Here is a 110,168-nt window from a genome sequence, read left to right as displayed (position 1 = left end):
TAGGCCGGCAGCGGGGCGACGGCGGCGCGGCGGTCGCGGCGCTCGTGGCGTTCGTGCTCGTCGTCGCCGTGGCGGTGAGCCCAGGCGGCGGCGGCGCCGGCCAGACCGGCGACGAGCAGTGCGGCACTGGCCAGCGCGAGGCTGCGGGTCGCAAACAGCTTCTTCATCGTGGCCTCACTTCAGCGTCAGCAGCCAGGCCAGCACGTCGGCCTTCTCGGCCGGGGTGCAGGCGCGTTCGAGCACGTCCTTGCAGTTGCGGCGGAACCACTTCTCGACCTTGGCCTCGTCGCTGAAGCGCTTCGGGTTCGCGGCGGGCGCCAGCGGCGCGATCGTGCGGTTCGTGCTGGCGTGTCGGCCTTCGGCGGTGGGGCGCTCGGCGTGGCAGGACGCGCAGCTCCAGTCGTTGGCGTGGCGCGCGGCGTACCACTGCTGGCCACGCGCGGCGTCGGGCGCGCGGCCGGCTTCGGCGGCGTAGCGCGCGAGCAGGTCGTTGGGGGCGGCCAGCGTCGGGCAGGCGGCGAGCACGGCGACAACGGCGACCGCGGTGGTGGCGACGACGGCGCGCGAGGGCAGGCGGAATCGGCGGGATCGGGACGGGTGGTTCATGGCAGCTCTCCTTGGGACGGGATGCTGCCGGGGGCGTCTTAGGGTCCTCTTAAGCTCGCGGCCGCGCCGCGGCTTGCGCCTAGAATCGCGCCCGCACTCGTCATCGGGGAGTAGCCGCCCTGCCGCCCGGCAGGGGTCCGCGCCAACACGCTTGGCCCTCAGGGGCCATGGTCCGGACAGCCCCCAGCCTGGCAAGACCGCTGACTGCGCCGCCTCCGAATGGGCCGGGGTCGCGGCGTGGTCACGCTCCGGTCATGCCGGCCCGTATCGGATTCGTCTCTTGGAAGCCTTCCTGATCTCCACCGGCCTCGTCGCGCTCGGCGAAATGGGCGACAAGACGCAGTTGCTGGCGATGCTGCTGGCCGCGCGTTTCAAGCGCCCGGTGCCCATCATCCTCGGCGTGCTCGTCGCCACCCTCGTCAACCACGCGCTGGCCGGCATCGTCGGCGACACCGTCGCACGCTGGATGGGCCCGGACCTGCTGCGCTGGGTGATCGGCGGCAGCTTCCTCGCGATGGCGGTGTGGATGCTGATCCCCGACGAGGCCGACGAGGTCGAGGGCGGCACCGGGCGCTTCGGCGTCTTCGGCACGACGGTGATCGCGTTCTTCCTCGCCGAGATGGGCGACAAGACGCAGATCGCCACCGTCGCGCTGGCGGCCCGGTTCAGCGACCTGTGGGCGGTGGTCGCCGGCACCACCTTCGGCATGATGCTGGCCAACGTGCCGGCGGTCTTCTTCGGCGACCGCGTCAGCCGCCTGGTGCCGATGCGTGTCGTGCACGCCGTCAGCGCCGCGATCTTCGCGGTGCTGGGCGTGCTGACGCTGCTGAACGTCGGCAGCTTGTTCTGAGACGCCCGGGCGCGGCCCGCACCGGCGGGCCGTCAGCCGCCGCTGGGGTCACGCGCCACTGGGGTCAGGTCTCACGAGACCTGACCCCGTCTTCTGAGGCGTCGGCGGACGGCCTTTCAGGCCGCGCCGGGCGCCGCTGGGGTCAGGTCTCACGAGACCTGACCCCGTCTTCTGGGGCGTCGGCGGACGGCCTTGCAGGCCGCGTCGGGCGCCGCTGGGGTCAGGTCTCACGGGGCGCCGCTGGGGTCAGGTCTCGTGAGACCTGACCCCGTCTTCTGGGGCGTCGGCGGACGGCCTTGCAGGCCGCGCGGACATGGCCCGGCCCCTCGGGCGTAGCGACCGAATGCGAGCTTGGGGGCTCAATCAATGAAGAAGTCGGGGATGAAGTTCTTCGTCCCCGGGACGACGGCGTAAGGGTCGAGGTCGGTCACGCCGTTCGCGGCCAGCAGCTCGTCGTCGATGAAGAAGTTGCCGGTCGTCGCCCGGGCATCGCTGGTCAGGATGAACCAGGCGGCGTCGGCCAGGATCTCGGGCTTGCGGCAGAGCTTGACGTCCACGCCCGGGATCATCTGCAGCGCCGCGGTGGCGATCGCGGTGCGCGGCCACAGGCTGTTGACGGCGATGCCCAGCGGGCGGAACTCGCCGGCATGGCCCAGCGTGCATTCGCTCATGCCGTACTTGGCCATCGTGTAGGCGACGTGGCCCTTGAACCAGTGCTCGCGCATCGACAGCGGCGGGCTCATGTTCAGCACGTGCGGGTTGCGGCCGGCGCGGGCGCTGGCGGTCAGCGCCGGCAGACAGGCCTGGGTGCAGGCATAGGTGCCGCGCACGTTGACGCCGAACATCAGGTCGAAACGCTTCATCGGCGTCGCCGCGGTCGGCGTCAGGCTGATCGCGCTGGCGTTGTTGACCAGGATGTCGATGCCACCGAAACGCTCGACCGCCGCGGCCACCGCGGCGGCGACGGCGGCGTCGTCGCGGATGTCGGTCGGCACGGCCAGCGCCTGGCCGCCGGCGGCACGCACCTGCTCGGCGGCCTCGTGCACGGTGCCGGGCAGCTTGGGGTTCGGATCGCTGGTCTTGGCGACGAGCACGACGTTGGCGCCGTCGCGCGCCGCGCGCAGCGCGATCGCCAGGCCGATGCCCCGGCTCGCGCCGGTGATGAACAGCGTGCGGCCCTGCAGGCTGCGGGTATCGCTCATGCGGTCGTCTCCTCTTTCTTTCTGATGGCCGGCCAGACCTGGCCGGCGACGTGTTCGGCGATGACGGCGGCGCAGTAGCGGTACGCCGGCTCGCCGGGATGGAAACCGTCGACGGCCATGACCTCGGGCTCGAGCTGCAGCCCCATGTCGACCCGGGACACGCCGGGGTAGGCCGCAGCCCAGCGGTCCAGCGCACGGTCGTGACGCACGGCCTCGCTGCCGGCGCACCAGCGCAGCGGTTGCGGCAGGCCGGGGAACTGGTGCACCGGCGGCAGCGCGGCGAAGGCGACGTGGCGCACGTGCAGCGCGCCGCGCAGCCAGTCGGCCAGACGCTCGCGCGCGGCGATCGCGTGGTGCAGCGGCACGCGGTCGACGATGTCGTTGACGCCGGTGACGATGACGGCGATGTCGAAGCTCGGCAGGTCCTCGCGCTGCAGCAGGTGCAGCGTCTGCGCCGTCGTCATGCCGGAGCGCGCGACGAGGCGCCATTCGACCCGCGCCTGGGCGCGTTCGGCGATCAGTTCGGCCATCGGGTGCGCCAGCGCCGCCCGCTGGTGCAGCACGCCGACACCGGCCGCCGACGAGTCGCCGGCGATCAGCAGCCGCAGCCGCGGGCCTTCGCCGCAGCTTCCGTGTCGTTCCCCGTCGGCCTCGGGCAGCTTGGGCATTCGCTGGCGGGTGTGCACGGCCTGGGCCAGCAGCAGCGGGGTCAGCATCAGCATCACGGCACGGGACATGGTCGGCTCCTTCCGAAGGACGGTGGGGTCAACGCGGGGATTCGCGGCGGGCAAACACTCCTGGCAGGGCGCCACGCGGGCGCCGGTTCGGTCGGGTCACACGATGCGAAGCGCGTGCCAGACCGGGAATCGGTTCGAGGGGGGCGCCGCGGCGCCGCCCCGTGGGTCAGAACTTGCTGAAGTCGGGCTTGCGCTTCTGGAAGAAGGCCTGGAAGGCCTCCATCGCCTCGGGGCTGCGCAGCCGGCGCGTGAAACGTTCGCCTTCGGTGCGCATCGCCTCCAGCACCGCGGCGCGCGTCGGGCCGCGCAGCAGCTGCTTGCTCTCGCGCACCGCGCCCGGCGGCAACGCGTTGAAACGCTCCGCGACGCGGCGCGCGTGAGCGACCACTTCGCCGGCCGGCAGCACGGCGTTGGCGATGCCGCACTCCACCGCCTGCTCGGGCGTGAAGGCGTCTCCGAGCAGCAGCTTCTCGGCGGCACGGGCGTGGCCCATCAGCTGCGGCACCAGCAGGCTGGACGCGAACTCCGGCACCAGCCCCAGGCTGGTGAACGGCATCGCCAGCCGCGCCTCGTCGCTGACGTAGACGAAGTCGCAGTGCAGCAGCATCGTCGTGCCGATGCCGATGGCCGCGCCGGTGACGGCGGCAACGACCGGCTTGTCGCAGTTCAGCAGCGCGCGCATGAAGCGGAAGACCGGCGAGTCCATCGCCTCGGGGCCCTCGGCCGGCGGCCGCGCCATGAAGTCCTCGATGTCGTTGCCCGAGGTGAAGATCCCGGGCTGGCCGGTGATCAGCACCGCGCGCACGGCCGGGTCGGCGACCGCGGCTTCCAGCGCCGCGGCCATCGTCTCGTACATCGCGATCGTCAGCGCGTTCTTCTTCTCGGGGCGCGCGATCTCGATCGTCGCGACGCCCGCGAGCGTGGCGGTCTTGATGCTCATGCGTGTCTCCTCCGGGGTTGGGGTGCCCGCGCCGGGCCGCCGCGGCGCGGGCTTGGGCTTCAGCAGCGCTCCAGGATACCGGCGGCGCCCTGCCCCATGCCGATGCACATCGTCACCATGCCGTACTTGAGCTGCTTGCGGCGCAGCGCGTGCACGACGGTGGCGGCGCGGATCGCGCCGGTGGCGCCCAGCGGGTGGCCCAGCGCGATCGCGCCGCCCATCGGGTTGACCTTGGCGCGGTCGAGCTTCAGCGAATCGATCACCGCCAGCGACTGCGCGGCGAAGGCTTCGTTCAGCTCGATCCAGTCCAGGTCGTCCTGGCTGATGCCGGCCGCCCGCAGTGCCGCCGGGATGGCCTCGATCGGGCCGATGCCCATGATCTCCGGCGGCACGCCGCGCACCGCGAAGCTGACGAAACGCGCCAGCGGCTTCAGGTCGAAGGTCCTCAGCGCCTTCTCGCTGCAGACGATCAGCGCGCCGGCGCCGTCGCTGGTCTGCGAGCTGTTGCCGGCGGTGACGCTGCCCTTGGCGGCGAACACCGGCTTCAGCTTGGCCAGGCCTTCGAGCGAGGTGTCGCGGCGCGCGCCTTCGTCGAGCGTGACGGTGCGCGTCTTCGTGATCACCTGGCCGGTGGCGAGATCGGGCTGGCGGTCGACGACGGTGAACGGGGTCATCTCGTCGGCGAACTCGCCGGCGTCCATCGCGCGGATCGCACGCTGGTGCGACTCGAGCGCGAACGCGTCCTGGGCCTCGCGGCCGACCTTCCACTGCTGGGCGACCTTCTCCGCCGTCAGGCCCATGCCGTAGGCGATGCCGATGTTCTCGTCGCGGGCGAAGACCTCGGGGTTGAAGCTCGGCTTGTTGCCGCCCATCGGCACCAGGCTCATGCTCTCGGCGCCGCCGGCGATCATCACGTCGGCCTCGCCGACGCGGATGCGGTCGGCGGCCATCTGCAGCGCGGTGATGCCGCTGGCGCAGAAGCGGTTGACGGTGACGCCGCCCACCGAATGCGGCAGGCCGGCGAGCACCATCGCGGCACGCGCCATGTTCATGCCCTGCTCGCCTTCGGGGAAGCTGCAGCCGATGACCGCGTCCTCGATGGCCTTCGGGTCCAGCGACGGCACCTGCGACAGCGCGTGGCGCACCGCGGCGACGAGCAGGTCGTCGGGCCGCGTGTTCTTGAAATAGCCGCGGCCGGACTTGCCGATCGGGGTGCGCGTGGCGGCGACGATGTAGGCGTCTTGCACTTGCTTGCTCATTTGAAGCTCCGTATTGCTTTACCAAGTGGCCGCCGCGGTTCCGGCTCTGCCGGGCCGCTGGCGGCGCCCCCTTGAGGGGGAGCGGCGAAGCCGCTACGGGGGTGGGTCAGTTCCTCACCGGCTTGCCGGTCTGCAGCATGCCCATGATGCGTTCCTGGGTCTTGGGGTTGTCCAGCAGCGAGCAGAAGCGCTCGCGCTCCATCGTCATCAGGTACTCCTCGGTCACCAGCGAGCCGGCGTCGATGTCGCCGCCGCAGCAGACCTCGGCGATCAGCGTCGCGATGTGGAAGTCGTGCGCGCTGATGAAGCCGCCGTCGCGCATGTTGGCGAGCTGGCCCTTGATCGTCGCCAGCGCGTTGCGGCCGGCCGCCGGGAAGGCCACCTTCGCCGGCGGGCGCCAGCCGCTGTCGGCCATCGCCTTGGCCTGGGCCGTGGCGACGAACAGCAGCTCGTCCTTGTTCGGCACGATGACGTCACCGTCGATCAGGTAGCCGAGCTTGCGCGACTCGATGGCGCTGGTGCCGACCTTGGCCATCGCGGCGTTGGTGAAGCCGTCGGTCAGGAACTTCAGGATGTCGGCGTTGGCGTTGCCGGCCGCCGCCATCTGCGCGGCGCGGCGCGCGATGTAGGTCAGCCCGCCGCCCGCCGGCAGCAGGCCGACGCCGACCTCGACGAGGCCGACGTAGGTTTCCATCGCCGCGACACGGCGCGAGGCGTAGACCGACAGCTCGCAGCCGCCGCCCAGCGCCAGGCCGCGCATCGCCGCGACCACCGGCACCTGCGCGTAGCGCATCTTCAACACCGCGTCCTGCAGCTTCTTGACCTCGGGCGCGATGCCCTTGGAGCCGGACTTCATGAACACCGGCAGCATCGACTCGAGGTTGGCGCCGGCCGAGAACACGTCGTCCGGCGACCAGATCACCAGCGCCTTGTAGCCGGCTTCGGCGAGTTCGATGGCCTTCACCAGGCCCTCGGTGACCTGCTGGCTGATCAGGTGCAGCTTGCAGGTGATGCTGAGGATCAGCACCTCGCCGTCCAGCGTCCAGACGCGCACGTCTTCATTGCGGAAGACCTCGGTGCCGGATTCGAGCGCGCCCTTGGCGCCCGAGCCGAGCACGTTCTCCGGGAAGTGCTGACGGCCGTAGACCGCCAGCGCGCTGCGCGGCACGAAGGCCTGGCGCGACGGGCTCCACGACCCGGCGGCGGTGTGCACGCCGCCGGCCTCGGCGACCGGGCCCTCGAAGACCCAGGCCGGCAGCGGCGCCGACGACAGCGCCTTGCCGGCGTCGATGTCGGCCTTGACCCATTCCGCGACCTGCTTCCAGCCGGCGGCCTGCCAGAGCTCGAACGGGCCCTGCTGCATGCCGAAGCCCCAGCGCATCGCGAAGTCGACGTCGCGCGCGTTGTCGGCGATCGCCTCCAGGTGCACCGCGGCGTAGTGGAAGGCGTCGCGCAGGATGGCCCACAGGAACTGCGCCTGCGCGTTGCTGCTCTCGCGCAGCAGCTTCAGGCGGTCGGCCGGCGCCTTCTTCAGCATGCGCGCGACGATCTCGTCGGCCTTGCCGGTCGAGGGCACGTACTCGCCGCTGGCGAAGTCCAGCCGCAGGATGGTCTTGCCGTCCTTGCGGTAGAAGCCGGCGCCCGACTTCTGCCCCAGCGCGCCCTTGTCGATCAGCGCCTTCAGGACCGGCGGCGTGGCGTAGCTGGGGTAGAAAGGGTCGTCGGCGAGGTTGTCCTGCAGCGTCTTGATGACGTGCGCCATCGTGTCCAGGCCGACCACGTCCGCGGTGCGGAAGGTGCCCGAGCTGGCGCGGCCGAGCTTCTTGCCGGTCAGGTCGTCGACGACCTCGACCGTCAGGCCGAACTGCTGCGCCTCGTGGATCGTCGCCAGCATGCCGGCGATGCCGACGCGGTTGGCGATGAAGTTCGGCGTGTCCTTGGCGCGCACGACGCCCTTGCCGACCGCGGTGGTGACGAAGGCCTCGAGCTGGTCCAGCACCTCGGGCTGCGTCGCCGGGGTGGCGATCAGCTCGACGAGGTACATGTAGCGCGGCGGGTTGAAGAAGTGGATGCCGCAGAAGCGCGGGCGGATCGCTTCCGGCAACGCCTCGGCGAGCTTGGTGATCGACAGGCCCGAGGTGTTGCTGGCGACGATGGCGTGCGGCGCCAGCGAGCCGGCGATTCGCTCGTACAGCGCCAGCTTCCAGTCCATGCGCTCGGCGATGGCCTCGATGACGAGGTCGCACTCGGCGAGCAGGTGCAGGTGCTCCTCGTAGTTGGCCTGGACGATGCGCGCGGCGTCCTCGGGCACGCCCAGCGGCGCGGGCTTCAGCTTCTTCAGGCCGTCGACGGCCTTGGTCACGACGCCGTTCTTCGGGCCATCTTTCGCCGGCAGGTCGAACAGCACGACCGGCACGTTGACGTTGACCAGATGGGCGGCGATCTGCGCGCCCATCACGCCGGCGCCGAGCACGGCGACCTTGCGGACGTGGAATCGATTCACGGATTGCTCCTGGTTGGTGTTCATTCGACCCGCTGCCAGGTCTGGTTGCGATAGAAGGGCCCGATGAAGCCGCGCACCTCGAGCGTCTTGCCGCCGTCCTTGGGCGTCAGGCGCACGCGGTAGCTCTTGCCGTTGTTCGGGTCGAGGATCGTGCCGCCGTCCCAGTAGGCCTCGTCGGCGTTCTTGCGCACGTTCTCGAGGATGGTCATGCCCAGCACCGGCTGGCCCTTGCGGGCGTCGCTGCACTTGTCGCACTTGCTGTCCTGCTTGGCCGGGTCGAGCAGCTTCTCGATGCGGCCACCGAAGACACCGCCGTTGTCGACGATGCGCACCAGCGACTTCTCCTTGCCGGTCTCGTCGTCGATCGTGCGCCACAGGCCTTGCGGCGTGGCCTGGGCCATCGCCACCGACGACGCGGCGGCGAGTGCGAGAGCGATCCAGTTGCGCTTGTGCATGCTTTGTCTCCTTCGTTGTCGCGGGACTCGGGCGGACCCGTCGGGGTTCAGAACAGCGACTCGTCCATCGCCATCAGCGCGTCGGAACCCGAACGCGCCGTGCGGATCAGGCCGGCGGTCTCGGGCAGCAGCTTGGCGAAGTAGAAGCGCGCGGTGTGCAGCTTGGCGGTGTAGAACGGGTCGCCCGAGCCCTGCTTCTCCAGCGCCACCTTGGCCATGCGCGCCCAGAAGTAGGCGAACACGAGGTGGCCGCAGACACGCAGGTAGTCGACCGCGGCGGCGCCGACCTCGTCGGTGTTGCGCATCGCCTTCATGCCGAGCTCGGTCGTCAGCTTGGTCACCTTGTCGCCCAGGTCGGCCAGCGGATTGACGAACTCCTGCATCGATTCGTTGACGCCTTCCTCCTCGATGAACTCGGCGACGATCTTGCCGAACTTCTTCAGCTTCTTGCCGTTGTCGCCCAGCACCTTGCGGCCCAGCAGGTCCAGCGACTGCACGGTGTTCGTGCCTTCGTAGATCATGTTGATGCGCGCGTCGCGCACGAACTGCTCGATGCCGGTGCCGCGGATGTAGCCGCTGCCGCCGAAGACCTGCATGCAGTGCGAGGTGGCGATCCAGGCGTTGTCGGTCATGAAGGCCTTGACGATCGGCGTCAGCAGCGCGACGAGGTCGGCGCACTCGGCGCGTTCGTCCTCGTCGTCGGAGGCGATCTCGCGGTCCAGCAGCAGCGCGGTGTACAGCGCCAGCGCGCGGCCGCCTTCGGCGTAGGCACGCGCGGTCAGCAGCATCTTGCGCACGTCGGGGTGCACGATGATCGGATCGGCCGGCTTGTCCGGCGCCTTCGGGCCGGTCAGGCTGCGCATCTGGATGCGGTCCTTGGCGTAGGCCACGGCCATCTGGTAGGCGGTCTCGGTCAGGCCCAGGTCCTGGCAGCCGACGCCCAGGCGGGCGGCGTTCATCATCACGAACATCGCCTGCAGGCCGCGGTTGGGCTCACCGACCAGCGTGCCGACGGCGCCTTCCAGCGACAGCTGGCAGGTGGCGTTGCCGTGGATGCCCATCTTGTGCTCGACGGCGGTGCAGTAGATGCCGTTGCGCTCGCCGATCGAGCCGTCGGCCGCGACCTGGAACTTGGGCACGACGAACAGCGAGATGCCCTTGCTGCCGGCCGGCGCGTCCGGCAGGCGCGCCAGCACCAGGTGCACGATGTTCGGCGTGATGTCGTGCTCGCCGGCGGAGATGAAGATCTTCTGGCCGGTGATCTTGTAGGTGCCGTCGGGCTGCGGCTCGGCCTTGGTGCGCAGCATGCCGAGGTCGGTGCCGCAGTGCGGCTCGGTCAGGCACATCGTGCCGGTCCACTCGCCGCTGGTCAGCTTGGGCAGGAAGGTGTTCTTCTGCCACTCGGTGCCGTGCGCGCTGAGGCACTCGTAGGCGCCGTGCGACAGGCCGGGGTACATCGTCCAGGCCTGGTTGGCCGAGTTCAGCATCTCGTAGAGGCACTGGTTCAGCAACACCGGCAGGCCCTGGCCGCCGAAGGCCGGGTCGCAGCTCAGCGCGGGCCAGCCGCCTTCGACGTACTGCTCGTAGGCCTGCTTGAAACCCTTGGGCGTGCGCACCGCGTGCGTCGCGGGGTCCAGCGTGCAGCCTTCAGCGTCGCCGCTGGCGTTGATCGGCGCGGCCACGCCGGCGGCGAACTTGCCGGCTTCCTCGATGACGGCGTTGATCGTGTCGGCGTCGATCTCGGCGTGACGCGGCAGCTGCTTGAGCGTCGAGGCGACGTCGAGCACCTCGTGCATGACGAACTGCAGGTCGCGAAGCGGCGGGGTGTAAGACATGGAAGCGCTCCTGGAGAGGATGTGAGACGGAATTCAGGTCCGCGTTTCGGGGGCCGCCGGCGGCTGCCAGTCGGCGACGAGGCGCTCGAAACCGCGCCGCGCGCGGTCGAGCACCCCGGTGTTGCGCAGCAGCCGGGCATCGTGGTGCAGCGCGAGGATCAGCCCGTGCATCTCGAACAGCAGCTGCGACGGGTCGGTTTCGGGACGAAGATGGCCTTCCTCGACGGCCATCGCGATCGCGCGCTGCAGCGCCAGGTGCCAGGCGCGCACCATCGAGACGAGCGCATCGCGCACCGGGCCGGGCCGGTCGTCGAACTCGACCGCGCCGCTGATGTAGATGCAGCCCGAGTCCAGCTCGACCGAGACGCGACGGATCCAGCGCTCGAACAGCGCCCGCAGCCGCGGCAGGCCGCGCGCCTCGGCCATCGCCGGGAAGAAGACCTCTTCCTCGAAACGCGTGTGGTACTCGCGGATGACCGAGATCTGCAGCTCCTCGCGCGAGCCGAAGTGGGCGAAGACGCCCGACTTGCTCATCTGCATCATCTCGGCGAGCGTGCCGATCGACAGCCCCTCCAGCCCCATGTGCGAGGCCAGGCCCAGCGCCGCGTCGAGGATCGCGGCGCGGGTCTGCTGACCCTTCTGCAGCGATTTCGCCGACGGCTGGCGGGAGGTGGTGGAAGAGGCCAAGTTTCGATGGGCAAAAAATCGAACGATCGTTCTATTTTGCCGATTCGGGCTTGCGCCGACCAGCCATTGGGGGCATTGCCCCGGGAAAGTCCCTAGAGGGTCGCGAGCCCCCCCTGCCTGTCATCAAAGCGTGGTTGCGACGGGCACGGATCTTGTTTACGCTGCCCGTTCATGGATGTGCTGCAACTCGATGTGTCGGGTCGGCCACAGGCGTGGATCACGCCTCGCGAGGCCGCGGTCCTTTATGCCAGCGACGGCATCGCCTGGACGCTGGGCAAGGCTTTCCAGGTGCTGCGCGGCGGCATCCAGCGCGCCACCGGGCTGCAGTCGCGCATCGAGGTGCACCCGATCATCGCGGTGCGCGGCGCGATCCCCAGCCGCGCCTGGCGGCACACGCCGGCGATCACCAACCACAAGCTGTTCGTGCGCGACCGCGGCATCTGCGCCTACTGCGGCGGCCACTTCGCGTTCGACGACCTGACGCGCGAGCACATCGTGCCGGTCTCGCGCGGCGGTGCCGACAGCTGGATGAACTGCATCACCGCCTGCCGCGGCTGCAACGGCCACAAGGCCGACCGCCTGCCCGAAGAGGCGCACATGACGCTGCTGTACCTGCCCTACGTGCCCAGCCTGCACGAGGACATGATCCTGCGCGGCCGGCGCATCGTCGCCGACCAGATGGACTTCCTGCTGGCCTCGGTGCCTCGCAGCAGCCGGCTGCACGGCTGAACGGCCGCCGCGACGCCGCGGCGCGCAACGTATCTTTACCGCCTCCGGTCTTCAGCCGCGCCTTCCACGGCGCGGCTTTGCGGCACCATCGGCGTGTCAACGCGCCCCGGCCGGGGACGTTGCACTGTCATGAGGAGGTTCCCCGCGATGAAGCGCCTGATCGCCGCCGCCGCCGTGCTGGCACTGGCGGCCTGTTCCACCACCAGCCCCGACGTCATCAGCCCCGGTGACGCGCAGCGCATGAGCACCGTCATCGACGCCACCGTGCTGTCGACCCGGCCGGTCGTCGTCGAAGGCTCGCAGAGCGGCATCGGCGGCGTCAGCGGCGGCGTGATCGGCGGCATCGCCGGCTCCAGCGTCGGTGGCCGGCGCGAGAGCGTCGCCGTCGGCGTGCTCGGCGCGGTGGCCGGCGCCGTCGTCGGCAACGCCGTCGAGCGCATGGGCACGCGCGAGGACGCGGTCGAGATCCTCGTGCAGCTGCGCAGCGGCGAACGCCGCGCCATCGTGCAGGCCAAGGGCAACGAGAACCTCCAGCCCGGCGACGCGGTCATCATCGTGACCACCGGCGGCAAGGTGCGCGTGAGCAAGGCGCCGCAGGTTACGCGCGCCCAGTAACACGCGGGCGCGGCCGGCTCAGGCCAGCATCTGCGGCAGGTCGGCGAAGCTGGTCGCCACCGGCACCACGTCGACCGGCCGGCCCAGCTGGCGCTCGATCTGCGAGCGCGAGACGATCCCCCGCAGCCGCGGCGGCACGCCCGGGCCGCCGCCGTCGACCACCAGCAGGTGGTTGCGCCCCAGGCGCTTGAGCGTGGCCACCAGATGGCCCACCCGCGCGCCCTGCAGCCGGGAATGCTCGATGGCGTCGAGCCGCGAACGCGGCGTCATCGCGTCACCGACGGTGATCTCGGCCCAGCGCAGGCCGCGTTCCTGCACCAGACGCAGCGCACGTTCGCCGCGCAGGTCGGTGCTCGTGATCAGGCCCTCGATCGCCGGCCACTCGGCGACGACGAACAGCAGCCGGACCCCCTGGTAGATCATCGTCTGCTCGGCCTGGCGCAGCGTCGCGCCGGGCGCGACGGTGGCCGCCTTGACCTGCGTGAGGTCGGTCATCACCGACACCGCCGCCGAATCGAGCGTCACCGGGAAGCTCTGCCACGGCTGGGCCTGCGCCAGCACGGCGCCGGCCTCCAGGCTGCGGGTGGACAAGGGGGTCTCCAGGCTCATGGGCACCTCCGCAGGTTCCAACGCGGACACGGTACGCGCTCGGCTGCGCCGAGGACATCATGGATTCCCGCTTGCATCGCATGACATTGCTCAAGCATCGCGAGCCACAACGCCACCGCAAGCAATTGCGTTTTCATTGACTGCATGCTTTTCGTGGATTTCGGGCGTGCAGGAATTCACGCTCGACCCCCACTTCGGTCCGCGCGCATGAAGTGCGTCAAGGCTGCGCCGATACCGAAGGCAGTGGTTGCGGCGTCCGCCAGTCGACGCTCACGCCGTTCACCGAGCATTTCTGGAGCAGCATGAACCAATTGCGCATCGGCGCCCGCCTCGGACTGGCCTTCGGGCTCGTGTTGACGATCACCGTCGCCGTCGCGGCGGCGGCCATCTGGCAACTCGGCGAGCTGCGCGCCGCCAGCGAGGCCATCGTGCAGAAGGACGAGCAGCGCAGCAAGCTCGCCAGCCAGTGGGCGACCAACCTCCGCATCAGCTGGACCAAGGTCTCGGCCTCGCTGAAGAGCTCCGACCCGGCGCTGCAGGCCCAGATGAAGCAGGACGTCGAGCAGATCTCGACCGAGACCGCGGTGGTGCACAAGGCGCTAGTGGCGATGGTCGACGACGCCGAAGGCAAGGCGCTGATCGCCAAGGTCGCCGACGTGCGCGTGCGCTACACCGACGTGCGCCGCGAGCTCAACGAGCGGGTCGAACGCGGCGAGTCGGTGTATGCCGACGTCGACACCCTGCTGCTGCCGGTGGCCCAGGACTACCAGAAGGCGCTGGACGCGGTGGCCGCGCATTCGCAGGAGCTGCTGGAGGCCAGCCAGGCCGGGCTCGCCGCGGCGACCGAACGCAGCCAGTGGACGATCGCCATCGGCGCGCTGCTGGCCACGCTGCTGGGCGCCGGCTTCGCCATCGTCGCGACGCGGTCGATCACGCGGCCGATCGAACGCGCCGTGCGCACCGCCGAAGCGATCGGCGCCGGCGACCTGTCGGCGACCATCGTCGCCGAGGGCCGCGACGAGACCGCGCGCCTGCTGCAGGCCCTGGCCGGCATGCAGGCCAGCCTGGCACGCATCGTCGCCGAGGTGCGCGAGTCGGCCGACGGCGTGGCCACCGCCAGCCACCAGATCGCGCACGGCAACGCGGACCTGTCGGCGCGCACCGAGCAGCAGGCCAGCGCGCTGCAGCAGACCGCCGCGTCGATGGAGGAGCTCAACGCCACGGTGCGCCAGAACGCCGACAACGCGATGCAGGCCAACCAGCTGGCCGCCGCGGCCAGCGCCGTCGCCACCGAAGGCGGGCAGATGGTCGGCCAGGTCGTGCAGACGATGGACGGCATCAGCGAGAGTTCGCGCCGCATCACCGAGATCATCAACGTCATCGACGGCATCGCGTTCCAGACCAACATCCTGGCGCTCAACGCCGCCGTCGAGGCGGCGCGTGCCGGCGAGCAGGGCCGCGGCTTCGCCGTCGTCGCCGGCGAGGTGCGCATCCTGGCGCAGCGCTCGGCCGAGGCGGCACGCGAGATCAAGTCGCTGATCGGCACCAGCGTCGAACGCGTGGACAGCGGCAATGCGCTGGTCCATCAGGCCGGCGCGAAGATGCAGGACGTGCTGGCGTCGATCCGCCGCGTGGCCGACATCGTCGGCGAGATCAGCAGCGCCAGCGCCGAGCAGAGCGACGGTGTCGCCCAGGTCGGCGAAGCCGTGGCGCAGATGGACCAGGCGACGCAGCAGAACGCCGCGCTGGTCGAGGAGAGCGCCGCCGCCGCCGAGAGCCTTCGCACCCAGGCACGCCAGCTGGTCGACGCCGTGGCGGTGTTCCGCGTCGCCGGCCGAACGGCCGCGGCGCCCGCGGTGGCGGCGGCGCCGACCGCGGCCCCGGCGGTGACGACGCCGACGGCGCCCCCCGCACAACGCCCGGCGGCGCCCCGTCCGGCCGCGGCGCGCCCGGCGCCGGTCGCCGCGGCAGCGCCGGTCACGACCGCCAAGGCCGAGACCGCCGACGACGACTGGCAGACCTTCTGAGGCCGGGCGGCCGTGTGACGCTGCGGCACGCTCGGCCTGCAGCCGCCGGCGGCGGCCACTGCGGTGCGGCACCGCGCCGCAGGGCCGGCGTGCGCGCCTGACCGCACGCCGCATGGCCCCTGGCGGAAATATTTCTTTCTCCGCTGCATCCAAGCGTGCATCCGGCGGCTAGTCCCTGACGAGAGCCGAAACGATCGGCCTCGGCCGGCGCCCCAAGGCACCGGCCCCACCTGGACCAAGCACCGGAGACTCCTGCATGCACACCGCCTTGACCGCCATCACCGCCCTGGGCCTGACCCTCACGCTTGCCGCCTGCGGCGGCATGGCCAGGACCGCCGCACCTGCTTTTGACCAGGGCATGCTGCCCGCGGCCGTGCAGGTGCCGGCCGGCCACCGCGTCGTCTGGGAGACGGTGGGTGTCGGCCGCATCACCTACGAGTGCCGCGCCAAGACCGGCGGAGCCGGCCACGAATGGGCGTTCGTCGGCCCCGACGCCGAGCTGCGCGCGCGCGACGGCAAGGCCGTGGGCCGCTACTACGGCCCGCCGGCCACCTGGGAGACGGCGGACGGCCAGCGCCTGACCGGCAGCCAGCTCGCCGTGGCACCGGCGGCCGCCGGCTCGATCCCGCTGCAGCTCGTCAAGGCCACGGCGCCGATGCAAGGCCCGCTGGCCGGCGTCAGCCACGTGCAGCGTGTCGCCACGCGCGGCGGCGTCGCCCCGGCCAGGACCTGCGACGCCATGACGGCCGGCCAGCGTGAAGTCGTCGGCTACCAGGCCGACTACATCTTCTGGAAGCCGGTCTGAGCGCTGCACGCGCTCGGAGCCGCTGCCTAGAATCGCCTCGACCCGGGTTCCCGGCCCGGGCACGAGGTCGCCGATGCCCGTCCGTTCAGACGCCTTCGACCACGACGCCGCGCTGCAGGCCTGCGCGCGCGGTGAACGTTTTGCGCTGCGGGCGCTGTACGAGCGCGAGGGGCGATGGCTGCTGGGTGTGGCGCGGCGCATCGTGCGCGACGCGGCTGTGGCCGAAGACGTGCTGCAGGACGCGTTCCTGCAGATCTGGCAGCGCGCGGCGACCTTCGACCCGGCGCTCGGCTCCGGCCGCGGCTGGGTCTACACCGTCGTGCGCCACCAGGCGATCAAGGTCGTGCGCAGCGGCGAGCCGGTGGAAGCCCTGGAGCCGGACGAGCTCGCCGGGCTGGCCGAACGCCTGCCTGCCACCGACGAGCCGGCGCTGGACGCAGCGAGCCTGGAGCGCTGCCTGGACCGCCTGGACGCCGACCGCCGCGCCTGCGTGCTGCACGCCTTCGTCGACGGCTACACGCACGAGCAGATCGCGCGCCAGCTGAGCGCGCCGCTGGGCACGATCAAGTCCTGGATCCGGCGCAGCCTGCTGTCGCTGCGGGAGTGTCTGGCATGAAGCTCGACACACCCGACGAACGCAGTGCCGCCGCCGGCGAGTACGTGCTCGGCACGCTCGCGCCGGACGAGCGGCGCGCCTTCGAGACTGCGCTGGCAGGCGATCAGGCCTTGCGCGCCGAGGTCGCCGGGTGGCAGGACCGGCTGCTGCCGCTGGCCCGGCACGCCCCGCCGGTGGAGCCGCCGCCCGGTCTGTGGCCAGCCATCGAGGCCCGGCTGGGCCCGGCGGCGCCCGCCGCCCGGCCAAGGCCCGCGGGCGCGCCCGGCTGGTGGCAGCGGCTGGTGTTCTGGCAGTCGCTCAGCGGCGCAGCACTGGCCGCCAGCGTGCTGCTCGGCAGCGCGGTGCTGACCCGGCCCGAGGCTCCGGCCGAACGCTACGTCGCGGTGCTGCAGGCGCCGCAAGGCGGCGGCAACGGCTGGCTCGTCGACGTGCGTGTCGACGCGCAAGGCCGCGGCCAGCTGCGGCTGCAGCCGGTCGCACCGGGCGACACGCCGCCGCAAGGCCGCAGCCTGCAGTTCTGGACCAAGGCGCCGGGCGCGCCAGGCCCGCGCTCGCTGGGCCTGCTGCGGGCCGGCGGTGAAGTGGCGCTGCCGCTGGAACGCCTGCCAGGCATGCGCGCCGAGCAGTTGTTCGAGATCACGCTCGAACCCGAAGGCGGCTCGCCGCTGGACCGCCCGACCGGCCCGGTGCTGTTCATCGGGCGCGCCGTGCAGCTGACGACCTGAGACCGCGGCCCGCCGGCGCCTGTGATCAGCGCGCCTTCCCCTCATTTCGCGAGGCGCCGTGAGCCAGCTCAGAACGATCCAGTCCGTCGGCGGCGTGCTGGTGCAAACCCGCCATCGGCTGTCCTGCCATTGCGGCGCCGTGGTGCTCGAGCTGCATCTGCCCGACGGCATCGTCGACCCGCGGCGCTGCAACTGCTCGATCTGCCGGCGCAAGAGCGCCGTCGTCGGCTCGGTGCCGCTGGACGCGATCCGCATCGTGCAGGGCGAAGACGCGCTGACGCTCTACCAGTTCAACACCCGTGTCGCGAAGCACCACTTCTGCTCGCGCTGCGGCATCTACACCCACCACCAGCGGCGCTCGCGCCCCGACCAGTACGGCTACAACGTCGGCTGCCTGGAAGGCATCGACCCGTTCCTGATCGAGAACGTGCCGGTCAGCGACGGCGTGCACCACCCGGCGGACCGCAAACCCTGAGCTGCCGATGACGCAGCCATGACGCGCTTTCCGGCGCTGCCGCTGCAGACCGAGCGCCTGACGCTGCGCGCCTACCGCGCCGACGACGCCGAGGTGGTCTTCGCGATCTTCGCGGACCCGCGCGTGATGCGCTTCTGGAGCACGCCGCCGTGGACCTTGACGGCGCAGGCGCCGGAAGCGATCGACAGCGACCTGCAGGCGCTGCACAGCGGCCGGCATCTGCGGCTGGGTTTCCGCCTCGAAGGCCGGCTGCGGGAGCGCTGGATCGTCGCCGGCGAGGTGTCGGACAGCGCGATCTACGGGCTGCTGCGGCGCGAGTGGGCGTTGCGGCACACCCCGCGCTGAGGCCGCACGCCGCGTCGCGAGGCGCAGCCGTGGTGGTGCCCCGGCCCGTGTCCCCGCACCGACCTCGGGGATGGCAGACCGGCACCCGCTGCCCACCCTGCGCGGCGTCTGCGGGGCAATCGATCAGAGGCCAGGATGAAACGCGTCGCCGACCTGGCCGCGCTGCTGCAGGCCCTGCGTGCCGAAGGTTGCCAGGTGCCGGAGAAGACCGACGACTCCGAGTACGGCAAGTTCGGCTGGGTGGGGGACCCCGAAGGCAACAAGATCGAGCTCTGGGAGCCGCCGCCCGGGCCGTGAGGCGCCTCAGGCGGCGGCGGATCGGCTAACCTGCCGGCCGCCCGCGCATCCGGGAGCCCCCGCCGCCATGAAGAGCGCCCTGTTCGTCGACTTCGACAACGTGTTTTCGCAGCTGCGCCAGCTGCAGCCCGACGCCGCCGAACGTTTCGCGCGTCACCCCTCCGAGTGGATCGGCTGGCTGACCAGCGCGCTGGCGCTGCCCGAGCCGCACGAGGACGGCGAGCGCCGCCGGCTGCTGGTGCGCCGCTGCTACCTGAACCCGAACTGGTACCAGACCTACCGCCACGCCTTCCTGCGCGCCGGCTTCGAGATCGTCGACTGCCCGCCGGTGACCAGCCAGGGCAAGACCAGCACCGACATCCACATGGTGCTGGACATCGTCGACCTGCTGCAGCACGAGACCCGCTGCGACGAGTTCATCGTCTTCTCGGCCGACGCCGACTTCACGCCGGTGCTGCGCAAGCTGCGCCGCTACGACCGCCGCACCACGGTGCTGGCGATCGGTTTCCCGTCGGCGGCCTACCAGGCCTCGGCCGACCTGCTGATCGACGAACGGGTGTTCCTGCGCGACGCGCTGGCGCTGGCGCAGCCGGCGCCCGAAGCCGTGGCCGACACCGGCGAAGCGCGTGCCGCCGCCGCGCCGCGGCCCGAGCCGGCGCGCGAGACGCCACGCCCGGCCACCGGCGACGAACTGGGCCTGATCGCCACCCGCATCTGGGCCACGGTCGACGAGTCGGCGCTGCCGGTGAGCGCCGGCATGCTGGCGTCGCGGCTGCGCCAGGAGCACCCGGACATCATGGAGAACTGGAACGGCGGCGGCACGTTCAAGGCCTTCTTCCGTTCGCTCGGGCTGGCGCGGCTGCTGTGGGTGAGCGGCTCGGGCGGGCGCATCGTCGACCCGGCGCGCCACGAGATCGAGGCCGCGGCCGTCGAGCAGGACCCGGAGTCGCCCTGGCACGGCCGCGGCGCCACCTTCGCCGTGGTGCGCGAGGTGTGCGCGCTGACCGGCGCACCGATGCTGGCGCCGCAGGACCTGCAGCTCGTGTTGCGCACGCTGTCGGAGCTGCTGGCCGAACGCGGCTTCGAGGCTGCGGCCACCGCGCATCAGGTCTGCCGCCGCTGCCACGAGACGGCCGGCATCCGCGTGCGCCAGCGCGACGTCAGCTTCCTGGTGCGCGGCATGCAGCTCAACGGCCACGTCTTCGGCCAGGGCCAGGACAGCGTGCCGACGCTGGGCTCGCGGCTGGTGAACCAGGTGCAGTTCCTGTGCGAGCGCGAGCAGAAGGTGCTGGACGCCGACGAGCTGGCGCAGATCCGGGCGTGGGTGGGGGTGGAAGCGGTCGAAGAAGCGGCCTGACCGGCGCCCCTTGGCTGGCCGCTGCTTCGGCAAGAAGCTCGAACACTCGCAACACCACACCCTGATGAACTCCACGCCCTCTTCGCTGCTTGCTCTCTTCGGCCTGTTGCTGCTGTCGGCGACGGCCCGGGCCCAAGACGCCGGCCCGCGCGCCGACGCGCAACCCGGCTTCGACTGCCAGCGCGCGCGCACGCCCGTCGAGCGCCTGGTCTGCGCCGACCCCGACCTGGCCCGGGCGGATGCGCGCATGGCGGCGGCCTACAGCGCGCTGACCCAACGCTGGGAGGAAGACCGCAGCCTGCGCCGCACGCAGCGCCGCTGGCTGCGCGAGCGCAACGCCTGCGGCGCCGACACCGCGTGCGTAGCCGCGGCCTATGCGGCCCGCAACGCGGTGCTGGCACGAGCGCTGGCGCAGGTGCCGGACCTGGGCCCCTTCCCGTGGACGACGCCACCGGCGGGCAGCACCTGGCGCATCGAGCGCATCGACGACACGCGGGTGCTGCGCATGACGATCCCGGCAGCGACGCAGCGCCAAACCCTGCAGTGGGAGTTCTATCCCGACCCGGACGACCACCGGCACCTGTTCACCGGCGGGCCGCTCACCGAGGTCGTGTGCCGCCCGCCCGACGCACGCGAAGGCTACGCGCCGCGCTTCAGCTTCCAGCAGCGCAAGGCCGGGCCGGCGATCGCGCCGATCCGGCGGGGTGAACGGCAGGGCTTCCGCCTGATGCGCATGACGCTGGGCCAAGACCTGCCGCTGGGCGAGGAGATTCGCTGCAGCTTCGTGTTCAGCAGCTGGCTGCTGGACAAGGCGAGCGAGTTGGTTCTGGTGCCGGTCGAAGGCCCGGCGACGGTGCCGAGGTGACGGCGCGACTGACGCTACGGATCTGCGGGCAGGTCAGCGCCCCAGAACGCGCTCCGGCTGCTCATCCCGCCGCCCGAGCGCGCAGCGACTCATACAACTGTGCCGGCCCCAAGAGGATGTCGCGCAGCCCTTGCCGCACCCGCTCCGAGCCGAGCGCCTGAGAACTCATCGTCTGGTGCGCGTCGAACGCGTCCATGATGGCGTCCATCAGCGCCTTGCTCAGGTCAGGCGAGCTTGAGAACTGCTCCTTGCTGTTGCTGGCAGCCTGCTGCATGAGCAGCTCGTTCTCGAGCAACTTGCCCTTGAGCACGCCGTTCACGTAGACCAACTGGTCGTCGTCGGTCAGCTCGCCCTCGAACAGGCCGTTCACCTTCTGAATGATCTCGACCAGATAGGCCTGCTGCTTCTCCTGCACCGAGCCGCTGCCCACCGCATCCATCGGCGGCAGCTTGTAGCGGCCCTCCTGGTCCAGTGCCATCGGTTGCTTGCCCTGGCTTTTCAGCGTGTGATGCGTCAGGACCACCTTGCTCAGGTCCACCGTATCGCGCTCGCGGCCGAAGTCCAGCAAGGGGATGAGGCGCTTGAAGAACAGGAAGCGCTTTTCGATGTCGGTGTTGCCGTAGTCGAAGATCTGGCTCAGGAACGAGTAGAGCCGGACATAAGCGCCGAGGTCGTTCTTGAACAGCACGAGGGCTTCGAGCGCGTCCTTGGCTGCGGCGGCCGCCTTGTCGTCGGCGCCCGCCTCGGCCGCCGCCTTCTGCAACTGCGCAGACTTGTACCGCTTCAGCAGCCGGTCGGCCACGGGGGCGATCGCCGCGTCCAACTGTTTCTGGGTGCCCTGCGGGTCGAGATCGACCTGGGCGACGCGGTCGACCTCGAAGTCATCGTAGAAGCCCGTGGCATCGAGTTTGGCCCGGAGGTCGTAGACCCGATGAGGGTCGGTCGCAGCCTCCAGCTCCGCGGTCTCGTAGTAGGTCTTGAATGCCTTCAGGATGGCGCCGGGATCGTTGACGAAGTCGAGGATGTAGGTCGTGTCCTTGCCAGGGTGGGCGCGGTTGAGTCGCGAAAGCGTCTGCACCGCCTGGATGCCGCCCAGCATCTTGTCGACGTACATGCCGCACAGCCGCGGCTGGTCGAAGCCGGTCTGGAACTTGTTGGCGACCAGCAGCAGGTGGTAGTCGGGCTCGTTGAAGGCGTCGCGGATGTCGCGGCCCTTCAGGCCCGGGTTCAACTCCTTGCTGGTCTCGGAGACCGGCTGGAGGTAGCTCTCGGGGTCATCCACGTCACCCGAAAAAGCCACCAGGACGCCCAGCGAGTACTGGCGCCGGGCGATGTAGGCCCGGATCGCCTTCTGCCACCGCACAGCCTCCTTGCGGCTGCCGACCACGACCATGGCCTTGGCCTGCCCGGCCAGCAGCGGCTGCACGTTCTCGCGGTAGTGCTCGACGACGACCTGCACCTTCTGCGCGATGTTGTACGGGTGCAGCCGGACCCACTGCATGATGCCCTTCATCGCCGCACTGCGTTCGACCTGCTTCTCGTCGTACTCCTGGCCATCGTGCGCCAGCTTGAAGGCCAGCTTGTAGCTGGTGTAGTTCTTCAGGACGTCGAGGATGAAGCCCTCTTCGATGGCCTGCCGCATCGAATAGACGTGGAACGGCTCCGGCCGCCCGTCCGGCCCCGGGCGACCGAAGAGCTCCAGCGTCTTCGCCTTGGGCGTCGCCGTGAAGGCGACGTAGGTCAGCCCCTTCGTGTTGGCACGAGCCTCCATCTGGGCAGCCAGCAGGGCTTCGGTGTCCACCTCACCGCCGTCCTGCAGCTCGGCCCACTCCTGGGCCGACAGCAGCTGCTTGAGTTTGGCGGCCGACTCGCCGGTCTGCGAGCTGTGCGCCTCGTCGGCGATGACCGCGAAGCGCTTGCCCTCGGTGGCCGCCAGCTCCTGCACCGCCGCCAGCGCGAACGGGAAGGTCTGGATGGTGCAGACGATGATCTTCTTGCCGTCCTTCAGCGCCTGGCCGAGCTGGGCGCTCTTGCTGCCGTGTTCATGGGTGATGCTGGCCACCACGCCGGTGGTGCGCTCGAAGTCGAAGATGGCTTCCTGCAGCTGTGCGTCCAGCACGTTGCGGTCCGAGACGACCAGCACGCTGTCGAACAGCTTCTGGTGTCGGGCGTCGTGCAGGTCGGCCAGGAAGTGCGCGGTCCAGGCGATCGAGTTGGTCTTGCCCGAGCCGGCCGAGTGCTGGATCAGATATCGCTGCCCGGCCCCGTGGGCCATGACATCGGCCACCAGCCGCCGGGTGGCGTCGAGCTGGTGGTAGCGCGGGAAGACGACCGCCTTGAGCTGCTTCTTGTCGTCGCGCTTGCCGATGCAGTAGCGGTGCAGGATGTCCAGCCAGCTCTCGCGCGCCCAGACCTCCTCCCAGAGATAGGCGGTCGCATAACCGTCCGGGTTGGGCGCGTTGCCGGCACCGCCGGCGTGGCCGCGGTTGAACGGCAGGAAGGTGGTGGCCGGCCCGGCGAGGCGGGTCGTCATCATGACTTCCGACTGGCTGACCGCGAAGTGCACCAGCGCGCCGCCGGGGAAGCCGAGCAGCGGCTCGGCCACGCCGCCCTTGGGCTGAGGATGCCGGTCGAAGCGGTACTGGTCGACCGCATCGTGCACGCTCTGCGTGAAGTCGCTCTTCAGCTCGGCAGTCGCCACCGCGATGCCGTTGACGAACAGCACCAGGTCCAGCTCGGCCTTCGGGTTGTTCGGCGAATGCGTGACCTGCCGCACCACCCGCAGGCGGTTGGCGGCGTAGCGGGCCTGGATGGCCGGGTTGAGGGCCAGCGCCGGCTTGAACTGCGCCAACGACAAGGCCTCCTTCAGGCCCAGCATCTCGACGCCCCGGCGCAGCACGTCCAGCGTGCCGCGCTCGTTCAGGCTCTTGCGCACGCGCTCCGCCAGCACCTTGGGCAGGGCCGCGCCATGGGTCTTGTTCAGGCGCTGCCAGCTCTCGGGCTGGGTGGCTTGCACCCAGGCCAGCAGGTCGGGCATGAACAGGCCGTGGGCACGATCGAAATGGGCCGCATCGCCTTCGGCGTACAGCCAGCCGTGGGCGCCCAGGTGCTGGCAGATCTCGGCTTCGAAGTGATGCTCCTGGTGCAGATTCATAGACTCAAGGTCTTCAGGCGTTCCATGACGAGGCCAGCGCGCTCTGGCTCGGCCAGCAGGCCCGGCAGCACGTTCGCGAAGTCCGGGTGCTTCAACAGCGTTCCAAGGGCCGCGGCAACAGCCTGCCGAAGTTCGGCTGGCGCGGCGGCCATCTCTTCGCCCAGTTCCTCGCGCCCGTCGACGATGTTCAGCACGTCCTCGAGGTCATGGCTGGTCATGAAATCGCCGCCGCCTCGGCTGCCGAAGGCTTCGAGCTTGGTCGCGACGAAGGCCACGGCGCTGACCCGCCGGATCGTGATGCCATTGCCGAGATCTACGGGCTCGGCGGTTTCGACCGCGTAGGGGTACCAGCGGTTCGAAAAGCCCAGCACGTCCGGCTGCACCGGCATCAAGTCGAAGATCAGGCCCGACGCCTTGTGCACCCACCGGCAGATCACGTCGCTGCTGACGTCCCGCGCAAACCCGCGCTCGGCGACCGTCGCCTCGATGCGGTGGAACACGACCCGGCTGGCATTCACCACCGCATCGACATCGCGGGTGGCGCGCACGCTGTCGGCCAGCGGGTCGGTCACCAGCAGCCCGGCCACGGCCCCACCGACGAACACGACTTGCTCCTTCAAGTCGCCCAGGGCCTCGGCAACCTGGCGAAGCTGGGGCAGGTTCGGGTCATCGGCGCGCATCGGCGCGCTCCTGGCCGGGCTGGCTCAGCTCGGATTCCATGAGACTGGCGGCCAAGGCGCGCTCGCGCGACCGCCCCACCCGCAAGGCATCCAGCAGGGCCAGCAAACGATGCAGCGCCGGGTCGGCGAGGGCGGCCTGAGGCGCGGTCCGGTAAAGCGGTGACAGCGTCGGGCCCTTGGCATTGCCGGTGGGATGTGCCCAGACGGGTGCATCGCCCGGCGCCACCGCCATCTGGCTGGCCAGCGGCTCCATGCCGATCGACGTCGGAACACCGCGCTTGACCGGCCCCAGCGTCGCCGGCCAGACGTAGCGCACCCCGTGCAGGACGAACTCCAGCAGGTTCGGCCGGACTGGCGACCACTCGCCGCGCGCCGGTGCCACGGCCAGGCCGGACGCGACGGCACGCTTGACGCTCGCGTGCGTCTCGGAGGCGCTCATGACCAGGGCTTCGCCCAGCGCGGCGTAGGTCCAGCGCTGAGCGGGGTTCGCGGCCACCTTCAGCAGCACCAGAAGGTCTTGCGGTTTCAGGTCCATCGGGCAGGGAAGCGGAACTTCGCTATTCGCGAATCACGAATATCGCCAATGAGGAGGCCGTTGGCAAGCGACGACCGGGCACGCTGTGCAGCGGAGCCGCGTGCCAGCTTGCCGTGGCCTTCAGGCACAGCCCGCCGGCGCGCCGAGCAGATCGTCCAGCAGTTCCTGGGCCGGCTCCCGTCCCCACGCAGAGGGGCGCTGGTAGACGGGAATCGTGACGACGTACTCGTCGCTGAAGATCTTGGCCAGCGACTGCTCTTTGGCCGTGAGTGTGTGGCTCATTGTTCTCTCCCTGATCTTGTGATTCTTATGCGTTGCGGACGTCGATTTGGCCGGTGACGGCGGCGGCGATGAGGGCCGAGCGGCGCTCCCGCAGCAAGGCTATTGCCTTGTCTGACGCAGCCCTCAGCGCATCAAGCCTGCCGGTCTCTTCTGCGATGAACGCCAGAATTTCATATTGCTCATCAACGGGAGGCAGAAGAACAGGCAGATCCATGATGTTTGTCGAGGAAATCGACGCAAGGTTGGTACTCTGCTTGGACCGGCACATGAAATAGAACTGCGCGTGGTGCGAACTGGTGATTTGGTTCAGCCACTCGGCACTGACTCCATGCGGCCGAACCGCAAAGACATGATTCTGGTGGACACAATCTGGAATCTCGCCATGCCAGACAGCACCCCGGCCGAGCTTGTCAAAGTCCCCACCCTCATTCATCAGCACATCACCCGGCAGGAGTCGGTAGCGCATCAACTGTTCCGGCTCTATAGCCAAGGTGGCGACATCATCCAGCGCAAGGAACCCGTCTTGTACGTTCGCAACCCGCAAGTAAGGCACGTCAATCGTCTCCTTGCCAGCAGTATCTTTTCCTTTTGCAATACCCGTTTGAACCTTCGCTATGAACTTGAGCCTGGTGATTACCCAATGAGCAGGAACCTTCCCCAGCCATGCCACCCCGGAATCTTTCATCGGGGCGCTGGGGTCAAGGCCCTTGGTGACGGCGTGCGAGATGGTTGCCTGGCGCTTCTCGGCCAGCAGCGCGATGAGCTTTTCCTGTTCCGCAATCAGCGCATCGATCTTGGCAGTCTCGCTCTCAAGGAAGCTCGCAATCGCACACTGCTCGTTCATCGGAGGCAGGGCGATCTTTCGCGAGGCCATGGCGCCGAGAGGGATCCTAGAGCGAGTCGTACCGCCGGCAAGCGAGCCAGCGTCGAAGGCGGCCCCAGCGGTGAGCTGGAGAGCGGCGAATGCTGGCAGAGCCAAGCTCTGGTCTAGCCGAAAGCGGAAGCAGTCTGCCTTGACCAACGCCTCGCCAAGTCCTGCCGGCGCAACGCACGCACGACCGACCAGATTCCGATCATCACCGAGCCCCGCAATTAACAGATCGTCGGGGATAACGGCATGACGGGTCAGCTCATTTCGGAAGTAGCTGACGTCGATGTAGGCCGGCTCGCCAGCATAGAAGCCCTCGGCCTTGATGTTCTGAAGTCGGACAACAAGTGCACCTTCGTCGGTGTAGTGATCCGAAGTCAGTCCTGAGCCAAACGGGCCATCGCAGCGCTCGGTTGATGCTTGACCGAGCTGCATCACCGTCCAGTGGGACGGGATGCAACCTACCCATCCGATTCCGCTTTCCTTGTACGACGGGTACTTGGGCAGCCTCACTCCGCCAACTCCGATAGCATCGCCACGATCCGCGCCGACACCGCCTTCAGCTCCTCGTCGATGGCCTGCAGGCTGCGCGGCGGCTCGAAGACGTAGAAGTGGCGGTTGAACGGGATCTCGTAGCCGACCTTGCTCTTTTCGTCGTCGATCCAGGCATCGGGCGCATGGGGCAGCACCTCGCGCTTGAAGTAGGCGCCGATGTCTTCGCCGAGCGGCACGTTCTCGGTGTCGCGCAGCGCGCTGTCGGGCTGCGGCTTGCCCTTCTGCTTGCCCTTCAGACCGACGACCACCTCGCCAGCCTCGTCACGCAGCGGGCGCTCCACGGTGATGGTGGTGTAGCCGAAGTCCTGGTTGCGGAAGATGCGCGAGATCGGCACACGCTTGAGCCGGCCGCCTTCGGGCGCGGCGGGCGGGGTGTCGGTGCCGGTGACGAGCAACGGCTCGCCCAGGGCCTGGCCGGCGGCGTCGAGCACGGTGACCAGTTCCGCCTCGGTGAAGTCGCCGAACAGGCGGGTCACGGTGGCGATGTGGGCCTCGCTCATCTCCTTGCGCTTGCTGCCCAGGCTCTTGCGCATCTTCTGCCAGAAGCCGCTGGCGTCGATCAGCTGCACGTAGCCCCTGCGGTCTTCCGGCTTGCGGTTGGACAGGACCCACACGTAGGTGGCGATGCCGGTGTTGTAGAACATGTCGGTGGGCAGGCCGACGATGGCCTCCACCAGGTCGTTCTCCAGCACGTAGCGGCGGATCTCGCTCTCGCCGCTGCCGGCACCGCCGGTGAACAACGGCGAGCCGTTGAGCACGATGCCGAATCGGCTGCCGCCGTCGTGCGCCGGGCGCATCTTGGACAGCAGGTGCATCAGGAACAGCATCGAGCCGTCGCTGACGCGCGGCAGGCCCGGGCCGAAGCGGCCGTCGTAGCCCTTCTGCTCGTGCTCCTGCCGCACCTGCTTCTCGACCTTCTTCCATTCCACGCCGAAGGGCGGGTTGGACAGCATGTAGTCGAACTTGCGGCCGCCGTGGCCGTCGTCGCTGAGCGTGTTGCCGGCGACGATGTTGGCCACGTCCTGGCCCTTGATGAGCATGTCGGCTTTGCAGATCGCGTAGCTCTCGTCGTTGAGCTCCTGGCCGAACATCGTCAGGCGGGCCTGCGGGTTGTGCTCCAGCAGGTACTCGCCGGCGACGCTGAGCATGCCGCCGGTGCCGGCCGTCGGGTCGTAGATGGTGCGCACCACCGCATTGCCGGGGGTCAGCACGTCGTCGTCTTCGATGAACAGCAGGCTCACCATCAGCCGGATGACTTCACGTGGCGTGAAGTGCTCCCCGGCGGTCTCGTTGCTGATCTCGGCGAACTTGCGGATCAGTTCCTCGAACACCGCGCCCATGCTGGCGTTGTCGACCACCGAAGGATGCAGGTCGATGCGGGCGAACCTCTCGGTGACGAGGTAGAGCAGGTTGGCCTTGGCCAGCCGCTCGACCTGCGTGAAGAAGTCGAAGCGCTCGAAGATGTCGCGCGCTGCCGGCGAGAAGCCCTGCACGTAGGCGTAGAGGTTCTGCCGGATGTGGTCCTGGTCGCCGAGCAGCTTGCCCAGGTCCAGCGGCGAGGTGTTGAAGAAGCTCTGCCCGGCCTTGCGAAGCAGGAACGGCTCCGGGTTCACGCCCAGCCGGGTCTTGGCCTCGAACTCGGCCAGCACGGCCGGCTTGGTGGCCGCGAGCACGCAATCGAGGCGGCGCAGCACGGTGAAGGGGAGGATGACGCGTCCGTACTCGGACTGCTTGTAGTCGCCGCGCAGCAGGTCGGCGACGGACCAGATGAAGGATGAAAGCGCTTGATGGTTCATGTTGTTTTTCTGATGTCGCCCGGTCGACGCCGGCCTTGCGTTCGACACCCGATCGGTCGCCCCGGAAGACAACCGGCGCATCGCGCAGGCATCCGGGTGGGCTGGACCGATTCTCCGCCACGCATGGGCTGCAGCCGTCGCCAGGCGACTCGATTCCCGGCCTCATGCGCGGTGCACGGCAGCGGCGCATTGCACGCGACAGCCTGAACGCCCGCAGACCGAACCGTCGCACGATGTCTGGGATGGTCGGCACCGCTCGGATGCGTCGCGCGACGCCAGCCAGCGTGTTCAAACCTGCGTTGTTCGCCGGGCTGGGCGAGCGCCGCGCCGTGCAGGCCGACCATGCGCTGTGCGCTAGCGTCGTCGACTGGAAGAGCCGGCTGTTCGCGCGGTAGTGGGCTCGCCGAGACCGGCCCGGCGAGGCGGCTTCCGGCTGTCGCCCGCCGAACCGCGGCCGGCGACCATGGCGCGGGACTGCGCGCGGATGCGGGCCATGTTCGTCACACCGCCCCGGAGTTCAGCGTCCTGCTCGACCGGCTGGCCGATGCGCAGCAGACCGTGAACGCTGCCGGGGCGCATTGATCCCGTTCCGGGCATGGCGCGTCCGCACGAGCGGGCAACTGCGCCGACACCGGAAGCAACTCGACAGGCGACTTGTCTCGCCGAGTGGCCGCTACGGTGACATGCCTCGTGACATTGGTAGGCCGTCGGGGGCTCGAACCCCGGACCAAAGGATTATGAGTCCTCTGCTCTAACCGACTGAGCTAACGGCCCCGCGCGAAAAGACGGCGATTCTAGGAGCCCTCGTCGGGCGCCGGCAGCGCGGCGCGCACGGCGTCGTCGAGCGCCGCCAGCGCGCGCTCCAGCTCGGCCTGCTGGGCCTGCAGCTGCTCCAGCGGCACGCCGGCCCGGATCGACTGCTCCAGCACCGCGGCCAGCGCGCTGACGGCCGCCGCGCCGATCTGCGCTGCGCCGCCCTTGAGCGTGTGCGCGGCCAGGCGCGCCGCCGCCAGGTCGCCGCCGGCGAGCGCCTCGCCGACGCGGCCGGCAATCGTGCCGCGGCTGTCAGCAAACCGGCGCAGCAGACGCTCGTACAGCCCGCGCCGACCGCCGGCCAGCCGCAGGCCGGTCTCGATGTCGAGCACGCCCGGATCGGGCGGAGCGGGGGCCGGCGACGGCGGCGCGACCACGGCCGGCACCGGCTCGGCGCCACGCTCCAGGCAGCCCTGCAGCTGGCTGGCCAGCCGGCGCGGGTCGATGGGCTTGGCGATGTGGCCGTCCATGCCGGCGCTGAGGCAGCGCTGGACGTCGTCGACCATCGCGTTGGCGGTCATCGCGACGATCGGCAGCCGGGCGGCGCTGGGCAACGCCCGGATCGCGCGCGTGGCGCTCAGGCCGTCCATCTCGGGCATCTGCATGTCCATCAGCACGAGGTCGTAGCGGCGCTCGCGCACCCGCTCGACCGCCGTGCGCCCGTTGTCGACGACGTCGACGACCAGGCCCAGCTCGGACAGCAGCTCGACGGCCACCTGCTGGTTGAGCTCGTTGTCCTCGGCCAGCAGCACGCGGCGCCCGGCCAGCGACGCGGGGGCGGCGGCCGGACCGGGCAGCGCGGCGGCCGGCGGCAGCTCGGGCCGCGGCGCCACCAGCAGGCGCATCAGCGCGTCGAGCAGCCGGGACGGCGTCATCGGCTGGCGCAGCAGCGCCAGCGTCGGCGTCTCGGCGACGTCGAGGTCGCCCTCGGGGCCGGCCACCAGCACCAGCCGAGGCGGCCGCGCCAGCGCCAGGGGCTGCAGCAACGCCTCGGGCGCCGCACCGCCGGCGAGCCGCGGATCGACGACGGCGACGTCGAAACCCTGGCCCTCGGCATCGCTCTCCTGCAGCATCGCGGCCGCTGGCGGCCAGTCGTCGGCGACGGCGACGTGCAGCCCGAAGCCGCGCAGCATCGCCACCAGCACCTCGCGCGACCGCGGATGGGCGTCGGCCACCAGCGCATGCCGGCCGCGCAGCGCGGTGTCGCCCCAGTTGCGAGCGCCGCGCCCGGCGCCGACACCCAGGTGGACGGTGAACCAGAACGTCGAGCCCACGCCGGGCTGGCTGTCGACGCCGATCTCGCCGCCCTGCAGTTCCACCAGGCGCTTGGCGATCACCAGGCCCAGGCCGGTGCCGCCGTAGCGCCGCGTGATCGAGCTGTCGGCCTGCTGGAAGCTCTGGAACAGGCGCGAGCGCTGCTCCTCGCCAAGCCCGATGCCGCTGTCCTGCACGGCGCAGCGCAGCAGCACCTGGCCCTCGGTCTGGCGCTGCACGCGCAGGCGCACGCAGACGCCGCCCTACTCGGTGAACTTCACCGCGTTGCCGCACAGGTTGAGCAGCACCTGGCCCAGACGCAGCGGGTCGCCGACGAGACGGCGGGGCACCTCGGGGCCGAGGTCGACGACGAATTCCAGCCCCTTGGCTGCGGCACGCGCGGCGAGCTGGTCGCAGACCTCGCCGACGACCTCCTCGAGGTCGAACTCGCGCCGCTCGATCTCGAGCTTGCCGGCCTCGATCTTGGAGAAGTCGAGGATGTCGTTGATCGTCGCCAGCAGGCTGCGGCCGGCGGACTGGATCTTCTGCAGGTAGTCGCGCTGGCGCGGGCTGAGCTCGGTGTTCAGCGCCAGCGCGGTCATGCCGATGATCGCGTTCATCGGCGTGCGGATCTCGTGGCTCATCGTCGCCAGGAAGGCGCTCTTGGCAGCGCTGGCGGCCTCGGCAAGCTCCTGGGCACGCTTGAGCGGCGTGATGTCGGCGAGCGTGACGACCATGCCGTCGCCCAGTTGCTGGCCACCGGCCAGCAGCACCAGGTCGAGGCCGCCGCGCACGCGCACGCGGCACTCGATCTCGTGCACGCGCCCGCCTTCGCGGGCCGCGCGTTCGACCGCCTCGCGCCAGGCGCGCTGCATCGCCTCGCGCGCGGCGTCGTCCGGGCAGACCAGGCGCCACCAGGCGTCGAAGCTGCCGAGTTCGTGCTCGTCGACGCCGAACAGCTCGCGGAAGGCGACGTTGCTCGACTCGACGACCTCGCCGCGCAGGTACAGCATCGGCAGCGGCGCAGCGTCGCTCAGCGCCCGCAGGCGGCGGTCGCGTTCGGCGATGACCTCGCGTTCGCGGGCCTGCAGCAGCGCCTCCTCGGCGGCGCGGCGCCGGGTGATGTCGCGCGACAGGGTCAGCACGTGGCCGGTGGCCTTGCGCGTGGTCGACAGCTCGAACCAGTGCGGCTGGCCGCCGATGTCGAGCTCCATCGTCCGGCCGTAATCCGCACCGTCGCGCAGCGCCACGGCGATCGACTCCAGCACGATCGCCGCGGCGTCGGCGGGCAGGACCTCGCCGACGCGGCGGCCGATGATCTCGTCGGAGTCCCGGTACAGCAGCCGGGTGCTGCTGCCGCCGGAATAGACGTCCAGGTATCGGCCCTGGGCGTCGAACTCGAACAGCAGGTCGGGGATGGCCGACAGCGTCGCGGCCAGGTTGGCGCGCACCGACTCGGCGACCGCGTGCGCGTTGCGCAGCTCGCCCAGCGCGTCCTGCAGCTCGGCGGTGCGCCCGGCCACGCGCCGGCGCAGCGAGACGTTCCACAGCAGAAGCGCCCCGCCCAGCGCCAGCACGCCGGGGGCGATCCACCACAGCTGGTCGACGTAGGACGCACCGCGCAGCGGCTCGCCGAACCAGGCGATGCGCAGCGCCTCGTCCTCCTCGGGCGAGATCGCCGCGACGCCCCGGTCGACCAGCGCCAGCGTCGCGCTGTCGCCCTTGCGCACGGCGCGGTGGAACTGCCCGGTGTAGAGCTGGAACGCACGCTTGAACTCGCGTTCGGCGCCGAACTTGTAGAGGTAGAAGTTGGCCGGGGCCTGGTCGAGACAGAACAGGCGCACCTCGGCGCGCTTGGCGCCGGCGATCAGCGCGTCGTAGTTGGCGTACTCGACGAGCGAGTCGATGCCGTGCTCGTGCAGCTTGTCGATGCAGGCGTCACCCGCCTGCACACCCACCGGCAGACCCTTCAGCGTGGCGACGCTGTTCACCCCGCTCAGCCCGACGTGGCTGTAGATGTTGACCGGCAGCTGCGCGTGCGGCGAGGAGAAGTCGTAGATCGCCTCGCGCGCCGGGGTGCGGTAGATCAGGTCGATGACGTCGGCCTCGCCGGCCTGCACACGCCGCTGGGCCTCGACCCAGCCGGTGGCGATCAGCTCGACGCGCACGCCGGTGCGGCGCTGCCAGAGTTTCCAGTAGTCGACCAGATAGCCCTGGACCTGGCCGTCGGCGTCACGGAACAGGAACGGCGGGTAGTTCTCGTCGCTGATGACGCGCAGCCCGCGGTCCTGCGCCAGCGCGTTGCCGGCGGCGACAAAGGCGAACACGAGCATCGCCAGGACATGCGCGAACCGGGGCGGATGGAAGACCGCAGGGCACCGAGGCTCCGTGAGACGACGAACGCGAACGAACAACCGAACTCCCGTGGCGGAGACCGGGTGATCGCCCCCGCCAGACTGGCCTGCGGACGGCGTCTGTCGCGCCGGGTCCGCGCCGGAGAAGATGGCGACCGCGCCTTCGCTGCACGCGGCTCAACGCGGTTTATACCGGCCACACCGTTGCAGCGTGTATCGGCTCGCCCCCCACGGGGCTGACATTTCTCAACGCCGGGCCGGCAATCCCTCACACGCAGGCGGTCTGCGTGGCGCGCGCTCAGCGCGAGGACAGCGCGTTGCCCACCAGCCGGGCGGTGATGTCGACGATGCGGATCATGCGGTCGTAGGCCATGCGCGTCGGGCCGATGACGCCCAGCGTGCCGACGATGCGCCCGTCCACCTCGTAGGGGGCGGTGACGACCGACAGCTCCTCGAACGGCACGACCTGGCTCTCGCCGCCGATGTAGATGCGCACCCCCTCGGCCCGGCTGCTGACGTCGAGCAGCCGCATCAGCTCGGTCTTCTGCTCGAAGACGTCGAACAGCCGGCGCAGCCCGGCCATGTCGTGGCCCAGGTCCTGCACGCCCAGCAGGTTGTGCTCGCCGGAGACGACGACGTTCTCGCTGCGCCCGGCCAGCTCCTCGCCGGCCTGCACCGCGGCCTGCATCAGCTGGGCGATCTCGCCGCGCAGCGCGTCGACCTCGTGTTTCAGGCGCTCGCGCACCTCCTCGATCGCCAGCCCGGTGTAGTGGGCGTTGAGGAAGTTGGTGGCCTCGATCAGCTCGGCCTGGGTGTAGTCGCGGGCGGTGAAGATGACGCGGTTCTGCACGTCGCCGTCGGGCGCGACGAGGATCACCAGCACGCGGCGTTCGCCCAGGCGCAGGAACTCGATGTGGTGGATCAGCCCGGCCTTGCGCGGCGCGCTGACGACGCCGACGAAGCTCGACAGGTTGGACAGCAGCGAAGCCGCCTGGGCGATGACACGCTGCGGCTGGTCGGGATGCAGCTGCTCGCGCGCGGCGGCCAGCTCCGGGGCGACGGTCTGCAGGTCGATCGGGCGTGCGGTGAGCATCGTGTCGACGAACAGCCGGTAGCCGCGCGCCGTCGGGATGCGGCCGGCGCTGGTGTGCGGGCTGGCGATCAGGCCGAGCTCTTCCAGGTCGGCCATCACGTTGCGGATCGTCGCCGGCGACAGGTCCAGCCCGGAGGCGCGCGACAGCGTGCGCGACCCCACCGGCTGACCGTCGGCGATGTAGCGCTCCACGAGGGCTTTCAGCAGCGTCTTGGCGCGGTCGTCGAGCATGGTTTCGGATTGTAGGGAGCAGTTTTCCCTATGGTGTAATGCGCCGCATGCCGGCCCCGTTCCGCCATGCCGCGATCGTCGGAAAGTACCAGGCACAGGGCATCGCCCCGGTGCTGCTGGAGCTTGCGCGTTTCCTGCAGCAGCAGGACGTCGCGGTGTCCTTCGAGCGCGAGACCGCCGAGGCCACCGGCATCGCCGAGTTCGGCGCCCACGACGCGCAGTCGCTGGGCGAACGCTGCGACTTCGCCGTCGTCGTCGGCGGCGACGGCACGATGCTCGGCATCGCGCGCGAGTTCTCGCGCCACAACCTGCCGCTGGTCGGCATCAACCAGGGCCGGCTGGGTTTCATCACCGACGTGCCGGTGGGCCAGTACAAGGAGGCGCTCGCGACGCTGATCGCCGGCGACTACGAGGAAGAGCATCGCTCGATGCTCGAAGGCCAGGTCTTCCGCGACGGCCAGCCGATCCACGAGGCGCTGTCGCTGAACGACGTGGTGGTGGCGCGCGGCGTCACGGCCAGCATGGTCGAGCTGCGGGTCGACGTCGACGACGACTTCGTCGCCAACCTGCGCTGCGACGGCCTGATCATCGCCACGCCGACCGGCTCGACCGCCTACGCGCTGTCCGCCGGCGGGCCGATCCTGCACCCCGGCATCGCCGGGCTGGTGTTCGCGCCGATCGCCTCGCACACGCTGTCCAACCGGCCGATCGTGCTGCCCGACAGCGCGACGGTGCGCATCACGCTGGTCGCCGGCCGCGACGCCTCGGCGCACTTCGACATGCACAGCCTGGCCAGCCTGCAGCACGGCGACTGCGTGCTGGTGCAGCGCTCGGCCTACAAGGTTCGTTTTCTTCATCCGCGCGGCTGGAGCTACTACGCCACCCTCCGCCGCAAGCTGCGCTGGTACGAAGGCGTAGTGTGATGGCCCCCCCCGAAGCGCCTTCGGCGCGCCTTGCAGGCCGCGCCGGGCCGGTGACCCGGCCCTGCAGCTGGCGCGCACGGTCCACCGGACCGTGCACGTCCCGCCGCAGCCCCCCAGGGGGCGCCGCCAGTGGCCCGGCGAAGCCGGTCCACGGCGGCAGCTTGAGACGCCGAATTCCTGACGCTGCCTTGTTGCTTGGCAACCTGACCGACTGACATGCTCCGCCGACTTTCTCTTCGCGACGTCGTCATCGTCGAACGCCTGGAGATCGAGCTGGACGCCGGCTTCAGCGTGCTCACCGGCGAGACCGGTGCCGGCAAGTCCATCCTGATCGACGCGCTGCAGCTGGCGCTGGGCGCTCGCGGCGACGCGGCGCTGGTGCGCGAAGGCGCGGCACGCGCCGAAGTGGCCGCCGAGTTCGACGCCCCGCCTTCGCTGGCCGCCTGGCTGGACGAGGCCGGCTTCGCCGCCGAGCCGACGCTGCTGCTGCGCCGCACGATCGACGCCCAGGGCAAGAGCCGGGCGTGGATCAACGGCAGCCCGGCCACCGTGACGCAGCTGCGCGAAGCCGCCGACCATCTCGTCGACATCCACGGCCAGCACGCCTGGCAGAGCCTGACGCGCCCGGCCGCGGTGCGCGCGCTGCTCGACGCCCAGGCCGGTGCCGACACGCGCCCGCTGGCCGCCCGCTGGGCCGCCTGGCGCCAGGCGCTGGCCGCACTGGACGCCGCCCGCGCGCAGCGCGACACGCTGGAGCGTGAACGCGAGCGCCTGGCCTGGCAGATCGGCGAGCTCGACAAGCTCGCGCCGGGCGAACACGAGTGGGAGGAGCTGAACGCCGAGCACCAGCGGCTGGCGCACGGCCAGGCGCTGCTCGACGGCGCCCGCGCGGCGCTGGACGCCACCGCCGAAGGTGAACCCTCTGCCGATGCGCTGATCGCGCGTGCCATCGACGCACTGGAGGAGGTGCAGCGCTACGACGCCGAGCTGGCCTCGGTCGTCGAGGTGCTGCGCGGCGCCCAAGCGCAGCTGGAAGACGCCGCGCACACGCTGGGCAGCTACCTCGGCCGCCGCGAACCGGACCCCGAACGCCTGGCCGACCTGGACGCGCGCCTGGGGGCCTGGGTCTCGCTGGCGCGGCGCTACCGCCGCCAGCCGATCGAGCTGCCAGCGCTGCTGGCCGGCTGGAAGGCCGAACTCGCGGCGCTCGACGCCGCCGCCGACCTCGACGGCCTCGAACGGGCCGCCGCCGAAGCCGAACGCGCCTGGCGCGACGAGGCGAAGAAGATCAGCCGCGCCCGCGCCAAGGCCGCGCCCAAACTCGCCGACGCGGTGACGCAGGCGATGCAGCAGCTGGGCATGGCCGGCGGGCGTTTCGAGGTCGCGATCGTGGCGCAGGACGAACCGCAGGCCTACGGGCTGGAGAACGTCGAGCTGCGTGTCGCCGGCCACGCCGGCAGCACGCCGCGTGCGATCGCCAAGGTCGCCTCGGGCGGCGAGCTGTCGCGTCTGGCGCTGGCGATCGCCGTGACCACGGCCGCCAACGCGCCCGGCGACGGCGCGCAGACGCTGATCTTCGACGAGATCGACGCCGGTGTCGGCGGCGCCGTGGCCGACAGCGTCGGGCGGCTGATGAAGCAGCTCGGCGGCACGACGCAGGTGCTGGCCGTGACCCACCTGGCGCAGGTCGCGGCCTGCGCCGACCATCATTTCGTCGTCGCCAAGGCGCTGCAGGGCCAGGCCACGGTCAGCGAGGTGCGGCCGGTGGCCGGCGAGGCCCGCGTGGCCGAAGTCGCGCGCATGCTCGGCGGCGAACGCCTGACCAGCACCAGCCGCGCCCACGCCGAGGCGATGCTGGCAGGGAACGCACGATGAGCCCTCGGGACCTGCCGCGGGCTCGTTCCTGCCGGGCCGCAGCGGCCGCAGGCCGAAGGGAGTTCCAGTGAGCGGATTCGTCGACCCGCCGCCCAGCGAATGGGCGCCGCTGCCCGACGGCAGCGGCAACGAGATCTTCCTCGTCACCGGGATCTCCGGCTCGGGCAAGTCGATCGCCCTGCACGCGCTCGAGGATGCCGGCTACTTCTGCGTCGACAACCTGCCGCCGGAGCTGCTGCGCGAGTTCATCCGCCTGGAGCACGGCCGCTGGACGCGGCGCGTGGCCGTCGCGGTGGACGTGCGCACCGTCGGCTCGCTGCCGCTGCTGCTGCCGCTGATCGACGAGTTGCGCGCCGAAGGGCTGAAGGTTCGTTCGCTGTTCCTGGACGCCAGCACCGACGCGCTGGTGCGGCGCTTCTCCGAGACCCGCCGGCCGCACCCGCTGTCCTCGGTGCCGGCCGGCAACGACGCCGCGCGCGCGCTGGTCGAGGCGATCGAGCTCGAACGCGAGCTGCTGGCGGGGCTGCGCGAGAAGTCCACCGTCATCGACACCAGCCAGCTGCGCCCCGGGGTGCTGCGTGCCTGGGTGCGCGGGCTGGCCGGCGCACGCGAGTCGGCGCTGACGCTGGTCTTCGAGAGCTTCGCCTTCAAGCAGGGCGTGCCGCTGGACGCCGACTTCGTCTTCGACCTGCGTGCGCTGCCCAACCCGTACTACGTGCGCGAGCTGCGCGCGCTGACCGGCCGCGACGAGCCGGTGGCCGCCTACCTGCGGGCGCAAACCGATGCCGGCGAGATGCTCGAGCAGATCGCCACCTTCATCGAACGCTGGCTGCCGGCCTTCGAGGACAACCAGCGCAGCTACCTGACGGTCGCGCTGGGCTGCACCGGCGGCCAGCACCGCTCGGTCTACGGCGTCGAGCATCTGGCCCGGCGCTTCGAAGGCCGCCAGGCCACCTTGATCCGCCATCGCGAGCTCGACGCCCGTGGGTGAAATGACGGCCCCCGGCCGCCTGGCGGCCGCCCTTGCAGGGCGCGCCGGCCGGGGACGGCCGGCTCTTCGCCAGGCGCAGACAGTCCTCCGGACTGTCTTCGTCCGGGCTCAGCCCCAAAGGGGCTCCGAATCCGACCGGGAGACCCGGATCGGATCCGGCCCGTATGCCACGGGCGCTCCCCCTGCCCGCCAGTGGCGGGCTGTCCCCGGGGGGAAGACCTCCGCAGGCCAACAGGCGAGGGGTTGTCGATGAGCCCAACGGGACTGATGCCGCTGTTCCCGCTGCAGGCCGTGCTCTTTCCCGGCGGGCTGGTCGGGCTGAAGGTCTTCGAGGCGCGTTACCTGGACCTCGTCGCACGCTGTCTGCGCGAAGGCACCGGCTTCGGCATCGTCTGCCTGCAGCAGGGGCGCGAGACCGGCACCGCGGCGCAGGGCGTGAAGCTCGAAAGGGTCGGCGTCGTCGTGCGGCTCGACGAGGTCGACGCCGACGGCCCCGGGCTGCTGCGGGTGCTCGGCACCGGGCTGGAGCGGTTCCGCCTCGCCGGCACACCGGCGCAGCAGCCCGACGGGCTCTGGACCTGCGAGGTCGAGGACATCGCCGCCGACGCGCTGCGTGCGCCGGGCGAGGCGATGCAGCCGACGGTGCAGGCGCTGCAGGAGGCGATCCGCAAACTCGACGAACAGGGCCACCAGCCGTTTGCCGAGCCCTACCGCTTCGACGACGCCGGCTGGGTGGCCAACCGCTGGTGCGAGCTGCTGCCGGTGCCGCTGTCGGCCAAGCAGAAGCTGATGGAACTCGAGGATCCGGTGATCCGGCTGTCGATCGTCGACGGCTACCTGCGCGACAAGTCGATCGTCATCGGCTGAGCACCGCGTCGGCTTCGAGCAGGCGCCGCACCGGCGCCGGCAGCCCGGCGGCCAGCGCCTCGGCACGCGTGAACCAGCGCCCGGCCGGCAGCACGGCTTCGACGGCGCCCGGCTCGGCGGCCAGCGCCGGCGGCAGCGTCCAGCGCAGCGGCTCCAAGGTCCAGTCCAGGTGCGTCAGCACGTGCACGAACGGGGCCAGCCAGGCGCCCTGCCCCGGCCAGCCGGAGACGAGCGCCTCCAGATCCTCGGCCGACTCGTACTCGGGCAGGCTCCAGAGCCCGGCCCAGACGCCGCTGTCGGGGCGCTGCACCAGCCAGACCGCGTCGGCGCGCTGCAGCCACAGCAGCGCGTGGCGGCGCCGGCCGCGGCGCAGCGTGCGCGTCTTCACCGGATAGCGTTCGGGCGCGCCTTCGGTGCGCGCGACACAGACCTCGGCCAGCGGGCACAGCAGGCACTGCGGCCGGCGCGCCAGGCAGACGGTCGCGCCCAGGTCCATCAGGCCTTGCGTGTAGCGCTCGATGTCCTGCTCGGGCAGCAGCGCCTCGGCTTCGCGCCACAGCGCCCGCTCCTCGGCCGGGCGTGCCAGGTCGCCGCCGAAGCCGATCGCGCGCGTCAGCACGCGCTTGACGTTGCCGTCGAGGATCGCGGCGCGCTCGCCGTAGGCGAAAGCGGCGATCGCCGCGGCGGTCGAGCGGCCGATGCCGGGCAGCGTCGCCAGCGTCGCGGCGTCGGGCGGGAAACGCCCGCCGTGTTCGGCGACGACGGCCTGCGCGCAGCGGTGCAGGTTGCGCGCGCGGCTGTAGTAGCCCAGCCCGCTCCACAGCGCCAGCACCTCGTCCAGCGGCGCGGCGGCGAGCGCGGCGACGTCGGGAAAGCGCTGCAGGAAACGTTCGTAGTAGCCGAGCACCGTCGCCACCTGGGTCTGCTGCAGCATCACCTCGGACAGCCAGATGCGGTACGGGTCGCGCGTGTTCTGCCACGGCAGCGTGTGGCGGCCGTGCGTGCGTTGCCAGCGCACGACGCGCGCGGCGATCGTGGTGTCGGGCATCAGGCGGCGTCGCGGGCCAGCGGCGCGGCCGCGGACGCCTCGACGGGCGCCCGCTCGAGGCCCTCGGCGTCGCGCGCCGCGGCCACCAGGTCGGCGACGACGCGGTCCAGCCCGACCTGCAGCGCGACCAGGTGCTGGTCCTGCTGCTCGACCTCGGCAATGCGCCCCTCGAGCTCGCCGGCGGCCGACTGGATGCGCACCAGCGCCTCGCGGCGCCGGCGGAAGCCCCGGCGGCGCTCGCGCAGCTGCTCGTCGACCTGCGCCGACTGCGACTGGCTCCAGACCTCGACGTCATGCGCAGCGCGCTCGAAGACGACGCGCAGCTTGGCCAGCAGCATGCGCCGGAACTGCTCGGCCGAGCCCGGCATCGCCATGCGCCAGCCCTGGGCCAGACCGAGGTAGCGGCCGTAGTTCTGCTCGAGCTGGTCGAGCTGGTCGACGTAGGCGTTGAGCAGCGGCGGCGGCTGCAGCGCGAAGGCGAAACCGTGTTCGGCGTTGAGCTGCACGAAGCTGGAGTCCAGCATGCGCCGCATCTCGTCAGTGCGTGCGCTGGCGTCGCCGAGCGTGGCGCGCAGGCGCTTGAACAGCGTCGCGAAGCTCTCGCGCGCGCCGGCGGTGAAAGCCCGCCCGCCGATGGCCGACAGCATCGCCGAGACCTCGGTGCGCAGCGCGTCGCTGCCCAGGCGGTCGAGCAGCGCAGCGAGCTGGCGCGTCTGCACCAGCCGCAGCGCCGCCAGGCGCTTGACGCAGCCGTCGAACTCGGCCGACTCGGCCTCGACACGGTCGAGCATCAGCCGCACCTTGGCGGCGCTCTTGCCGCGCAGGCCGCGCAGCTCCAGCAGCTGCTCGGCGAGCTGGCGGCGGCGGTCGGCGAGGCGGCGCGACGCGGCGCTGCGCATCTGCTGCGCGCAGCCGGCCGCCGCCTGGGCCAGCACCTCGTGCTGGCGCGGGATCAGCTCGGCGGTCAGCGCCGACTCCAGCGCCGGCAGGCGGCTGCGCTCCAGCGCCGCGGCGTCGCCGGCCACGCGCGCGGCCAGCGCCTCGCGCGCCGACAGCGGAAAGACACGCGAACGCGCCACGCCGAGCGAGGCGGCGCTGGCGTCGCGCTGGCGCTCGATCTGCGCGGCGACGACGGCCGGCTCGGCCAGCGGATCGGCCAGCGTGTCGATCTTGTTGAGCACGACGAACCGTTCGAGCCCGTCGCTGCCCAGGTGCTCGCGCCAGATCGCGAGGTCCGAACGCGTGACGCCGGCGTCGGCCGCGAGCACGAACACGCAGGCATGCGCCGACGGCAGCAGCGACAGCGTCAGCTCGGGCTCGGCGCCGATCGCGTTGAGGCCCGGCGTGTCGAGCACGACCAGCCCGCGCGACAGCAGCGCGTGCGGGAAGTTGATCAGCGCGTGGCGCCAGGCCGGCACCTCGACCTGGCCGTCGGCCAGCAGCGGCGGGTTGTCCTCGGGGCGCTCGTCGTGCCAGAAGCCCAGCGCACGCGCCTCGCCAACGGTGACGCGGCGCGAGCGCGTCACCGCTGCCAGCGTGGCGGCGAGCTGCTCCGGGTCCTGCGGATCCAGCGGCAGCGACTGCCAGGCCTCGTCGCGGCGGCGCAGCTCGGCCAGCGACAGGCCGGCCAGCCGGGTCTCGATCGGCAGCAGCGACAGCCGCGGCGGCTGCGCCGGGTCGTGGAACAGCTCGACCGGGCACATCGTCGTGCGCCCGGGAGTCGCCGGCATCACGCGGCGGCCGGCCGCCGCGAAGAAGATCGCGTTGATCAGCTCGGACTTGCCGCGCGAGAACTCGGCCACGAAGGCCAGCACCACGCGCTCGGCCGCCAGCCGTTCGCGCAGCGTGGCCAGCAGCTCGGTCTGCGCCGCGTCGACCAGTTCGTGATCGGCCAGGAAACGCGCGAACACGGCCACGCGGCGGTCGACGTCCTGCCGCCATGCGGCCAGGGAGTCGAGCGTCGAGACCAGGGAACTCTTCATGGCGCGGCCGATGCTAGCGCAGCCCTCCGCGCGCCCGGGCGCGCGGCGCCGCGTCAAGGAAACAAGCTGCGCAATCCGTCGCGTTCAGGGACGCTGGCAGGCGGCGCAGAAATAGGTGGCGCGCTGCGCCTGCACGACACGCCGCACCGCGGCGCCGCAGCGCGGGCAGGGTTCGCCGGCACGGCCGTAGACCCGGGCATGGTGCTGGAACTCGCCGTTCATGCCGTGGGCATCGCGGAAGTCGCGCAGCGTCGAGCCGCCCAGCTCGATCGCCTGCGCCAGCGTCTCGCGCAGCGCCTGCAGCAGCCGCGCCGCGCGCAGCGGGCCGATGCGCCGGCACGGCGTCGCCGGGTGGATGCCGGCCTGATGCAGCGCCTCGCAGGCGTAGATGTTGCCGGCGCCGACGACGATGCGCCCGGACAGCAGCATCGCCTTGATCGGCGTGCGATGGCGCTGCAGCGCGGCATGGAAGGACTGCGGCGTGAGCGTGGCGTCGAACGGCTCGGCGCCGAGCGCGGCCAGCAGCGTCGCCGCCGGCGGGTCGGCGGTGGACGGCGACCAGACGACGGCACCGAAGCGCCGTGGGTCGGTCAGGCGCAGCGTGCCGTGCGAGGTGACGAGGTCGAAGTGGTCGTGCGGGCCGGGCGCCGGCGCGGCCGGGTGCAGCGCCAGCGAGCCGGACATGCCCAGGTGCAGCAGCAGCCCGCCGCCGCAGCCGCCGAGCAGCGGCAGCCAGAGGTACTTGCCGCGCCGCTGCACCGGCAGCACGCGGGCGCCGAGCAGGGCCTGCGGCGCGACGCCCAGCGGCCAGCGCAAGGCCTTGCCCAGGCGCACCGCCAAGACCTCGGCACCACGCAGCGGCTCGTCGATGCCCCTGCGCGTGACTTCGACTTCGGGCAATTCGGGCATGCGGCATTATGTCGAGATGCCTTGCCGTTCCCTTGTCGCCGCGCGTCGCCGCGGCGCCCGTCCGCTGGCCGCCGCGCTGGCCTTCGCCGCCGTCTCTGCCTGGGCCCAGGGGGCCGTCGCCACATCGCCCCCGGCACCACCCGAGGTGCGCAACTCGGCCCTCGACGCGCCGCTGTTCTACCAGCTGCTGATCGGCGAGATCGAGGCCCGCCAAGGCCAGCCGGGAGCCGCCTACCAGGTGATCCTCGACGCCGCGCGGCGCAGCCGTGACGAGCTGCTGTTCCGCCGCGCGGTCGAGATCGCGCTGCAGGCCCGGGCCGGCGAGGAGGCGCTGACCGCCACACGCGCCTGGCGCACGGCGCTGCCGCGTTCGCAAGAGGCGCTGCGCACCGAGCTGCAGATCCTGTCGGCGATGAACCGCCTGGACCAGGCCGCCGAACCGTTGCGCGCGCTGCTGGCGGCCGCGACCCCGGCCGAGCGCAGCGGCATCATCGCCGCGGTGCCGGGTTTCCTGCAGCGTGCGGCCGACCCGGCGCGCGGCGCCCGGCTCGTCGAGGAGGTGCTCGCACCGTACCTGGAGACCCCGGCGACGCGGGTGGCCGCGCAGATCGCGATCGGCCGCGCGCGGCTGACCGCAGGCGACGGCACGCGCGCGCTCGAGCTGGCGCGCCAGGCGCATGCCGCCGACCCGGCGGCGCAGGCGCCGGTGCTGCTGGCACTGGAGCTGCTGCCCAGCCGGCCCGAGGCCGAGCCCATCGTCACCGACTACGCCGCCCGCCCCGACGCCGAGCCGGCGCTGCTGCTGCTGTACGCGCGGGCGCTGACCAGCACGCAGCGTTATGCCGAGGCGCTGCGCCAGCTCGAAACCGTCACCCGGCGCAAGCCCGATCTCGCGCCGCCCTATCTGACGCTGGGCGCGCTGCACCTGGAGCTCCGGCACGCCGCCCAGGGCGAGGCCGCGCTGCGCCGCTACCTGGAGCTGACCGAACCCGCCGCGGCGCCGGCGTCGGCCGCGAGCGCTGCCGCCAGCGGCGGCGGCGAAGACGACCGCTCGCACGCGCCGGCCCAGGGCCGCGTCCAGGCCTGGCTGATGCTGGCGGCCTCGGCCGAGCAGCGTGGCGACTACGCCGCCGCCGAGCGCTGGCTGGCGCGTGTCGACGCCCCCGAGCGTGCGCTGGAGGTCCAGACCCGGCGGGCGTCGATGCTCGCGCGCCAGGGCCGCGTCGACGACGCGCGCCGGCTGCTGCAGGCCATGCCCGGCAGCGAGCCGAAGGACCTGCGCGCCCGGCTCGACGCCGAGGCGTCGATGCTGCGCGGCGTCAAGCGCTGGAAGGAGGCCTACGAGGTGATGGGCCAGGCACTGAAGCTGCAGCCCGACGACCCCGAACTGCTCTACGAACAGTCGATGCTGGCCGAGAAGCTCGGCCGCATCGACGAGATGGAGCGCCTGCTGCGCCGCGTCATCGAGCTCAAGCCCGACAACGCGCACGCCTACAACGCGCTGGGCTACTCGCTGGCCGATCGCGGCCAGCGCCTGCCCGAGGCCCGCGACCTGATCGCCCGGGCGCTCGAACTCGCCCCCGGCGACCCGTTCATCACCGACAGCCTGGGCTGGGTCGAGTTCCGCCTGGGCAACCGCGCCCGGGCGCTGGAGCTGCTGCAGCGCGCCTACGCCTCGCGCCCCGACGCCGAGATCGCCGCCCACCTCGGCGAGGTGCTGTGGGCCGACGGCCGCCAGGACGAGGCGCGGCGCGTCTGGGCCGAGGCCCGTGGCCGCGACGCCGACAACGAGGTCCTGGTCGAGACCCTGAAGCGGCTGAAGGTGCGGCCGTGAGCGCGGCCGCATGAAGCGCGCGCTGCTCGCGGCCGCGGCCCTCGCGCTGACCGGCTGCACGACGGTGCCGCACAACGCTGGCGGCTGGGTGGCCGGCAAGCTGTCGGTCGAGGTGCGCCCCGCCGACGCGCCGCTGCGCCGCCTGGCCAGCGGATTCGAGTTGCAGGGCGACGGCGAGCGCGGCGAGCTGCGCCTGACCTCGCCGCTGGGCAGCATCGTCGCCACCGCGCGCTGGGCGCCTGGCGAGGCGGTGCTGACCACCGCCGAGGGCAGCACGCGCTACGCCGGGCTGGACGAGCTCTCGCGCGAGGCGCTCGGCGAGGCGCTGCCGCTGGCCGCCCTGCCCGACTGGCTGGCCGGCCGGCCCTGGCCCGGCGCCGCGTCGCAGCCGACGGCACGTGGCTTCGATCAGCTGGGCTGGACGATCGACCTCGCGCGGCGCGACGACGGCTGGGTCGAGGCCTCGCGTGCGGCACCGCCGCCGGTGCTGGTGCGCGTGCGGCTGGAGCAAGCGCCGGAATGAACCCGGACCGAGGCGCGCTTGGCTCGGCGCAAGCGTGACCGGACGGGCGACGGCTTAGAGTCGCGACCCATGACCTTGCGATCGCTGCTCGACGTCCCGGCCCCGGCCAAGCTGAACCTGTTCCTGCACATCGTCGGCCGCCGCGCCGACGGCTACCACCTGCTGCAGTCGCCGTTCGTGCTGATCGACTGGGCCGACACGCTGCACTTCGAGCGCCGCGACGACGGCCGGATCGCCCGCCACGACCTCGGCGTGGCGCTGCCGGCCGACGATCTCTGCCTGCGCGCCGCGCGCGCGCTGCAGGCCGCCAGCGGCACGACGCTGGGCGTCGACATCTCGATCGCCAAGCAGCTGCCGTCCGGCGCCGGGATGGGCGGCGGCAGCTCCGACGCCGCGACCGTGCTGCTGGCGCTGAACCGCCTGTGGGGCCTGGACTGGCCGCGTGAGCGCCTGCTGGCGCTGGGCGCGACGCTGGGCGCCGACGTGCCGTTCTTCGTCGGCGGCCGCAACGCCTTCGTCGAAGGCATCGGCGAGAAGCTCACGCCGATCGAGCTGCCGCGCCAGTGGTACGCGGTCGTGAAACCCGCCGAAGGGCTGTCCACGAAAGAAATCTTCGAACACCCCCTTCTCAAACGGGATACATCTGCTATAGTCTTGGGCTCTCCCGCAGAGGACAAAGTTGTCGCGGAATTCAGTGCAGGATACGGTTGCAACGACATGCAACCCCCCGCGCAGGACCGATGCAACGATGTGGCGCAAGCCCTGAGCTTTCTGGAGCGACGTTACGGCAACAGCCGCATGACAGGCTCAGGCAGCGCAGTCTTCGCGAGAGTTGGCACAGGCGATCGACCCCTGGCGACATTTTCGGAAGCCGAGCTTCCGGAAGGTTGGGTCGGACGGATGTGCCGCAGTCTGGAGCATCATCCGCTGGTCGGCTGGGCTCGTGACTGAGACGGTTTCAAGGGCGCGGCCTAGCCGGGTCCTGTGTAGGGGAGTCGCCAAGTTGGTTAAGGCATCGGATTTTGATTCCGACATGCGAGGGTTCGAGTCCTTCCTCCCCTGCCAAAATTCTCTCTGACGGCGCGTCGCCGTCAGCGCTCCCGGAGATCCCCATCGTGCTGTTCAATACCGTGCTCTTCACCGGCAACGCGAACCCGGTGCTGGCGCAGGAAATTGCCACGCATCTGAGCGTCGAGCTCGGGCGGGCTTCGGTGGGTCGCTTCTCCGACGGCGAGGTCACGGTCGAGATCCGGCAGAACGTGCGTGCCCGCGACGTCTTCGTCGTGCAGCCGACCTGCAGCCCGACCAACGAGAACCTGATGGAGTTCCTGATCATGGTCGATGCGTTGAAGCGCGCCAGCGCTCGCCGCATCACCGCCGTGATCCCGTACTTCGGCTATGCCCGCCAGGACCGCCGCCCGCGCAGCACGCGGGTGCCGATCAGCGCCAAGGTCGTCGCCAACCTGCTCGAGACGGTGGGCGTCGAGCGCCTGCTGACGATGGATCTGCACGCCGACCAGATCCAGGGCTTCTTCGACATCCCGGTCGACAACATCTACGCCAGCCCGGTGCTGCTGTCGGACCTGAAGAGCAAGGCCTACAAGGACCTGGTCGTCGTGTCGCCGGACGTCGGCGGCGTGGTCCGTGCCCGCGCGCTGGCCAAGCAGCTCGGCTGCGACCTGGCGATCATCGACAAGCGCCGCCCCGCCGCCAACGTCTCCGAGGTGATGCACATCATCGGCGAGATCGACGGCCGCAACTGCGTGATCATGGACGACATGATCGACACCGCCGGCACGCTGGTGAAGGCCGCCGAGGTGCTGAAGGAGCGCGGCGCCAAGAGCGTCTACGCCTACTGCACGCACCCGGTGTTCTCCGGCCCGGCCGTCGAGCGCATCAAGAATTCGCAGATCGACGAGGTCGTCATCACGAACACGATCCCGATGAGCCCGGAAGCCAAGGCCTGCCCGAAGATCCGCCAGCTCAGCGTCGCGTTCCTGTTCGCCGAGACGATCCGCCGCATCAGCGACGGCGAGTCGGTGACCTCGCTGTTCGCCGAGCAGAACAGTAATTTCTGATTCGGAAAGCGGGCTCGCTTCGCGAGCCCTTTTCCTATTTGGGGCCTGGTCGCGGGCCCCTTTTTCGCAACTGTGGAGTCCACATGAAATTCACTGCTTACGAGCGTAGCGTCCAGGGGACCGGAGCGAGCCGCCGCCTGCGCAACGCCGCCAAGGTTCCGGGCATCGTCTACGGTGCCGGCGAGCCGAAGATGATCGAGCTCGATCACAACGCCCTCTTCTTCGCGCTGAAGAAGGAAGCCTTCCACTCGTCGATCCTCGAGATGGAACTGGCCGGCAAGGTCGAGAAGGTCCTGCTGCGCGACTTCCAGATGCACGCCTGGAAGCCGATCGTCATGCACGTGGACTTCCAGCGCGTCGACGAGACGACCCGTCTGCGCAAGAAGGTCCCGCTGCACTTCGAAGGCGAAGAGAACTCGCCGGCGGTGAAGACCGACAAGTGCCTGGTCAGCCACGTCGCCACCGAAATCGAGATCGAGTGCCTGGCCTCGCAGCTGCCCGAGTTCGTGACGATCGACCTGTCGGGCCTGGTGAAGAACCAGAGCCTGCACCTCAACGACCTGAAGCTGCCGGCCGGCATCAAGGCCGTGCGCCACGGCACGCTGAACCCGGCGATCGTCGCCGTCACGATGCCGAAGGCCGAGGAAGAAGTGATCGTCGCCCCGGTGGCCGCGCCCGAAAAGGGCAAGGGCAAGGGCAAGAAGGACGAGAAGCAGAACAAGAAGTGATGCCCCGGCCGGCCTCGCGCCGGCTGCGCACACCGTTTGGGGCCCCACCTCGGTGGGGCCTTGTCGTTTCCGGGCTCCGGATAATCCTCGACCATGATTCGTCTGTTCGTCGGCCTGGGCAACCCGGGCCCTGAGTACGAGGCCACGCGCCACAACGCGGGCTTCTGGTGGCTGGAGGCGCTGGCCGACAAGCTCGGCGCGCGCCTCGTGCCCGAACGCGGCTACCAGGCGCTGGCCGCACGCGTGAACACGCCGCACGGCCCGGTCTGGCTGCTCGAGCCGATGACCTACATGAACCGCTCCGGGTTCTCGGTCGCGACGCTGGCGCGTTTCTTCAAGATCGCACCGAACGAGATCCTCGTCGTGCACGACGAGCTCGACCTGCAGCCCGGCGAGGCCAAGATCAAGCTCGGCGGCAGCGCCGCCGGCCACAACGGCCTGAAGGACATCCACAGCCAGCTCGGCACGCTGGACTTCTGGCGCCTGCGCCTGGGCATCGGCCACCCCGGCGTGCGCGCCGAGGTCGTCAACTGGGTGCTGAAGAAGCCCTCACCCGACCACCGCGAGGCCATCGCCAAGGCGATCGAGCAGTCGCTCGCCGCGTCGGACCTGCTGCTCGCCGGCGAGATGGACCGCGCGCTGCAGAAGATCCACGCCAAGCCTGCGCGTCCCAAGCCGCCGAAGCCGCCGCGCCCCGAGGCGCCGCCGGCGCCGGACGTCCCGCCCGGGGCCTGACCATGCGCGCCGCGCTCGCCCTCGCCTTGTTGGCGCTGGCTGGCGCGGCCGACGCGCAGCGCATCTGGCGCTGCGGGCCCGACGGGCGCCTGCTGCAGGATCGCCCCTGCCGCGACGGCGAGGCCATGACCGTGCGCGACGAGCGCCCCAGCGCCAGCGACGAAGCCGCCGCCCGCGACGTGGCGCGCCGCGAGATGGCGCTGGCCGAACAGCTGCGCGACGAGCGCCGTGCACGTGAACGCGAGGCCGTGACGGCCGCTGCCGGCTTCGTCGAACCCGAGAAGCCGGCCGTGCAGAGCGTGCTGAAGAAGACGCCGAAGAAGGCGCCGCGCAAGAAGAAGAACCGGCGCGACTAACGCGCGCCGCCAGCCTGCAGGGCCTGGAACTTCAGCTGCAGCTGCTCGCGCGTCTCGACGTGCTCCGGGTTCACCGGAATGCACTCGACCGGGCAGACCTGCACGCACTGCGGCTCGTCAAAATGGCCCACGCACTCGGTGCAGCGCCGCGGGTCGATCTCGTAGCGTTCATCACCCATCGAGATCGCCTGGTTCGGGCACTCGGGTTCGCAGACGTCGCAGTTGATGCACTCGTCGGTGATCCACAAAGCCATCGTCAAGCCGCCGGTTGGTTCACGCGGTCCTGGAGTCGTTTCAGCACCGACGGTGCCACGAACTTGGAGACATCGCCGCCGAGGGTGGCAATCTCGCGGATGAAGGTCGCGCTGACGAACTGGTACTGGTCGGACGGCGTCATGAACACCGTCTCGACGTCGGGCATCAGCTGGCGGTTCATGCCGGCCATCTGGAACTCGTACTCGAAGTCGCTGACCGCACGCAGGCCGCGCACGACGACCTTGGCGCCGGCAGCAACGACGAAATCGCGCAGCAGCCCGCGGAAGGCCACGACCTCTACGTTGGCGTAGGGTGCGGCGATCTCGCGCGCGATCGACAGCCGCTCCTCGATCGTGAACATCGTGCGCTTGTGGTGGCCGGCGGCCACCGCCAGGATCAGCCGGTCGAACAGGCGCGAGCCGCGGCGCATCAAGTCCTCGTGGCCCAGCGTCATCGGGTCGAAGGTGCCGGGATAGACGGCGGTCAGCGGGGTGACGGTGGTCACGGCGTCGGTCCTGTAACGCAAACCGGCGCAGTGTAGCCGCGGCGCAGCAGGCGGTAGTGCACCGCGCCGGCACGGCCTTCGCGCCAGGGTTCCAGCCCGGGCGGCAGTTCGTCCAGCGCCTCTCCGCTCTCGACGTAGACGAAACCGCCCGGCACGACCAGCCGTGCCGCCGCGCGTGCGGCCGGCAGCGCCAGCCCGGCGGCGAACGGCGGGTCCAGCAGCACCAGCTCCCAGGCCTCGGGCGCGGCCGAGGCCATCCAGGCCATCGCGTCGGCGCGGCGCGCTTCCAGGCCGGTCGCGCCCAGCCGTTGCGCATGGGCCTTGAAGCCGGCGACGAGCTGCGCGTCCTGCTCCAGCAGCAGCACCTGGGCCGCGCCGCGCGACGCGGCCTCGAAACCGAGCGCGCCGCTGCCGGCGAAGGCGTCGAGCACACGCCAGCCCGTGAGGTCCTGGCCCAGCCAGTTGAACAGCGTCTCGCGCACGCGGTCGGGCGTCGGCCGCAGGCCGGGCCGGTCGGGCACCGGCAGCTTGCTGCGCTTCCAGGCGCCGCCGATCAGCCGCACCTCGTTCGGACGGCCGCGCTGCGGCGGTTTCACGGGCGGACCGGGATGCCGTCGCGCGCCATCAGCGCCTTGGCCTGGGCGACGGTGAACTCGCCGTAGTGGAAGATGCTGGCGGCCAGCACCGCGTCGGCGCCGCCCAGGCGGATGCCTTCGGACAGATGCTCCAGCGTGCCGACGCCGCCCGAGGCGATGACCGGCACCGGCACCGCGTCACTGACGGCGCGCGTGAGTTCCAGGTCGAAGCCGCTCTTCGTGCCGTCGCGGTCCATGCTGGTCAGCAGGATCTCGCCGGCACCGTGTTCGGCCATGCGGCGCGCCCATTCGACGGCGTCCAGGCCGACGTTCTTGCGCCCGCCATGGGTGTAGACATCCCAGCCCGGGCCGCGCGCGGCCAAGTCATCGCCCTGGCGGCGCTTGGCGTCGATGGCAACGACGATGCACTGCGCGCCGTACTTCTCCGACGCGTCGCGGATGACCTGCGGGTTGGCCACCGCCGCCGAGTTGAAGCTCACCTTGTCGGCCCCGGCGTTGAGCAGCCGGCGCACGTCCTCGACGCTGCGCACGCCGCCGCCGACGGTCAGCGGGATGAAGACCTGCGAGGCCACGGCCTCGATGATGTGCAGGATCAGGTCGCGGCCGTCGCTGGTCGCGGTGATGTCCAGGAAGGTCAGTTCGTCGGCGCCCTGCTCGTTGTAGCGCGCGGCGATCTCGACCGGGTCGCCCGCGTCGCGCAGTTCGACGAAGTTGACGCCCTTGACGACCCGGCCGCCGGTGACGTCCAGGCAGGGAATGATGCGTTTGGCCAGCATGGGAACGCCCGGCGAGGGGCGGCGCGAAAGAGGTTAGGCGGCGCCGTTGAGCTCGTCGGCGCGCGCCTGCGCGGCGGCGAAGTCGAGCGCGCCGGTGTAGATGCTGCGCCCGCAGATGACGCCTTCGACACCGTCGGACTCGACGCCGCACAGGCGCTCGATGTCCGCCAGGTCCGACAGGCCGCCCGAGGCGATGACGGGGATAGCCAGCGCCTGCGCCAGCTTGACGGTGGCCTCGATGTTGATGCCGGTGAGCATGCCGTCGCGGCCGATGTCGGTGTAGATCACGCCTTCGACGCCGTAGTCCTCGAACTTCTTCGCCAGGTCGACGACCTCGTGGCCGGTGAGCTTGCTCCAGCCGTCGGTGGCGACCTTGCCGTCCTTGGCGTCGAGGCCGACGATGATGTGGCCGCCGAAGGCCGTGCAGGCGTCCTTCAGGAAACCCGGGCTCTTGACCGCCGCGGTGCCGATGATGACGTAGCTGATGCCGTCGTCGAGCAGGCGTTCGATGGTGTCCAGGTCGCGGATGCCGCCACCCAGCTGCACCGGGATCTCGTCGCCGACCTCACGCAGGATGGCCTTGACGGCCGCCTCGTTGATCGGCCGGCCGGCGAAGGCGCCGTTGAGGTCGACCAGGTGCAGACGGCGTGCGCCGGCGTCGAGCCAGCGGCGCGCCATCGCGGCGGGGTCGTCGCCGAAGGTCGTGGAGGCATTCATATCGCCCTGCTGGAGGCGGACGCACTTGCCGTCCTTCAGGTCGATGGCGGGGATCAGCAGCATGGCTCGTCGGCGCCGTGGCGGGAGGGGGAAAGACGGATCAGGGCTTCCAGCCGAGGAAGTTGCGGTACAGCGCGAGGCCGTGTGCAGCGCTCTTCTCGGGGTGGAACTGGGTGGCAAAAATGTTATCCCGCGCGATAGCGCAGGTAAAGCGCGCGCCGTAGTCGGTTTCGCCCGCGGTGTGGGCGGCATCCGCGGGCTGCGCGAAGTAGCTGTGGACGAAATAGAAGAAGGCGCCGTCGGGCACACCGTCCCACAGCGCGTGCGGGCGCTGCCAGACCTGGTTCCAGCCCATCTGCGGCACCTTGAAGCGGCTGCCGTCTTCCTGCAGCCGGCCTTCGAGGCGGAAACGCTTCACCTCGCCGGGGATCAGGCCGAGCCCGGGCGTGTCCTGCTCCTCGCTGTGCGTCAGCAGCATCTGCATGCCGACGCACACGCCCATCAGCGGCTTGTTCGCGGCGGCGTCGAGCACCGCCTCCAGCAGCCCGGAGTCGTGCAGCTCGCGCATGCAGTCGCGGATCGCGCCCTGCCCCGGCAGCACGATGCGCTCGGCGGCGAAGACCTCCTCCGGCCGCGAGGTGACGACGACCTCGTGCCCGGTGCCGGCGGCGACGTGCATCACCGCCTGCGACACCGAGCGCAGGTTGCCCATCCCGTAATCGACGACGGCCACTGTGCTCACAAACAGCCTTTCGTCGACGGCACGATGCCGGCCGCACGTTTGTCGGCGGCGAGCGCCATGCGCAGCGCGCGGCCGAAGGCCTTGAACACCGTCTCGCACTGGTGGTGCGCGTTGACGCCCTTCAGGTTGTCGACGTGCAGCGTGACCTGCGCGTGGTTGACGAAGCCCTGGAAGAACTCGTAGACGAGCTGGGTGTCCAGCGCACCGATCATGCCGGCGGTGAACTTGACGTCGAAGGCCAGCCCGGGGCGGCCGGAGAAGTCGACGACGACACGCGACAGCGCCTCGTCCAGCGGCACGTAGCTGTGGCCGTAGCGCGTGATGCCGCGCTTGTCGCCGACGGCCCGGGCGACCGCCTGCCCCAGCGTGATGCCGATGTCCTCGACGCTGTGGTGGCCGTCGATGTGCAGGTCGCCCTCGCACTCGACTTCCAGATCGATCATGCCGTGGCGCGCCACCTGGTCGAGCATGTGGTCGAGAAAGCCGATGCCGGTGGCGAGCTTGGCGTCGCCGCGGCCGTCGAGGTCGACGCGCACGCGGATGCGCGTTTCGCGGGTGTCGCGCCGGACTTCGGCGGTGCGGGCGTCGTTGCGGGTGTCCATGGCGTCCTTCTACAGGCTGGCGCGCAGCGCGTCGATCAGTCGGGTCGTCTCGTCGGGGGTGCCGACAGTCAGGCGCAGGCAGTTGGCGAGCGAGGGGTGCAGCGCCGAGACGTTCTTCACCAGCACGCCGCGCGACTTGAGGCCGGCGAAGGCCGCTGCGGCGTCGGGCACACGCGCCAGGATCATGTTCGCCTCGCTCGGCCAGGCGTGCACGCCGGGCATCGTCTGCAGCGCCTCGTGCAGGCGCTGGCGCTGGGCGCGGATCTCGGCGGCCTGGCGCGCGTACTCGTCGGCGTGCTCCAGCGCGAACAGCGCCGCCTCGGCGTTGAGCACGCTGACGTTGAACGGCGGGCGCAGCTTGTCGATCTCGGCGATCAGCGCGCTGCGGCCCATCAGGTAGCCGATGCGCACGCCGGCCAGGCCGAACTTGCTCATCGTGCGCATCACCAGCACGTGCGGATGCGCGGCCAGGCGCGCCATCGAGTCGCGTGCGGCGAAGGGCTGGTAGGCCTCGTCCATCACGACCAGGCCGCCGGCTTCGCCCATCGCGGCGATCAGGCGGTCGACGACGGCGTCGTCCCAGAGGTTGCCGGTCGGGTTGTTCGGGTACGAGAGATACAGCAGCGAAGGCCGGTGCTCGGCGATGGCCGCCAGCATCGCCGTTTCGTCGAGCTCGAAGTCGGCGGCCAGCGGCACGCCGACGAAACGCACGCCCTGCAGCGCCGCCGACAGCCCGTACATCACGAAGCTCGGCAGCGGCGACATGAACACCGCGCCCGGCACCGCGCAGGTCAGGCTGAGCATCGTGATGAGCTCGTCGGAGCCGTTGCCCAGCGTCAGCGCGCAGCCTTCGGGCAGGCCGGCGAAGCTCGCCAGCGCCGCCTTCAGGTCCTCGGTGCGCTCGGCCGGGTAACGGTTGATCGCCACACGGCCCAGGCGCTCGCCCAGCGCCTGCTGCAGCTCAGGCGGCAGCGGGAACGGGTTCTCCATCGTGTCCAGCTTGACGAAGCCAGCCGAGGGCTGCACCGCGTAGGCGTGCAGGCCCTGGATGTCCTGGCGCACGACGCGGGCCATCAGGGACGGGAGATCGGGAGTCATCGCGGGCTTTCGGGCCTGGGGTTCTGCGACACGGTCACCGGCTGAGCTCAGGCCGCGCTCAACGGGGCTTCAGACGGAACTCGGCGGCCTGGGCGTGGGCCTGCAGCCCTTCGCCGTAGGCCAGCTCGGCGGCGATCGGGCCCAGCACCTGGGCGCCGGCCTCGCTCACCTCGATCAGGCTGCTGCGCTTCTGGAAGTCGTAGACGCCCAGCGGCGACGAGAAGCGCGCGGTGCCCGAAGTCGGCAGCACGTGGTTCGGGCCGGCGCAGTAGTCGCCCAGGCTCTCGCTGGTGTAGGCGCCGAGGAAGATCGTGCCGGCGTGGCGCAGCAGCGGCTCCCAGCGGCCGGGTTCGGCCGAGCTGACTTCCAGGTGCTCGGGCGCGACGCGGTTGGAGATCTCGCAGGCCTCCTCCATCGAGCGCGTGTGGATGAGCGCGCCGCGGCCTTCGAGCGAGGCGCGGATCGTCGCCTGGCGCGGCATCGCCGGCAGCAGGCGCTCGATCTCGGCCTGCACCGCGGCGATGTAGCCGGCATCCGGGCACAGCAGGATGCTCTGCGCCAGCTCGTCGTGCTCGGCCTGGCTGAACAGGTCCATCGCCACCCACTCGGCCGGCGTCGTGCCGTCGGCCAGCACGAGGATCTCGCTCGGCCCGGCGATCATGTCGATGCCGACCTGGCCGAAGACGCGGCGCTTGGCGCTGGCGACGTAGGCGTTGCCCGGGCCGGTGATCTTGTCGACGCGGGGCACGGTCGCCGTGCCGTAGGCCAGCGCGGCCACCGCCTGGGCGCCGCCGATCGTGAAGACGCGGTGGGCACCAGCCACCGCGGCGGCGGCCAGCACCAGCGCGTTGCGCTCGCCGCCGGGCGTCGGCACCACCATCACGATCTCGCCGACACCGGCCACCTGGGCCGGGATGGCGTTCATCAGCACGCTCGACGGGTAGGCCGCCTTGCCGCCGGGCACGTAGATGCCGACGCGGTCCAGCGGCGTGACTTTCTGGCCCAGCAGCGTGCCGTCGGCGTCGCGGTAGCTCCAGCTCTGGCCGCAGGCCTGGAGCTGGCGCTGGTGGTAGTCGCGTACGCGCTCGGCGGCAGCCTCGAGCGCCGAGCGCTGCGCCGGCGTGATCGAGGCCAGCGCGGCGCGCAGCTCGTCGGCGCCGATCTCCAGCGCCGCGACCGAGTCGGCCTGCAGGCGGTCGAAACGCGCCGTGTAGTCCAGCACCGCGGCGTCGCCGCGCTGGCGCACGTCGTCGAGGATCGCGGCGACGCGGTTCTCGATCTCGGCGTCGGTCTCGGCCGACCAGTGCAGCACACGCTGGAAACCGGCCTCGAAGCCGGCGTCGGCGGTGGACAAGCGGGTGATGGCGACGGGGCTCATGCGCGGGACTCCACGGCTTGCTCGAAGGCGTCGATCAGCGCGCGCAGCGGGGCGCGCTTCAACTTCAGCGCCGCCGGGTTGACGACCAGGCGCGACGAGATGTCCATGATCTTCTCGACCTCGACGAGCTGGTTGGCCTTCAGCGTGCTGCCGGTCGAGACCAGGTCGACGATGGCGTCGGCCAGGCCCGTGAGCGGCGCCAGCTCCATCGAGCCGTAGAGCTTGATCAGGTCGACGTGCACGCCCTTGGCGGCGAAGTGCTGGCGCGCGATCTGGGTGTACTTGGTGGCGACGCGGATGCGTGCGCCCTGGCGCACGGCGTGCGCGTAGTCGAAATCGGCGCGCGTGGCGACGCTCATGCGGCAGCGCGCGATGCGAAGGTCCAGCGGGCGGTACAGGCCGTCGCCGTGCTCCAGCAGCACGTCCAGGCCGGCGACGCCGAGGTCGGCGCCGCCGTGCTGCACGTAGGTCGGCACGTCGCTGGCGCGCACCAGCACGACGCGCACGTCGGGCCGGGTGGTGCCGATGATCAGCTTGCGGCTCTTCTCCGGGTCCTCCAGCACCTCGATGCCGGCGGCCGCCAGCAACGGCAGCGAGTCCTCGAAGATGCGGCCCTTGGACAGTGCGAGCGTGATCATCGGACTCTCTCGATGTCCGCCCCGAGGGCGCGCAGCTTGGCTTCCATGCGGTCGTAGCCGCGGTCCAGGTGGTAGATGCGCTCCACCGTCGTCTCGCCTTCGGCCACCAGGCCGGCGATGACCAGGCTGGCCGAGGCGCGCAGGTCGGTCGCCATCACGGTGGCACCCGAGAGCGTCGGCACGCCCTGGATCATCGCCGTGTGGCCGTCGACCTGGATGCTCGCGCCCAGGCGCACCAGCTCGTTGACGTGCATGAAGCGGTTCTCGAAGATCGTCTCCGAGACCTTGGCCGCGCCTTCGGCGACGCAGTCGACGGCCATGAACTGGGCCTGCATGTCGGTCGGGAAGGCCGGGTACTCGCTGGTGCGGAAGCTCACCGCCTTCGGGCGCGCGTCGGCACGCACGCGGATCCAGTCCTCACCCGCTTCGATGGTCACACCGGCTTCGCGCAGCTTGGTGATGACGGCGTCGAGGTGCTCGGCACGCGCGTCGCGCAGCACGGCCTCGCCGCCGGCGGCGGCCACCGCGCAGAGGAAGGTGCCGGCCTCGATGCGGTCGGGCACGATGCGGTGCGGCTGCGCCGGCGCGTGCAGGCGCTCGACGCCCTGGATGCGGATGCGGCCGCTGCCGTGGCCTTCGATCTTCGCGCCCATCGAGATCAGCAGCTCGGCCAGGTCGGTGACCTCGGGCTCCTGGGCGGCGTTCTCGAGCACCGTCTCGCCTTCGGCCAGCGCCGCGGCCATCAGCAGGTTCTCGGTGCCGGTGACGGTGATCATGTCCGTCGTGATGCGTGCGCCGCGCAGCCGGCCGGCGCTGGCGACGATGTTGCCGTGCTCGACCTTGACCGTCGCGCCCATCGCCTGCAGGCCCTTAATGTGCTGGTCGACCGGGCGCGAGCCGATCGCGCAGCCGCCGGGCAGCGACACCGTCGCGCGGCCGAAACGCGCCAGCAGCGGGCCGAGCACGAGGATCGACGCGCGCATCGTCTTCACGAGCTCGTAGGGTGCGACCGGGTCGACGCCGTCGGGCGCGGCGAGCGTCACGCGCGCCGGCTGGTCTTCGGGGCGCTCGACGGCGACGCCCATGCGGCGCAGCAGCGACAGCATCGTCGCCACGTCCTGCAGGCGCGGCACGTTGTCCAGCGTCAGCGGCCCGGCGCACAGCAGCGCGGCGCAGAGCTCGGGCAGCGCGGCGTTCTTGGCGCCGGAGATCGACACCTCGCCTTGGAGGCGGCGTCCGCCGCGGATCAGGAGTTTGTCCATGCTGGTGCTCGGAAAAGCACGCGGCACGGGACGGGCGGCAGCGCAGCACGCGGCCACCCGCGGCGCGCCGCAGGTGCCGTGTCAGGGGTGGTGGGTGGCGCCTTGGGCCGAGTACTCGGCCGGCGTGAGCGTCTTCATCGACAGCGCGTGGATCTGCTCGCGCATTCTATCGCCCAGCGCGGCGTAGACCCGCTGGTGCCGGCGCACGCGGTTCAGGCCCTCGAAGGCCGACGAGACGATGGTGGCGAAGAAGTGGCGGCCGTCGCCTTCGACCTGCAGGTGCTCGCAGGGCAGCCCGGCCTCGATGTAGCCGCGGACCTCGGCGACGGTCGGCTCGGCCATCAGGCGAGTTCCGACTGGCGTTCGATGACGCGCGACACGATGCCGTAGGCGATCGCCTCGTCGGCGCTCATCCAGTAGTCGCGCTCCATGTCGGCCATGACCTTCTCGATCTTCTGGCCAGTCTGGGTGGCGACGACACGCGCGATGCGCTCGCGGGTCTTGATGATTTCCTTGGCCTGGATCGCGATGTCGGTGGCCCGGCCGCCGGCGCCGCCGGCGGGCTGGTGGATCATGAAACGCGTGTTCGGCAGACAGACCCGGCGCTCCTTGGGCGCGGCCAGGTAGATGTGCGTGCCGGCGCTGGCGACCCAGCCGCTGCCGATGGTCGTCACCGGCGCGTTGATGAAGCGGATCATGTCGTGGATCGCGTCGCCGCTTTCCACGTGGCCGCCCGGGCTGCTGATCAGCATGTGGATCGGCGCGTCGGAGTCCTGCGACAGCGCGATCAGGCGCTCGCAGGTGGCGCGCGCCAGCTTGTCGTCGATCTCGCCGAAGACGAGGACGAAACGCGACTTGAACGACAGCTGTTCCTGCAGGCCGCCGGCGGGCTTGGCAGCGTCCTTGTCGGCAGGCTTGGCGTCGCAGGCGGCGTGGATGTGCGTCATGCTCGGAGGCTCGTGCAGGAGGTTGGGGGTCGATTATCTCAGGCCGCCGCGGCGGGCGTCATGAACGCAGCTTGTAGCCCGACGCCAGCAGGCGCAAGGCGATCGTCGAGACGACGACGAAGCTGGTGCCGACGACCGCCAGGCTGAGCCAGGGCGAGACGTCGCTGGCGCCGAAGAAGCCGCGGCGGAAGCCGTCGATCATGTAGAAGAACGGGTTCAGGTGGCTCGCCGCCTGCCAGACGCCGGGCAGCGACTTCACCGAGTAGAAGACGCCCGACAGAAAGGTCATCGGCATGACGATGAAGTTCTGGAACGCGGCAAGCTGGTCGAACTTCTCCGCCCACAGCCCGGCGATCAGGCCCAGCGCGCCCAGCATGCCGGCGCCGAGCGCGGCGAAGACCAGCACCCACCACGGTTCGGCCAGGTGCAGCGGCGCGAACCAGACGGTGACCAGCAGCACGCCCAGGCCGACGACCAGCCCGCGCACCGCCGACGCCGCGACATAGGCGACGAACCAGGCCCAGTGCGACAGCGGCGTCAGCAGCAGGAAGACGAGGTTGCCGGTGATCTTGCTCTGGATCAGCGACGAGCTGGTGTTGGCGAAGGCGTTCTGCAGCACGCTCATCATCACCAGCCCGGGCACGAGGAAGCTCGTGTAGCCGACACCGGGGAAGACCTCGACGTGGTCCTCCAGCACGTGGCCGAAGATCAGCAGGTACAGCACCGCCGTCAGCACCGGCGCGGCGACGGTCTGGAAGGCCACCTTCCAGAAGCGCAGCACCTCCTTGCGGAACAGCGTGCCGGCGCCGGCGAGGTCGATGCCGCTCATCGTGCGCCCTCCCCGCCCATGATCCCGAGGAAGACGTCCTCGAGGTCGGCACGGCCGATCTCCAGGTCCTCGACGGCGACGCCGGCCTGGCGCAGCGTGGCCAGGTCGTGTTCGACCTCGGCGGCGTCGCGCGCCTGCAGCTGCACGATGCGGCCGGTGACGCGGGCGCGTGCGGCCAGCGCCGGCGGCAGCGTGGCGTCGGTCTTGAAGCGCAGCATCGTGCTCGCCATGCCCGACAGCAGCGCCGAGGTGCGGTCCAGCGCGACGACGCGGCCCTGCTTGAGCATCGCGATGCGGCCGCACAGCGCCTCGGCTTCTTCGAGGTAGTGCGTGGTCAGCAGCACCGCGTGGCCTTCGCGGTTCAGGCGTGCGACGAAGTGCCACAGCGTCTGGCGCAGCTCGACGTCGACGCCGGCGGTCGGCTCGTCGAGCACGATGACCGGCGGCCGGTGCACCAGCGCCTGGGCAACGAGCACACGCCGCTTCATGCCGCCGGAGAGCTGGCGCATGTTGGCGCTGCCCTTGTCGGCCAGGCCGAGGTTGGCCAGCAGCTCGTCGATCCAGTCGTCGTTGTGCTTCAGGCCGAAGTAGCCGCTCTGGATGCGCAGCGTCTCGCGCACGCTGAAGAACGGGTCGAAGACCAGTTCCTGCGGCACGATGCCCAGCGCCCGGCGCGCGGCGGCGAAGTCGGCGACGACGTCGTGGCCCATGACCTCGACCCGTCCGCCGCTGGCTTGTGCCAGCCCGGCGAGGATGGAGATCAGCGTCGTCTTGCCGGCGCCGTTGGGGCCGAGCAGGCCGAAGAACTCGCCCGGCTCGATGTCGAAACTGACGCCGTCCAGGGCCTGGACGGTGCCGCGTGCGCCGCGGAAGGTCTTGGTGACGTGGTCGAAACGGACAGCGGGCATGGGGGGCGGATTGTAGGCAGCGCACCCCAGACCCCACGGTGCACAATGCGCCGCACCATGCCGACGCCCAAGAAGCCGCGGCGCACCGCGGAACGCATCCTCGAGGTGACGCTGGACCTCTTCAACCGGTTCGGCGAGCCGAACGTCAGCACGACGCTGATCTCGGCCGAGCTCGGCATCAGCCCCGGCAACCTGTACTACCACTACCCGGCCAAGGACGAGCTGATCAACGCGCTGTTCGACCGTTACGAACGTGCGCTGGACGAGTTGCTGCGTGCCGCCGACGGCGTGCGCAACGTCGAGGACGCGTGGCTGTTCCTGCACATGTTCTTCGAGCTGGTCTGGCAGTACCGCTTCCTGTACCGCGACCTGAACGACCTGCTCAGCAAGAACCGGCGTCTGGAAACGCACTTCCAGTTCGTGCTGCGCCACAAGGGCGAGGCGGTGCGCGAGTTGCTGGCCGGGCTGTCGGGTGCCGGCGCGGTGAAGCTGACACCCGAGGAGGCCGAGCCGCTGGCGACCGCGATGGTCGTCGTGCTGACCTACTGGCTGAGCTACGAATACGTGCGCGACCCGCGCCGGGCGCTGGAGCCCGAAGGCGCCGGCGCGGCGCTGGCGCGTGGCGCCTGGCACACGATGAGCCTGCTGCTGCCCTATCTGGACGCCGAGTCGCGCGCGCACCTGAACGCGCTGGCCGCGCCCTACCGCGCCTGATGGCGCGCTGGGTGCGTTTCCCCTGGCCCGACGCGGGCTACGTGCACGAGCCGGCGGCGCTGCGCCGGCGCTGGAAGCGGCTGCACGTCGGCGACGCCGAGCCGCTGCCGCGCGATGCGGCGCTGCTCGCGGCCTGGGCACGGCTGCACGCTGGCGAGTTCCGCGCCGCCTACGACGCCGCGCTGGCGCTGGGCCCGGCCGGCGTGACGCTGGCCAACAAGGCCCAGGCGCTGCAGGCGACCTACCTCGAACGCACCGAACGCACGCGGCTGGCGATGGTCGACGAGGTCGCGCGCCGTGCGCTCGCCCAGCAGAAGGCCGAACCCGCCAACCCGGCAGGCTGGTTCTGGCACGCCTACGCACTCGGCCGGCGCGCCGAGTCGCTGGACCTGCTGAAGCTGGTCGCCGAACGTCTGGCGCCGCAGGTACGGCAGTCGCTGGAACACACGCTGAAGCTGGCGCCGAAACACCCCGAAGCGCACCTGGCGCTGGCCACTTTCCACGCCGAGGCGATCGCGCGCGTCGGCCGGCTGCTGGCGATGACCGAAGGCGCCGACGCCGCCAAGGGCCTGGCGCACTACCGCCAGGCGCTGGCGCTGAACCCGGCGAGCGCGATCGTCAAGGTCGAGGTTGCGCGCGGGCTGCTGATCCTCGAAGGCGAGGCCGCGCGGCCCGAGGCCCGGCGGCTGCTGGCCGACGCGGCACGCCACGTGCCGGCCGACGCGATCGAGCGGCTGGAAGTCGAGGCGGCGAAGCTGGCGCTGCAGGCGGCGGCTTAAGCGGCCGCCCCGTCCTCGCCCGGCCAGGGCAGCATCATCGTCAGCCAGAGCAGCTTCTCGAACTCGGGCTCGAAACGTTCGACGATGGCCTCGGGGTCGGGGCACAGCGCGGTGTCGGCGATCAGACCGAACTGCACGCCACCGCCGTAGCTGAGCACGCTGACGCCCAGGCCGACGTCGCCCGAGGCCGGCACCCAGAACATCGTCTGGCGCAGCGTCGAGCCGCAGAACTTCAGCGGCTCGCGCGGGCCGGGCACGTTGGTCATCACCGCGGTGGTCTTGCGTGCGAAGAGGTTCAGGACCGCGTCCTGCACCGGCTTGACGAGGAAACCGGCCATCGCCAGCACCGCGAAGGCCAGCAGCGGCTGGTAACTGCCCTTCAGCTCGGCCATGCGCTGGCGCACCGCGTAGACGCGTTCGATCGGGTTGGTGATGCCGATCGGCAGCACCAGCGGCGCCAGGCCGAAGCGGTTGCCCAGCTGCCAGGCCTTGTCCATCGGCCGCAGGTTCACCGGCACCATGGCCCGGATCTCCTTGCCCGCCGGGTCGTCGCCGCATTCGTGCAGGTAGCGGCCGATCGCGCCGGCGACGCAGGCCAGCAGCACGTCGTTGATCGAGCAGCCCAGCGCCTTGCCGACGGCCTTGACGGTGTCCAGCGGCAGCGGTTCGTTCCAGGCCACGGCCTTCAGGCCGCCGGGCTTGCCTTTCAGCGCGGTCGGCGAGTCGTCGGCCATCAGCGCCAGCGACGCGGCGTCGTGCAGCACCTGCCAGCCGTGGCGCGCCACCGCGAGCGAGCCCCACAGCGGCGCCTGCGGGTGCGCCAGCATCTCCATCGAGCGGGCGACACCGTTGCCGTACATGCCGATCGCCTTGACCGTCAGGTCGGTGATCGGGCGCAGCACCGCGTCGGCCAGCCAGTCGTGTTCATGCGAGTGGTCGTGGCCGTGCGCGTGCTGCGGGTGCTTCGGCGGCTCGGCGCCGCCGTCGGTGATCGACAGCATCACCGAGATCAGCGCGATGCCGTCGGCGATGCAGTGGTGCAGGCGCACGACGATGGCCGAGCCACCTTCGTAGCGCTCGATGAGGTGGAACTGCCACAGCGGGCGCTGGGGGTCGAGCGGCGTCGCGGCGAGTTCGGCGCACAAGGCCTTCAGCGCGGCGCGCTCGTCCTGGCCGCGGCGGCGCGGCAGCTTCGTCGTGACGACGTGGCGCGAAAGGTCGAAGTCATCGTCCTCGACCCAGGAGGCGCCGAGCAGGTCGGGCACGGCGCGCTGGCGGAAGCGCGCGTAGCGCAGGAAGCGCTCCTCGACACGCCGCCGCAGCGCGGCCAGCGTGATGCCGGGTTCCAGCAGCCAGACCCCGACGATCATCATCAGGTTGACGTCGTTGTCCATGCGCAGCCACGCGGTGTCCACGCGTGACATGCGCTCGGCGTCAAGACTCATGCGCTCCTCCGCTTTTTCGCGGCACGATGGCCGCTAACATCGGGAGCGTCAAGCCCGGATCACGGGTCAGAGGAGACCTGCACCATGCCGCAACTCAAGGCTGCGTTCGAAAAGGCCGTCGCGGAAAGCAAGTCGCTGCCGGCCAAGCCCGACAACGCGACGCTGCTGAAGATCTATTCGCTCTACAAGCAGGCCACGGTCGGCGACGTCGAAGGCGACCGCCCGGGCTTCACCGACTTCGTCGGCCGGGCGAAGTACGACGCCTGGGCAGGCTTGAAGGGCACGTCCGCGAACGAGGCGATGCAGCAGTACATCGACCTCATCGAGGATTTGAAGTAAGGCGTCAGCCGCGCTTCTTCGCGTCGCCCGCGTGGCGGGCGAGCTGCTGGTCGAGGTTGCTGCGGATCTCGCGTTCGATCGTCTTGCTGAAGGCGCCGAGCAGGAAACCGAGCTTGGCGTCGAGGTCGAAATGATCGGCGGCGACGACCAGACGGCCGTTGACGCCGCTGCGGCGGAACTCGACCGTGTCGCTGCTCTCGCCGCGCACGATGCGGCACTGCATGTCGAACTGGGTGCGGCATTGTTCGGCCCAGTCGTCGGCCACCGCGCGGGCCACGTCCAGGCCCAGATCGTGTTCGCGTCGGATGCGGATATCGCTCACTCGTCAACTCCTGTCGCCGCGGCGGCGGCCAGTGCCGCACGTCGCTCCGCCTTGGGCAGCGCGGCCAGCCGCGCCACCTCGGCATAGAACCGTTTGAAATCGGCGCCTTCAGCCTCGAAGAGCCGCTCGAACGCCGGCACCCACTCGTCGTAGGCCGCCTGCACGCCCAGCGCCGCGTTGTTCGCATTGTCGAACCAGGCGTCGTAACCGGCATAACCCGCCCACTCGCCGGCCTTCAGCGCTGCGTGGCGCGCGCGCATCGCGGCCATCAGCTCGGCCTTGCGGGCGCGTTTGGTCGCGTCGTCGGCGTCGCTGGCGTACAGCGCGCGCAGTGACTCGCGCGTCTCGCCGACGAGCGCGCGGAAGGCGCGCCGGCGAGCGTCGAAACGTTCGTACTCGGCACGCGCCGCGGCGTCGGCGTGTGTGTCCAGCCAGCGCCGCACACCCAGGCGCTCGACCGCGGTGGCGAAGGACTCGTTGAACGGCGTGTCGTCCTGCGCGTAGGCGACCTGGTGCGCGAGTTCGTGGAACACCAGCCGCGCCAGTTCGCCTTCGGGCCAGCCGATGAAGGTCGACAGCAGCGGGTCGCCGCCCAGCCACTCGCTCCAGCCCAGCGTCGAATAGGCCGGCACGCCGTAGACCCAGACCTCGCGGCCTTCGGCCTTCAGCTCGGCGGCCAGCGCATCGGCGCCGTCACGCCGGAAGTAGCCGCGGTAGCCGACGCAGCCCATCACCGGCCAGCACCAGGTCTGCAGCGTCAGCGACAGCTCGGGCGCGGCGACGACGTTCCAGACGACGGCCTTGCGGTCGAGCTCGGCATAACGTTTGTAGCTGCGGTTGTCGGGCAGCTTCAGCTGGGCGACGGCGAAGGCGCGCAAGCGCTGCGCCCGTTCCAGACGGGCGTGCAGGGCCGGCGGTGTGGCCGGGTCGGCCAGCCAGTCCTCGACCGGGCGCGAGCGCTGCAGCAAATCGAGATGGCCTTGCAGCGCCTGGGCGACGTAGCCGACGTTGCTGCAGCCGGCCAGTGCCGTCACGGCGGCCAGCACCGCGACCCCGCCGGCACGGCGCGCGTGCATCAGGCGGCCGCCACCTCGACGAGGCAGTCGTAGAAGCTCGGCGCGCGGCCGATGTCGGTGAGCCGCTGGTGCGTCAGCTCGTTGACGTTGGTGCCGTCGCGGCCCAGCTTGCGCCACCAGACGCCCAGGCCGACGACGACGCCCGGCCGCGCGCGTGTGCTGACCGCCGCGGCGCAGCGGTACTCGCCACGTTCGTTGAACACCCGCACCTCGGCACCATCGGCGATGCCGCGTGCGGCGGCATCGTCGGGGTGGATCTCCAGCAGCGGCTCGCCTTCGACGGCACGCAGGCTCTTCACGTTGACGAAGGTCGAGTTCAGGAAGTGGCGCGCCGGCGGCGAGATCATCGCCAGCGGGAAACGCGCCGCCAACTCGGGCGTCGTCTCCGCGCATTCGTTGTTCGGCACGTGGTCGGGCACACCCAGCCCCGGCACGTCGACGATGGCCTTGCCCGACGGTGTCGGGAAGCCGTTGGCGAACGGCGCCTCGGCGACGTCCAGCCGGGCCCAGCCGCGCCGCTCCAGCGAATCGAGATCGACACGGTCGGCGAGGAAGGCGCGCCGCGCCAGCGTCTCGTCGTCGTCGGCAAAACACGGGTCGTCGAAACCCATCCGTTCGGCCAGCGCACGAAAGATCGCGGCGTTGGAGCGCGCCTGGCCCACCGGCTCGATCGCAGGCTTGTTCAGCAGCGCGTAGGTGTGGCCGTAGGCGGTGTGCGCGTCCCAGTGTTCGAGCTGGGTCGTCGCCGGCAGCACGAAGTCGGCGTGGTCGGCGGTGTCGGTGAGGAAGTGCTCCAGCACGACGGTGAACAGGTCCTCGCGTGCGAAGCCGGCGACGACCTTGCGGCTCTCGGGCGCCACCGCCACCGGGTTGCTGTTGTAGACGACGACGGCCTCGATGCGCGGGCCGAAGGCCGGCGAGGCTTCGCGCAGCAGGTCGTCGCCGATCGTGCTCATGTTGATCGTGCGCGGCTGGCGGCCGGCCAGCAGGTCGGGACGCTGCAGCCAGGCGTCGTCGCGCCGGCCGGCGAACCAGCCCGAGGCCGACAGCAGCAGACCGCCGGCGCGATGCCGCCAGGCGCCGGTCAGGCAGGGCAGCAAGGCGATCAGGCGCACCGCGCTGCCGCCGCCGTGCACACGCTGCATGCCGTAGTTCAGGCGGATCGCCGCCGGTTTCGTCGTGCCGTAGTCGCGCGCCAGGCCGCGGATCTGCTCGACCGTCAGGCCGCAGACCGCGGCAGCACGTTCGGCCGGCCACTGCAGCGCACGTTCACGCAGCGCCGGCCAGCCGTCGACGTAGCGTTCCAGGTAGTCGTGGTCCAGCCAGTCGTGGGCGATCAGCTCGTGCATCAGCGCCAGCGCCAGCGCGCCGTCGCTGCCGGGGCGCAGCGCCAGGTGTTCGTGGCACTTCTCGGCGGTCTCGGTGCGCCGCGGGTCGATGCAGACGAGTTTGGCGCCCTGGCGCTTGGCGGCCTGGGCGATGGTCCAGAAGTGCAGGTTCGAGGTGATCGAGTTGCTGCCCCAGATCAGGATCAGCCGGCTCTCGGCGAAGTGCTCGACGTGCATGCCGGCCTTGATGCCGTAGGTCGCCAGCAGCGCCTCGCTGCCGGCCGAGGCGCAGATCGTGCGGTCCAGGCGCGAGGCGCCGAGCTGGTGGAAGAAACGTGCCGCCATGCTCTCGCCCTGCACCAGGCCCATCGTGCCGGCATAGCTGTAGGGCAGGATGGCCTCGGGGTCGCGCGCGGCGATGGCAGTCAGACGCGCGGCGATCGTGTCCAGCGCCTCGTCCCAGGACACAGCCACGAACTCGCCGCGGCCCTTGGGGCCGACGCGTTTCAGCGGCGTCAGCACACGCTCGGGGTGGTAGGTGCGCTCCGGGTAGCGGCTGACCTTGGTGCACAGCGCGCCGTTCGTCGTCGGATGCTCCGGGTCGCCCTGCACCCGCACCGCACGGCCGTTCTCGACGGTGACCCGCATCGCGCAGGTGTCGGGGCAGTCGTGCGGGCAGGCGGCGTGCACGACGCGGATGTCGGGAGCGGCGTTCATGGTCGGAGCGTGGCGGTAGGCGGCGCGAAGGCCGAGATGGTGCCATGCGACCGCCGGCCCGCCGCTCGACACGGTATCTCCCCGGCGACCGATGCGGCGCGGGATCGGGGCTAGGATCGCCGTTTGGCCGTCCCCTGCCCTGCCCGATGAAGCTGATCGATTCCATCGTCGCCGACGCCGCCGGCATCGCCACGCTGCGACGTGACCTGCACGCCCACCCCGAGCTGTGTTTCGAGGAACAGCGCACCAGCGACCTGATCGCCGCCGCGCTGGAAGGCTGGGGCATCCCGGTGCACCGCGGGCTGGGCAAGACCGGCGTCGTCGGCATCGTCAAGAACGGCAGCTCGGCGCGCGCCGTCGGCCTGCGTGCCGACATCGACGCGCTGCCGATCACCGAGAAGAACACCTTCGCGCACGCCAGCCGCCACGCCGGCCGCATGCACGCCTGCGGCCACGACGGCCACACGGCGATGCTGCTGGCGGCCGCCCAGCACCTGGCGACGAACCGGAACTTCGACGGCACCGTGTACCTGGTGTTCCAGCCGGCCGAAGAAGGCGGCGGCGGCGCGCGCGAGATGATCCAGGACGGCTTGTTCGAGCGTTTCCCGATGGAGGCGGTCTTCGGCGCCCACAACTGGCCGGGGCTGGAAGCCGGCCAGTTCGCGGTCAAGACCGGCCCGGTCTTCGCCAGCAGCAACGAGTTCAAGGTGACGATCCGCGGCAAGGGCGCGCACGCGGCGATGCCGCACAACGGCATCGACCCGGTGCTCGTCGCCTGCCAGCTGGTCAACGCCTGGCAAGGCATCGTCACGCGCAACAAGCGCCCGATCGACACCGCGGTGATCTCGACGACGATGATCCACGCCGGCGAGGCGACCAACGTCATCCCCGACAGCGTCGAGCTGCAGGGCACGGTGCGCACCTTCACGACCGAGGTGCTGGACCTGGTGGAGCGCCGCATGCAGCAGGTGGCCGAAGCGACCTGCGCGGCCTACGACGCACGCTGCGAGTTCGAGTTCCACCGCAACTACCCGCCGACGATCAACCACCCGGCCGAGACCGAGTTCGTGCGCCGCACGCTGGCCGAGGTGGTGGGCGCGGCCAACGTGCTCGAGTTCGAGCCGACGATGGGCGCCGAGGACTTCAGCTTCTACCTGCAGCAGCAGCCCGGCTGCTACTTCGTCATCGGCAACGGCGACGGCACGCACCGCGAGGCCGGCCACGGCCTGGGGCCGTGCATGCTGCACAACCCGAGCTACGACTTCAACGACGCGCTGATCCCGATCGGCGCCTCGGCCTGGGTGCGGCTGGCCGAAGCCTGGCTGGCGCAGCCGCGGCCCTGAGGCCAGGACAGCGGATGTCCTGAAACGTCCGCCTCGCGTCCGGTTCGGGCCCGGCGCGTGCACACTGCGAGAGGCACGATGCGGTCACCTTCCACCACCGCACGAGGCCTTCCGATGTCCACCGCCGTCCTGTTGATCGACGTCCAGCAGTCCTTCACCGCGCGTCCCTACTGGGACCCGGCCGCCGCGCCGGCCTTCCTGGAGCGCGTGAACACGCTGCTCGCCGGTGCCGCCGAACGCGGACTGCCGGTGGTGCGCATCCTGCACACCGACGGCCCGAAGAGCGCCGACAACCCGTTCGCGCTCGAAAGCGGCCTCGTGCGCCCGCTGGACGGCCTGGCGCCTTACGACGCCGCGGCCAGCTTCCTGAAGCAGCGCCACAGCGCGCTGGTCGGCACCGGCCTCACGGTCTGGCTGCACCAGCAGGGCATCCGCCGGCTGATCGTCGCCGGCATCCGCACCGAGCAGTGCTGCGAGACGACGACGCGCCACGCCAGCGACGAAGGCTGGGAGGTCGACTACGTCACCGAGGCCACGCTGACCTTCGCGATGACGACACCCGCCGGCCGCACGCTGAGCCCGGCCGAACTCTACGAGCGCACCGAGACCGTGCTCGCCGGGCGTTTCGCGACGATCTGCAGCGTCGAGGAGGCCTTGCGCCGCGCCGCATGATCGACATCGTCTTCGTCGTCCTGCCCGACACGCTGCTGCTGGACCTGGCCGGCCCGGCCGAGGTCTTGCGCCTCGCCAACCAGCAGCTGCAGCGCCGCGGCCGGCCGCCGGCCTTCCGGCTGCGCCACGTCGGCCCCGAGCCGCAGGCGGCGAGTTCGGTCGGCGCGACGATCGCGGCGCTGGAGCCGCTGCCGGCCGACTTCGACCGCGAGACCTGGGTCGTGCTGCTGGGCCAGCCCAGCGGCAGCGAGAGCGCGCTGCAACAGCCGCTGCCGGCGCACTGGGCCGCGACACGCCGCTGGCTGGCCGAGGCGGTGGCGCCGCGCCTGGGCGCCGGCGTCGAGCTGCTGACGGTCTGCGCCGGCGCGCTGCTGGCGGCCGACGCCGGCCTGCTGGCCGGGCGGCGCTGCACGACGCACCACGAGATGCTCGGCGAGCTGCAGCGCCTGGCGCCGACGGCCCAGGTGCTGGCCAACCGCCTGCTCGTCACCGACGGTCCGGTGGCGACGAGCGCCGGCGTCACCGCCGGCATCGACCTTGCGCTGCACGCCGTCGGGCGCGTCTGCGGCGAGGCCGTGGCGGCGGCCGTGGCGCAGACGATGGTCGTCTTCCACCGCCGCGGCAGCGAGGACCCGCAGCACTCGGCGCTGCTCGCCGGCCGCGAGCACCTGCACCCGGCGCTGCACCGCGTGCAGGACGCGGTGCTCGACGACCCGGCCGCCGACTGGCCGCTGGAGAAACTTGCCGCGCTGGCCCACGTCTCGCCGCGCCACCTGGCGCGGCTGTTCGCCGAACACGTGGGCAGCAGCCCACGCGCCTGGATCGAGGACCTGCGTGTCGCGCTCGCCGAACGTGCGCTGCGCGAAGGCCGGGCGACCAAGCAGGCGGTCGCCGAAGCCGGCCTCGGCGGCACGCGCCAGTGGCGGCGCGTGCGCGCGCGGCGCAGCGCCTGAGGCCTCAGCCGCGCAGCTTGGCCAGCAACCCGGCGGTGCTGGCGTCCAGCCCTCGCGTGTCGCCCGAGGCCAGGCGCGGCAGCAGGTCGTTGGCCAGCGCCTTGCCGAGCTCGACGCCCCACTGGTCGAAGCTGTTGATGCCCCACAGCGCGCCGCTGGTCCAGACGCGGTGCTCGTACATCGCCACCAGCGCGCCCAGCGCACGCGGCGTCAGCGCGTCCAGCACGAAGGTCGTGCTCGGCCGGTTGCCGGGGAAGGTGCGGTGGCGCGCGAGCACGTCGCGGTCCAGCGTCGCCGACGCCGTCGGCACCGTCTCGCCGCGCGCCGCCTCGGCGGACTTGCCCAGCATCAGCGCCTGGCTCTGCGCCAGGCAGTTGGACAGCAGCTTGGCGTGCAGGTCGGCGTGCGCATGCGTCGGGTGGCGCACGGCGATGAACTCCACCGGGATCACGTCGGTGCCCTGGTGCAGCATCTGGAAGTAGGCGTGCTGGCCGTTGGTGCCGGGCTCGCCCCAGACGACCGGGCTGGTGGCGTAGGGCAGCGGCTCGCCGGCCAGGTCGACACGTTTGCCGTTGGACTCCATCTCCAGCTGCTGCAGATAGGCCGGCAGCCGGCGCAGGCCCTGGTGGTAGGGCGCGACGCTGCGGCTGGTGAAGCCGTGGAAGTTGCGGTACCAGACGTCGAGCAGGCCCAGCAGCATCGGCAGGTTGCGCTCGACCGGCGCCTCGGCGAAGTGGCGGTCCATCGCGTGCGCGCCGTCGAGCAGCGCGCGGAAGTTGGCCGCGCCGATGGCGATCGCGATCGGCAGGCCGATCGCGCTCCACAGCGAGTAGCGCCCGCCGACCCAGTCCCAGAAGCCGAAGGTCGTCGTGATGCCGAAGGCCGCCGCGGCGCTGACGTTGGTCGTCGTCGCGGCGAAGTGGCGCGCGATCTGCTCGACCGTGCCGCCGTGGGCCAGGAACCAGGCGCGCGCGACCTGCGCGTTAGCCATCGTCTCCTGCGTCGTGAAGGTCTTGGAGGCGACGATGAACAGCGTGCGCTGGGGGTCCAGCTTCGCCAGCAACGGCGTGATGTCGTGGCCGTCGACGTTGCTGACGAAGTGCAGCCGCCGGCCCGGGTCGCCGTAGGACTCGAGCGCGGCGACGACCATCTGCGGCCCGAGGTCGCTGCCGCCGATGCCGATGTTGACGATGTCGGTGATCTGCGCGTCCAGCCGCACCTGCTCGGCGTAGGCCAGCATCGCCGCCAGCACCGCGTGCACCGGCTCGCCGTGCGGCGCGGCGCCCAGCGGCGCGCGCAGCGCGGTGTGCAGCACCTCGCGGTCTTCGGTGAGGTTGGCGACCGCCCCGGCCAGCATCGCGTCGCGGCGCGCCGGCAGCTCGCACTCCCGCGCCAGATCGGCGAGGAGGTGCAGCGTCGCCGTGTCGAGCAGATTCTTCGACAGGTCGGCGAAGATCTCCGGCGCCTGCAGCGACAGCGCCTCGAAGCGCGAGGCGTCGCGCGCGAAGGCTTCGCGCAGGTCCAGCGAGCGGCCGTGGGCCTCGTAGTGGCCGGCCAAGGCGCTCCAGGCTTCGGTGCGGTCGCAGCGGTTCATCGTCTGGCTTCCTCGATCAGCGCGTCCAGCGCGCGGGCGTCGGCGGCGAAGGCGCGGATGCCTTCGGCCAGCTTCTCGGTGGCCATCGCGTCCTCGTTGAGCGTCCAGCGGAACGCGGCCTCGTCCAGGTGCACGGCGGGCAGGTCGGCGGCCTGGGCCTCGGCAAGGTCGAGCGCCCGCGCCACCGGCGCGTCGGCGGCCTGCAGCTGGGCCAGCAGCTCGGGGCTGATCGTCAGCAGGTCGCAGCCGGCCAGAGCCAGGATCTGGCCGACGTTGCGGAAGCTCGCGCCCATCACCTCGGTGGCCAGGCCGTGGCGCTTGTAGTGGCGCCAGATCGTCGTCACCGACTGCACGCCGGGGTCGGCGGCGCCGCTGTTCGCGGCGGCGTCCCAGGCGGCGCCGGCGCGCGCCTTGTGCCAGTCGAGGATGCGGCCGACGAAAGGCGAGATCAGCGTCACGCCGGCGTCGCCGCAGGCCACGGCCTGGCCGAAGCCGAAGAGCAGCGTCAGGTTGCAGTGGATGCCTTCGCGCTCCAGCACCTCGGCGGCGCGGATGCCTTCCCAGGTCGACGCGATCTTGACCAGCAGGCGCTCCGGGCCGACGCCGGCGGCGCGGTACAGCGCGGCGATGCGGCGGCCGCGTTCGATCGTCGCCGCGGTGTCGAAGGACAGGCGGGCGTCGACCTCGGTGCTGACGCGGCCGGGCACGACCTTCAGGATCTCCAGGCCGAAACGCACCAGCACCTCGTCGACGATCTCGTCGAGCGGGCGTGCGGCATGCGCGGCCACGGTTTCGGCCAGCAGCGGTGCGTACTCGGGCTGGCGCACGGCCTTCAGGATCAGCGACGGGTTGGTCGTCGCGTCACGCGGCGCGAACTGGGCGAGCTGGTGGAAGTTGCCGGTATCAGCGACGACGGTCGTGTACTGGCGGAGCTGGTCGAGCTGGTTCATGAGGGATCGGCGTGGAGTCTGGATTGCACCGCGTGCGCCCCCGCAACCGTGTGACACGGATGCGAAATGGAGCGTTGCCGGGCCTCGCTATGCTAGGCGTCTTCGCGCCCCCCGTCGCGCCGCAACGCCCCACGACCGATCCGGACCCCGATGTACGCGAGCTTCTTCGGCCTGCAGCGCGAGCCCTTCTCGATCGCACCCGACCCGCGTTTCCTCTACATGAGCGAAGCGCACCGCGAGGCGCTGGCGCACCTGCTCTACGGCCTGTCCGGCGGCGGCGGCTTCGTGCTGCTGACCGGCGAGATCGGCGCCGGCAAGACCACCGTCTGCCGCTGCTTCCTGGAGCAGGTGCCGGCGCACTGCGACGTGGCCTACGTCTTCAACCCCAAGCTCGACGCGCTGGAGCTGCTGCAGACCGTCTGCGACGAGTTCCGCCTCGAGGTGCCGGCCGGCGCGGCGACGGTGAAGGCCTACGTCGACGCGCTGAACCGTTTCCTGCTCGCCGCGCACGCCGCCGGCCGCCACGCGGTGCTGGTCATCGACGAGGCCCAGGCACTGGCCCCCGGGGTGCTGGAACAGCTGCGCCTGCTGACCAACCTGGAGACCGACGAGCGCAAGCTGCTGCAGATCGTGCTGATCGGCCAGCCCGAGCTGCGCACGATGCTGGCGCGGCCCGACCTGGAACAGCTCGCCCAGCGTGTCATCGCGCGCTACCACCTGCCGGCGCTGGACGCGGCCGAGACCGCGGCCTACGTGCGCCACCGGCTGGCGGTCGCCGGGCTGGCCGGCGAGCCGCCGTTCGACGACGAGGCGCTGGCGGCGCTGCACCGGCTCTGCGGCGGCGTGCCGCGGCGCATCAACCTGCTCGCCGACCGGGCGCTGCTCGGCGGCTACGCCCAGGGGCAGCGGCGCATCGGCCGTGCCATCGTCGAACGTGCGGCGCACGAGGTCTTCGGCACGACACCGCCGGCGCCCACGCCGTCGCGTGCGCCGGTGGCGGCCGCGGTGCTGGGGGCCGCGGCGCTGGCGGTCGGCGCCCTGGTCTGGCAGGCCGGGCGCGGCGACGCGAGCGCGGCGCCGGCGGCCCCGGTGGCGCAGGCGGCCACGCCGGCCGCGACGGTGGTCAGGGCCGCGGCCTTCGCCGCTTCGGCTGCGGTGGCCGACGCACTCGACGCCGAGGCGCTGCTGGCACGCGCCGCCGCGCGCGAGGCCGACGGCTGGCGTTCGCTGGCCACCCGCTGGAACGCCGAACCCGGCGCCGGCGACCCCTGCACCGCGCTGGCCGCCGGCGGCCTCGCCTGCTGGCGCACGAAGACCGGCCTGGCCCAGGTGCGCGATCTCGGCCGCCCGGGCCTGCTGACGCTGCACGCCAGCGACGGCCGCCGCGGTGTCGTGCTGCTGACCGGTCTGTCGGGCGAACACGCGACGCTGGCCTTCGCCGACGGCGGCCAGGCGACGGTCGATCTGGCGACGCTGGCGACGCTGTGGCGCGGCGAGTTCGCGACGCTGTGGCGCCCGCCGCCGGGTTGGGGCGTGCCGGGCGGGGCCGAGGCCCTGGCCGGCTGGCTGGACGAACGCCTGCCCGGCCGCGGCGTGCTGGCGCCGCGCATCGTCGCCTTCCAGGTCGCGCACGGGTTGCAGCCCGACGGCCGCGCCGGCCCGCTGACGCTGATGCAGATCCTGCCCGCCGACGGCGAGACCGTGCCGCGGCTCGCGCTCACCCGCTGAGACCATGTCCTACATCCTCGACGCCCTGCGCCGTGCCGACGCCGAACGCGAGCGCGGCGCCGTGCCCGGCTTGCACTCCCAGTCCGCCACGCCGCCCGCGGCGGCCGCACCGCCGGCGCCCCGGCGCGCATCGTGGGTCGCGGGCGCCGCGGCGCTGGCGGTCGTGGGGCTCGGCGTCGGCGTGTGGTGGAGCACGCAGCGCCCGTCGCCGGCTTCGGTCGTCGTGGCGCAGACGCCGCCCGCGCCCGCCGCGCCGCCGATGGCGCGTGTCGACCCGCCACCCGCGCCCCCCGCGGGGGCGTCGGCCGAGGTGGCCCCCGTGCCGCGTGTCGGCCCGCCCCGCATCGTGACGCCGCCGGCCACGATGGCCGAGCCGCCGCGCCGGGCGGCCGCGACCGAGCCGGCGCCGGCCGCCGCTGCGGCCGGCCCGCGCGCCCCCGCCGACGCCCGGCCGGGAACCCCGGCCGCCGAACGTGCGATCCCGATCGAGCAGCTGTCGGCCGAGCAGCGCCGCGGGCTGCCGCAGCTGTCGATCGGCGGCGCGATCTACTCCGAACAGCCGGCGGCGCGCATGCTGCTCGTCGGCGGCCAGTTGCTGCACGAAGGCGACGTCGCCGCGCCCGGGGTGACGCTGGAGCGCATCGGCCCGCGTTCGGCCGTGCTGCGCTGGCGCGAGCTGCGCTACGAAGTGGCTTACTGAGCCGCCGCAGGCCGGCTCCGGATCGCCCCGCGGTTGACCGGCATGAAACCGCGGAGCATGATCCGGACGAAACAAAGTTACATGCACGCCCCGACATGTCCTTCGACCTCGTCTTCTTCGGTGGCACCGGCGACCTGACCTGGCGCAAGCTGCTTCCGGCGCTGTTCCAGGCCTGGCGCCACCACAAGCTGCCCGAGGGCGGCCGCATCCTCGCCGTCGCGCGCGACGAACGCAGCGACGACGAGTACCGCGCCTTCGTGCGCGAACGTTTTGCCGCCGTCGACAGCAGCAAGCGCCCGAACGACGCCGAGTTCGACGCCTTCGCGCAGCTGCTGCACTACCGGCGCATGGACCTGTCCAAGCCGGAGGACTACGCCGGCCTGAAGGGCTGGCTGGCCGAACGCGGCGCCGACACGGCGCTGATGTACCTGGCGACCAGCCCCTACCTGTTCCCGGTGATCTGCGAACAGCTCGGCGCCGCCGGCATCGTCGGCCCGCACGTGCGCATCGTGCTCGAGAAGCCGCTGGGCCACGACCTCACCAGCGCGCAGCAGATCAACCGCGTCGTGCGTTCGGTGTTCGACGAGCGCCAGGCGCTGCGCATCGACCACTACCTCGGCAAGCCCGCGGTGCAGAACCTGATGGCGCTGCGTTTCGGCAACGCCTTGTTCGAGCCGCTGTGGCGGCGCGAGTGGATCGCCAACATCCAGATCACGCTGGCCGAGTCGCTCGGCGTCGGCACGCGCGGCGACTACTACGACCGCACCGGCGCGCTGCGCGACATGATCCAGAACCATGCGCTGCAGCTGCTGACGATGATCGCGATGGAGCCGCCGTCGTCCAGCGCCGCCGACGCGATCCGCGACGAGAAGCTGAAGGTGCTGCGTTCGCTGCGCCCGTTCACGCCCGAGACGGTGGCGCGCGACGTCGTGCGCGGCCAGTACCGCGCCGGCAGCGTCGAGGGCCAGGCGGTGCCGGGCTACCTCGACGAGGTCAAGGTGCCGCCTGGCAGCCGCTGCGAGACCTTCGTCGCGCTGCGCACCGAGATCCAGAACTGGCGCTGGGCCGGCGTGCCTTTCTACCTGCGCACCGGCAAGCGCCTGGCCGGGCAGGACGCGCACATCGTCGTCAACTTCCGCGAGGTGCCGCACCCGATCTTCCCGGGCACGCGGCGCGCCAACCGTCTGGTCATCAAGCTGCAGCCCGAGGACGGTCTGGAGCTGCACCTGCTGGCGGCCACCGGCGGCAGCCGCGACGAGCTGCTGTCGCCGGTGTCGCTGGACCTGGACTTCGACCGGGCCTTCCCGAGCGAGCGTGTCGGCGCCTACGAGCGCCTGCTGCTCGACGCCATCGCCGGGCGGCTGAACCTGTTCGTGCGCAGCGACGAGCAGGAGCAGGCCTGGCGCTGGGTCGAGCCGGTGCTGGACGCCTGGAACAACGACCCGACCGGCCCGCGCCCCTACGCGGCCGGCAGCTGGGGCCCGGCGGCGGCCAGCGCGCTCGTCGCGCGCGACGGCTGTGCCTGGGCCGAGGAACAATGAACACCTTCCCGCCCCCGACCCCGCGGCCCGTCCGCGACCCCGCCGCCGAACTGAGCCCGATGCTCGAACGCATCCGGGCCTCGATCCCGGCGCTGCCGCCGGCCGAGCAGCGCGTCGCGCGCCTGCTGCTGGCCGACGCCCGCGGTTTCGCCAGCCTGCCGGTCGGCGAACTCGCCGAACGTGCGCGCGTCAGCAAGCCCACCGTCGTGCGCTTCTGCCGCAGCGTCGGCTACGACGGCCTGGCCGACTTCAAGATCAAGCTCGCCGGCAGCGTCAACGAAGGCGTGCCCTTCGTGCACCGCGCCGTCGAGGAGGACGACAAGCCCGGCGACCTGGTCATCAAGGTCGTCGACAACGCCGTCGCGGCGCTGCTGCGCTACCGCAACGCCGCGGCCAGCCAGGCGATCGAGGACGCGATCACGGCACTGACCGAAGCCGGCCGCCACAGCCGGCGCATCGAGTTCTACGGCGTCGGCAACTCCGGCATCGTGGCGCTGGACGCGCAGCACAAGTTCTTCCGCCTGGGCGTCAACTCGATGGCCATCAGCGACGGCCACGTGCAGGTGATGAGCGCGACGATGCTCGGCGAAGGCGACTGCGCCGTCGTCATCAGCAATTCGGGGCGCAGCCGCGACATCCTGGACGTCGCCGAGATCGCGCGCCGCAAAGGCGCGACGGTGATCGTCATCACCGCCAGCGGCTCGCCGCTGGCGACGCTGGCGCTGGGCTCGCCGGGCCACGTCCTGCTGGCCGCCGACCACCCCGAGGACGCCGACCGCTACAGCCCGATGGTCTCGCGGCTGCTGCACCTGACGATCGTCGACATCCTCGCCACCGGCGTGGCGCTGCGCCTGGGCTCGGCCGCGCTGCGGCCGACGCTCTCGGAGATCAAGAAGAACCTGCGCAACCGGCGTTATTCCGACGGCCAGCGGCTGGCCGAAGACGCCGGACGCTGAGCCGGTTCAGGCGGCGGCCGCCGCCGGCAGGCCCAGCAGTTCGTCGACACCGTACAGGCGAGCCAGCTCGACGAGCTGGGCCGGGGCGCCGTCGACACGCAGCGTGCGCCCGCGCGCCGCAGCCCGGCGCCGGGCCTCGAGCAGCAGCGCGACCGCCGAGCTGTCGAACTCGGCGAGCGCGCTGGCGTCGACGACTTCGGTGTCGTCACCGAGCTGGCGCAGCAGGTCCGGCGCCTGCGCCAGCATGGCGGTCGCGGGCAGCTTCATCTCAGCCCTTCTTGGCGGGCTGGACCGGCGCCTTGTTGCGTTCGACGAGCCTGGCGATCAGGCCGTCGATGCCGCCGGCGCCGAGCTCCTGCGCGAACTGCGAGCGGTAGCTCTGCACCAGCCAGATGCCGCCGACGTTGACGTCGATGATCTTCCAGGCGCCCTGCACCTGGTCGAGGCGGTAGTCGAGCTTGATCGGCTCGCCCTTGCCGCGCACCTCGGACTGCACGACGACCTGCGTGCCGCCGGGCACCGGCTGGGTCTTCGTGATCTCGACGGTCTGGTCCTTCAGCTGCGTCAGCGCGCCGGCGTAGACCCGCACCAGCAGCGTCTTGAACTCGGCCTGCAGCTTCTGGCGCTGCTCGGGCGTGGCGCTGCGCCACTGCGGGCCGACGGCCGAGCGCGTGACGGTCTCGAAGGCCACCGCCGGCATCACCTTCTGGTCGACGAGCGCGACGATGGCGTTGATGTCGCCGGACTGGATCGCCTTGTCGTTCTTGGCCGTCGTCAGCACGTCGTTGGAGATCGTGCGCACGAAGGCATCGGCCGCGCCGGGCTGGGCGTTGGCGCCGGCGATCAGGAGGCCCAGCATCGACAGGCCGGTGAGGAGTTGCTTGAACATCGTTTGCCTTTCGGTTGCGTGCACGCCGCGAGGCGTTGCCGCTTCAACGCACGGGCCGCCAGGGCGGTTCACCGTGCCGGCTCGGCCTCGTCGTCGCCGTAGTCGTCGTAGTCCTCGAGCGGCGGAGCGCCGTCCCAGACCTGGTCCAGCCGCCGCGACAGGTAAGCGTCACGCACGAACGAATAACGGTCGAGCGCGACCTGGTCGAGCAACTGGGTCGTCGACAACAGATCGCTGCGGGCGTTCAACAGTTCCATCGCCAGCACGCCGTAACCGCCGGCATCGGTCTGCGGCAGCCGCGACGGGGCGAACATGCGGTCGACCGGCCAGGCCAGGCCGTCGCGCACCGACGAGGGGCCGAGCAGCGGCAGCACGACATACGGCCCGGGGCCCACGCCCCAGACGCCCAGCGTCTGGCCGAAGTCCTCGCTGCGGCGGTCCAGCCGCAGTTCGGTGCCCCAGTCGAGCAGGCCGAACAGGCCCATCGTCGTGTTGACGAGCACGCGCGCACTCATCTCCAGGCCGTCGGCCGGCTTGCCCTGCAGGAACTGGTTGGCCGCTGACCAGACGTCGCGGATGTTGCCCAGCACGTTGGCGACGCCGGTGCGCACGATCTGCGGCACGACGTCGCGGTAAGCCTCGGCGGCCGGGCGCAAGACCGCCTCGTCGACCTTGTCGTTGAACGCGTAGACCTTGCGGTTCCAGTTCTCCCACGGGTCCGCCGGCGACGCGACACGCGCCGGCGCGTCGCTGGTGGCGGGCGCCGGCGCCGTCGCGCAGCCCGCGGCGAGCGCGGCGACGCCCAGCGCGGCGGCCAGGCGCTTCACGGCGCGGCTCCCGGTGCGGTGGCGCCGCTGCCGGCCTCGGCCGCCTTGCCGGTCATGAACTGGCCGATGAGGTTCTCCAGCACGACGGCCGACTGGGTCTGCGCGACGATGTCGCCGGACTTCAGGTTCTGGTCGTCACCGCCGGGTTCCAGCCCGATGTACTGGTCACCCAGCAGGCCGGAGGTGAGGATCTTGGCCGCCGAGTCCTTGGGAAACTGGAAGCGCTGGTCGATGTCCATCTCGACGACGCCCTGGAAGGTCTGCGGGTCCAGCGAGATCGACTTGACGCGGCCGACGACGACGCCGGCGCTGCGCACCGGCGCCCTCGCCTTCAGCCCGCCGATGTTGTCGAAGCGTGCCGTCAGCGCATAGGTGGCGCCGCTGCTGCTGAAGCTGCCCAGGTTGGCCGCCTTCAGCGCCAGGAACGCGAACGCGCACAGGCCCAGCAGGACAAACAGCCCGACGAGCGTCTCGATACCCTTCTTACCCATTCTTTTCCTCGGCGACGCCGGATCACGGCGTCGAGAACATCAGTGCGGTCAACAGGAAGTCCATGGCCAGCACCGCCAGTGACGCGATGACCACCGTGCGTGTCGTCGCATGGGCCACGCCCTCGGGCGTGGCCTGCGTCTCGTAACCCTGGTACAGCGCCACCGCGGTGCAGATGACGCCGAAGACGAAGCTCTTGACGATGCCGTTGCCGACGTCGCGCCAGACGTCGACGCTGCTCTGCATGATCGACCAGAAGTTGCCGGCGTCGACACCGATCAGCAGCACCGCGACGACCCAGGCTCCCAGGATGCCGATGGCCGAAAACAGGGCGGCCAGCAGGGGCATCGAGATGATGCCGCCCAGGAAACGCGGCGCCAGCACGCGGCTGCGCGGGTCGATCGCCATCAGCTCCATCGCGGCGAGTTGCTCGCCGGCCTTCATCAGGCCGATCTCGGCGGTCAGCGAGGTGCCGGCGCGGCCGGCGAACAGCAGCGCCGCGACCACCGGGCCGAGCTCGCGCACCAGCGACAGGTTGACGACGAGGCCCAGGCTCTCGGCGGCGCCGTAGGTCACCAGCGCGTAGTACATCTGCAGCGCCAGCACGAAGCCCACCGCCATGCCCGAGGCCAGGATGATGACCAGCGAGCGGTTGCCGATGGCGTGGATCTGCGCGACGACCAGCGAGAAGCGGCGCAGCGCCGCCGGCGAGTGGCGCAGCAGATCGACGAAGAAATAGGCGGCGTGGCCCAGCGCCCGCAGCCATTCCAGCGTGAAGCGGCCGATGAACTGCAGCGCGGCCGTCATGCGCCGGCTCCCAGGTCCTGCGCCAGCGGCGGCGCCGGGTAGTGGAACTTGACCGGTCCGTCGGGCTCGCCACGGATGAACTGGCGCACCTCCGGGTCGTCCGAGCGCGACAGCTCGGCCGGCGTGCCTTCGGCGACGATCGTGCCGCCGGCACGCATCAGGTAGGCGTAGTCGACGATCTGGAAACACTCCTGCACGTCGTGCGAGACGACGAGCGAGGTCGAGCCGGTGGCGTCGTTGAGCTTGCGGATCAGGTTGGCGGTGACGCCCATCGAGATCGGGTCCAGCCCGGCGAAGGGCTCGTCGTACATGATCAGCTCGGGGTCCAGCGAGATCGCACGCGCCAGCGCGATGCGCCGCGCCATGCCGCCGGAGACCTGCGAGATGCGCAGCGCCGCGGCGCCGCGCAGGCCCACCGCGTTCAGCTTCATCAGCACGATGTCGCGAATCGCCGACTCGGGCAGATCCGGGAAATGCTCGCGCAGCGGGAAGGCGACGTTCTCGAACACCGTCAGGTCGGTGAACAGCGCGCCGAACTGGAACAGCATGCCCAGGCGGCGGCGCAGGCGGAACAGCTGGTCCTTGTCGCGCGTGTCGACCTGTTCGCCGTCGAAGACGATGCGCCCCTGGTTGGGCGGGTAGACGCCGCCGATCAGCCGCAGCAGCGTCGTCTTGCCGCAACCCGAGCCGCCGAGGATGGCCGTGACCTGGCCGCGGCGAAAGGTCATCGAGACGTCGCGGAGGATCGTCCGCTCGGCGTCGTAGCCGAACGTGACGTGGTCGATCTCGATGAGCGTGTCGGACTTCAAGCGCTGCGCGTCGCGGCCTGTCGGCCCCGACCTAAACGAATCGTGGGTCGGTAATTTTCGCACGAGGCTCCGGAGGCTGCGGGTCGACCCGCATTCACCCCCGGTAAAGCCTTGTGAACGGCGACGTGACGGAAACGAAACGGGGTCAGGTCTCGAAAGACCTGACCCCAGCCTTCTTTCGCCTTGTTTAGCGCGGCAGCAGCGACGAGCCGGTCAGGAACTCGTCGACGGCGCGCGCGCACTGGCGGCCTTCGCGGATCGCCCAGACGACGAGCGACTGGCCACGGCGCATGTCGCCGGCGGCGAAGACCTTGGCGACGCTGGTGCGGTAGCCGCCGGCGGCCTCGGTCGTGGCCGCGGCGTTGCCGCGCGCGTCCTTGGCGACGCCGAAGGCTTCGAGCACGCTGGCCACGGGGTTCGTGAAGCCCATCGCCAGCAGCACCAGATCGGCCTTCCATTCCTTCTCGCTGCCCGGCACCTCGACCATCTTGCCGCCCTGCCACTGCACGTTCACCGTCTTCAGGCCGGTGAGCTTGCCCTTGGCGCCGACGAACTCCTTGGTCGCGATGGCGAACTCGCGCACGCAGCCTTCCTCGTGGCTGGAGCTGGTGCGCAGCTTGGTCGGCCAGTACGGCCAGGTCATCGGCCGGTCTTCCTGCTCGGGCGGCATCGGCATCAGCTCGAACTGCGTGACGCTGGCCGCGCCGTGGCGGTTGCTGGTGCCGACGCAGTCGCTGCCGGTGTCGCCGCCGCCGATGACGATGACGTGCTTGCCGTCGGCCCGGATCTGGCCCTTGACCTTGTCGCCGGCGACGACCTTGTTCTGCTGCGGCAGGAACTCCATCGCGAAGTGCACGCCGTCGAGGTCGCGCCCGGGCACCGGCAGATCACGCGACTGCTCGGCGCCGCCGGCCAGGATGACGGCGTCGAACTCGGCCTGCAGCTGCTCGGCCGAGACCGTCTCCTTGGCGTCGTTCGTGACCTTGCTGCCCTTGGGCAGCGCGCCGACGAGCACGCCGGTGCGGAAGACCACGCCTTCGGCCTTCATCTGCTCGACGCGGCGGTCGATGTGCGACTTCTCGAACTTGAAGTCCGGGATGCCGTAGCGCAGCAGGCCGCCGACACGGTGGTTCTTCTCGAACACCGTCACCTCGTGGCCGGCACGCGCGAGCTGCTGCGCCGCGGCCAGGCCGGCCGGGCCGGAACCGACGACGGCCACCTTCTTGCCGGTCTTGGCCTTGGCCGGCTGCGGCTGGATCCAGCCTTCGGCCCAGGCGCGGTCGACGATCGCGTGCTCCAGGCTCTTGATGCCGACCGCGTCGCCGTTGACGTTCAGCGTGCACGCCGCCTCGCAGGGCGCGGGGCAGATGCGGCCGGTGAACTCGGGGAAGTTGTTCGTCGAGTGCAGCACCTCGATCGCGTTCTTCCAGTCGCCGCGGTAGACGAGGTCGTTCCAGTCCGGAATGACGTTGTTGACCGGGCAGCCGTTGTTGCAGAACGGCGTGCCGCAGTCCATGCAGCGTGCGCCCTGGATCTTCGCCTTCGGCTCGTCGAGGCCGATGACGAACTCCTTCCAGGTCTTCAGACGTTCGGCGACGGGCGCGTAGCCCTCCTCCTGGCGCTCGAACTCGAGGAAGCCGGTGACCTTGCCCATGATGGTTCTCGTCCTGTTCGGGTTACTTGGCGGCGACGGCGGCGGAGGCGCGGGCCTTGCCGGTGGCGGCTTCGGCCTGGGCCTTGGCGGCACGTTCGGCGAGCGCACGCTTGTATTCGTTCGGGAACACCTTGACGAACTTGGCGCGCGAGGCGGCCCAGGCGTCGAGCAGCTCGCGGGCGCGCAGCGAGCCGGTCCAGCGGTGGTGGTCCTCGATGAGCTTCTTCAGCAGCGCCTCGTCGGCCATGCCGCGGTGCCAGGCCGAAGCGTCGCCGGCCTGCTCGTCGCGCGGCAGCACCTTCTCCAGCGTGACCATGCTGGTGTTGCAGCGGCGCGCGAACTCGCCGTCCTCGTCGAAGACGTAGGCCACGCCGCCGGACATGCCGGCGGCGAAGTTGCGGCCGGTCTTGCCGAGCACGACGACCGTGCCGCCGGTCATGTACTCGCAGCCGTGGTCGCCGGTGCCTTCGACGACGGTCGAGGCGCCCGACAGCCGCACCGCGAAACGCTCGCCGGCGACGCCGCGGAAGAAGGCCTCGCCGCTGGTCGCGCCGTACAGCGCGGTGTTGCCGATGATGATGTTCTTAGTGGCGTCGCCGCGGAACTCGATCGACGGGCGCACGACGACGCGGCCGCCCGACAGGCCCTTGCCGGTGTAGTCGTTGGCGTCGCCGATCAGGTACAGCGTGATGCCCGGCGCGAGGAAGGCGCCGAAGCTCTGGCCGCCGGTGCCTTCCATCTGCATGAAGATCGTGTGGTCGGGCAGGCCTTCGGGGCGGTGGCGCACCAGCTCGCCCGACAGCATCGCGCCGACGCTGCGGTTGCGGTTGCGCGCGTCCTCCATGAACTGCACCTTCTCGCCGCGCTCGATCGCCGGGCGGCAGCGTTCGATGAGCTTCAGGTCCAGCGCCTTCTCCAGGCCGTGGTCCTGCTCCTCGCAGTGCAGGCGCGGCACGTCGGCGGCGACGGCGGGCTGGTGCAGCACACGGGCGAAGTCCAGGCCGCTGGCCTTCCAGTGCTCGATGCCCTTCTTCATGTCGAGCAGGTCGGCACGGCCGATCAGCTCGTCGAAGGTGCGGATGCCCAGCTGCGCCATGATCTGGCGCGCTTCCTCGGCGACGAAGAAGAAGTAGTTGACGACGTGCTCGGGCTTGCCGGCGAACTTGCGGCGCAGCACCGGGTCCTGCGTGGCCACGCCCACCGGGCAGGTGTTGAGGTGGCACTTGCGCATCATGATGCAGCCCTCGACGACCAGCGGCGCGGTCGCGAAGCCGAACTCGTCGGCGCCCAGCAGCGCGGCGACGACGACGTCGCGGCCGGTCTTCATCTGGCCGTCGGCCTGCACGCGGATGCGGCCGCGCAGGCGGTTCAGCACCAGCGTCTGCTGCGTCTCGGCCAGGCCCAGCTCCCACGGCGTGCCGCAGTGCTTGATCGAGCTCCACGGCGACGCGCCGGTGCCGCCGTCGTAGCCGCTGATGACCAGGTGGTCGGCCTTGCACTTGGTGACGCCGGCGGCGATGGTGCCGACACCGACCTCGGAGACGAGCTTGACGCTGATCGACGCACGCGGGTTGGCGTTCTTCAGGTCGTGGATCAGCTGCGCCAGGTCCTCGATCGAATAGATGTCGTGGTGCGGCGGCGGGCTGATCAGGCCGACACCCGGCACCGAGTAGCGCAGGAAGCCGATGTACTCGGAGACCTTGCCGCCCGGCAGCTGGCCGCCTTCACCGGGCTTGGCGCCCTGGGCCATCTTGATCTGGATCTGATCGGCCGAGACCAGGTACTCGGTCGTGACGCCGAAGCGGCCCGAGGCCACCTGCTTGATCTTCGAGCGCAGGCTGTCGCCTTCCTGCATCACGTAGTCGGCTTCGATGACCTTGCTGCCGACGACGTCCGACACCTTGGTGCCGGCGGCGATCTTGATGCCCTTCAGCTCGTTGCGGTAGCGCGCCGGGTCTTCGCCGCCTTCGCCGGTGTTGCTCTTGGCGCCGATGCGGTTCATCGCCAGCGCCAGCGTCGAGTGCGCCTCGGTGCTGATCGAGCCCAGCGACATCGCGCCGGTGGCGAAACGCTTGACGATCTCGGACGCCGGCTCGACCTCGTCGAGGGAGATCGCCTTGCTCGGGTCGACCTTGAACTCGAACAGGCCGCGCAGCGTCATGTGGCGGCGGTTCTGGTCGTTGATGATCTGGGCGTACTCCTTGTACGTCTCCCAGCGGTTGCCGCGCGTCGCGTGCTGCAGCTTGGCGATCGCGTCGGGCGTCCACATGTGCTCTTCGCCGCGGGTGCGCCAGGCGTATTCGCCACCGGCGTCGAGCATGGTCGCGAGCACCGGGTCATCGCCGAAGGCCGCCAGGTGCATGCGCACCGCTTCCTCGGCGACCTCGAAGACGCCGATGCCGCCGACCTGGCTGGCGGTGCCGCGGAAGTACTTCTCGACGAAATCCTTCTTCAGGCCGATGGCCTCGAAGATCTGGGCACCGCAATACGACATGTAGGTGCTGATGCCCATCTTCGACATGATCTTCGAGAGACCCTTGCCGACGGCCTTGATGTAGTTGTAGATCGCCTTCTCGGCCGACAGCGCGCCGGGCAGCTCGGCGTGCATCGTCGCCAGCGTTTCCAGCGCCAGGTACGGGTGCACGGCCTCGGCGCCGTAGCCGGCGAGCACCGCGAAGTGGTGCACCTCGCGCGCCGAGCCGGTCTCGACGACCAGGCCGGCCGTCGTGCGCAGGCCTTCGCGCACCAGATGGTGGTGGATGGCCGACAGCGCCAGCAGCGCGGGAATCGCGACCTGGCCGCGCGCCATGCGGCGGTCGGTGATGATCAGGATGTTGTGGTCGCTCTTCAGCGCATCCACCGCTTCGGCGCACAGCGAGGCCAGCTTGGCCTCGACGCCTTCACGGCCCCAGGCCAGCGGGTAGGTGATGTCCAGCTCGTAGCAGCGGAACTTGCCGTGGGTGTGCTTCTCGATGGAGCGCAGGCGCGCCATGTCGTCGAAGTCCAGCACCGGCTGCGTCACCTCCAGACGCATCGGCGGGTTCACCGCGTTGATGTCCAGCAGGTTGGGCTTCGGGCCGATGAAGCTGTTCAGCGACATGACGATGGCCTCGCGGATCGGGTCGATCGGCGGGTTCGTCACCTGGGCGAACAGCTGCTTGAAGTAGCTGTACAGCGGCTTGTTCTTGTCCGACAGCACGGCCAGCGGGCTGTCGTTGCCCATCGAGCCGATCGCTTCCTCGCCGTTGGCGGCCATCGGGGCGAGCAGGAACTTGATGTCTTCCTGCGTGTAGCCGAAGGCCTGCTGGCGGTCGAGCAGCGTCTCGGCGAACGAGACCGGCTCGGCGTTGACCTGCACGTCGTCCAGGCGCACACGCACGTTGTCGATCCACTGGCGGTACGGGCGCGCGTTGGCGAACTGGTTCTTCAGCTCCTCGTCGTCGACGATGCGGCCCTGCTCCAGGTCGATCAGGAACATCTTGCCCGGCTGCAGGCGCCACTTCTTGACGATGCGGTTCTCGGGGATCGGCAGCACGCCGGACTCCGAGGCCATCACGACGAGGTCGTCGTCGGTGACGATGTAGCGCGCCGGGCGCAGGCCGTTGCGGTCCAGCGTGGCGCCGATCTGGCGGCCGTCGGTGAAGACCATCGCCGCCGGGCCGTCCCAGGGCTCGAGCATCGCCGCGTGGTATTCGTAGAACGCGCGCCGGCGCGTGTCCATCAGCTCGTGGTTCTCCCAGGCTTCCGGGATCATCATCATCGCCGCGTGCGCGAGCGGGTAGCCCGACATCGTCAGCAGCTCGAGCGTGTTGTCGAAGGTGGCGGTGTCGCTCTGGTGCTCGAAGCTGATCGGGTAGAGCTTCTTCAGGTCGTCGCCGAGCACCGGCGACTTCATCACGCCCTCACGGGCGCGCATCCAGTTGAAGTTGCCCTTGACGGTGTTGATCTCGCCGTTGTGCGCGACCATGCGGTACGGGTGCGCCAGCGGCCATTCCGGGAAGGTGTTGGTCGAGAAACGCTGGTGCACCAGCGCCAGCGCCGAGGTCGCACGCGGGTCGGCGAGGTCTCGGTAGTACAGGCCGACCTGGTCGGCGAGCAGCAGGCCCTTGTAGATCACCGTGCGGCAGCTCATGCTGGGCACGTAGTACTCGCGGCTGTGCGTCAGCTTCAGGCGCTGGATGGCGGCCGAGGCGGTCTTGCGGATCACGTAGAGCTTGCGCTCCAGCGCGTCGGGCACGATGACGTCGTGGCCGCGGCCGATGAAGACCTGACGGATCACCGGCTCCTTCTGGCGCACCGTCGGCGACATCGGCATCTCGCGGTCGACCGGCACGTCGCGCCAGCCGAGCAGCACCTGGCCCTCGGCCTTGATCGCACGCTCCATCTCCTGCTCGCAGGCCAGGCGCGAAGCGTGTTCCTTCGGCAGGAAGATCATGCCGACGCCGTACTCGCCGGGCGGCGGCAGCTCGACGCCTTGCGCGGCCATCTCGGCGCGGTACAGGTCGTCGGGGATCTGGATCAGGATGCCCGCGCCGTCACCCATCAGCGCGTCGGCGCCGACGGCACCGCGGTGGTCCAGGTTCTCGAGGATCTTCAGGCCCTGCTCGATGATCGAGTGCGCCTTCTGCCCCTTGATGTGGGCGACGAAGCCGACACCGCAGGCGTCGTGTTCGTTGCGCGGGTCGTACAGGCCGCCTTGGGCGAGCTGGACTTCGTCGACGGTCGCGGGCGTGGCGGGGGCTGCGTCGCGCATGGCGATCTCCGGGCAATCAGGGGGGAGCGCGAGCCTAACCCACGCCCTCTATAAGGGCAAGTACGAATAAATGGGGTCAGACACCAACAGACAATACGATCGACAAGCACGCCGCATTAAATGGGGACATAGTCATGTTCCGCGACAGTGCACCGGAGCGCGGGCCCGGTGCGTGCGAGGCGACGATCGCCCGAATGTCGGCCGCACCCGGCGCGGGTCGCCGTGAGCTGGTGCGCGGCAGCGGGAGCCCGCACCACGAGCGACCGGCGACACGCACGAGCGCGCCGGGCGTGCATTCGGGAATGTCCGGAGGCCGCCGGGTGGGCGGCCACGCGCCGGCTCAGCCCTCCTGCGTGAAATCGCGCTCGGGCCTGAGCCTGGCGTGCAAGGCCTTCCGGCCTTGCACGTCCCGGCTCAGCCCGGCCGGCGGGCGGGGGCCGGCGCCGGGCGCGCCGGTCGTCCCCGCGGACGGGGCCGCAAGGGCCGGGCGGTCTGCTCGCCCAGGCGGGCCAGGAAGCTCGGCCCCCCGACGGCCCAGCCGCCCAGCGCGGCTTCGCGCAGTGCCGCCGCCTGGGCGGGCGGGACGCCGGTGTCGAGCAGACGGCGGTACGCGGCTTCGCGCTCGAACGGCGTGTTGCCCAGTTGCCAGACTTCGGGCGGGTCACTGACCAGCGGGTCGCGACCGCCGGTGCGGTGCGCCGCGCTGGAACACGGCGCCGCCGCGTCGACCAGCCGCAGCGCCGCCAGCAGCCAGTCACCCGGCTCGACCGGCGCGCAGCGGTAGCGCCCGTCCCACAGCGTGCCGCGGCCGCCGTGGCGCTGGCGATAGGCCGCGACGTAGCGCCGGCCCAGCGACTGCATCATGCGCGAGAGCGCGTCCTCGGCCGGCGGTGTGGCCAGGATCTGGACCTCGGTGTCGGGCAGCGCGTAGGCGTGGATCGCGACCCGCTGGGCCACCGCGGCCTCGCGCAACGCGGCGACGAAGGCGCGCCGATCCTCGTCGTCGGCGAACACGCTGCGACCGTCGTGGCCGCGCTGCACCACGAGGTGGCCGCAGCCGGGCAGCACGAGCCGAGGCAGCCGCGCCATCGCGATCAGAGCGCGAACAGGTCGCGGCCGGTCAGCCGCTGGTGCTCGCGCAGCGCGAAGCGGTCGGTCATGCCGGCGATGTAGTCAGCGACCGCACGGTGGAAGTCGCTGGCACCGGCGTAATCGGCCGGCATCTCCTGCGGCGCCGAGACATAGGCCGCGAAGAGTTCGGCGACGACAGTGCGCGCACGCACCGTCACGTCGACGACCTGCGGGTGGCGGTACAGCTCCTTGAACAGAAAGCGCTTCAGCTCCGAAAGCGGCTCGCGCACCTCGTCGCTGAAGGCGGCAATGCGCGGCAGCCGTCGCAGCGCGTCGGCATCCTCGGGCTGGTGCCTGGCAAGCTGGCGGTTCGTCTCGTCGATCAGATCGTAGACCAGCGCCGACAGCAAACGCCGCAGCGTCTCGAACAGCAGGCGCCGCGGCGGCATCGCCAGCAGCTTCGGGTGCGCGGCGAGCGCCTCGTCGCGGAAGCGCGCATACAGCGCCAGCTCGTCGAGCTGCTCCATCGTGATCAGGCCGGAGCGCACGCCGTCGTCGACGTCGTGGGCGTTGTAGGCCACCTCGTCGGCGAGGTTGACGATCTGCGCCTCCAGCGAAGGCTGCGTGCCGTCGAGGAAACGCCGCGCCGGGCCGTCGGGCTCGGCGGCGCACATCAGCTCGGCGTGATGGCGCGAGCAGTGTTTCAGGATGCCTTCGCGCGTCTCGAAGCTGAGGTTCAGGCCGTCGAACTCCGGATAACGCTGCTCCAGCTTGTCAACGACACGCAGGCTCTGCAGGTTGTGCTCGAAGCCGCCGTGCTCGGCCATGCACTGGTTCAGCACGTCCTGGCCGGCGTGGCCGAACGGCGTGTGGCCGAGGTCATGGGCCAGCGCCAGCGCCTCGATCAGCTCCTCGTTCAGGCGCAGCTGGCGCGCGATCGAACGCCCGAGCTGCGCGACCTCCAGCGAATGCGTCAGCCGGGTGCGGAACAGGTCGCCTTCATGGTTGACGAAGACCTGGGTCTTGTAGACCAGGCGCCGGAAGGCCGTGCTGTGCACGATGCGGTCGCGGTCGCGATGGTGCTCGGTGCGCGGCGCCGCCGAGCCTTCGTCGATGCGCCGCCCGCGGCTGCGCCACGGGTCGACCGCCCACGGAGCCAGCCCGGTGCCGTTCACGCCACGAGATGGCGCTCGATCGCCTCGGCGACCAGCGCGTCCGGCGCCGCGCACACGACGGCGCGGCCCGGGGCCTCGATCAGCACGAAGCGGATCTCGCCGCCTTCGGCCTTCTTGTCGACGCGCATCAGCTCGAGGTAGCGCTCGATGCCCAGCCGCGGGCCGCGCACCGGCAGGCCGGCACGTTCGCACAGGCGTTGCAGGCGCTCGACGAAAGCCGGCGGCACCAGACCCAGCAGCGCCGACAGCTCGGCGGCCATCACCATGCCGCAGCCGACGGCTTCGCCGTGCAGCCATTCGCCATAACCCAGGCCGGCTTCGATCGCGTGGCCGAAGGTGTGGCCGAAGTTGAGGATCGCGCGCAGACCGGCTTCGCGCTCGTCCTGGCCGACGACCTCGGCCTTGATCTCGCAGGAACGCTGCACCGCGTACGCCAGCGCGGCGCGGTCGCGCGCGCGCAGCGCGTCGACGTTGGCCTCGATCCAGTCGAGGAAGCCGGCATCGGCGATCGGCCCGTACTTGATGATCTCGGCGAGTCCGGCGCTGACTTCGCGCGCCGGCAAGGTGTCCAGCGTGTCGAGGTCGCAGATCACGCGGCGCGGCTGGTAGAACGCGCCGATCATGTTCTTGCCCAGCGGGTGGTTGATCGCGGTCTTGCCGCCGACCGAGGAGTCGACCTGCGCCAGCAGCGTCGTCGGCACCTGCACGAAGGGCACGCCGCGCATGTAGCTGGCGGCCGCGAAGCCGGTGATGTCGCCGACGACGCCGCCGCCGAGCGCGTAGAGCACCGTCTTGCGGTCGCAGCCACGCGCCAGCAGGTGGTCGAAGATCAGGTTCAGCGTCTGCCAGGTCTTGTACGCCTCGCCGTCGGGCAGCACGACGGTGCTGACGTCGCGGTGCAGCGGCGCCAGCGCGCGGCGCAGCGCGTCGCCGTGCAGCGGGTCGACCGTGGTGTTGGTGACGATGACGGCATGGGCCGCACGCGGCAGGCCCTGCCAGCACGCGGGCGCGGCGAGCAGGCCGCCGCCGATCAGGATGTCATAGCGCGAATCGGGCGTCGCGACGGAAACGGAGACGGGTTCGCTCATGGCGGCGACAGTGTACGGCGCCGTCCGAGACGCCTCAGTGGCGGTCGGCGGCGCTCGACGCCTCGGCGGGCGGGTGGTCGATCGGCGACGGCACGCGGCCGGGATCGACGAGGCCGGCCAGCTCCAGCTGCATCAGCACCATGCCGATCAGCGAGGGCACCGACGGCCGCGTGGTCTCGACGACGAAGTGCGCGCAACGGCGGTACAGCGGATCGCGGTCGCGGAACAGCTCGCGCAGCCGGCGTTGCGGATCGCCCACCTGCAGCAGCGGCCGCGTCGTGTCGTGGCGCAGGCGGCGGAACAGCTCTTCCGGCGTCGAGCGCAGATAGAACACCTGCGTGCGCGAGTGCAGCGCCTCGCGGTTGGCCGGCCGCAGCACGGCACCGCCGCCGGTGGCGAGCACGCAGCCGGGCTGGCGCGTCAGCTCGTCGATCGTGCGCTGCTCGAGGTCGCGGAAGGCCTCCTCGCCGTGGGCGGCGAAGTAGTCGCGGATGCTGATGCCCAGCGAGCGCTCGATCTCGGCGTCGCTGTCGACGAAACGCAGCCCGAGCTGCCGCGCCAGATGGCGCCCGACGGTGGACTTGCCACTGCCGGGCATGCCGACGAGGGAGAGGATCACGCGACGAGGCTCCGGGAGCGAGCGCCGCACCGTCCGGCCTGCCGGCCCGCTGCGGCACGCGCGGGCACGGCAGGCGAGCGCCTCAGGTCCGACACGTCAGGCGTCAACGCACCGCAGCCCGGTCGGTCACGATCTTGGGCGTCAGGAACACCAGCAGCTCGGTCTTGCTGGAGGTACGCGTGGTGCTGCGGAACAGGACGCCCAGCCCCGGGATGTCGCCCAGCAGCGGCACCTTGCTGACGTCGGTGCTCTCGCTTTGCGTGTAGATGCCGCCGATGACCACCGTGCCGCCGTTCTCGACCAGCACCTTGGTCTTGACGTGCTTGGTGTCGATCGCGAAGCCGGCGGCGGTCGAACGGCCGACGCTGTCCTTGTTGACGTCGACGTCGAGGATCACGTTGCCTTCGGGCGTGATCTGCGGCGTGACCTCGAGCTTCAGGCTGGCCTTGCGGAAGCTGATCGAGGTGGCGCCGCTGGAGGTGCTCTCCTGGTATGGCAGCTCCTCGCCCTGCTCGATCAGCGCCTTCTCCTGGTCTGCGGTGATGACCCGCGGGCTGGAGACGATCTTGCCCTTGCCGTCGGCTTCCAGCGCCGAGAGCTCCAGGTTCAGGAAACGCGTCAGGCTGGAGTTGAACAGCGACACCGCGAAGGTCGGTGCCGATGTGACGCCGCTGAAGTTCGACGACGAGATGTTGGCCGGCAGGTTGACGAACTGGGTGCTGTTGAAGCCCGGGTCCTTCAACAGCTGGCCCGTCTGGTAGCCGACGTCGTCGTAGTTGCCGCCGACACCGACGCCCACACCGCCGTTGTTGTAGAACTTCGGCGCGGCATTGGCGCCCAGCTTGACCCCGAGCGCCCGCCCGAAGGTGTCGTCGGCCTCGACGATGCGCGCCTCGATCATCACCTGGCGCACCGGGATGTCGATCTTGGCGATCAGCTGGGTGATCTCCTCGAGCTTGCTCGGGATGTCAGAGACGAAGAGCTGGTTGGTGCGCGTCTCGAAGATCACGCTGCCACGCGGCGACAGGATGCGCGAGGCATGCGACGAGCCGCCGCTCTGGCCCTGGTTCTGGCCCAGCAGCCCCTTGGCCACGACCTCGGCCTTGGTGTAGTTGAGCTGGAAGGACTGGGTGCGCAGCGGCTCGAGCTCGGCGACCTTCTTCTTGGCCTCCAGGTCGACCTGCTCCTTGGCGGCCAGCTCCTCCTTCGGCGCGATCCAGAGCACGTTGCCGGACTTCTTCACGCCCAGGCCCTTGCTCTGCATGATGATGTCCAGCGCCTGGTCCCAGGGCACGTCCTTCAGCCGCAGCGTGACGGTGCCGGTGACGGTGTCGCTGGTCACGACGTTGAAGTTGGTGAAGTCGGCGATGACCTGCAGCAGCGCCCGGACCTCGATGTTCTGGAAGTTCAGCGACAGCTTCTCGCCCTGGTAGCCCGGGCCCTGCGTCAGCTTGTTCGGATCCATCTTCAGCGGCCGGACCTCGAGCACGAACTGGTCGTCGGTCTGGTAGGCGCTGTGCTCCCAGGCGCCGGTGGGCTCAACGACCATGCGCACGCGGTCGCCGGCCTGCACCGTCGACACCATGCGCACCGGGGTACCGAAGTCGGTGACGTCCAGCCGGCGGCGCAGCGCGTCGGGCAGCGTCGCGCGCGGGAACTCGACGACGAGGTTCTGGCCCTGCTGGCGCAGGTCGACGCCGAGCTGCGCGCTCGGCAGCGCGACGACGACGCGGCCGGCGCCGTCGGCACCGCGGCGGAAGTCGATGCCGCGAATGCTCTGCGTCTCGACGTTCTGCGACGGCGCGAAGTGAACCGGCTGTTCGGCCACGGCGATCTGCGGCGCCACGGTGTTCAGCACCAGCAGCAGCGCGTTGCCCTGGATCTGGGCCTGGTAGCTCGTCGGCTGCTTCAGGTTGAGCACCAGACGCGTGCGGTCGCCGGCCTGCGCGATGCTGACCGAGCGCAGGTTGCCCTGGTTGACCTCGACGCTGTTGCGGCCCATCGCGTTGCCGACGCCGGGCAGGTCCACCGCGATGCGCGGCGGGTTCTGCACCGAGAAGCCGTTGGGCACCGCCGCCAGCGGTTCGCTGAGTTCGATGCGCACGACCTCGCCGCCGGCCTGCTGGGTGCTGCTGACCGACTGGATCGCCGGATCGGCCCAGGCAGCCGGGGCGAGCAGCAGGCCGCTGGTCGCGATGGCCGCAAGAACGGCTCGCCAGTTGAACATCGTTCGAATCTCCTCGGTGTCCTTCATCGCCGTCATCGCGCCCTCTCCTGCAGTTGCAGCACGGCCGGGCGCTCGACCCACTCGCCGGCGGCGTCCTGCACGACCTCGCGCAGCGCGATCTCGCTTTCGGCGATGCGCATCACACGGCCATAGTTCTGGCCCAGGTAGTCACCCACCTTGACCTGGTACAGCAGGTTCTCCACCCGCAGCAGCGCGAACTGCTGGCCTCCCCGCACGACGCTGCCGACCATCGACATGCTGTCCAGCGGGTAGGCCTCGAGCGGCTCGCGGCGGCGGTTCATCTCCGACGCCAGCAGGGAGTTCGGCTGCCGCGCCTCCTGCTTGAGGGCGACCGACAGCTTCTGGTTGCTGAACGGCTCGACCCCCTGAGCCTGGGTGTAGGGCTCGGGGTCGAAGCGCTTGGGCGCCTGCAGCGGCTGCACGCTCGGCTTCACCTCGCGCCGCTGCTGGTCCATCCAGGCCTGGAGTTCCTCGTTCTGGTCGGCACAGCCGGCGACCAGCGCGGCGGCCAGCGCGAGCGCCAGGCCGGTTCGGGCGGGCATCACTTGCGGCCCCCCTTCTTCTTCTGCTGCGACGCGGCCGCCTTGCGCCGCTCTTCGACCTCGGACGGGTCGAGATAGCGGTAGGTGCGCGCGGTGGCCTCCATCGCCAGCATGCCGTTGGCTTCCTTGGGCATCTGCGTGATCGTGAGGTTCTGCAGCGTGACGATGCGCGACAGGTTGGCGACGTCGGCGGCGAACGCCCCGACGTCGTGGTAGCGCCCGGAGACCTTGATCGAGATCGGCAGCTCGGCGTAGTAGTCCTTGACCTCGACCTGGCCGGGACGGAACAGCTCGAACTGCAGGCCGCGGCCGAGGCCGGCCTGGTTGATGTCCGACAGCAGCGCGTCCATCTCGGCCTTGCCCGGCAGCTGGCGCTCGAGCTGGGTCACGTACTCCTGCACCTGCTCCTTCTGCTTGCGCAGCTCGCCGATGTTGACCGCCTGCGAGAGCTTGTTGCGGTATTCGGTCTTCAGCGCCGGCTCGCGGTCGCGCTCGGCCTGCAGTTCGTCGTTGGCCGCCGACAGCAGCAGGAACCAGCCGAGCACGACGGTCACCAGCGCGGCCGCGGTCCAGGCCGCGGCCTTGGGCAGCGGCGGCCACTGGCCGGGCTCGTTGACGTTGATCCCGCGGAACTGGGAGGCAGCCCGTTCGAACAGGCCGCCGAGGTCGATGTTGACGTTTCGGGCCATGCTCGCCTCAGGAAGACTTCGCGGCGACAGCCGAGGCACCCTTGGCGGGCGCCGAGGCGGCAGCGGCGGGGGACTGCGGGCGCTTGAGCGTCACGCGCATCGAGAAGTCGAACAGGCGCGAGGTGTCGCGGCTGTTCGCCTGGGCGCTGCGGGCCTTGATCTCGACGAGCTCGGGGCGCTCCAGCCAGGGCGAGTTGTACAGCGCGTTGCGCAGGAACTCCGAGACGCGCTCGTTGGTCTGCGCCACGCCGGCGATCGTCACGGTGCGCCCGCTCTGGCGGATGCTGGTCAGGTACACACCCTCGGGCGTCTGCTTGACGAGTTCGTTGAGCAGGTAGACCGGCGTGTTGCGGTCGGTCTGCAGGTCCTCGACCGCCTTCTGGCGGGACTTCAACGCCTCGATCTCGCTGCGCAGCGTCGCGATGTCCTTGATCTCCTTGTCGAGCACGGAGATCTTCGACTTGAGGAAGGCGTTGCGGTCGGCCTGCGTCGAGGTCATCTGCTGGAGCGCGGTGTACCAGACGCCGACGGCGGCCACGCCGCCGCAGGCAGCCAGCCCCAGGCCGACGAGGAAGGCCCGCTTGCGCTGGCGCCGCTTCTCCTCGCGATGCGGCAGCAGGTTGATGAGGATCACTGCATGAACCTCCGCATCGCGAGGCCGCAGGCCGTCAGGTACGACGGCGCTTCGCGGCGAACGCGGCTTTCACGCACGGCCGAGCCGAGCTGCATGTTGTCGAATGGATTCACGACCTGCGAGGCGAAGCCGGTGAGTTCGGTGACACGATCCTTCAGGCCGGGCAGCGTCGCGGTGCCGCCGGCAAGCATCACGTAGTGCACCTTGTGGTGCGGCGTGCTGGTGAAGAAGTACTGCAGCGCGCGGCCGATCTCCTGCGACAGGCTGTCGACGAAGGGAGCGAGGATCGCGCTCTCGTAGTCCTCGGGCAGGTCGCCGGAGAGCTTCTTGGCCTCGGCTTCCTCGAAGGACAGGCCGTACTGGCGGCTGATCAGCTGGGTGAGCTGCGAGCCGCCGAAGGCCTGGTCGCGGTCGTAGAGCATGTCGTCGTCGCGCAGCACCTTCAGGCTGGTGGTGTCGGCGCCGATCTCGAACAGCGCGACCAGCGCGTCGCGGCCCTCGTTGGGCAGCGCCGCGACGACCCGGCTCATCGCCAGGCGCGAGGCGTGCGACTCGATGTCCAGCACCACCGGCTTCAGCCCGGCGGCCTCGGCCAGGCCCTGGCGGTCCTGCACGCGGTCCTTGCGGCTGGCGGCGATCAGCACCTCGACGTCGCCGGCGGAGGTGGCACTCGGGCCGATGACGCAGAAGTCCAGGCTGACCTCGTCGAGCGAGAACGGGATGTACTGGTTGGCCTCGGACTCGACCTGCAGCTCCATCTCCTCGTCGCGCAGGCCGGCCGGCAGCATGATCTTCTTCGTGATGACGGCCGACTGCGGCATCGCCATGACGACGTTCTTGGAGCGCGTGCCGCTCTTGGCGACGACGCGGCGCACGGCTTCGGCGACCTCGTCGAACTTCTCGATCTGGCCGTCGGTGATCCAGCCCTTTTCGAACGGCTCGGTGGCGAAACGCTCCAGCACGAACTCACCGGAGGGCGCGCGCCCCAGCTCGACGAGCTTGACGCTGGACGAGCTGATGTCCAGCCCGATCATGGGTGGGTGCTTGCGGCCCAGAAGATTGTCGAGAAAGCTCAAAGCGCACGCTCCCCAGGCAGGCGGGATCCAACCCGAGCTTGTTAAAGAGTTACTTGAATGCTAGCAGTAAAGCCTTTGTAAACCGCAGAGAAACGGGCGCAACTACTGCACGGTCGGCAACGAATCCGCGCCCTTGCTGGCGGCATCGCAACACCCCGCGGCGGCCGGGCGGCAACACGACGTGAGGAATGTCACGGCGCCGGCCATGAAAACCCGCCGGCGGACGCATTCCTATAATCCCGGCGACCTCTCCACGGGATCCCCATGTCCTCTACCGATCCCGCGCCCGAGCGCCCGCCGGCGCCTTCCGGTGGCGCACCCCGCTCCCGCCCGCGACGCACTGCCGGCAGCCTGCTGCTGCTGGCCCTGGCCTGGCTTGTCGGCCTGGCGCTCGCGGCCGTCGTCTCGCTCGTGATGGTGGTCGGCGTCGCGCTGGCCGTGGCCTACCCGCAGCTGCCGGAGATCGCCAGCCTCACCGACTACCGGCCCAAGCTGCCGCTGCGCGTGTTCTCCAGCGACGGCGTGCTGCTCGGCGAGTTCGGCGAGGAGCGGCGCAACTTCACGCCGATCGCGCAGATCCCGCAGGTGATGAAGAACGCGGTGCTCGCCGCCGAGGACGCACGCTTCTACGAACACGGCGGCGTCGACTACAAGGGCGTGGCCCGCGCGGCGATCGAGAACCTGCGCGACGCACGCAGCCAGGGCGCGTCGACGATCACGATGCAGGTGGCGCGCAACTTCTACCTGTCGACCGAGAAGACCTTCACGCGCAAGATCTACGAGATCCTGCTGGCGCTGAAGATCGAGCGCCAGCTCTCGAAGGACCAGATCCTCGAGGCCTACATGAACCAGATCTACCTCGGCCAGCGCGCCAACGGGTTCGCCGCGGCCGCGGAGATCTACTTCGGCAAGAAGCTCGCCGACGTGACGGTGGCCGAGGCGGCGATGCTCGCCGGCCTGCCCAAGGCGCCATCGGCCTACAACCCGATCGCCAACCCCAAGCGCGCCGAGCTGCGCCAGCGCTACATCATCGAGCGCATGTTCGAGAACGGCTTCATCACCGAGGCCGAACACGACGCCGCGCTGGAGCAGAAGCTGCACTACCGCGTACCCAGCGACATCGCGGTGCATGCCGAGTTCGTCGCCGAGCAGGTGCGCCAGCTGATCTTCGCCCAGTACGGCGAGGAGACCTACACCCGCGGCCTGAACGCCTGGGTGACGATCGACTCCCGGCAGCAGATGGCCGCCTACCGCGCGCTGCGCCGCGGCCTGATGGATTACGAGCTCAGGCGCGTCTACCGCGGCCCCGAGGCCTACATCGACCTGCCGGGCGATCCGGCGCAGGTCGACGCGCGTGTCGCCGAGGCGCTCGCCGACCACCCCGACAACGACGACCTGCGCAGCGCCGTGGTGCTCGAGGCCGCGCCGCGCAAGGTCGTCGCGATGCTGCAGTCCGGCGACACGATCACCGTCACCGGCGACGGCCTGAAGCCGGTCACCTCCGGGCTGTCGGAGAAGGCCGGGCCCAAGACCCAGATCCGCCGCGGCGCCGTGGTGCGTGCGATGCAGGACGCCAAGGGCAACTGGACGCTGACCCAGCTGCCGGAGGTCGAGGGCGCCTTCGTCGCGCTGGACCCGCGCACCGGTGCGCTGCAGGCGATGGTCGGCGGCTTCGACTTCGGCAAGAACAAGTTCAACCACGTGACCCAGGCCTGGCGCCAGCCGGGCTCGTCGTTCAAGCCCTTCATCTACTCGGCGGCGCTGGAAAAGGGCTTCACGCCGGCGACCGTGGTCAACGACGCGCCGCTGTTCTTCGACGCCACCGTCACCGGCAGCCAGCCCTGGGAGCCGAAGAACTACGACGGCAAGTTCGAGGGCCCGATGACGCTGCAGGCGGCGCTAGCCAAGTCCAAGAACATGGTCTCGATCCGGGTGCTGCAGTCGGTGGGCGCGCCGTTCGCCCAGGAATGGATCACGCGTTTCGGTTTCGAGCCCGAGCGGCATCCGGCCTATCTGACGATGGCGCTGGGCGCCGGCTCGGTGACGCCGCTGCAGATGGCCACCGCCTACGGCGTCTTCGCCAACGGCGGCTACCGCGTCACGCCGGTGATGATCACCCGGATCACCGACGTCAAGGGCCGCGTGCTGCAGGAGACCCAGCTCAAGCCGCGCGACGAGAGCATGCGTGTGCTCGACGAGCGCAACGCCTTCGTGATGGGCTCGCTGCTGCAGAACGTCGCGCGCGCCGGCACCGCTGCACGCGCGCAGGCGACGCTGAAGCGGCCCGACCTGTACGGCAAGACCGGCACGACCAACGACTCGATGGACGCCTGGTTCGCCGGTTACCAGCCGACGCAGGTCGCGGTGGTCTGGATCGGCTACGACACGCCGAGGAAGCTCGGCGACCGCGAAACCGGCGGCGGCCGCGCGCTGCCGGTGTGGATCGAGTACATGCAGACCGCGCTGCGCGGCGTGCCGGTGTTCGAGCCGCTGCCGCCGGCGGGCGTCGTCCAGCACGAGGGCGTCTGGATGTACGAGGAGTACCGCGACGGCGCCGGCGTCTCCAGCGTCGGCCTGAGCGACGCCGTGCCGCAGGCGCCGACAAACGAGGAACGCAGCACGATCCTCGACCTGTTCAAGCGCTGAACGCCGGCTCGCGCCGGCGCACGCTTCAGAACACGATCGGCTTGCCGGCCTGGGTGCTGGCGTGCCGGCTCAGCGCCTCGAAGAACTCGCTGCCGTCGCGCGTGTCGGCCCAGCGGCCGTCGACCCAGCGGTAGTGGAAGCCGCCGCCACGCGCGGCCAGCCACAGCTCCTGCAGCGGCGGCTGGGTGTTGACGACGATCTTGCTGCCGTTCGGGAAGGACAGCTCCAGCAGACCGCCGGTGCGCGTGGTGTCGATGTCGACGACGTCCTGCTGCAGCAGCCGGTCGGCGGTGGCCTCGATGCGTGCCAGCGCCTCCTGCGCCAGGCGGTGGTACTCGGCGTCGGTCAGGACCGTGCTCATAGAATCTTCCTGAAATGCGTCAACTCTCCCGAAACAGTGTAGTGCGCGGCGCCGCGGCGCTCGTGGCGGCCCTCGCCCTGACCCTGACGGCCGGATGCGGCCAGAAGGGCCCGCTGAAGCTGCCGGCGCCCGCCGGCGCGGCGTCGGGAGCGGCGAAGTGACGCTGCCCGGCCACCCCCACCTGGCGCGCGACGCCGACGGCGAGCTGCGGCTGGAAGGCCATTCGCTGGCCGACCTGGCGCGCCGCCACGGCACGCCGCTGTACGTCTACTCGCGCACGGCGATGCTCGACGCGCTCGCCGGCTACCAGCGTGCGCTCGAGGGCCTGCCGCACCTGATCTGCTACGCGATCAAGGCCAACTCCAACCTCGCCGTGCTGCAGACCTTCGCACGCGCCGGCTGCGGCTTCGACATCGTCTCCGGCGGCGAGCTGGAGCGTGTGCTGGCCGCCGGCGCCGAGCCGTCGAAGATCGTGTTCTCCGGCGTCGGCAAGACCGCCGCCGAGATGCGCCGCGCGCTCGAGGTCGGCGTGCACTGCTTCAACGTCGAGAGCCTGGGCGAGCTGGAACGCCTGGCCGAGGTCGCCGCGGCGATGGGCCGGCGCGCGCCGGTCAGCCTGCGCGTCAACCCCGACGTCGACGCCGGCACCCACCCCTACATCTCGACCGGGCTGAAGGACAACAAGTTCGGCATCCCGCACGACGAGGCGCTGGCCGTCTACCGCCGCGCCGCCTCGCTGCCGTCGCTGCAGGTCGTCGGCATCGACTGCCACATCGGCTCGCAGATCACGCAGCTCGAACCCTATCTCGACGCGCTCGGCCGCGTGCTCGACCTCGTCGAAGCGGTCGAGGCCGAAGGCATCGCGCTGGCCCACGTCGACGTCGGCGGCGGCCTGGGCATCACCTACACCGACGAGGCGCCGCCCTCGCCCGAGACGCTGGTGCGCGGCCTCGCGGACCTGATGCGCGCACGCGGCCACGGCCACCGCCAGTTGCTCGTCGAGCCCGGGCGCTCGCTGGTCGGCAACGCCGGCGTGCTGCTGGCCGAGGTGCAGTACCTGAAGCCCGGCGAGACGAAGAACTTCTGCATCGTCGACGCGGCGATGAACGACCTCGTGCGCCCGGCGATGTACGAGGCCTGGATGGCGATCGAGCCCTGCCGTCCCGGCGCCGGCACCGTGGCCGCCACCTGGGACGTCGTCGGCCCGGTCTGCGAATCGGGCGACTGGCTGGGCCGCGACCGCAGGCTGGCCGTCGCGCCGGGCGACATCGTCGCCGTGCTGTCCGCCGGCGCCTACGGCATGGCGATGGCCGGCAACTACAACAGCCGCCCGCGCGCCGCCGAGATCCTGCTCGACGGCGACGCCGTGCACGTCGTGCGCGAACGCGAGGACGCCCGGGCGCTGTTCGCGCTCGAACGCCTGCTCGCCTAGATCCGCCCCTCTTCCACCGCGTGGCAGGCCGTGCGGCCGCCGCGGCCGTCGTCGCGCAACAGCGGCCGTTCGACGGCGCAGCGCGACGCGGCGTGCGGGCAGCGCGGGTGGAAGGCGCAGCCGGTCGGCGGCGCCAGCGGGTTGGGCACCTCGCCGCGCACCGGCGTGCGCGCACGGCCGCTCATCGCGACGTCGGGGATCGCGTCGAGCAGCAGCCGCGTGTACGGGTGGCGCGGCGCCGCGAACAGCGCCCGCTTGGGCGCCTGCTCGACCAGCCGCCCCAGGTACATCACGCCGACCGCGTCGGCCACGTGGCGCACGACGGCCAGGTTGTGCGAGATGAACAGATAGGTCAGCCCGCGCTCGCGCTGCAGGTCCTTCATCAGGTTCAGCACCTGGGCCTGCACCGAGACGTCCAGCGCCGAGGTCGGCTCGTCGCAGACCAGGAACTCGGGCTCGGTGGCCAGCGCACGCGCGATCGAGATGCGCTGGCGCTGGCCGCCGGAGAACTGGTGCGGATACTTCACGCCGTCGGCCACCGCCAGCCCGACCGACTGCAGCAGCGCCGCGACACGCGCCTGCAGCTCGGCGCCGCGTGCCAGCCGGCGCTCGACCAGCGGCTCGGCGACGATGTCCTGCACCGTCCAGCGCGGGTTGAGGCTGGCGTACGGGTCCTGGAAGATCATCTGCAGCCGCTGCCGCGCCGCGGCGTCCAGCGGCCGGCCGTCGAACTGCAGCGTGCCGGCGCTGGGCGCGTACAGCCCGACCAGCAGCCGCGCCACCGTGCTCTTGCCGCAGCCCGACTCGCCGACCAGCGCCAGCGTCGTGCCGCGTTCGATGTCGAAGGACACGCCGTCCACGGCATGCACCACCTGACGCGGCTTGCCGCCGACGACACGCTCCAGCCACGGCGGCGAGACGTCGAACCGTTTGGCCAGGTCGCGCACCTGCACCAGCGCCGTCATGCCGCCGCCTCCTGGTCGGCGCCGACCCGCCAGCAGGCGGCGCGGGTCGTGCCGGCCGCCATCAACTCGGGGCGTTCGCTGCGGCAGCGTGCAAACGTGTGTCCGCAGCGCGGGTGGAAGGCGCAGCCGGCCGGGATCGCGCCCAGCCGCGGCATCGCACCGTCGATCTGCGCCAGGCGTTCGCGCTCGCCGTCCATCGCCGGGATCGAGCCCATCAGCCCGGCCGTGTACGGATGGCGCGCGCGGTGGATGACCTCGGCCACCGGGCCGATCTCGGCGATGCGGCCGGCGTACATCACGGCGACGCGGTCGCAGGTCTCGGCGATGACGCCCATGTCGTGCGTGACCAGCATCACCGCCGCGCCGTGTTCGCGGCAGACGCGCTTGAGCAGGGTGATGATCTGGGCCTGGATCGACACGTCCAGCGCCGTCGTCGGCTCGTCGGCGACGATCAGCTTGGGCTCGGCGGCCAGCGCCAGCGCGATGACGACCCGCTGGCGCATGCCGCCGGAGAACTGGTGCGGGTAGTGGTCGAAACGCTCGCGTGCCGCCGGGATGCCGGTTTCCTCCAGCAGCCGGATCGCCCGCGCCCTCGCCTCCTCGGCAGACACCGGCAGATGGGTGCGGATCGTCTCGACGAGCTGGCGGCCCACCGTGTACAGCGGGTTCAGCGAGGTCAGCGGGTCCTGGAAGACGGCGCCGATCGAGCGCCCGCGCAGCCGGCGCATCGCCTCGGGCGGCAGGTCGTCGATGCGCCGTCCTTCGAGGCGGATCTCGCCGCCGGCGATGCGCCCCGGCGGCTCCAGCAGGCCGATGATGGCCGCGCCGGTCAGCGACTTGCCGGCGCCGGACTCGCCGACGACGCCGAGGATCTCGCCGGCGCGGATGTCGAAGGAGATGTCGTCCAGCGCGCGCAGCGTGCCGCGGCGCGTGGGGAACTCGACGGCGAGGTGCCGGACTTCGAGCAGCGGAGCGTCCATCAGCGCAGCCTCGGGTTCAGCGCGTCGCGCAGCCAGTCGCCGAGCAGGTTCACCGACAGCGCGATCAGCACCAGCATCACGCCCGGGAAGATCGTGATCCACCATTCGCCGGAGAACAGGAAGTCGTTGCCGACGCGGATCAGCGTGCCCAGCGACGGCGAGGTCGGCGGCACGCCGACGCCGAGGAAGGACAGCGTCGCCTCGGTGAGGATGGCGGTGGCGACCTGGATCGTCGCCAGCACCAGCACCGGCCCCATCACGTTGGGCAGCACGTGGCGGCGCATGATGCGCAGCGACGGCACGCCGATGATGCGCGCCGCCTGCACGTACTCCTTCTGGCGTTCGACCATCGTCGAGCCGCGCACCGTGCGTGCGTACTGCACCCAGCCGGTCAGCGCGATCGCCAGGATCAGCACGCCGAAGGCCAGCGTCTCGTGGGCCTGCGGGAACAGCGCCCGGCCGACGCCGTCGATCAACAGCGCGACGAGGATCGCCGGGAAGGACAGCATGACGTCGCAGACGCGCATGATGAAGGCGTCGGTGCGGCCGCCGACGAAGCCGGCCAGCAGCCCGAGGCCCACGCCCAGCACCACCGACAGCGCCACCGAAGCCAGCCCGACGAGCAGCGAGATGCGCGCCCCGTACATCAGCGCCGACAGGATGTCGCGGCCCTGGTCGTCGGTGCCCAGCAGGTACTTCGTGCTGCCGCCGTCGATCCAGGCCGGCGGCAGGCGCGAGTCCATCAGGTCCAGCGTCGCCAGGTCGAAGGGGTCGTGCGGCGAGACCCAGCCGGCGAACAGCGCGCAGAACACGCAGACCGCGGCGATGACGGCCGCCAGGATCGCCGTCGGCGAGCGCTTGAAGCTGTGCCAGACGTCGCCGTCGAGAAAACGTGCCAGGCGGCCGGGCGGCCTGGGCAGGGAGGTGTCGGGAACGGGCGCCATCGCGGGGGCTCAGTGGGCGGCGGCGCTGCGCTCGATGCGCAGCCGCGGGTCGACGACGAAGTACAGCAGGTCGACGACGAGGTTGATCAGCACGAAGATCAGCGCGATCAGGCAGAGATAGGCCGCCATCACCGGGATGTCGGCGAACTGCACCGCCTGGATGAACAGCAGCCCCATGCCGGGCCACTGGAAGACGGTCTCGGTGATGATCGCGAAGGCGATCAGCGAGCCCAGCTGCAGCCCGGTGATCGTGATCACCGGCACCAGCGTGTTTTTCAGCGCATGGCCGAAGTGCACCGCGCGGTCGCTGAGGCCGCGAGCGCGCGCGAACTTGATGTAGTCGCTGCGCAGCACCTCCAGCATCTCGGCGCGCACCAGGCGCAGGATCAGCGCCAGCTGGAACACCGACAGCGTCACCGCCGGCAGCACCAGGTGCTTCAGGCCGTCGGCGGTCAGCAGCCCGGTCGTCCAGCCGCCCAGCGCGACGACCTCGCCGCGGCCGAAGCTCGGCAGCCAGTGCAGCTGCACCGCGAAGACCAGGATCAGCAGGATGCCGATCAGGAAGGTCGGCAGCGACACGCCCAGCAGCGACAGCGTCATCACCAGCTGCGCGCCGGCGCTGCCGCGGCGCAGCGCCGCGTAGACGCCCAGCGGGATGCCCAGCACCAGCGCCAGCAGCGCCGCCACCAGCGACAGCTCCAGCGTCGCCGGGAAACGTTCGGCGATCAGCGCCGAGACCTGGCGCCCCTGGCGCAGGCTGAGGCCGAACTCGCCCTGCAAGGCATTGGCGACGAAGTGGCCGAACTGCACCAGGAAGCCCTGGTCCAGCCCGAGGTCACGGCGCAACTGGGCACGCTGCTCCTGCGTCGCGTCCTGGCCCAGCAGGTTGAGCACCGGGTCGCCGACGTACTGGAACAGCATGAAGGCGATGAACGCCACCGCCAGCATCACGACGAGGGCCTGGGCGAGCCGGCGGAGGACGAAGACGAGCATCGAGGGCGGCGGGTGCACGCGGCAAAAGCTCGCGATGATGCGCAAAACCCGTGCCCGGGCAAAGCGCAAAGACCTCATGCCGACCCGCGCGCCCCCGGGGCCGGGTGGTCAGCAGCGCCCCGTGGCCGGCGCTATGCTGCACCGCATGAGCACCGTCGACCGCCTTCTCGTCAGCGCCGACAACGCGCTGCGCACCCTGTCCGGCGCCGTGCACGCCGGCCGCCCCAACCCTGCCGGCCCGGCGCGCGCCGACGCCGAACCGCCGGCCGAGGACGAACGCAGCCTGTCGGCGGCGCTGATGCGCGTGAACCACGTCGGCGAGGTCTGCGCCCAGGCGCTGTACCAGGCCCAGGCGCTGACCGCGCGCAGCCCCGAGCTGCGCGAGCAGATGGCGGCCGCGGCGCGCGAGGAGATCGACCACCTCGCCTGGACGCAGCAGCGGCTGGACGAGCTCGGCGACCGCCCCAGCCTGCTGAACCCGCTGTGGTACGCCGGCGCCTTCGCCATCGGCCTGGCCGCCGGGCGCCTGGGCGACCGCGTCAGCCTGGGCTTCGTCGTCGAGACCGAGCGTCAGGTCGAGCAGCACCTCGCCGGCCACCTCGACCGGCTGCCGGCGGGCGACGAACGTTCGCGCGCCATCGTCGAGCAGATGAAGGACGACGAACGCCGCCACGCCGACGGCGCCGAGGACGCCGGCGGCATCGCGCTGCCGATGCCGGTGCGGCTGGCGATGCGCGCGGCGGCCAAGGTGATGACCGTCACCGCGCACCGCATCTGATCAGCCCTCGACGATCTCGTAGCCGGTCGTGATCTCGGCCGTGCGCGCCAGCATGATCGTCGCCGAGCAGTACTTCTCGTGCGACAGCGCGATCGCGCGCTCCACCGCCTGCGCCGGCAGGCCGCGGCCGGTGACGACGAAGTGCAGGTGGATCTTCGTGAACACCTTCGGGTCGGTGGCGGCACGTTCGGCCTGCAGCTTGACCTGGCAGCCGCGCACGTCGTGGCGGCCGCGCTTGAGGATCAGCACGACGTCGTAGGCGGTGCAGCCGCCGGCACCGGCCAGCAGCGTCTCCATCGGCCGCGGGGCGAGGTTGCGGCCGCCGCCGTCGGGCGCGCCGTCCATGGTCAGCAGATGGCCGCTGCCGGTCTCGGCGACGAAGCCCATGCCCGAGGCCGGGATCCAGTTGATCGTGCATTCCATGGCGTGAAACTCCGTGAGCGGCGCGAAAAGGCGTGCATTGTGCGCAGGTCCGGCGCAGGCGTCGCCGAGGCTTGCGGCAGGTCGGCCAGCAGGCCAGTCAGGATATTGCACCGCAGCAAGGCGGTGGTAGACTGGCTTCCATCGGTCGTTGACGGCGTCTTGCCTCCGACCCACCGGTTGTCTCCTCCACCTCCTCCAATGGTGGATTCAGGCCCGGGGCCGCAAGGTCCCGGGCTTCTTTTCTTCCGGCAGGCGCCGCCGGCCCGCGTCGTATGATGCGGCCCCTCCCCCGGTTATGCGCGCACCCCGTCTGCCCGCCGTCCCGATGTCCGCTGCCGAAACCGACGTCGCGAGCATCGCGGCCGGCTACCTGAAGAAGATCCTCACCGCCCGCGTCTACGACGTCGCCGTCGAGTCGCCGCTGACGCCGGCCAAGAGCCTGTCGCGCCGCCTCGCCAACACGGTGCTGCTCAAGCGCGAGGACCGCCAGCCGGTGTTCAGCTTCAAGCTGCGCGGCGCCTACAACAAGATGGCCCACCTGGCGCCCGAGGCGCTGGCGCGCGGCGTCATCTGCGCCTCGGCCGGCAACCACGCCCAGGGCGTCGCGCTGTCGGCACGCAAGCTCGGCTGCCGCGCCGTCGTCGTGATGCCGGTGACGACGCCGCGGCTGAAGGTCGACGCGGTGGCCGCACTCGGCGGCGAGGTCGTGCTGCACGGCGACAGCTACTCCGACGCCTACGCCCACGCCGTCGGGCTGCAGGCCGAGCAGGGCCTGACCTTCGTGCACCCGTTCGACGACCCCGACGTCATCGCCGGCCAGGGCACGATCGCGATGGAGATCCTGCGCCAGCACCAGGGCCCGATCGACGCGGTCTTCGTCGCCATCGGCGGCGGCGGCCTGATCTCGGGTGTCGCGGCCTACCTGAAGGCGGTGCGCCCGGAGATCAAGGTCATCGGCGTGCAGACCGCCGACAGCGACGCGATGCTGCGTTCGGTGCGCGCCGGCCACCGCGTCACGCTGGACGACGTCGGCCTGTTCTCCGACGGCACCGCGGTCAAGCTCGTCGGCGAGGAGACCTTCCGCGTCGCCAGCGCGCTGGTCGACGACTTCGTCGTCGTCGACACCGACGCCGTCTGCGCCGCGATCAAGGACGTCTTCCAGGACACGCGCAGCATCGTCGAGCCCGCCGGCGCGCTGGGCGTCGCGGCGATCAAGCAGTACGTGCACGAGCACAGGCTGAAGGGCAAGACCTTCGTCTCGATCACCTGCGGCGCGAACATGAACTTCGACCGCCTGCGCTTCGTCGCCGAGCGGGCCGAACTCGGCGAGCAGCGCGAGGCGCTGTTCGCGGTCACGATCCCCGAGGAGCGCGGCTCGTTCCGCCGCTTCTGCAGCCTGATCGGCCCGCGCGCGGTGACCGAGTTCAACTACCGCATCAGCGACGCGCGCCAGGCCCACGTCTTCGTCGGCGTGGCGATCGCGCGCCACGACGAGGCGGCACGCATCGCCGCCAACTTCGAGCGCCACGGCTTCCCCACCGTCGACCTCACCGACGACGAGCTCGCCAAGGAGCACGTGCGCCACATGGTCGGCGGGCGCAGCGAACTCGCGCACGACGAACGCCTGTTCCGCTTCGTCTTCCCCGAGCGCCCGGGCGCGCTGATGCGGTTCCTCGACGGCCTGCACCCGGACTGGAACATCAGCCTGTTCCACTACCGCAACCAGGGCGCCGACTACGGCCGCATCCTCGTCGGCATGCAGGTGCCGGCCGGCGAGGACGAGGAGTTCGGCCGCTTCCTGCAGACGCTGGCCTACCCCTGCGTCGAAGAGACCGACAACCCGGTCTACCGCCTGTTCCTGCGCTGACGACCCCGGCGCGACGCCCATGGACCACAGCCGATCCCTCGTCGCGCCGACCGCCGACCCGCCGCTGGAACGCGCGCTGCGCGACAAGCTCGCGCGCCGCAACGACGACAGTGGCAGCCTCGGCGAACTCGAACCGCTGGCGCTGCGCATCGGCCTGATGCAGGGCTCGCTGAAGCCGCGTTTCCACGAGCCGCAGCTGCTGGTCTTCGCCGCCGACCACGGCCTGGCGGTCGACGGCCTGCACGGCGCGCTGCGCTACACCACCGACGAGCTCGTGCGCCGCCTGCTCGCCGGGCGGCTGCCGCTGGCGGTCTTCGCACGCGCCGGCGGGCTGGCGCTGACGGTCGTCGACTGCGGCGTCGCCGAGACGCTGCCGGCGCACGAACGCCTGCTGGCGCGCAAGATCGCGCACGGCACGCGCAACCCGCGCGTCGCCGCGGCAATGTCGGTCGCCCAGGCCCACGCAGCGATGCGCGCCGGCATGGAGATCGGCGACCAGCTGCGCGGCAACCTGGCGATCTGCGCCGGCCTGGGCGTCGGTTCGCAGGAGAGCGCGGCACTGCTGCTGTCGCGCATCACCGAGCTGCCGCTGCGCGCGCTGCTGGAAACCGGGCCGGGCATGGCGCCCGAGGAGCTCGCCCACCAGCTCGCCGTCGCCCAGGCGGCGCTGGCCCGCCACCGCGACGTCGCCGAGCCGGTGGAGCTGCTGGCCGCGCTCGGCGGCTTCGAGGTCGCGGTGATGGTCGGCGTGATGCTGATGGCGGCCAGCAAGCGCCAGCTGCTGATGATCGACGGCCTGGCCGCCTGCGCCGCGCTGGCGATGGCCGCGCGCATCGCGCCGCCGGTCACCGACTACTGCGTCTTCAGCCGCAGCCGCGAGCACCGCGGCCTGGACCTGGTGCACAAGCACCTGCGCGCCGCGCCGCTGCCCGACCTGGGCCTCGACGGCCTGGACGGCACCGGTGCCGTGCTCGGCTGGCCGCTGGTGCGCAGCGCCGCGGCGCTGCTGACCGAGGTCGCCGAAGGCGAGGACGCCGGGCCGACGCGCCCGGGCTCGTTCGACGACGACGACGACGGATTCCCCTCGACCCTGGGGTTCTGAACCCCGCGAACCGGGGCCCCGCGGCCGGCCGCCGCGGCGTTCACTCGGCCTGGATCTCGGCCTCGACCGACTCGTCGAGGTTCTGATCGGGCTGCGGCCGGGTGCCGGGCGGCGGCCGCACGGGCCGGGCGGCCGAACCCAGCGACGGCACGCCGCCGGGCACTGCCCGCGCCGCCGGCACGGCCGCGCCGGGCGCGGGCAGGCGCCCGGTGCTCGCCGGCGGCGGTGCCGACAGATCCAGCGCGACGGTGGTGCTGCCGCCGCGCGGGCCGAGCAGCACCTCGCGCTGGCGCACCGACTGCACGACGGTGTCGCCGTCGACGGCCGCCCCGACGCGGAAGGCCTTGGGCGCCTTGCCGTCGACGGCGATCAGGGCGACGCCGTCGAGCTCGGCACTGCGCGAGGCGACGACACCGAGCAGCTCGAAACGCGAACTCTCGGGTGACTCGGCGGGCACGCCGGCATCGCTGCCGAGCACGCGCGACGGGTCGCCGCGCATCGCGCCGGCGGCGGCCACGACGCTCGCCTGCGGCGGCGTCGCCGGCGCCGGCTTCACGAGCTGCAAGGCCCAGTAGACGGCGCTCGCGGCCGCCACGGCCCAGACACCGAACGCCCACCAACGTGTCGTCATGCGCCGATTATGATTGACCGCACCCTCTGCCAGGCTTCGCCTTCCGCCCCTCATGATGCCCCTCTCCCGCTCGCGCCGCCGAGGCTTCACGCTGATCGAGCTGATGGTCGTGCTGGTGATCCTCGGCGTGCTGGCGGCGCTCATCGTGCCCAACGTTCTCAACCGTGCCGATGACGCCCGCGTGACCGCCGCCCGCACCGACATCCACAACCTGATGCAGTCGCTCAAGCTCTACAAGCTCGACAACCTGCGTTACCCGAGCA

108 protein-coding genes, 2 tRNA genes and 1 riboswitch (2 of these 111 cut by a window edge) are annotated in these 110,168 nt (G+C 71.0%); of the genes, 41 read left to right on the top strand and 69 right to left on the bottom strand.

All coding sequences use genetic code 11. The features are described from left to right. Positions 1-167 carry the start of a diheme cytochrome c gene (locus LOC65_RS18075; protein ID WP_009858349.1) on the bottom strand. It extends 358 nt beyond the left edge of the window, so the window shows 167 of its 525 coding nt (coding positions 1-167); its start codon is at positions 165-167; its stop codon lies off the left edge, out of view. Between the two features lie 7 nt (positions 168-174). After that, positions 175-606: a DUF1924 domain-containing protein gene (locus tag LOC65_RS18070; RefSeq protein WP_009858348.1), complete on the bottom strand. Its 432-nt coding sequence runs from the start codon at positions 604-606 to the stop codon at positions 175-177. A 93-nt stretch (positions 607-699) separates the two neighbouring features. Further along, positions 700-880: riboswitch (yybP-ykoY riboswitch) on the top strand. Between the two features lie 6 nt (positions 881-886). On the opposite strand from LOC65_RS18070, the gene LOC65_RS18065 reads away from it, so the two are divergent. Beyond that, positions 887-1,456, top strand: a complete 570-nt coding sequence (locus LOC65_RS18065; protein WP_009858347.1) for a TMEM165/GDT1 family protein — start codon at positions 887-889, stop codon at positions 1,454-1,456. A 359-nt stretch (positions 1,457-1,815) separates the two neighbouring features. On the opposite strand, the gene LOC65_RS18060 is transcribed toward LOC65_RS18065, so the two are convergent. The 8 genes from LOC65_RS18060 to LOC65_RS18025 all read right to left on the bottom strand — a co-directional run bounded on the left by LOC65_RS18060 (position 1,816) and on the right by LOC65_RS18025 (position 11,074). Beyond that, positions 1,816-2,658 (bottom strand): NAD(P)-dependent oxidoreductase, encoded by an 843-nt coding sequence (locus LOC65_RS18060; RefSeq protein WP_009858346.1) that lies wholly within the window; start codon positions 2,656-2,658, stop codon positions 1,816-1,818. Beyond that, positions 2,655-3,395, bottom strand: coding sequence for an SGNH/GDSL hydrolase family protein (locus LOC65_RS18055; protein WP_230248568.1), 741 nt, complete (start codon positions 3,393-3,395; stop codon positions 2,655-2,657). Before LOC65_RS18055 ends, LOC65_RS18060 begins: the two co-directional genes overlap by 4 nt. 166 nt (positions 3,396-3,561) lie before the next feature. Further along, the gene (locus LOC65_RS18050; RefSeq protein ID WP_164963393.1) at positions 3,562-4,335 is read right to left on the bottom strand and encodes an enoyl-CoA hydratase; all 774 of its coding nucleotides are present in this window, start codon (positions 4,333-4,335) and stop codon (positions 3,562-3,564) included. A gap of 59 nt (positions 4,336-4,394) precedes the next feature. After that, positions 4,395-5,594: an acetyl-CoA C-acyltransferase gene (locus LOC65_RS18045; RefSeq protein ID WP_230248567.1), complete on the bottom strand. Its 1,200-nt coding sequence runs from the start codon at positions 5,592-5,594 to the stop codon at positions 4,395-4,397. Positions 5,595-5,700: 106 nt separating this feature from the next. Further along, positions 5,701-8,097, bottom strand: a complete 2,397-nt coding sequence (locus LOC65_RS18040) for a 3-hydroxyacyl-CoA dehydrogenase/enoyl-CoA hydratase family protein (RefSeq protein ID WP_230248566.1) — start codon at positions 8,095-8,097, stop codon at positions 5,701-5,703. Positions 8,098-8,117: 20 nt separating this feature from the next. Beyond that, positions 8,118-8,552, bottom strand: a complete 435-nt coding sequence (locus LOC65_RS18035; RefSeq protein ID WP_230248565.1) for a DUF2147 domain-containing protein — start codon at positions 8,550-8,552, stop codon at positions 8,118-8,120. Between the two features lie 47 nt (positions 8,553-8,599). After that, a complete protein-coding gene (locus tag LOC65_RS18030; RefSeq protein ID WP_230248564.1) occupies positions 8,600-10,387 on the bottom strand; it encodes an acyl-CoA dehydrogenase C-terminal domain-containing protein in 1,788 nt (595 codons plus the stop codon). Positions 10,388-10,420: 33 nt separating this feature from the next. Next, on the bottom strand, positions 10,421-11,074 hold the full coding sequence (locus LOC65_RS18025; protein ID WP_009858338.1) for a TetR/AcrR family transcriptional regulator: 654 nt from the start codon (positions 11,072-11,074) through the stop codon (positions 10,421-10,423). Positions 11,075-11,245: 171 nt separating this feature from the next. Between LOC65_RS18025 and LOC65_RS18020 the strand changes: the two genes are divergently transcribed. Both LOC65_RS18020 and LOC65_RS18015 read left to right on the top strand, forming a co-directional pair. Next, positions 11,246-11,803, top strand: coding sequence for an HNH endonuclease (locus LOC65_RS18020; protein WP_164963398.1), 558 nt, complete (start codon positions 11,246-11,248; stop codon positions 11,801-11,803). A 147-nt stretch (positions 11,804-11,950) separates the two neighbouring features. Next, positions 11,951-12,418: a glycine zipper 2TM domain-containing protein gene (locus tag LOC65_RS18015; RefSeq protein ID WP_009858336.1), complete on the top strand. Its 468-nt coding sequence runs from the start codon at positions 11,951-11,953 to the stop codon at positions 12,416-12,418. Between the two features lie 18 nt (positions 12,419-12,436). Here the strand turns inward: LOC65_RS18015 and LOC65_RS18010 are convergent, their stop codons facing one another. Next, positions 12,437-13,027, bottom strand: a complete 591-nt coding sequence (locus tag LOC65_RS18010; protein ID WP_029718678.1) for a CBS domain-containing protein — start codon at positions 13,025-13,027, stop codon at positions 12,437-12,439. A gap of 302 nt (positions 13,028-13,329) precedes the next feature. Here LOC65_RS18010 and LOC65_RS18005 point away from each other — a divergent pair, with 302 nt between their 5' ends. The 9 genes from LOC65_RS18005 to LOC65_RS17965 all read left to right on the top strand — a co-directional run bounded on the left by LOC65_RS18005 (position 13,330) and on the right by LOC65_RS17965 (position 20,539). Next, entirely contained in the window at positions 13,330-15,054 is a 1,725-nt protein-coding gene (locus LOC65_RS18005; protein WP_164963399.1) for a methyl-accepting chemotaxis protein, read from the top strand. A 256-nt stretch (positions 15,055-15,310) separates the two neighbouring features. Continuing rightward, the gene (locus LOC65_RS18000) at positions 15,311-15,859 is read left to right on the top strand and encodes a DUF3455 domain-containing protein (RefSeq protein WP_230248562.1); all 549 of its coding nucleotides are present in this window, start codon (positions 15,311-15,313) and stop codon (positions 15,857-15,859) included. Positions 15,860-15,932: 73 nt separating this feature from the next. Further along, positions 15,933-16,475 carry a sigma-70 family RNA polymerase sigma factor gene (locus LOC65_RS17995; protein ID WP_230248560.1) on the top strand — a complete coding sequence of 181 codons (543 nt, stop codon included), beginning with the start codon at positions 15,933-15,935 and terminating at the stop codon, positions 16,473-16,475. Continuing rightward, the gene (locus LOC65_RS17990) at positions 16,472-17,200 is read left to right on the top strand and encodes an anti-sigma factor domain-containing protein (protein WP_230248558.1); all 729 of its coding nucleotides are present in this window, start codon (positions 16,472-16,474) and stop codon (positions 17,198-17,200) included. Before LOC65_RS17995 ends, LOC65_RS17990 begins: the two co-directional genes overlap by 4 nt. 97 nt (positions 17,201-17,297) lie before the next feature. Further along, positions 17,298-17,675 (top strand): GFA family protein, encoded by a 378-nt coding sequence (locus LOC65_RS17985; protein ID WP_230248755.1) that lies wholly within the window; start codon positions 17,298-17,300, stop codon positions 17,673-17,675. A gap of 18 nt (positions 17,676-17,693) precedes the next feature. Next, positions 17,694-18,020: a GNAT family N-acetyltransferase gene (locus tag LOC65_RS17980; protein WP_230248557.1), complete on the top strand. Its 327-nt coding sequence runs from the start codon at positions 17,694-17,696 to the stop codon at positions 18,018-18,020. A gap of 135 nt (positions 18,021-18,155) precedes the next feature. After that, positions 18,156-18,317: a VOC family protein gene (locus tag LOC65_RS17975; RefSeq protein ID WP_230248556.1), complete on the top strand. Its 162-nt coding sequence runs from the start codon at positions 18,156-18,158 to the stop codon at positions 18,315-18,317. Positions 18,318-18,384: 67 nt separating this feature from the next. Then, positions 18,385-19,674, top strand: a complete 1,290-nt coding sequence (locus LOC65_RS17970) for an NYN domain-containing protein (RefSeq protein ID WP_230248553.1) — start codon at positions 18,385-18,387, stop codon at positions 19,672-19,674. Positions 19,675-19,738: 64 nt separating this feature from the next. Beyond that, the gene (locus tag LOC65_RS17965) at positions 19,739-20,539 is read left to right on the top strand and encodes a lysozyme inhibitor LprI family protein (RefSeq protein WP_230248552.1); all 801 of its coding nucleotides are present in this window, start codon (positions 19,739-19,741) and stop codon (positions 20,537-20,539) included. Positions 20,540-20,600: 61 nt separating this feature from the next. Here the strand turns inward: LOC65_RS17965 and LOC65_RS17960 are convergent, their stop codons facing one another. The 10 genes from LOC65_RS17960 to hrcA all read right to left on the bottom strand — a co-directional run bounded on the left by LOC65_RS17960 (position 20,601) and on the right by hrcA (position 34,154). Further along, a complete protein-coding gene (locus tag LOC65_RS17960) occupies positions 20,601-23,693 on the bottom strand; it encodes a type I restriction endonuclease subunit R (protein ID WP_230248551.1) in 3,093 nt (1,030 codons plus the stop codon). After that, on the bottom strand, positions 23,690-24,373 hold the full coding sequence (locus tag LOC65_RS17955) for a hypothetical protein (RefSeq protein ID WP_230248550.1): 684 nt from the start codon (positions 24,371-24,373) through the stop codon (positions 23,690-23,692). The genes LOC65_RS17960 and LOC65_RS17955 overlap by 4 nt, the downstream gene beginning before the upstream one ends. Beyond that, the gene (locus tag LOC65_RS17950) at positions 24,360-24,908 is read right to left on the bottom strand and encodes a hypothetical protein (protein WP_230248549.1); all 549 of its coding nucleotides are present in this window, start codon (positions 24,906-24,908) and stop codon (positions 24,360-24,362) included. Before LOC65_RS17950 ends, LOC65_RS17955 begins: the two co-directional genes overlap by 14 nt. Positions 24,909-25,028: 120 nt before the next feature. Further along, complete coding sequence (locus tag LOC65_RS17945; RefSeq protein ID WP_230248548.1) at positions 25,029-25,190, bottom strand: DUF262 domain-containing protein; 162 nt, start codon at positions 25,188-25,190, stop codon at positions 25,029-25,031. A 25-nt stretch (positions 25,191-25,215) separates the two neighbouring features. Next, positions 25,216-26,493: a restriction endonuclease subunit S gene (locus tag LOC65_RS17940; RefSeq protein ID WP_230248546.1), complete on the bottom strand. Its 1,278-nt coding sequence runs from the start codon at positions 26,491-26,493 to the stop codon at positions 25,216-25,218. A 74-nt stretch (positions 26,494-26,567) separates the two neighbouring features. Continuing rightward, complete coding sequence (locus LOC65_RS17935; protein WP_230248544.1) at positions 26,568-28,409, bottom strand: class I SAM-dependent DNA methyltransferase; 1,842 nt, start codon at positions 28,407-28,409, stop codon at positions 26,568-26,570. A gap of 697 nt (positions 28,410-29,106) precedes the next feature. Further along, a tRNA-Ile gene (locus LOC65_RS17930) sits at positions 29,107-29,183 on the bottom strand. 20 nt (positions 29,184-29,203) lie between these two features. After that, positions 29,204-30,727 carry a response regulator gene (locus LOC65_RS17925; protein ID WP_230248543.1) on the bottom strand — a complete coding sequence of 508 codons (1,524 nt, stop codon included), beginning with the start codon at positions 30,725-30,727 and terminating at the stop codon, positions 29,204-29,206. A gap of 12 nt (positions 30,728-30,739) precedes the next feature. Next, positions 30,740-32,809, bottom strand: coding sequence for a transporter substrate-binding domain-containing protein (locus LOC65_RS17920; RefSeq protein WP_230248542.1), 2,070 nt, complete (start codon positions 32,807-32,809; stop codon positions 30,740-30,742). Between the two features lie 319 nt (positions 32,810-33,128). Then, positions 33,129-34,154, bottom strand: a complete 1,026-nt coding sequence (hrcA, locus tag LOC65_RS17915) for a heat-inducible transcriptional repressor HrcA (protein WP_230248541.1) — start codon at positions 34,152-34,154, stop codon at positions 33,129-33,131. 47 nt (positions 34,155-34,201) lie between these two features. Here hrcA and LOC65_RS17910 point away from each other — a divergent pair, with 47 nt between their 5' ends. The 4 genes from LOC65_RS17910 (at position 34,202) to LOC65_RS17895 (ending at position 38,810) form a co-directional block, all read left to right on the top strand. Next, on the top strand, positions 34,202-35,077 hold the full coding sequence (locus LOC65_RS17910) for an NAD kinase (RefSeq protein ID WP_230248539.1): 876 nt from the start codon (positions 34,202-34,204) through the stop codon (positions 35,075-35,077). A 216-nt stretch (positions 35,078-35,293) separates the two neighbouring features. Beyond that, the gene (gene recN, locus LOC65_RS17905; protein ID WP_230248537.1) at positions 35,294-36,952 is read left to right on the top strand and encodes a DNA repair protein RecN; all 1,659 of its coding nucleotides are present in this window, start codon (positions 35,294-35,296) and stop codon (positions 36,950-36,952) included. Between the two features lie 109 nt (positions 36,953-37,061). After that, the gene (gene rapZ / locus LOC65_RS17900) at positions 37,062-37,943 is read left to right on the top strand and encodes an RNase adapter RapZ (RefSeq protein WP_230248754.1); all 882 of its coding nucleotides are present in this window, start codon (positions 37,062-37,064) and stop codon (positions 37,941-37,943) included. A gap of 249 nt (positions 37,944-38,192) precedes the next feature. Further along, positions 38,193-38,810, top strand: coding sequence for an LON peptidase substrate-binding domain-containing protein (locus tag LOC65_RS17895; protein WP_230248536.1), 618 nt, complete (start codon positions 38,193-38,195; stop codon positions 38,808-38,810). On the opposite strand, the gene mutY is transcribed toward LOC65_RS17895, so the two are convergent. The 3 genes from mutY to mutM all read right to left on the bottom strand — a co-directional run bounded on the left by mutY (position 38,800) and on the right by mutM (position 42,749). Continuing rightward, a complete protein-coding gene (gene mutY / locus LOC65_RS17890; protein ID WP_164962900.1) occupies positions 38,800-39,858 on the bottom strand; it encodes an A/G-specific adenine glycosylase in 1,059 nt (352 codons plus the stop codon). The genes LOC65_RS17895 and mutY overlap by 11 nt on opposite strands. Further along, positions 39,858-41,840: a dynamin family protein gene (locus LOC65_RS17885; RefSeq protein ID WP_230248534.1), complete on the bottom strand. Its 1,983-nt coding sequence runs from the start codon at positions 41,838-41,840 to the stop codon at positions 39,858-39,860. The genes mutY and LOC65_RS17885 overlap by 1 nt, the downstream gene beginning before the upstream one ends. Before the next feature lie 84 nt (positions 41,841-41,924). Further along, positions 41,925-42,749, bottom strand: a complete 825-nt coding sequence (mutM, locus tag LOC65_RS17880) for a bifunctional DNA-formamidopyrimidine glycosylase/DNA-(apurinic or apyrimidinic site) lyase (protein WP_009858316.1) — start codon at positions 42,747-42,749, stop codon at positions 41,925-41,927. A gap of 16 nt (positions 42,750-42,765) precedes the next feature. Between mutM and LOC65_RS17875 the strand changes: the two genes are divergently transcribed. The 8 genes from LOC65_RS17875 (at position 42,766) to LOC65_RS17840 (ending at position 49,003) form a co-directional block, all read left to right on the top strand. Then, a complete protein-coding gene (locus LOC65_RS17875; RefSeq protein ID WP_230248532.1) occupies positions 42,766-44,583 on the top strand; it encodes a tetratricopeptide repeat protein in 1,818 nt (605 codons plus the stop codon). Positions 44,584-44,593: 10 nt separating this feature from the next. Further along, the gene (locus LOC65_RS17870; RefSeq protein ID WP_230248531.1) at positions 44,594-45,106 is read left to right on the top strand and encodes an outer membrane lipoprotein LolB; all 513 of its coding nucleotides are present in this window, start codon (positions 44,594-44,596) and stop codon (positions 45,104-45,106) included. A 69-nt stretch (positions 45,107-45,175) separates the two neighbouring features. Next, complete coding sequence (ispE, locus tag LOC65_RS17865; protein WP_230248528.1) at positions 45,176-46,057, top strand: 4-(cytidine 5'-diphospho)-2-C-methyl-D-erythritol kinase; 882 nt, start codon at positions 45,176-45,178, stop codon at positions 46,055-46,057. Positions 46,058-46,094: 37 nt separating this feature from the next. Continuing rightward, positions 46,095-46,171 (top strand) — tRNA-Gln (locus tag LOC65_RS17860). Positions 46,172-46,221: 50 nt separating this feature from the next. Next, the gene (locus LOC65_RS17855) at positions 46,222-47,184 is read left to right on the top strand and encodes a ribose-phosphate pyrophosphokinase (protein WP_009858312.1); all 963 of its coding nucleotides are present in this window, start codon (positions 46,222-46,224) and stop codon (positions 47,182-47,184) included. An 83-nt stretch (positions 47,185-47,267) separates the two neighbouring features. After that, positions 47,268-47,912 carry a 50S ribosomal protein L25/general stress protein Ctc gene (locus tag LOC65_RS17850; RefSeq protein WP_009858311.1) on the top strand — a complete coding sequence of 215 codons (645 nt, stop codon included), beginning with the start codon at positions 47,268-47,270 and terminating at the stop codon, positions 47,910-47,912. A 93-nt stretch (positions 47,913-48,005) separates the two neighbouring features. Continuing rightward, positions 48,006-48,647: an aminoacyl-tRNA hydrolase gene (pth, locus tag LOC65_RS17845; RefSeq protein WP_009858310.1), complete on the top strand. Its 642-nt coding sequence runs from the start codon at positions 48,006-48,008 to the stop codon at positions 48,645-48,647. Between the two features lie 2 nt (positions 48,648-48,649). Next, entirely contained in the window at positions 48,650-49,003 is a 354-nt protein-coding gene (locus LOC65_RS17840) for a hypothetical protein (protein ID WP_164962903.1), read from the top strand. On the opposite strand, the gene LOC65_RS17835 is transcribed toward LOC65_RS17840, so the two are convergent. The 15 genes from LOC65_RS17835 to LOC65_RS17765 all read right to left on the bottom strand — a co-directional run bounded on the left by LOC65_RS17835 (position 49,000) and on the right by LOC65_RS17765 (position 60,256). After that, positions 49,000-49,257, bottom strand: a complete 258-nt coding sequence (locus tag LOC65_RS17835) for a YfhL family 4Fe-4S dicluster ferredoxin (protein ID WP_230248527.1) — start codon at positions 49,255-49,257, stop codon at positions 49,000-49,002. The genes LOC65_RS17840 and LOC65_RS17835 overlap by 4 nt on opposite strands. 2 nt (positions 49,258-49,259) lie before the next feature. After that, positions 49,260-49,763, bottom strand: coding sequence for a pantetheine-phosphate adenylyltransferase (gene coaD / locus LOC65_RS17830; RefSeq protein ID WP_009858307.1), 504 nt, complete (start codon positions 49,761-49,763; stop codon positions 49,260-49,262). Then, positions 49,760-50,359, bottom strand: coding sequence for a 16S rRNA (guanine(966)-N(2))-methyltransferase RsmD (gene rsmD / locus LOC65_RS17825; protein WP_230248526.1), 600 nt, complete (start codon positions 50,357-50,359; stop codon positions 49,760-49,762). Before rsmD ends, coaD begins: the two co-directional genes overlap by 4 nt. Beyond that, complete coding sequence (gene hisF / locus LOC65_RS17820) at positions 50,356-51,135, bottom strand: imidazole glycerol phosphate synthase subunit HisF (RefSeq protein WP_230248520.1); 780 nt, start codon at positions 51,133-51,135, stop codon at positions 50,356-50,358. The genes rsmD and hisF overlap by 4 nt, the downstream gene beginning before the upstream one ends. Before the next feature lie 33 nt (positions 51,136-51,168). After that, positions 51,169-51,915, bottom strand: a complete 747-nt coding sequence (gene hisA, locus LOC65_RS17815) for a 1-(5-phosphoribosyl)-5-[(5-phosphoribosylamino)methylideneamino]imidazole-4-carboxamide isomerase (protein WP_009858304.1) — start codon at positions 51,913-51,915, stop codon at positions 51,169-51,171. A gap of 37 nt (positions 51,916-51,952) precedes the next feature. After that, positions 51,953-52,594, bottom strand: coding sequence for an imidazole glycerol phosphate synthase subunit HisH (hisH, locus tag LOC65_RS17810; protein WP_310736944.1), 642 nt, complete (start codon positions 52,592-52,594; stop codon positions 51,953-51,955). Continuing rightward, entirely contained in the window at positions 52,591-53,196 is a 606-nt protein-coding gene (hisB, locus tag LOC65_RS17805; protein ID WP_230248519.1) for an imidazoleglycerol-phosphate dehydratase HisB, read from the bottom strand. The genes hisH and hisB overlap by 4 nt, the downstream gene beginning before the upstream one ends. 9 nt (positions 53,197-53,205) lie before the next feature. Then, entirely contained in the window at positions 53,206-54,294 is a 1,089-nt protein-coding gene (gene hisC, locus LOC65_RS17800; RefSeq protein WP_230248518.1) for a histidinol-phosphate transaminase, read from the bottom strand. A gap of 58 nt (positions 54,295-54,352) precedes the next feature. After that, positions 54,353-55,672: a histidinol dehydrogenase gene (gene hisD / locus LOC65_RS17795; RefSeq protein WP_230248517.1), complete on the bottom strand. Its 1,320-nt coding sequence runs from the start codon at positions 55,670-55,672 to the stop codon at positions 54,353-54,355. After that, positions 55,669-56,310 (bottom strand): ATP phosphoribosyltransferase, encoded by a 642-nt coding sequence (gene hisG, locus LOC65_RS17790; RefSeq protein ID WP_009858299.1) that lies wholly within the window; start codon positions 56,308-56,310, stop codon positions 55,669-55,671. Before hisG ends, hisD begins: the two co-directional genes overlap by 4 nt. Continuing rightward, a complete protein-coding gene (gene murA / locus LOC65_RS17785) occupies positions 56,307-57,572 on the bottom strand; it encodes a UDP-N-acetylglucosamine 1-carboxyvinyltransferase (protein ID WP_230248516.1) in 1,266 nt (421 codons plus the stop codon). Before murA ends, hisG begins: the two co-directional genes overlap by 4 nt. A gap of 81 nt (positions 57,573-57,653) precedes the next feature. After that, positions 57,654-57,914 carry a BolA family protein gene (locus LOC65_RS17780; RefSeq protein ID WP_009858297.1) on the bottom strand — a complete coding sequence of 87 codons (261 nt, stop codon included), beginning with the start codon at positions 57,912-57,914 and terminating at the stop codon, positions 57,654-57,656. After that, positions 57,914-58,519, bottom strand: coding sequence for an ATP-dependent Clp protease proteolytic subunit (locus LOC65_RS17775; protein WP_009858296.1), 606 nt, complete (start codon positions 58,517-58,519; stop codon positions 57,914-57,916). The genes LOC65_RS17780 and LOC65_RS17775 overlap by 1 nt, the downstream gene beginning before the upstream one ends. 58 nt (positions 58,520-58,577) lie before the next feature. Then, positions 58,578-59,348: an ABC transporter permease gene (locus LOC65_RS17770; protein ID WP_230248515.1), complete on the bottom strand. Its 771-nt coding sequence runs from the start codon at positions 59,346-59,348 to the stop codon at positions 58,578-58,580. Continuing rightward, positions 59,345-60,256 carry an ABC transporter ATP-binding protein gene (locus LOC65_RS17765; protein WP_230248511.1) on the bottom strand — a complete coding sequence of 304 codons (912 nt, stop codon included), beginning with the start codon at positions 60,254-60,256 and terminating at the stop codon, positions 59,345-59,347. Before LOC65_RS17765 ends, LOC65_RS17770 begins: the two co-directional genes overlap by 4 nt. 57 nt (positions 60,257-60,313) lie before the next feature. Between LOC65_RS17765 and LOC65_RS17760 the strand changes: the two genes are divergently transcribed. Together LOC65_RS17760 and LOC65_RS17755 are read left to right on the top strand one after the other, a co-directional pair. Beyond that, the gene (locus tag LOC65_RS17760; RefSeq protein ID WP_009858293.1) at positions 60,314-60,970 is read left to right on the top strand and encodes a TetR/AcrR family transcriptional regulator; all 657 of its coding nucleotides are present in this window, start codon (positions 60,314-60,316) and stop codon (positions 60,968-60,970) included. Further along, the gene (locus tag LOC65_RS17755) at positions 60,970-61,749 is read left to right on the top strand and encodes a hypothetical protein (RefSeq protein WP_230248510.1); all 780 of its coding nucleotides are present in this window, start codon (positions 60,970-60,972) and stop codon (positions 61,747-61,749) included. The genes LOC65_RS17760 and LOC65_RS17755 overlap by 1 nt, the downstream gene beginning before the upstream one ends. On the opposite strand, the gene LOC65_RS17750 is transcribed toward LOC65_RS17755, so the two are convergent. Next, the gene (locus LOC65_RS17750; RefSeq protein ID WP_230248507.1) at positions 61,746-63,194 is read right to left on the bottom strand and encodes a wax ester/triacylglycerol synthase family O-acyltransferase; all 1,449 of its coding nucleotides are present in this window, start codon (positions 63,192-63,194) and stop codon (positions 61,746-61,748) included. The genes LOC65_RS17755 and LOC65_RS17750 overlap by 4 nt on opposite strands. An 84-nt stretch (positions 63,195-63,278) precedes the next feature. Here LOC65_RS17750 and LOC65_RS17745 point away from each other — a divergent pair, with 84 nt between their 5' ends. After that, positions 63,279-63,533 carry an acyl-CoA-binding protein gene (locus LOC65_RS17745; protein WP_014427063.1) on the top strand — a complete coding sequence of 85 codons (255 nt, stop codon included), beginning with the start codon at positions 63,279-63,281 and terminating at the stop codon, positions 63,531-63,533. Between the two features lie 4 nt (positions 63,534-63,537). Here LOC65_RS17745 and LOC65_RS17740 read toward each other — a convergent pair whose 3' ends face one another. From LOC65_RS17740 to LOC65_RS17730, 3 genes are read right to left on the bottom strand one after another with little or no spacing between them, the layout of a single operon-like run. Next, positions 63,538-63,855: a polyhydroxyalkanoic acid system family protein gene (locus tag LOC65_RS17740; RefSeq protein ID WP_164962912.1), complete on the bottom strand. Its 318-nt coding sequence runs from the start codon at positions 63,853-63,855 to the stop codon at positions 63,538-63,540. Beyond that, positions 63,852-64,931 (bottom strand): aminopeptidase, encoded by a 1,080-nt coding sequence (locus LOC65_RS17735; RefSeq protein ID WP_230248505.1) that lies wholly within the window; start codon positions 64,929-64,931, stop codon positions 63,852-63,854. The genes LOC65_RS17740 and LOC65_RS17735 overlap by 4 nt, the downstream gene beginning before the upstream one ends. Beyond that, positions 64,931-66,976, bottom strand: coding sequence for a molybdopterin-dependent oxidoreductase (locus tag LOC65_RS17730; protein WP_230248502.1), 2,046 nt, complete (start codon positions 66,974-66,976; stop codon positions 64,931-64,933). The genes LOC65_RS17735 and LOC65_RS17730 overlap by 1 nt, the downstream gene beginning before the upstream one ends. Before the next feature lie 146 nt (positions 66,977-67,122). Between LOC65_RS17730 and LOC65_RS17725 the strand changes: the two genes are divergently transcribed. The 3 genes from LOC65_RS17725 to LOC65_RS17715 all read left to right on the top strand — a co-directional run bounded on the left by LOC65_RS17725 (position 67,123) and on the right by LOC65_RS17715 (position 69,944). Then, a complete protein-coding gene (locus LOC65_RS17725; protein WP_230248501.1) occupies positions 67,123-68,319 on the top strand; it encodes a M20 aminoacylase family protein in 1,197 nt (398 codons plus the stop codon). A 114-nt stretch (positions 68,320-68,433) separates the two neighbouring features. Further along, on the top strand, positions 68,434-68,991 hold the full coding sequence (locus LOC65_RS17720) for a cysteine hydrolase family protein (RefSeq protein WP_230248500.1): 558 nt from the start codon (positions 68,434-68,436) through the stop codon (positions 68,989-68,991). After that, on the top strand, positions 68,988-69,944 hold the full coding sequence (locus tag LOC65_RS17715) for a GlxA family transcriptional regulator (protein ID WP_230248499.1): 957 nt from the start codon (positions 68,988-68,990) through the stop codon (positions 69,942-69,944). The genes LOC65_RS17720 and LOC65_RS17715 overlap by 4 nt, the downstream gene beginning before the upstream one ends. A 4-nt stretch (positions 69,945-69,948) precedes the next feature. On the opposite strand, the gene pgi is transcribed toward LOC65_RS17715, so the two are convergent. Both pgi and tal read right to left on the bottom strand, forming a co-directional pair. After that, on the bottom strand, positions 69,949-71,538 hold the full coding sequence (gene pgi, locus LOC65_RS17710; RefSeq protein ID WP_230248498.1) for a glucose-6-phosphate isomerase: 1,590 nt from the start codon (positions 71,536-71,538) through the stop codon (positions 69,949-69,951). Then, positions 71,535-72,488, bottom strand: coding sequence for a transaldolase (gene tal / locus LOC65_RS17705; RefSeq protein WP_230248496.1), 954 nt, complete (start codon positions 72,486-72,488; stop codon positions 71,535-71,537). The genes pgi and tal overlap by 4 nt, the downstream gene beginning before the upstream one ends. Before the next feature lie 150 nt (positions 72,489-72,638). Here tal and LOC65_RS17700 point away from each other — a divergent pair, with 150 nt between their 5' ends. The 4 genes from LOC65_RS17700 (at position 72,639) to LOC65_RS17685 (ending at position 77,413) form a co-directional block, all read left to right on the top strand. Then, positions 72,639-74,216: an ExeA family protein gene (locus tag LOC65_RS17700; RefSeq protein ID WP_230248495.1), complete on the top strand. Its 1,578-nt coding sequence runs from the start codon at positions 72,639-72,641 to the stop codon at positions 74,214-74,216. A gap of 4 nt (positions 74,217-74,220) precedes the next feature. Then, positions 74,221-74,916, top strand: coding sequence for a general secretion pathway protein GspB (locus LOC65_RS17695; RefSeq protein ID WP_230248493.1), 696 nt, complete (start codon positions 74,221-74,223; stop codon positions 74,914-74,916). A gap of 95 nt (positions 74,917-75,011) precedes the next feature. Next, entirely contained in the window at positions 75,012-76,457 is a 1,446-nt protein-coding gene (gene zwf / locus LOC65_RS17690) for a glucose-6-phosphate dehydrogenase (RefSeq protein ID WP_230248492.1), read from the top strand. 59 nt (positions 76,458-76,516) lie between these two features. Then, positions 76,517-77,413: a MurR/RpiR family transcriptional regulator gene (locus LOC65_RS17685; RefSeq protein ID WP_037290474.1), complete on the top strand. Its 897-nt coding sequence runs from the start codon at positions 76,517-76,519 to the stop codon at positions 77,411-77,413. Between the two features lie 6 nt (positions 77,414-77,419). Here the strand turns inward: LOC65_RS17685 and LOC65_RS17680 are convergent, their stop codons facing one another. The 17 genes from LOC65_RS17680 to LOC65_RS17600 form a co-directional block, all read right to left on the bottom strand. Then, the gene (locus tag LOC65_RS17680; protein WP_009855438.1) at positions 77,420-77,680 is read right to left on the bottom strand and encodes an STAS domain-containing protein; all 261 of its coding nucleotides are present in this window, start codon (positions 77,678-77,680) and stop codon (positions 77,420-77,422) included. A 1-nt stretch (position 77,681) separates the two neighbouring features. After that, entirely contained in the window at positions 77,682-78,302 is a 621-nt protein-coding gene (locus tag LOC65_RS17675; protein WP_230248491.1) for a phospholipid-binding protein MlaC, read from the bottom strand. A gap of 68 nt (positions 78,303-78,370) precedes the next feature. Then, complete coding sequence (locus LOC65_RS17670) at positions 78,371-79,129, bottom strand: VacJ family lipoprotein (RefSeq protein WP_230248488.1); 759 nt, start codon at positions 79,127-79,129, stop codon at positions 78,371-78,373. Further along, entirely contained in the window at positions 79,126-79,620 is a 495-nt protein-coding gene (mlaD, locus tag LOC65_RS17665; RefSeq protein WP_009855441.1) for an outer membrane lipid asymmetry maintenance protein MlaD, read from the bottom strand. The genes LOC65_RS17670 and mlaD overlap by 4 nt, the downstream gene beginning before the upstream one ends. Positions 79,621-79,642: 22 nt before the next feature. Next, entirely contained in the window at positions 79,643-80,425 is a 783-nt protein-coding gene (gene mlaE, locus LOC65_RS17660) for a lipid asymmetry maintenance ABC transporter permease subunit MlaE (RefSeq protein WP_009855442.1), read from the bottom strand. Beyond that, complete coding sequence (locus tag LOC65_RS17655; RefSeq protein WP_230248487.1) at positions 80,422-81,234, bottom strand: ABC transporter ATP-binding protein; 813 nt, start codon at positions 81,232-81,234, stop codon at positions 80,422-80,424. Before LOC65_RS17655 ends, mlaE begins: the two co-directional genes overlap by 4 nt. A gap of 187 nt (positions 81,235-81,421) precedes the next feature. Further along, positions 81,422-82,888 carry a glutamate synthase subunit beta gene (locus LOC65_RS17650; protein WP_009855444.1) on the bottom strand — a complete coding sequence of 489 codons (1,467 nt, stop codon included), beginning with the start codon at positions 82,886-82,888 and terminating at the stop codon, positions 81,422-81,424. A gap of 22 nt (positions 82,889-82,910) precedes the next feature. Then, positions 82,911-87,641 (bottom strand): glutamate synthase-related protein, encoded by a 4,731-nt coding sequence (locus LOC65_RS17645; protein WP_230248486.1) that lies wholly within the window; start codon positions 87,639-87,641, stop codon positions 82,911-82,913. 414 nt (positions 87,642-88,055) lie between these two features. Next, positions 88,056-88,730 carry a transposase gene (locus LOC65_RS17640; RefSeq protein WP_009855446.1) on the bottom strand — a complete coding sequence of 225 codons (675 nt, stop codon included), beginning with the start codon at positions 88,728-88,730 and terminating at the stop codon, positions 88,056-88,058. Positions 88,731-88,735: 5 nt separating this feature from the next. Continuing rightward, a complete protein-coding gene (locus LOC65_RS17635) occupies positions 88,736-89,887 on the bottom strand; it encodes a deoxyguanosinetriphosphate triphosphohydrolase (protein ID WP_230248485.1) in 1,152 nt (383 codons plus the stop codon). After that, entirely contained in the window at positions 89,884-90,975 is a 1,092-nt protein-coding gene (aroB, locus tag LOC65_RS17630) for a 3-dehydroquinate synthase (protein ID WP_230248483.1), read from the bottom strand. Before aroB ends, LOC65_RS17635 begins: the two co-directional genes overlap by 4 nt. A gap of 34 nt (positions 90,976-91,009) precedes the next feature. Next, the gene (locus tag LOC65_RS17625) at positions 91,010-91,594 is read right to left on the bottom strand and encodes a shikimate kinase (protein ID WP_009855449.1); all 585 of its coding nucleotides are present in this window, start codon (positions 91,592-91,594) and stop codon (positions 91,010-91,012) included. Positions 91,595-91,697: 103 nt separating this feature from the next. Further along, positions 91,698-93,857 (bottom strand): type IV pilus secretin PilQ, encoded by a 2,160-nt coding sequence (gene pilQ, locus LOC65_RS17620; RefSeq protein WP_009855450.1) that lies wholly within the window; start codon positions 93,855-93,857, stop codon positions 91,698-91,700. Further along, a complete protein-coding gene (locus LOC65_RS17615; protein ID WP_009855451.1) occupies positions 93,854-94,384 on the bottom strand; it encodes a pilus assembly protein PilP in 531 nt (176 codons plus the stop codon). The genes pilQ and LOC65_RS17615 overlap by 4 nt, the downstream gene beginning before the upstream one ends. After that, positions 94,384-95,073, bottom strand: coding sequence for a type 4a pilus biogenesis protein PilO (locus LOC65_RS17610; RefSeq protein ID WP_009855452.1), 690 nt, complete (start codon positions 95,071-95,073; stop codon positions 94,384-94,386). The genes LOC65_RS17615 and LOC65_RS17610 overlap by 1 nt, the downstream gene beginning before the upstream one ends. Positions 95,074-95,080: 7 nt before the next feature. Beyond that, positions 95,081-95,707, bottom strand: coding sequence for a PilN domain-containing protein (locus tag LOC65_RS17605; RefSeq protein ID WP_009855453.1), 627 nt, complete (start codon positions 95,705-95,707; stop codon positions 95,081-95,083). Next, entirely contained in the window at positions 95,704-96,741 is a 1,038-nt protein-coding gene (locus LOC65_RS17600) for a pilus assembly protein PilM (protein WP_050801716.1), read from the bottom strand. Before LOC65_RS17600 ends, LOC65_RS17605 begins: the two co-directional genes overlap by 4 nt. Before the next feature lie 306 nt (positions 96,742-97,047). Between LOC65_RS17600 and LOC65_RS17595 the strand changes: the two genes are divergently transcribed. Beyond that, positions 97,048-99,429, top strand: coding sequence for a penicillin-binding protein 1A (locus LOC65_RS17595; RefSeq protein ID WP_405048256.1), 2,382 nt, complete (start codon positions 97,048-97,050; stop codon positions 99,427-99,429). Positions 99,430-99,454: 25 nt separating this feature from the next. Here LOC65_RS17595 and cyaY read toward each other — a convergent pair whose 3' ends face one another. Beyond that, positions 99,455-99,778: an iron donor protein CyaY gene (cyaY, locus tag LOC65_RS17590; RefSeq protein WP_230248752.1), complete on the bottom strand. Its 324-nt coding sequence runs from the start codon at positions 99,776-99,778 to the stop codon at positions 99,455-99,457. A gap of 26 nt (positions 99,779-99,804) precedes the next feature. Here cyaY and LOC65_RS17585 point away from each other — a divergent pair, with 26 nt between their 5' ends. Together LOC65_RS17585 and lysA are read left to right on the top strand one after the other, a co-directional pair. Next, entirely contained in the window at positions 99,805-99,951 is a 147-nt protein-coding gene (locus LOC65_RS17585; RefSeq protein ID WP_206026697.1) for an LPS translocon maturation chaperone LptM, read from the top strand. Continuing rightward, positions 99,948-101,222, top strand: coding sequence for a diaminopimelate decarboxylase (gene lysA / locus LOC65_RS17580; RefSeq protein ID WP_230248482.1), 1,275 nt, complete (start codon positions 99,948-99,950; stop codon positions 101,220-101,222). Before LOC65_RS17585 ends, lysA begins: the two co-directional genes overlap by 4 nt. On the opposite strand, the gene LOC65_RS17575 is transcribed toward lysA, so the two are convergent. From LOC65_RS17575 to LOC65_RS17560, 4 genes are read right to left on the bottom strand one after another with little or no spacing between them, the layout of a single operon-like run. Next, a complete protein-coding gene (locus LOC65_RS17575; protein WP_230248480.1) occupies positions 101,219-102,187 on the bottom strand; it encodes an ABC transporter ATP-binding protein in 969 nt (322 codons plus the stop codon). The two genes, lysA and LOC65_RS17575, sit on opposite strands and share 4 nt — an antisense overlap. After that, complete coding sequence (locus tag LOC65_RS17570) at positions 102,184-103,167, bottom strand: ABC transporter ATP-binding protein (protein ID WP_230248478.1); 984 nt, start codon at positions 103,165-103,167, stop codon at positions 102,184-102,186. The genes LOC65_RS17575 and LOC65_RS17570 overlap by 4 nt, the downstream gene beginning before the upstream one ends. Then, on the bottom strand, positions 103,167-104,111 hold the full coding sequence (locus LOC65_RS17565; RefSeq protein WP_009855461.1) for an ABC transporter permease: 945 nt from the start codon (positions 104,109-104,111) through the stop codon (positions 103,167-103,169). The genes LOC65_RS17570 and LOC65_RS17565 overlap by 1 nt, the downstream gene beginning before the upstream one ends. A gap of 9 nt (positions 104,112-104,120) precedes the next feature. Further along, complete coding sequence (locus tag LOC65_RS17560) at positions 104,121-105,104, bottom strand: ABC transporter permease (RefSeq protein WP_230248476.1); 984 nt, start codon at positions 105,102-105,104, stop codon at positions 104,121-104,123. A 133-nt stretch (positions 105,105-105,237) separates the two neighbouring features. Here LOC65_RS17560 and coq7 point away from each other — a divergent pair, with 133 nt between their 5' ends. Then, positions 105,238-105,882, top strand: coding sequence for a 2-polyprenyl-3-methyl-6-methoxy-1,4-benzoquinone monooxygenase (coq7, locus tag LOC65_RS17555; RefSeq protein WP_009855463.1), 645 nt, complete (start codon positions 105,238-105,240; stop codon positions 105,880-105,882). Here the strand turns inward: coq7 and LOC65_RS17550 are convergent, their stop codons facing one another. Continuing rightward, complete coding sequence (locus tag LOC65_RS17550; protein WP_009855464.1) at positions 105,883-106,305, bottom strand: OsmC family protein; 423 nt, start codon at positions 106,303-106,305, stop codon at positions 105,883-105,885. A gap of 325 nt (positions 106,306-106,630) precedes the next feature. Here LOC65_RS17550 and ilvA point away from each other — a divergent pair, with 325 nt between their 5' ends. Continuing rightward, positions 106,631-108,172 (top strand): threonine ammonia-lyase, biosynthetic, encoded by a 1,542-nt coding sequence (gene ilvA, locus LOC65_RS17545; RefSeq protein WP_164962928.1) that lies wholly within the window; start codon positions 106,631-106,633, stop codon positions 108,170-108,172. Positions 108,173-108,191: 19 nt separating this feature from the next. Beyond that, positions 108,192-109,274 carry a nicotinate-nucleotide--dimethylbenzimidazole phosphoribosyltransferase gene (locus LOC65_RS17540; protein WP_009855466.1) on the top strand — a complete coding sequence of 361 codons (1,083 nt, stop codon included), beginning with the start codon at positions 108,192-108,194 and terminating at the stop codon, positions 109,272-109,274. A gap of 40 nt (positions 109,275-109,314) precedes the next feature. On the opposite strand, the gene LOC65_RS17535 is transcribed toward LOC65_RS17540, so the two are convergent. Continuing rightward, entirely contained in the window at positions 109,315-109,905 is a 591-nt protein-coding gene (locus LOC65_RS17535; RefSeq protein WP_051141712.1) for a hypothetical protein, read from the bottom strand. Between the two features lie 52 nt (positions 109,906-109,957). Between LOC65_RS17535 and gspG the strand changes: the two genes are divergently transcribed. Then, positions 109,958-110,168, top strand: partial view of a type II secretion system major pseudopilin GspG gene (gspG, locus tag LOC65_RS17530; RefSeq protein WP_009858493.1) — the 5' portion only. It continues 218 nt past the right edge of the window; the window shows 211 of its 429 coding nt (coding positions 1-211); its start codon is at positions 109,958-109,960; the stop codon falls past the right edge of the window.

This window comes from Rubrivivax sp. JA1055 (genome assembly GCF_020966565.1).
Classification (GTDB): domain Bacteria; phylum Pseudomonadota; class Gammaproteobacteria; order Burkholderiales; family Burkholderiaceae_C; genus Rubrivivax; species Rubrivivax benzoatilyticus.
The sequence above is the reverse complement of the archived record's forward strand: the minus strand, read 5'-3'. Positions and strand labels throughout refer to the sequence as shown.

What these genes read in the sequence shown, in the direction of transcription:
- LOC65_RS17640 (WP_009855446.1), bottom strand. Translation starts at nt 88,730, where the DNA reads ATGGCGCGGCTGCCTCGGCTCGTGCTGCCCGGCTGCGGCCACCTCGTG.
- LOC65_RS17735 (WP_230248505.1), bottom strand. Translation starts at nt 64,931, where the DNA reads ATGCACGCGCGCCGTGCCGGCGGGGTCGCGGTGCTGGCCGCCGTGACG.
- murA (WP_230248516.1), bottom strand. Translation starts at nt 57,572, where the DNA reads ATGGACAAACTCCTGATCCGCGGCGGACGCCGCCTCCAAGGCGAGGTG.
- LOC65_RS17980 (WP_230248557.1), top strand. Translation starts at nt 17,694, where the DNA reads ATGACGCGCTTTCCGGCGCTGCCGCTGCAGACCGAGCGCCTGACGCTG.
- LOC65_RS17575 (WP_230248480.1), bottom strand. Translation starts at nt 102,187, where the DNA reads ATGACGGCGCTGGTGCAGGTGCGCGACCTGGCCAAACGGTTCGACGTC.
- LOC65_RS18050 (WP_164963393.1), bottom strand. Translation starts at nt 4,335, where the DNA reads ATGAGCATCAAGACCGCCACGCTCGCGGGCGTCGCGACGATCGAGATC.
- LOC65_RS17870 (WP_230248531.1), top strand. Translation starts at nt 44,594, where the DNA reads ATGAAGCGCGCGCTGCTCGCGGCCGCGGCCCTCGCGCTGACCGGCTGC.
- LOC65_RS17700 (WP_230248495.1), top strand. Translation starts at nt 72,639, where the DNA reads ATGTACGCGAGCTTCTTCGGCCTGCAGCGCGAGCCCTTCTCGATCGCA.
- LOC65_RS17535 (WP_051141712.1), bottom strand. Translation starts at nt 109,905, where the DNA reads ATGACGACACGTTGGTGGGCGTTCGGTGTCTGGGCCGTGGCGGCCGCG.
- aroB (WP_230248483.1), bottom strand. Translation starts at nt 90,975, where the DNA reads ATGAGCGAACCCGTCTCCGTTTCCGTCGCGACGCCCGATTCGCGCTAT.
- hisG (WP_009858299.1), bottom strand. Translation starts at nt 56,310, where the DNA reads ATGATCACGCTCGCACTGTCCAAGGGCCGCATCTTCGAGGACTCGCTG.
- LOC65_RS18000 (WP_230248562.1), top strand. Translation starts at nt 15,311, where the DNA reads ATGCACACCGCCTTGACCGCCATCACCGCCCTGGGCCTGACCCTCACG.
- ilvA (WP_164962928.1), top strand. Translation starts at nt 106,631, where the DNA reads ATGTCCGCTGCCGAAACCGACGTCGCGAGCATCGCGGCCGGCTACCTG.
- LOC65_RS17885 (WP_230248534.1), bottom strand. Translation starts at nt 41,840, where the DNA reads ATGAAGAGTTCCCTGGTCTCGACGCTCGACTCCCTGGCCGCATGGCGG.
- LOC65_RS17595 (WP_405048256.1), top strand. Translation starts at nt 97,048, where the DNA reads ATGTCCTCTACCGATCCCGCGCCCGAGCGCCCGCCGGCGCCTTCCGGT.
- hisF (WP_230248520.1), bottom strand. Translation starts at nt 51,135, where the DNA reads ATGCTGGCCAAACGCATCATTCCCTGCCTGGACGTCACCGGCGGCCGG.
- LOC65_RS18005 (WP_164963399.1), top strand. Translation starts at nt 13,330, where the DNA reads ATGAACCAATTGCGCATCGGCGCCCGCCTCGGACTGGCCTTCGGGCTC.
- LOC65_RS17645 (WP_230248486.1), bottom strand. Translation starts at nt 87,641, where the DNA reads ATGCGCGACGCAGCCCCCGCCACGCCCGCGACCGTCGACGAAGTCCAG.
- LOC65_RS17615 (WP_009855451.1), bottom strand. Translation starts at nt 94,384, where the DNA reads ATGCCCGCCCGAACCGGCCTGGCGCTCGCGCTGGCCGCCGCGCTGGTC.
- LOC65_RS17960 (WP_230248551.1), bottom strand. Translation starts at nt 23,693, where the DNA reads ATGAATCTGCACCAGGAGCATCACTTCGAAGCCGAGATCTGCCAGCAC.
- LOC65_RS17950 (WP_230248549.1), bottom strand. Translation starts at nt 24,908, where the DNA reads ATGGACCTGAAACCGCAAGACCTTCTGGTGCTGCTGAAGGTGGCCGCG.
- pgi (WP_230248498.1), bottom strand. Translation starts at nt 71,538, where the DNA reads ATGAACCGCTGCGACCGCACCGAAGCCTGGAGCGCCTTGGCCGGCCAC.
- LOC65_RS17940 (WP_230248546.1), bottom strand. Translation starts at nt 26,493, where the DNA reads ATGCAGCTCGGTCAAGCATCAACCGAGCGCTGCGATGGCCCGTTTGGC.
- LOC65_RS17765 (WP_230248511.1), bottom strand. Translation starts at nt 60,256, where the DNA reads ATGCCCGCTGTCCGTTTCGACCACGTCACCAAGACCTTCCGCGGCGCA.
- LOC65_RS17780 (WP_009858297.1), bottom strand. Translation starts at nt 57,914, where the DNA reads ATGGCCGAGCCGACCGTCGCCGAGGTCCGCGGCTACATCGAGGCCGGG.
- LOC65_RS17745 (WP_014427063.1), top strand. Translation starts at nt 63,279, where the DNA reads ATGCCGCAACTCAAGGCTGCGTTCGAAAAGGCCGTCGCGGAAAGCAAG.
- LOC65_RS17750 (WP_230248507.1), bottom strand. Translation starts at nt 63,194, where the DNA reads ATGAGTCTTGACGCCGAGCGCATGTCACGCGTGGACACCGCGTGGCTG.
- LOC65_RS17680 (WP_009855438.1), bottom strand. Translation starts at nt 77,680, where the DNA reads ATGAAGCTGCCCGCGACCGCCATGCTGGCGCAGGCGCCGGACCTGCTG.
- LOC65_RS17840 (WP_164962903.1), top strand. Translation starts at nt 48,650, where the DNA reads ATGCGCGCCGCGCTCGCCCTCGCCTTGTTGGCGCTGGCTGGCGCGGCC.
- mutY (WP_164962900.1), bottom strand. Translation starts at nt 39,858, where the DNA reads ATGCCCGACACCACGATCGCCGCGCGCGTCGTGCGCTGGCAACGCACG.
- LOC65_RS18060 (WP_009858346.1), bottom strand. Translation starts at nt 2,658, where the DNA reads ATGAGCGATACCCGCAGCCTGCAGGGCCGCACGCTGTTCATCACCGGC.
- ispE (WP_230248528.1), top strand. Translation starts at nt 45,176, where the DNA reads ATGACCTTGCGATCGCTGCTCGACGTCCCGGCCCCGGCCAAGCTGAAC.
- LOC65_RS17570 (WP_230248478.1), bottom strand. Translation starts at nt 103,167, where the DNA reads ATGGACGCTCCGCTGCTCGAAGTCCGGCACCTCGCCGTCGAGTTCCCC.
- LOC65_RS17550 (WP_009855464.1), bottom strand. Translation starts at nt 106,305, where the DNA reads ATGGAATGCACGATCAACTGGATCCCGGCCTCGGGCATGGGCTTCGTC.
- hisD (WP_230248517.1), bottom strand. Translation starts at nt 55,672, where the DNA reads ATGAGCCCCGTCGCCATCACCCGCTTGTCCACCGCCGACGCCGGCTTC.
- LOC65_RS17715 (WP_230248499.1), top strand. Translation starts at nt 68,988, where the DNA reads ATGATCGACATCGTCTTCGTCGTCCTGCCCGACACGCTGCTGCTGGAC.
- LOC65_RS18035 (WP_230248565.1), bottom strand. Translation starts at nt 8,552, where the DNA reads ATGCACAAGCGCAACTGGATCGCTCTCGCACTCGCCGCCGCGTCGTCG.
- LOC65_RS18010 (WP_029718678.1), bottom strand. Translation starts at nt 13,027, where the DNA reads ATGAGCCTGGAGACCCCCTTGTCCACCCGCAGCCTGGAGGCCGGCGCC.
- LOC65_RS17695 (WP_230248493.1), top strand. Translation starts at nt 74,221, where the DNA reads ATGTCCTACATCCTCGACGCCCTGCGCCGTGCCGACGCCGAACGCGAG.
- LOC65_RS17600 (WP_050801716.1), bottom strand. Translation starts at nt 96,741, where the DNA reads ATGATCGGGCTGGACATCAGCTCGTCCAGCGTCAAGCTCGTCGAGCTG.
- LOC65_RS18030 (WP_230248564.1), bottom strand. Translation starts at nt 10,387, where the DNA reads ATGTCTTACACCCCGCCGCTTCGCGACCTGCAGTTCGTCATGCACGAG.
- pth (WP_009858310.1), top strand. Translation starts at nt 48,006, where the DNA reads ATGATTCGTCTGTTCGTCGGCCTGGGCAACCCGGGCCCTGAGTACGAG.
- tal (WP_230248496.1), bottom strand. Translation starts at nt 72,488, where the DNA reads ATGAACCAGCTCGACCAGCTCCGCCAGTACACGACCGTCGTCGCTGAT.
- LOC65_RS17910 (WP_230248539.1), top strand. Translation starts at nt 34,202, where the DNA reads ATGCCGGCCCCGTTCCGCCATGCCGCGATCGTCGGAAAGTACCAGGCA.
- LOC65_RS17730 (WP_230248502.1), bottom strand. Translation starts at nt 66,976, where the DNA reads ATGAACGCCGCTCCCGACATCCGCGTCGTGCACGCCGCCTGCCCGCAC.
- LOC65_RS18020 (WP_164963398.1), top strand. Translation starts at nt 11,246, where the DNA reads ATGGATGTGCTGCAACTCGATGTGTCGGGTCGGCCACAGGCGTGGATC.
- LOC65_RS17770 (WP_230248515.1), bottom strand. Translation starts at nt 59,348, where the DNA reads ATGAGCGGCATCGACCTCGCCGGCGCCGGCACGCTGTTCCGCAAGGAG.
- LOC65_RS17585 (WP_206026697.1), top strand. Translation starts at nt 99,805, where the DNA reads ATGCGTCAACTCTCCCGAAACAGTGTAGTGCGCGGCGCCGCGGCGCTC.
- LOC65_RS17685 (WP_037290474.1), top strand. Translation starts at nt 76,517, where the DNA reads ATGCTCGAACGCATCCGGGCCTCGATCCCGGCGCTGCCGCCGGCCGAG.
- hisB (WP_230248519.1), bottom strand. Translation starts at nt 53,196, where the DNA reads ATGGACACCCGCAACGACGCCCGCACCGCCGAAGTCCGGCGCGACACC.
- LOC65_RS17720 (WP_230248500.1), top strand. Translation starts at nt 68,434, where the DNA reads ATGTCCACCGCCGTCCTGTTGATCGACGTCCAGCAGTCCTTCACCGCG.
- LOC65_RS17935 (WP_230248544.1), bottom strand. Translation starts at nt 28,409, where the DNA reads ATGAACCATCAAGCGCTTTCATCCTTCATCTGGTCCGTCGCCGACCTG.
- LOC65_RS17540 (WP_009855466.1), top strand. Translation starts at nt 108,192, where the DNA reads ATGGACCACAGCCGATCCCTCGTCGCGCCGACCGCCGACCCGCCGCTG.
- recN (WP_230248537.1), top strand. Translation starts at nt 35,294, where the DNA reads ATGCTCCGCCGACTTTCTCTTCGCGACGTCGTCATCGTCGAACGCCTG.
- coq7 (WP_009855463.1), top strand. Translation starts at nt 105,238, where the DNA reads ATGCTGCACCGCATGAGCACCGTCGACCGCCTTCTCGTCAGCGCCGAC.
- LOC65_RS17920 (WP_230248542.1), bottom strand. Translation starts at nt 32,809, where the DNA reads ATGCTCGTGTTCGCCTTTGTCGCCGCCGGCAACGCGCTGGCGCAGGAC.
- LOC65_RS17965 (WP_230248552.1), top strand. Translation starts at nt 19,739, where the DNA reads ATGAACTCCACGCCCTCTTCGCTGCTTGCTCTCTTCGGCCTGTTGCTG.
- LOC65_RS17995 (WP_230248560.1), top strand. Translation starts at nt 15,933, where the DNA reads ATGCCCGTCCGTTCAGACGCCTTCGACCACGACGCCGCGCTGCAGGCC.
- LOC65_RS17850 (WP_009858311.1), top strand. Translation starts at nt 47,268, where the DNA reads ATGAAATTCACTGCTTACGAGCGTAGCGTCCAGGGGACCGGAGCGAGC.
- LOC65_RS17945 (WP_230248548.1), bottom strand. Translation starts at nt 25,190, where the DNA reads ATGAGCCACACACTCACGGCCAAAGAGCAGTCGCTGGCCAAGATCTTC.
- mlaD (WP_009855441.1), bottom strand. Translation starts at nt 79,620, where the DNA reads ATGGGTAAGAAGGGTATCGAGACGCTCGTCGGGCTGTTTGTCCTGCTG.
- zwf (WP_230248492.1), top strand. Translation starts at nt 75,012, where the DNA reads ATGTCCTTCGACCTCGTCTTCTTCGGTGGCACCGGCGACCTGACCTGG.
- LOC65_RS17760 (WP_009858293.1), top strand. Translation starts at nt 60,314, where the DNA reads ATGCCGACGCCCAAGAAGCCGCGGCGCACCGCGGAACGCATCCTCGAG.
- LOC65_RS18055 (WP_230248568.1), bottom strand. Translation starts at nt 3,395, where the DNA reads ATGTCCCGTGCCGTGATGCTGATGCTGACCCCGCTGCTGCTGGCCCAG.
- LOC65_RS17755 (WP_230248510.1), top strand. Translation starts at nt 60,970, where the DNA reads ATGGCGCGCTGGGTGCGTTTCCCCTGGCCCGACGCGGGCTACGTGCAC.
- LOC65_RS17610 (WP_009855452.1), bottom strand. Translation starts at nt 95,073, where the DNA reads ATGGCCCGAAACGTCAACATCGACCTCGGCGGCCTGTTCGAACGGGCT.
- LOC65_RS17775 (WP_009858296.1), bottom strand. Translation starts at nt 58,519, where the DNA reads ATGACGCACATCCACGCCGCCTGCGACGCCAAGCCTGCCGACAAGGAC.
- LOC65_RS17955 (WP_230248550.1), bottom strand. Translation starts at nt 24,373, where the DNA reads ATGCGCGCCGATGACCCGAACCTGCCCCAGCTTCGCCAGGTTGCCGAG.
- LOC65_RS17975 (WP_230248556.1), top strand. Translation starts at nt 18,156, where the DNA reads ATGAAACGCGTCGCCGACCTGGCCGCGCTGCTGCAGGCCCTGCGTGCC.
- hrcA (WP_230248541.1), bottom strand. Translation starts at nt 34,154, where the DNA reads ATGCTCGACGACCGCGCCAAGACGCTGCTGAAAGCCCTCGTGGAGCGC.
- LOC65_RS17875 (WP_230248532.1), top strand. Translation starts at nt 42,766, where the DNA reads ATGCCTTGCCGTTCCCTTGTCGCCGCGCGTCGCCGCGGCGCCCGTCCG.
- hisA (WP_009858304.1), bottom strand. Translation starts at nt 51,915, where the DNA reads ATGCTGCTGATCCCCGCCATCGACCTGAAGGACGGCAAGTGCGTCCGC.
- LOC65_RS18070 (WP_009858348.1), bottom strand. Translation starts at nt 606, where the DNA reads ATGAACCACCCGTCCCGATCCCGCCGATTCCGCCTGCCCTCGCGCGCC.
- pilQ (WP_009855450.1), bottom strand. Translation starts at nt 93,857, where the DNA reads ATGACGGCGATGAAGGACACCGAGGAGATTCGAACGATGTTCAACTGG.
- LOC65_RS17725 (WP_230248501.1), top strand. Translation starts at nt 67,123, where the DNA reads ATGAAGCTGATCGATTCCATCGTCGCCGACGCCGCCGGCATCGCCACG.
- LOC65_RS17565 (WP_009855461.1), bottom strand. Translation starts at nt 104,111, where the DNA reads ATGGCGCCCGTTCCCGACACCTCCCTGCCCAGGCCGCCCGGCCGCCTG.
- LOC65_RS17560 (WP_230248476.1), bottom strand. Translation starts at nt 105,104, where the DNA reads ATGCTCGTCTTCGTCCTCCGCCGGCTCGCCCAGGCCCTCGTCGTGATG.
- LOC65_RS18015 (WP_009858336.1), top strand. Translation starts at nt 11,951, where the DNA reads ATGAAGCGCCTGATCGCCGCCGCCGCCGTGCTGGCACTGGCGGCCTGT.
- LOC65_RS18045 (WP_230248567.1), bottom strand. Translation starts at nt 5,594, where the DNA reads ATGAGCAAGCAAGTGCAAGACGCCTACATCGTCGCCGCCACGCGCACC.
- LOC65_RS17650 (WP_009855444.1), bottom strand. Translation starts at nt 82,888, where the DNA reads ATGGGCAAGGTCACCGGCTTCCTCGAGTTCGAGCGCCAGGAGGAGGGC.
- LOC65_RS17970 (WP_230248553.1), top strand. Translation starts at nt 18,385, where the DNA reads ATGAAGAGCGCCCTGTTCGTCGACTTCGACAACGTGTTTTCGCAGCTG.
- LOC65_RS17895 (WP_230248536.1), top strand. Translation starts at nt 38,193, where the DNA reads ATGAGCCCAACGGGACTGATGCCGCTGTTCCCGCTGCAGGCCGTGCTC.
- hisC (WP_230248518.1), bottom strand. Translation starts at nt 54,294, where the DNA reads ATGACTCCCGATCTCCCGTCCCTGATGGCCCGCGTCGTGCGCCAGGAC.
- LOC65_RS17990 (WP_230248558.1), top strand. Translation starts at nt 16,472, where the DNA reads ATGAAGCTCGACACACCCGACGAACGCAGTGCCGCCGCCGGCGAGTAC.
- LOC65_RS17675 (WP_230248491.1), bottom strand. Translation starts at nt 78,302, where the DNA reads ATGTTCAAGCAACTCCTCACCGGCCTGTCGATGCTGGGCCTCCTGATC.
- mlaE (WP_009855442.1), bottom strand. Translation starts at nt 80,425, where the DNA reads ATGACGGCCGCGCTGCAGTTCATCGGCCGCTTCACGCTGGAATGGCTG.
- LOC65_RS17835 (WP_230248527.1), bottom strand. Translation starts at nt 49,257, where the DNA reads ATGGCTTTGTGGATCACCGACGAGTGCATCAACTGCGACGTCTGCGAA.
- mutM (WP_009858316.1), bottom strand. Translation starts at nt 42,749, where the DNA reads ATGCCCGAATTGCCCGAAGTCGAAGTCACGCGCAGGGGCATCGACGAG.